This is a genomic window from Methylophaga sp. UBA3613 (assembly GCF_002375415.1).
In the GTDB taxonomy this organism is placed as follows: Bacteria; Pseudomonadota; Gammaproteobacteria; order Nitrosococcales; family Methylophagaceae; genus Methylophaga.
Genome location: NZ_DFLS01000005.1, coordinates 1 through 115,343 on the forward strand (window position 1 = coordinate 1; position 115,343 = coordinate 115,343).

Here is a 115,343-nt window from a genome sequence, read left to right on the forward strand (position 1 = left end):
ACGCTGTATGAACGTACATAGTGTCGTCCATGACCAAAGCATTACCTTCGTGGCCACGTAAAACACCAGTTGAGAAAGACCAAGCCATGTTCAAATCTTTGACGTTGTCTTTCGTGATTTGAGTCAGTTCGCTGTAACGCGTATTGGCATAGTCACCAGCGGGCATAACCCAGTTATTGTCATTTTTTTGCATTTCAAGGAGCTCATCTGCAGCCACCAGACCTGGTGCTGCTAATCCCATCATTGCAATTGATAATGTTTTCAGCTTCATAAAGTTGTCCTCTATTGCTTTTTAGTTTTGTACGTCACGATTTGTTCGGATGAACCTCATGCGTATGACGAACCATAATCCGACTTCCCGGGTTCGTCAAGAACTTTACACAACTTTTTTATGAGTATTTCCATCTTATTTTCGGGAAGATTTTCCCGACAACTTAAGCTTTTGAAATTTAACAACTTTATTTTTTTGCTAAAAATCAGGCATGATCTTTGATCCAGCTAATTGCACACTGAATAGCGGTGAGTGCGCGCTCTCGACCATAGAGCTCTAAAGTCGCATCCAAGGAAGGAGAAATCGTATTTCCTGTTATCGCAACCCGTATTGGCTGTGCCACTTTGCCCATACCAACTTCATGTTTGTCAGCACAGTTCTTGATGACTGAATGAATCGGTTCAGCCAGCCAATCTTTGAGCTCAGTCAATTCTGCCAATACGGCTTCTAATAATGGCAAGCTGGCTTCAGTCAGATTTTTCTGTGCAGCTTTTTCATCATAGGCATCCACATCGCGATAAAAATACACGCTAGACTCTGCCATCTCTTTAAGCGTCTTGGCACGTTCCTGCAGCAATACCACAACATCAACCAAAGCTGGACCATCAGCAGGATCAATACCTAACTCTCCCATATGCCAGCTGAGGTGCTGTGCAACATGTTCTGGCTCGCTGGTTTTGATGTAATGTTGATTTAACCAGAGTAATTTATCGGTATTAAAGCTTGAGGCAGCTTTATTGACGTCTTGAATATCAAATAGCTGGGTCATTTCCGCTAAGGAAAAGATTTCCTGATCACCGTGCGACCAGCCTAATCTGACTAAATAATTCAATAACGCTTCGGGAAGATATCCTGCATCCCGATAACTCATCACACTGACGGCACCATGCCGCTTGGAAAGTCTAGCTCCATCGTCACCCAAGATCATTGGGACATGTGCAAATACGGGTGGTTTAGCACCCAAAGCTTTAAAAATATTGATTTGTCGAGGTGAGTTGTTTAAATGATCATCACCACGTATTACGTGGGTCATCTGCATATCCAGATCATCTACGACCACTGTTAGATTATAAGTAGGTGTGCCGTCTGGACGAGCAATAATTAAATCATCCAGTTCACTGTTTTCAAAAACAACATTGCCACGGATCGCATCTTCAACAACCACTTGACCAACGGTAGGGTTTTTAAAACGAATCACCGGCTCAACACCTTCGCGAGGAGTTGTTATATGGCGGCACCGACCGTCATAGCGAGGTTTCTGCTTATTGGCGCGCTGCTCTTCACGCATTGCTTCCAGTTCGTCTTTACTGCAATAACAGTAATAAGCATCGCCCTGATCCATTAGTTGCTGGATAATTTCCTTGTAACGATCAAAACGTTGCGTTTGATAAAACGGGCCTTCGTCATAATCCAACCCCATCCATGTCATGCCTTCGAGAATCGCGTTCACTGATTCAGCTGATGAGCGTTCGATATCGGTATCTTCAATCCTTAATACAAAACGACCGCCATGTTTTCTGGCATATAGCCATGAAAAGAGTGCGGTACGGGCCCCGCCTACATGTAGATATCCTGTTGGGCTGGGTGCAAAACGCGTACGAATTGTCATAATCAAAAGTTCTCTGCTAGCTATGTGGATGTATTGCGATAAAGTGCGTTATTGTAACAGTTCAGACGCTGACAATTAGTGAGTCATCAACATGCGTATATTAATTTCCTTTCTATCTATTACTGTTTCATCCTTTGCCTTTGCCAGCAGTCTTCAGGCAGACAGCTATAAGGTGCAGCAGGTTGCTGAAGGTATTTTTTACCACCAGGGCAGCCACCAAGAAGCGGATGCTGAGAATCTGGGCGCCATTGCCAATGTTGGTTTTATCATTGGTGAGCAATGCATTGCCGTCATCGATAGCGGCGGCAGTTTTCAGGAAGGTAAGTTATTGCGTAAAACCATCCGCCAGCATAGTGACTTGCCGATCTGTTATGTCATCAATACCCATGTGCACCCGGATCATATTTTAGGAAATGCAGCTTTTAAGACCGATAAGCCGGAATTTGTTGGTCACGAAAAATTACCGGCTGCAATGGCCAGTCGACAGCAACACTTTGCCAGACAGTTTTCGGAGATTTTGGGTGATGCCTACAAAGGCACCGAGTTTATCGAAGCGAAGACCCTGGTTAAGGTTGGGTCACCATTAACATTGGATCTTGGTAACCGACCACTGATTTTAACCGCATTTACCACGGCGCATACTGATCATGATTTAACCGTTTATGATGAAAAAACCAGTACATTATGGACCGGCGATTTATTATTCGTTGAACGTATTCCGGCCTTGGATGGCAGTATTAACGGCTGGATTGATGCCCTTGATACCTTAATTGAACATGATGCGACAATGATCATTCCTGGTCACGGCACAGCTTTTAACGGTGAAAACTCAAAAGGCTGGCAGGATTTACTGCGCTATCTGACCACCGTACGTGAAGAGATTAGGGTCATCATTAATGATCTGGGAACCATTGAACAAGCCATTGACTCGGTAGGCACGCAAGAAGCTGAAAAGTGGAAACTTTTTGAAGAATATCATCGTCGAAATGTTACCGCTGCTTTTGTAGAACTAGAGTGGGAATAATAATTATTAGGAGAGCGAAAATGATGGGGCGAAATACATTTTTTTGGGCTGTATTTGCAGTTTTTATGAGTCATAGCTTCATTGCAAATGCTGCAACAGCTGAAGAGGATTTATGGTCAGCGCTTAAACAAACCTATTTTGGTGATCGTGAAATTCATGAAAATGCCGATGATGTTTTGATCCTTGAAGCGCCTACCCGGGCTGAAGATGCTGCCATTGTTCCAATCAGTGTCAAATCGGTTCAGCCACAGACCGCTGAGAGATACATTAAAAACATACATATCATCATTGATAAAAACCCGATGCCGTATTCTGCGAATTTCCATTTATCACCGACACTGGGTGATATTGATATCGCTACACGGGTCAGGGTCGATCAGTACACTGATATGCGGGCTATTGCAGAAATGAATGATGGTTCTTTGCATATGGTGTCAAAATTTGTCAAAGCCTCAGGAGGATGTAGTGCTCCTGCAGGTAAAGACATGGAAGCCGCTATGGCTCGACTGGGCAAAATGCAGATTCGTATGCGAGAAGCCAACATTGGCGAAACAACAAAGGCACAGGTAGTTGTAAGTCACCCGAATAATAGTGGCTTACAGTTTGATCAAAAAACCCGTGGCTATATTCCACCGCATTATGTGAAAGAAATCATCATAGATTTTGATGATGAAAACCTGATTACACTTGAGGCTGGCATTTCTATAAGTGAAGACCCAAGTATCCGGTTTAGCTTCACGCCGCAAAAACATGGTGTGTTAAAAGCGATGGTGAATGACACTAAAGAAATGACTTACAGCATGGATAAACAAATATAGCGGACATTTTCACTACGCACATCCATAAAAAAGGCCGTTTTAAACGGCCTTTTTCTTGTCGCTGATATCAGTCAGAAATTATTGGATTCGACATTCTTTATAAGCTGAAGCCGAGACTTCTTCGTATTTATCTATACCGCCACTTAAACCTTTATCATCGCGGAACTGTGCCCCTTTGTCTGCTGGCATATTTTGGTACATATAAGCGGTGTTGACATCTTCGAACTCAGTCTGAGTAAAAGCTTCATCAAGTTTGTCCACTACGCATGAACATTTATGCACACCTTCATAGACGTTTAAATTTGTATTTGCCTGCATACAATCATTGACGTATTGCACCTTAGTCACCGTTGAAAAATCCATATGTTCATCGGCAATAGCGGAGGCACTTAACATGGTCATACTGGCAAACAGGACTGTCAGACTGGTTTTCTTCATTCTCTACTCCTAAAATTTTATTATATGGTGCTGCTGTGACTGGTAATTTGGAAGACAAGTTCCTACACAGGAACAGGATATTGCCACTTTAACGTATTGCCAATCAAACTTTTTGATAGAGCATAATGGCAGTTTAATTTCCTCACAGAAACAACATAGGGTAAAATCCAGCGTTTATTTATCTCACATCAAGCCATGCTAAACGCAGGAGAACATGATGAAAAAATTACTGCTTCATCTCGATACTGATACCGTCGCGAGCACATTTGATCAAGCTGTTGCCTATGACTCCGGCGTGGATAATATTATCGCGCATGGTGGAGCAACGCGTGACAATGTCACCTCTCATGTTCATGGCATGATTTTTACCCGCGGTGGAAAAAACCTGAAAAACAGCGCAATTTTTATCGGTGGTTCAAATGTAGCTTCCAGTGAGCTTGTCGGTGAAGCTGTAAAAAAAGCATTCTTTGGCCCCGTTCGAGTTTCGGTCATGCTGGATCCAAATGGGTCTAATACCACCGCAGCAGCAATTGCCCGAAAAGTAATGACTGACTACGATATTACCGGCAAAAATGTAGCGATTCTTGGGGCAGGACCTGTGGGACAACGAACTGCCTTGTACCTGTTAAAAGAGGGTGCAAGCAAAGTCACCCTAACCTGCCGTAGTATGGCGCGAAGCAAAGCCACTGTTGAACATATGAAAAAAGCCTATGGGGTTGATGTGATTCCCGGTGAAACACGGAGTGATGAAGCCGTTGCTGCATTACTTAAAGACGCCCATGTGGCTATTGCTGCCGGTCCGGCTGGTGTTTGTATTGTCCCCGAGGCTACCTGGACTGCTAGCAAAACGCTCGAAGTGATTGCTGATGTTAATGCGGTTCCACCGTTGGGTGTCGAAGGTATGGAAGTGATGGATAATGGGACGGAAAAACAGGGAGTGCGTTTTTACGGTGCTATTGCGATTGGTAACTTTAAAATGAAGGTACATCGAGGAGCAGTGGCATCACTGTTTGACACCAATGACTTGTTTTTGGACGAAACCACTATCTACGATATCGCCTGTAAAATTGATAACGCCTAGTGATAGCAATGCAACAACCGGTTTCACCTGTTAAGCTTCAGACGATTTGTATACAGGCTCCGGCAAGACTCCACCTAGGTTTTCTGGATCTAAATGGCGGCTTAGGCCGTCATTTTGGCAGTATCGGTTTGGCAGTAGATAGTCACTATACTAAACTCAGCCTTACTGATTCTGATGATCAGCCCCCCTCAGCCCCCCCTGTTACAGACTCTATTCGTCACAAAATCACTAAACTGATTAATCAGTTTTATCTCACGTTAGGATCGAATATCCCGACTGATTTACGCCAACTCAACCTCACCATTCACTCATTGATTCCAGAACATGCGGGGCTCGGCTCAGGCACTCAGCTCGCTCTGGTCATTGGTCAGATACTGGCGAACCATCATCAGCTGGATATTCCCACCGCAAAAATTGCTCTGGCACTGGATCGTGGAAAGCGATCAGGAATTGGGATCAGTACCTTTGATACCGGTGGTTTTGTAGTAGATGCGGGCTTAGGGCCTAACTCACAGACACCGGTCAGATTATTTCAGCAGGACTTCCCCTCTCAGTGGCGACTGGTGATGTTGATGGATAAAAGCCATCAGGGCATTCATGGTCAAACTGAAATCCAGGCATTTCAGCAATTGCCAACGTTCCCTTTACAGCACTGCCAGCGTATTTGTCACCTGACGTTGATGCAGCTACTCCCCGCATTAATTGAGCAGGATATTCAATTATTCGGTTCCGCCGTGAGCGAAATTCAAGCCCTGATTGGTCAACATTTTGCCCCAGCACAAGGTGGCCAGTACACCAGCAATGCCATAGCCGTCTTAATGGAACACTGCAAGTCTCTTGGATTTACTGGCATGGCACAAAGCTCATGGGGTCCAACATCCTGCGTATTTACCGAGAGTCAGTCTCAGGCGGATCAGCTTATCGACGAGCTACGTGGCGTGATTGACGCAGATCCTCAATTGCAGAATATTGAATTAATCAGTGCTGCTGGCGTTAATAAGGGTGCTGGCATTACAATCGACGGCAAAACTTTACATTTTAATAAACAGTGAGGGATTAACATGTCCAAGCGCTCCATCATTCATATGCTCAACCCTATGAAACAAAACAGTCCGTTTGATATCAACATGGCATTGGATGCCGGTTATGACATCATCATGCCTTACAACAATGTTGAGTTGAAAGAGGTGGCAGGCTTAACACAAGATGCTATTTTTTCCCGTGGCCCTGCTGGTGTAAAAAAGACGGGTATGTTTATCGGTGGAAGAGATATTGGGCTGGCGATGGATATGCTTGATGCAGCCAAGTCTGCAATGGTCCCCCCATTCGAAATTCCAGTATTTGCTGATCCAAGTGGCGCTTTTACCACTGCAGCGGCGTTGGTGGCCTGTGTCGAACGTGAATTAAAGAAACATTTCAAGCAGGATTACAAAGGTTGTAAAGCAGTTGTTTTCGGCGGTACCGGTCCAGTGGGACTTGCCACCGCAGTAATTGCGGCACTACAAGGTGCTGAAACCACTATTGTTGATCACTTTTCACTGGATACAGCCCTGCAGTTTTCTGATGAGGCCCGTAAACGTTACGGTGTGAGCTTACGAGCCACCACTGCAGCATCTGACGCAGATAAAGCCCGTCTGTTAAGTGATGCTGATGTGGTTTTCTGTGCAGCTAAAGCAGGTATTCAGGTATTGAATGCTTCAGTACTGAGCGATGCTAAAAAGCTTAAAGTGGCCGGCGATGTGAACGCCGTTGCACCTTTGGGGATTGAAGGTGTCGAGTTAATGGATAACGGCGAACCGCTGAAATTTGCCCCACAATGCCCAAATGCTGTCGGTATCGGTGCACTTGCAGTTGGTAATGTGAAATATAAACTGCAGCAAGCATTACTCAGAGAAACACTGGAAAGTGATAAACCTGTTTATCTGGATTTCCGTAATGCCTTTGAAGGTGCTCGTAAACTGGTTTAAGCATAGAAAGTACAGGAGCCAGTAATGGCTGAACATCCGAGGCTCCTGTTGATCGTTGCACAAAGCGCAAGAATGCTGGCGCAATCGGCTAGACGGGAGGGTTATACCCTCCGTGTAGCTGATTGCTTTGCTGACATTGATACTCTCGACGCTGCGGATAGATTTCTGAAACTATCTGCGTTGGATAACCTTGAAGCACATCAATGGCTACAGACTATTATTACCTTAAGTGATGATGAGCCATGCTGGTTAATCTGTGGCACCGGTGTCGAGCGTTTTTATCCTGCTCTTTCACAGTTACCCGCTCATATAAAATTTGCAGGCCCCTCATATGAGTGCTTTGAGCAGATTTGCCTCCCTGAAAAATGGATTGCAATACTGGAAAAATTATCTTTACCGCATCCGCCAACAACATTCCAAAAACCCCAGACGGCAAATAGTAAATGGCTAGCCAAATCGGCTGCCAGTTGGGGAGGAACACACATTGTTGAAGCAAATTTGGTAGCAGAAAGTCCCGACCGATATTATCAACAATATATTGAGGGCATCAGTGGATCCGTGCTGTTTCTGGCTGCAGCAGATGACCTTCAGTTATTACTTTTCAATGAGCAATTTCCTGTTAATCTCAGCCTGTATAACTTCAGTCTAAACGCTATCTCAAGTGGCCTTCAACTTGACTTAAAACAACAAAACTTTCTCCATCAGACACTACAAAAACTGACCGAACATCTGTCGTTAATCGGTTTGATGTCATTGGATTTTATACTCACGCCATCAGGTGAAATTTTTCTGCTGGAGCTGAATCCACGTCCTACCGCTTCCTGTCAGTTATTGCCGGATCATGCTCCCATTATCAGTTGGCAGTTGATGAGTTTGACGGGTGTTATGCCTGAAACAGCGGTTGAACTTCCTGCAAAAAAACGAATCTTATGGTTTTGTTTTGCCCCGGAACAAATCAATATCCCGGCGGATTTTGACTGGCCAGAGTATTGCCATGACTTGCCTGCCGGAGGAAGTGTTATCGATAAAGGTGACATCATTTGCAGTTTAATGCTGGACGAAACCGAGCAGAATAATGCTCATCGCCTGGCCACTATATTGGTTCAAAATTTAGCGGTTGCCGCTTGAAAACAGTCCGTTGCTGACCCATATTACTGACAACTTAATTTCAAGGAATCTCGAATGAAACGAATCATGTTGTACCTTGCCACCAATATTGCGGTGTTAGCGGTATTAAGCGTGACAATGCGACTGCTCGGTATAGATAGTCTTTTGGATGAGCAAGGTTCTGGTTTAGATATGACTTCCTTGCTTATTTTTGCGGGAATTATTGGCTTCAGCGGTTCATTCATTTCTCTGGCTATTTCCAAATGGACAGCAAAACGCCTGACCGGCGCAGAAGTAATTACTTCACCCAAAAATCAAACTGAAAAGTGGTTGGTGGATACTGTGTCACGTCAGGCAAAACAGGCAGGAATAGGCATGCCTGAAGTAGCCATTTATCAATCACCGCAACCCAATGCTTTTGCCACCGGCATGAATCGTAACAATGCCCTGGTCGCGGTCAGTAGTGGGTTGATGCAATCGATGACACAGGATGAAGTAGAAGCTGTTTTGGCACATGAAGTCAGTCATGTAGCGAATGGCGATATGGTGACCATGGCGTTGATTCAAGGTGTGGTGAATACATTTGTTATCGTATTATCCAGAGTGATTGGCCATCTGGTGGACCGGACGGTTTTCAAAACCGAACGAGGACATGGTCCAGCTTTCTGGATTACCTCAATCATTGCTGAATTAGTGCTGGGTATTCTCGCCAGTATTATCGTGATGTGGTTCAGTCGTCAGCGGGAGTTTCGTGCCGATGCCGGCGCAGCAAGGCTGGTTGGCTCGGGAAAAATGATTGCTGCCTTACAACGCCTGGCAGGCACTGCCGAAGAGGCTTTACCTGATCAATTACATGCATTTGGTATTTCAGGTGGACGTGCAGGGATTTCGGCATTATTTATGACGCATCCTCCGCTTGAAAAACGGATTGAAGCATTACGTTCCGGTCGTATTTAACGCTTAACAGGCTGATTTTGCACTTCAAATCAGCCTGTTATATTTATCAGAACCTTCTCTAAACTGATTAGAGATCTTCGTCTTCAAAGTTGTAATCAAGCTTATCTGAAGGCTTATGAATATAATAACCTTGGGCGTAATCAACACCCAACCGCCATAAAAGAGCAAGACTGACTGCGTCTGAGACAAACTCGGCAATACAGGGTTTTTCAGCCTGCTTTGCCATATCGATTATCGCTTTTATGGCTGCCTGATTTTCACTATCGTTCGCCATATTTTCGACAAAATTACCGTTGATTTTCAGATAGTCAACATCGAGCACATTCAGACTATGCGAAAATCCTATACCGGAACCAAAATGCTCTAATCCAAATTCACAGCCAATGGCCTTAAGTTTGGCAATAGTATTTTTGGTGTCTTCAATATTATCCACGGCGGCTGTTTCACTGATCTCAAAGATCAGCGCATGTCCGGTCAAATTATGTGCTGAAAGAGTGGCTGATAACCAGTCTACATAATCTTTTTCATGCAGAGTCTGTTCAGAAAGTTTAATAAAAAACCGTGTTTTAGGATGCGTTTTTTGATGTTCTGACAGCATTTTAAGTGCTGTACGAATGACCCATTTATCCACCTCTGCCATCATCTGCAACTTGACAGCATGCTGAATAAACTCCTCAGCTCGCAAGATTTTGTTTCCGTCCTGCAATCTTAACAGAACGTCATAGAACTCTTGTTGAGGACCGTGCAAAGCAACAATGGGTTGAAAATGAATATTGAATAAATCGTTGTTCAGGGCATTTTGCAACACTGTTTTCCAAGCAGAAAGTTCGCCTGAATCACTCTGGGGCATTTTCTCCTGGAATCGAGCTGTCTGATTGCCGCCAGCATGCTGGGCAATAGTACAGGCTTTATCAGCATTCTCCAGAGCTGTTTGGGCTGAGGCGACATTTTCACTGATACGCGCTATCCCAATACTACAGTGCAAATCGATCATTTTACCGTTGGTATGTGAAACAAAATCAGCAACGCTCTTCAAAAAAACATCAGCTCGTTTATCCACAAAACTTTCGTCGGTGCTGGGGATGATAATGGTAAAGATCTGATCACCGTAACGGCCGACCGTTTCACCCTCTTCGGCTGTTTGTAGCAATAGATCGGCAACACTTTTAATCAGAACATCGCTGGTCGCCAGACCTAGAAGCTCTTTAATTTGCTGAAAGTCATCCAGCACCATATAAAGCAAAGCAGAATCCTGCTGGTTTTCAGCTGCCTGGTTAACTGCAAACTGTAACGCATCTACAAAACGCGTTCGGTTGTATAGTCCGGTCAGAAAATCAAAGTCACGTAAACGTTGTAGTTGATCATTGTCTTCAACAAGGGTGACATTACGATCACGAACAACAACCTGAGTACATTCTTCTCCTTCTACCTGTGCATGGCTGAACTCGATATCCGCATCAAATGCATAACCACCACTCTTCAAACACTGAGCTGTGACCGTAGCCGGTTTTGAATCGACTTGCTCAGTAAACTGACGAAATACCATTTTAAATTTGGCATGGTCGTCAGGATCAATCAAATCAAGAATTGGCAAACCATCAATGTCTTCCTGTTCTTTATAACCAAACAGATTCAGGTAGGCACTGTTAACATATAAATGCATGCCTTCGTGCATATAGGCCACGGCATCTCTGGAGCTTTCCAGTAAAGCTCGGGAGCGTTTTTCACTCTCGCGCAATGCACGTTCATTGCGTCGTCCAAGACGTCGCATAAACAGATTATCCAGTTCACGCTCAACAACGAACTTCAGCCGTTCAATGTCATCTTTCAAGACAACATCCTGAACGCCGGTCCGGAACAATTCTTTTTCAGCGGCTTTATTTTCAGTAATCACAATGCATGGTAAATCCTTACCCAGGCGTTTGATTACGTTAACAATTTCAACAGGAGCCAGCGCTGGCAAATTATCACGGCAAATAAGCAAATCCCAGCTTTGCTTGCTTAATGACTGCTCCAATGCATCAAAATCATCTTCACGCCCTGCTCTGACCGCATGGCCTGCACTGCGTAATATATTAATAATAGCGTCAGCTTCGGTAAGCGAATCGTCAATAATTAATAACCGTAAAATACCTTCAGCTCTCGCCACGCTGCTCACCTTTAGTAAATTGCACCGGTGTTTTCCCTTCCAGTTGGGTCATGGTTAATGTCATCCAATCGTAAGCCTTTTGATTAACGGCAGTAGCTGACAAATCCTGAATATCTATCTTAGCGCCAATCACCATTTTGATCACGCCTGGACGTTTAAGAAAGCCTTTTTTTGCCCAAAAGCTGCCGGCATTATGCGCCACCGGAACGACTGGAACAGCTGCTTCCACCGCCAAACGGGCTCCACCCACCCCAAACCGCCCCATCGTGCCAGGCGGTAAACGGGTCCCTTCAGGAAACACCACAACCATTGCGCCTGATTGTAACCGTTCCTTGCCCTGCTCAATTACCTGATGCAAAGCCTGACGGCCGGCATTTCGATCAATGGCGATTGGCCGCAATGAAGCAAGTCCCCAACCAAAAAAAGGAATCCATAATAATTCACGTTTCAACACCCAGACCTGAGGAGGAAAGACAGCCTGTAACGCCAATGTTTCCCATGCGGATTGGTGTTTGCATAAAATCACACAAGGTTCTGTCGGAATATTTTCTCGTCCTTCAACTTCCAGCCTCAATCCACAAATAATTTTTAACAGCCAGATATTCATTACCGCCCAACGACTTACTACCCAATAGCGCTGTTTAAACGGTAATGGCCAGATTAGCACGCCAATCACCGAGAATAGAATGGCTGTTATTGCGTACACGGTCAGAAAGATGAATGAACGGAAAATTTGCATCAAATTACGATTTCCAACAATGCATCGGCCACTGCAGCCAGGTTGTCATATACAGGTACATCCTTGGGGATACCTTTCTTCAGAGTCTTTTCACCCTTTCCGGTGCGCACCAGAATGGGCTTGGCTCCAGCAGATTGTGCTGCCTGAATATCTCTCAGCGAATCGCCGACCGCAGGCACATGATCCAGATTCACCCGCAGTCGATGGGCAAGCTCTTTAAACGCTGCGTCTTTAGGTTTACGGCAGTCACAATTATCATCAGGCCCATGTGGGCAGAAAAAAATGGCTTCAATGCGTCCCCCAACCTGCGCCAGCATCCGCCGCATTTTACTGTGAATACGATTGAGGGTTTCGACATCCAGAAAGCCTCTGGCAATGCCGGATTGATTGGTAATGATTACCACCCGGTAGCCAGCATAATTCAGTCTCGCAATAGCTTCCAGACTACCTTCAATAGGCTCCCATTCAGACGGAGATTTAATAAAATCATCCGAATCATGGTTTATCACACCATCACGATCGAGAATTATCAGCGACATATACGCATCCTAATTTTGTAATCGGGAAATATCCGCCACACCCAGAAACAATGCCCGAGTCTGATTCAGTAACGCCAGACGATTATGACGAATTGCTTCATCTTCTGCCATAACCATAACTTCGTCAAAAAACGCATCAATACTGTCGCGCATATCGGCCAGACGTCTTAATACACCGGCGTAGTCGGCCATTTGCATCATCGGAGCAACATCTGCAGAGACTTGTTCTAAGGTCTCAGCCAGTTTTTGTTCGGCGGTTTCTTCCAGTAAATCAGGATTTAATTGATGATCCGCTTCGTAGGCACCGTTTTTCCGCAGAATATTATCAATCCGTTTATTGCCTGCAGCCAGCGCTTCGGCCTGCTCCATCTCACGGAAAGCGGACACAGCCTGCATACGCTGCATAAAGTCCAATGGACGCGTGGGTTTCAAAGCAAGCACGGCTTCAAATACATCACCATGATGGCCGGCATCGGCCGCATAGCCGCGTAACCGATCAAACAGATATTGCGTCACCGGAGCCACGATTTCTGTTTCAGTAAGCTGTTTATCGTAACTTTGCACTGACTGTTGTAAAAGTTCAGCCAGATCCAAATCCAGATTATTCTCGATGATAATTCTCAGTATGCCTAACGCCGCACGACGTAAGGCAAACGGATCTTTGGCACCTGATGGTGGTTGACCAATACCAAAAAGTCCGCACAAGGTATCGATTTTTTCGGCAAGACTTAATGCCTGTCCGGTTTTGCCCTGTGGCAAAGCATCACCGGCAAAACGTGGCAGATATTGCTCATCCATCGCTGCAGACAACTCTTCCTGCTCGCCATCAAAACGAGCATAGAAGCTGCCCATAATGCCTTGCAGTTCGGGAAATTCACCAACCATTTCAGTGACCAGATCACATTTGGCCAACATGGCAGCGCGTTCGGCCAGTGCTACATCACCACCAATTTTGCCCGCAATAAAACCAGCCAGTTTCGCAACACGTTGGGATTTATCAAAGACCGTGCCCAGTTGATTCTGGAACACGATGGTTTTCAGTTTTTCCTGACGATCCGCCAAGGGACGTTTTCTATCGGTATCCCAGAAAAACGCAGCATCGCTTAACCGAGGCAGAATCACTCGTTCATTACCGGCAATAACCTGCGCCGGATCGCGACTTTCAATATTGCAAACGGTAATAAAATACGGCAGCAACTTGCCTGCAGCATCTTCTACCGGAAAATATTTTTGATGGCCTTGCATTGAAGAAATCAACGCTTGCGATGGCAGTTCAAGAAACCGTGTTTCAAATTCACCCGACAACGCCACCGGCCATTCCACTAGGCCAGTAACTTCATCGAGCAATTCATCATCAATAATGGCCTGACCACCCAGTTGGCTTGCTAGCTCACTGACCTGTCCACGAATGGCTTCGCGACGCTCAGCAAAATCAACCATCACATGACCTTCACTAAGCAATTGCGGTGCATAGGTTTGTGGACTGCTGATTCGAATCGCCTGTGGATGATGGAACCGATGTCCATAACTGAGCTGATTGGATTGCACACCCAGCAGGCTGGCCGGAATAATCTCATCACCCAGCATCAAAATCAGCCAATGAACGGGTCTAACAAATTCTTCAGATAAACTGCCCCAACGCATGCGCTTGGGAATTGGCAATGCAGCTAAGGATTGCTTCACAATTTCTGGCAATAACTCTGTAGCGGCCTGACCCGCTTGTTTTTCGCGATAAACTAACCAAGCACCTTTATCCGTTTCCAGCGTTTCCAATGCATCGACATCCACACCACAGGAACGGGCAAAGCCTTGCAATGCCTTGGTCGGGTTACCATCTTCATCGAATCCAGCAGTAACAGCAGGGCCACGTTTTTCGATATTACGATCCGCTTGGTGCGTCTGGAGTCCACTGATAACTACCGCTAAACGACGTGGACTAGCGTACGCTTTCGAAACCGAAAAATTGAGCTCAGCCTCAGCTAAACCTTTCTCAATACCTTTGAGTAATGCGTCACTTAAGGTCGACAAAGCTTTCGGTGGTAACTCTTCCGTGCCCAGTTCTAACAGGAAATCACCTACATCACTCATGACTGCACCTCCTCCTGTTTGCTTAACATCGGAAAGCCCAGGGATTCACGTCGGTCATAATAAGCCTGAGCTACTGCTCTGGCCAATGTTCTGACTCTTAAAATAAATCGCTGTCTTTCAGTGACCGAAATCGCTTTACGTGCATCCAACAGATTAAAGGTATGTGATGCTTTTAAAACCATTTCATAAGCAGGTAACGGCAAGCCCGCTGCAATCATTCTTTCACTCTCTTTTTCACAGGTATCGAACTGCTGAAACAGATGTTCGGTGTTGGCATGTTCAAAGTTGTAGGTCGACATTTCGACTTCGTTTTGATGAAACACATCGCCGTAAGTCACTTTGCCGAGTGGACCATCAGCCCAAACCAAATCATAAACACTGGCTACGCCTTGTAGATACATGGCGATACGTTCCAAACCGTAGGTAATTTCGCCGCTAACCGGTTTACATTCGAGGCCGCCAACCTGCTGGAAGTAGGTGAACTGTGTCACCTCCATGCCGTTTAACCAGACTTCCCAACCCAGTCCCCAGGCACCTAATGTAGGTGATTCCCAGTTATCTTCTACAAAACGAATATCGTGGATGGTGGTATCAATTCCCAGCATTCTTAATGAGCCAAGATACAGCTCCTGAATATTCAATGGGGACGGTTTGATCAACACCTGAAACTGGTAATAGTGCTGCAGTCGGTTGGGGTTATCGCCATAGCGACCATCCGTAGGACGGCGTGAAGGCTGCACATAAGCCGCACTCCAAGGCTCTGGACCTATGGCTCGTAAGAAGGTTGCCGGATGGAAGGTACCCGCCCCGACTTCCATATCATAAGGTTGCAATAATACGCAGCCTTGCTCTGCCCAGTATTGTTGCAGACGCAGAATCAGCTCTTGAAAAGTTTTTGGCGTGGCCGCCACAGTTGCCGCAGAATCACTCATTGAGAAAATTGTCTTCGCATAACTAAAAATGTACTGATTATAGCGAATAAAGCAGTGGCTTGTAGAGACAACTCAGTAATGAATTTACAGGCTCGACGGTTTGACTAATGCGACTGTCACCGCAAAGAAACAGATACGGTACAATGCAGCGACCCATTAATCGTTAAAGAGCAGAATTATGTCGCGACATATCGGCATCGTGATGGATCCCATTTCAGCCATCAATATCAAAAAAGACAGCAGTTTTGCGATGCTGTTGGCCGCCCAGGCCAAAGGCTGGACGATTCAGTACATGGAACAACAGGATCTGTATCTGAGCCAAGGCAAAGTGATGGCCAGCATGCGGGATTTACAGGTCATAGAAGATGCCAACAACTGGTACCAACTTGGCGAACCAACAACCCGCAGACTTAGCGAACTTGATGCCATCCTGATGCGCAAAGATCCACCATTTGATATGGAATATATCTACAGCACATACCTCTTGGAACAAGCTCAGTCTGAGGGTGTATTGGTGGTGAACCATCCACAAAGCCTGCGTGATGCCAACGAAAAACTGTTTACTGCATGGTTTCCGCAATGTTGTCCGCCCACCTTAGTCACCCGAAAAAAACAATTGATGCGTGAATTTCAGCAACAACATGGCGATATTATTATCAAACCATTAGATGGCATGGGCGGCGCATCCATTTTCAAAGTCAGTCAAGGCGATCCGAATTTTTCGGTGATTGTCGAAACGCTGACCGAGCAAGGCAAAAAATCGGTGATGGTGCAACAGTATTTACCGGCTATTAAAGACGGTGATAAACGTATTTTGTTGATTAACGGTGAGCCGGTGCCCTATGCGTTAGCCCGCATTCCTGCCGATGGCGAAACGCGCGGTAATCTGGCAGCGGGAGGGAGAGGTGAAGGCCGACCTTTAACAGAAAGAGACCGCTGGATTTGTCAGCAGGTTGGGCCAAAATTACGCGAAAAAGGTCTGTTATTTGTTGGTTTAGATGTGATTGGCGATTATCTGACCGAGATTAACGTCACCAGTCCAACCTGTATTCGTGAACTGGATCGGCAATTCAACCTGAATATTGCCGGTGATTTGATGAATTGTATTGAGGCACATTTATGAAGACTGTTTTAAACAGCCTTATATTGGTGATTGGTTTAAGTTTATTAAGTGCATGCGGTGATCAGGATCGCGCCTTACAAGCCAAGTTTTATGCGTTTGGCACCGAAATCGACATCAGTCTGTACGGTGTTGATGAAGAAACCGCAGCCAAAACCATTGATGCTCTGGAGCAATCCTTTTCAGAAGTAAATGACCTGTGGCATGCCTGGCAGCCCAGTGTATTAACCAAAATTAATGATGCAATCGCAGCAGAACAGCCTATTGCAGTGGATGACAATGTTGCCAGCGTGATTTTACTTGCCCAGAAACTGGCGAGAGACAGTGGGCATTTGTTTAATCCGGCAGCCGGTAACTTATTTGCATTATGGGGTTATGAACAGGATGACTGGTTTGAATCCCATCCACCTCCTGCACAGGCTGATATCGATGCATGGCTGGCCGTCAGCCCGACGATGGATGATATCGTTATCGAAAATGGTCAATTAACCAGTAACAACACTGCTGTCAGACTCGGTTTTGGTGGTTTTGCCAAAGGTTATGCGGTCGATAACGCCATCGCGATTCTGCAACAACAAGGCATTCAAAATGCTGTCGTCAATATTGGTGGCGATTTACGCGCCATAGGCACACATGGTGAACGTCCCTGGATTATTGGTATTCGCCACCCCAGACATGACAGAGTGTTAGCCTCAGTGGCAGTCAGTGATGATGAAAGTGTTTTCAGTTCCGGTGATTACGAACGATTTTTTACCTACGAAGGTAAACGCTACCCACATATACTGGATCCACGTACCGGTTATCCAGCTGATCAGGCAATGTCCTCAACGGTAATTCATGAAAATGCTTCAATGGCGGATGCCGCTGCAACAGCAATATTTGTCGCCGGAAGTGACTGGCCAACCATTGCAGCAGAAATGGGAATTGATATGGTAATGCTGGTGACAGAAGATGGTCAGGTTGAAATGAGTCCTGCTATGCATAAACGCGTCAGATTAACCGGACATGATGCCGAACCGGTGATTCGCGAAATTCCCCACGAGTGAGCGAATGATTTCGACCAGCAGTGCCACTGATCGGATGATACTGACCCTTATCGGGTCGGTTATTTTGCATGTCATCGTGGTGTTTACCATCAGTTTTAATGTTTTTTCTCCACCGACCAACGCCCCGGTCAATCAGCTTGATATCACTTTGGTCAAACAACAAACCGAGCAGGCACCGGAAGAAGCCAGTTATCTTGCCCAGGTCAATAATGAAGGTGGCGGCGAAACCGATGAAAAATCACCTGAACCTACGCCGGAGCTAGCGGTACCGATTGCCGAAGAGACTCCCGCATCAACAGATCCCGTATCTCCCGCGGTTACGGAACTGGATCCGGTTCCTGTAGAACCGGTTAAACCCGAACCTGTTGTGGAACCGGCTCCGCCTGTTGAACCATCCACTCCAACAGAAGCGCCAGCTGAAAAGGTGGTTCCAGAGCCACCAGCTGAAAAACCAGTTGTTGAAGCAAAACCCGAACCCAAAACCACCAGCAAAAAAGTCACGGCTGAAAAAGCTGAACGTAAGGTAGAGACTTCTGAAATTGTCGCTGAAGAGACCGTTGAAGAAACGGCAGAGATTACACCAAACCTTTCCGGGGCAGAGCTGATTGCCCGTGCAAGAAGCGAAATCGGATCACTGCAAAGCACACTGGAATATAATAGCCGTGCGTTAAGTGAAACCCCAAAAAAACGTCGCATATCAGCAGCTACCAAGGAATATTCTGCCGCCGCCTATATGCGGGCCTGGGCAATGAAAGTCGAACGAATTGGCAATATGAATTATCCGCAGGAAGCCAAGGATAAGGGCGTTAATGGCAGCTTGATGTTATCAGTGGATATCAAACCGGATGGCAGTGTTCCCCCCGATGGCATTGTAGTATCACGCTCGTCCGGGCATAAGGTACTGGATGATGCCGCCGTGCGAATTGTGCGTTTAGGTGCTCCGTATGCCGCAATCCCCGAGGATGTTCTGAAAAATAATGACATGCTTACCATTATCCGCACCTGGAAATTTGAAAGTGCCCGAGGCCTGTCGGCCCGTTAGTTCTTCAGTCCGTATTTTGTTGTTGATATAACTGATACCCCGTCTCGGCCTTACTGCGGTTGTTATAACTCAGCGGCAATTCCGACTTCAGCTTTTCTGCAATTTGCTGTAAGACTTCCAGTGAGCCGTGACGTAACTCCAGTTCGACTTCATGTATGACCGCCCTATTGTTACCCGAAACAGCTTCGCCAAAATCATACGCCAGCTCAATCAGGGTATTCTGATCGGCCTCCAGCATAAGGATATCCCGGTCAAATTCGGTATAGAACAGACGCTGCAACTGCTTCCAGCTGCCACTGTCATCGACAATCGGCGCTAAGGGTGTCTGGCGAAGCAATGGCAGATCAAACTCACCATTGATGATCGGATGTTCCCACTCTTCACGCTGATGCAGACCATCTTGAACCTTGCCACTGGTTTTCACGGTTTGCAGCCATTGATCGTCGATCTGTCGCATACGCAAAGCGATGCCCTGCTGTTTCAGTTTCAGTTGCGGGGTATCAAAATATTCCGTCCGCAAATGCAACTGCTTTTGCTCACTGACCAAAGCTTGCAGCCATTCCAGATCAGCAAGATTCAGTTTGGTCTCGCCATTCACGGCGAGTTTCATTTCCTGTTCAAGACTCATTTCAGTAACGGCTTCAGATAATGTCCGGTATGCGAACGTGGGTATTCAGTGATTTGCTCCGGCGTGCCGACAGCAATCACTTCACCACCGCCAGCACCACCTTCAGGGCCCATATCAATTACCCAATCGGCGGTTTTTACCACATCCAGATTATGCTCAATCACCACGATAGTGTTACCCCGGTCGCGTAAGTGATGCAAGACTTTCAGCAGTTGCTCAATATCGTAAAAATGTAGCCCGGTGGTCGGCTCATCTAGGATATACAGCGTTTTACCGGTATCACGTTTGGATAATTCTTTGGCCAGTTTGACCCGCTGCGCTTCACCGCCGGAAAGCGTTGTAGCGTTCTGCCCCAGCTTGATATAGGTCAGGCCGACATCGATCAGGGTTTGCAGTTTTTTTGCCACCACCGGAATATTTTCAAAAAACACATTGGCATCTTCGATAGTCATATCCAACACTTCAGTGATGGTTTTACCTTTATAGCGAATATCCAGGGTTTCCCGATTGTAGCGCTTACCTTTGCAGACATCACAAGGCACATAAATATCGGGTAAAAAGTGCATTTCGACCTTAATCAGACCATCACCCTGACAGGCTTCACAACGGCCACCTTTAACATTAAAGCTAAATCTTCCAGGTCCATAACCTCTGGCCCGTGCTTCCTGAGTACCCGCAAATAACTCTCGTATCGGGGTAAAAAGACCGGTGTAAGTAGCAGGATTAGAGCGTGGCGTCCGACCAATCGGACTTTGATTAATCGCCACCACTTTATCCAACTGTTCCAGGCCGAGAATATCGGTATGCGGTGCGGGTTCTTCAGAAGCACCATTCAATGTCTTGGAAGTCAGCTTCAGCAGCGTTTCATTAATTAATGTGGACTTTCCTGAACCAGACACGCCGGTTACACATGTCATAAGTCCTATTGGAATATCGACATCGACATGTTTCAGGTTATTACCGCAGGCCCCTCGCAAGCCAATGGATTTACCGGCATGGGCGGTTTCGCGTTTCGCTGGTATTTCAATTTTTCGCCGACCAGAAAGGTACTGTCCGGTAAGCGAATGCTCACTTTTCATAATATCTTCTGGTGTGCCCTGCGCCACAATTTCACCGCCATGAACACCGGCACCCGGCCCGATATCCAAAACATAATCGGCACTGCGAATCGCGTCCTCATCATGTTCAACCACAATCACCGTATTTCCCAAATCACGCAGCCGGGTCAGTGTTCCCAACAGACGATCATTGTCACGTTGATGCAAGCCAATGGAGGGTTCATCGAGGATATACATCACACCGACCAGACCGGCACCGATCTGGCTGGCCAGCCGGATACGCTGCGCTTCACCACCAGATAAGGTATCGGCACTGCGCGCCAGCGAAAGGTAATCCAGCCCGACATTAACCAGAAAACTTAATCGGGCACTAATCTCGCTGACTATCTTGCTGGCTATCTCGCCTCGTTTACCCGGCAACTGTAATTGCTGGAAAAACTCGGTGGCTTCACCAATCGGCATCGCCGTTATTTCTGGTAAATTGGTTTCATTGATAAATACATTTCGAGAGGCTTCGCGTAAGCGGGTGCCATGACAATCCGGACAGGCTCTGATTGAATGGAATTTCGCCAGTTCATCGCGCACACTACCTGATTCAGTCTCATGATAGCGGCGTTGCAAATTGGGGATAATGCCTTCGAATGAATGTTTACGGCTTACCCGCTTGCCACGATCACTGATATAACTGAAATCAATTTCAGTACGACCACTGCCATACAAAATCACTTGCCGGACATTTTCAGGTAATGAATCAAATGCCGCATCAATATCAAATTGAAAGTGATCTGCTAGCGATAGAATCATTTGGTAGTAATAGGCATTACGACGATCCCATCCGCGAATGGCACCGGCCGCCAAACTGAGTTCAGGGTGTGCAACGACTCGGGAAGGATCTACAAACTGCTTGATACCCAGACCATCACATGTCGGGCAGGCACCGGCCGGATTATTAAAGGAAAACATGCGCGGTTCGAGTTCAGCAATCGAATAACCACATTCAGAACAGGCAAAACGGGCCGAAAACAACGTTTGATCGGCATCATCATCCATTGAGACGACTTTGGCCACACCATCGGCTAATTTCAAAGCCGTTTCAAACGATTCCGCCAAACGCTGTTGCAGGTCTTCGCGTACTTTAAAACGATCTACTACGGCTTCAATAGTATGTTTTTTGCGTAATTCAAGCTCTGGTGGATCGTCCAACTCAACGACCTCACCATTGACTCTGGCACGAACAAACCCTTGCGCCCGCAGCCCTTCAAACACAGACAGATGTTCGCCCTTGCGATCCTGAATCACCGGTGCCAATAGCATTAAACGTTTGCCTTCCGGCATCGCTAATACAGTGTCCACCATCTGGCTGACAGTCTGGGCTTCCAGTGGCAGATGATGTGTTGGACAGCGCGGCTCACCGGCTCGCGCCAGTAATAATCTCAAATAATCATAGATTTCAGTGATGGTACCGACGGTGGAACGCGGATTATGCGATGTCGACTTCTGTTCAATCGAAATCGCCGGTGAAAGCCCTTCGATATGATCTACATCGGGTTTTTCCATCATCGATAAAAACTGTCGGGCATAGGCTGACAGCGATTCCACATAACGCCGCTGACCTTCTGCATATAAGGTATCAAAAGCCAGTGACGATTTGCCTGATCCAGACAAGCCGGTAATCACAATCAGCGCATCTCTGGGCAGGTCCAGATCGATGTTTTTCAAGTTATGCGTACGGGCGCCGCGAATACTGATTTTTTTCATGCCTGTTCCGTAGTAAAATCCAACGGATCAATATACTCTGTCACCCTATCATGACGCAAAAGCAAGCCACACCTGACGCACTTAGTGCGCTGGAGAAACGTACTATTTCCGGTTTATCTCTCATCTTCGCCCTGCGTATGCTGGGTTTGTTTATGATTTTGCCGGTATTTTCGCTCTCCGCTCAACAATATTCTCACAGCACGCCTTTATTAATAGGTCTGGCGATTGGTGCCTATGGTTTAACGCAGGCGCTGTTGCAAATTCCATTTGGTATGCTCTCCGACCGGATTGGTCGTAAGAAGGTCATATATCTAGGGTTGATCCTGTTTGCCATGGGTAGCCTGTTAGCCGCTATGGCAGACTCAATCTACACTGTCATTATTGGTAGATTATTACAAGGCAGTGGCGCGATTGCCGCCGTAGTGATGGCCCTCACCGCAGACCTTACCCGCGATCAGCATCGCACCAAAGCGATGGCTGCCATTGGTATCAGCATTGGCTTGTCTTTTTCAGTGGCGTTAGCCAGTGGCGCGGCCTTAGAAAGCTGGATTGGACTGGATGGTCTCTTCTGGGCCACTGCATTAATGGCTATTTTTGGCATGCTGGTATTGCATTGGTGGGTCCCCACGCCGTATAAACATAAACAACATCAGGATATGAAACCTGCCCGTGCGCAAATTGGTGAGGTATTGGCCAATACTTCGATTATGCGGCTGGTGGCCAGTATTCTGATTCTCCATTTATTACTCACCTTAAGCTTTTTCGCGCTGCCGATCGCCTTGCAGGATTTTGCTGGAGTGGCCAAAGCGGATTTAGCGTTAACCTATTTACCGGTGTTATTACTGGCGTTTATCTGCATGGTGCCGTTTATTCTGATCGCCGAAAAACAGCGCAAAATGAAAATGGTGTTTATCGGTGCAATCGCTGTCCTGGCTGTTGCTCAAGTAGGTTGGGCGTTATTGCCAAGCTCATTAGCGATGCTGATGATTTGCTTATGGTTATTTTTCACCGCATTTAATATTCTTGAAGCCAGCTTGCCTTCGATGATGTCCAAACTCAGTCCGATTAAAAATAAAGGCACCGCGATGGGCATCTATTCCAGCGCGCAATTTATTGGCGCTTTTCTGGGCGGTATATTGGGTGGCGTTATATATAGTTTCGGTGATATCAGCTGGATCTTCTGGTCAGCGGGGCTCATTAGTGCATGTTGGTTAATTATGATGTTGCCGATGCAAGCCCCAAAACATTACAGTAGCCGCATTGTTCCATTAAACGAAGTCACCGCCGAGACCGCTGATGAATTTGTAGAACGGCTGAATGCTATCAAGGGCGTGGTTGAAATCGTCATTGTGCTGGAAGAGAGGATTGCATACGTCAAATACCTCGCCGATGATGTAGATCTACATGAACTCGAAGCATGTCTGATTTATGCGTAAAATGAACCAAAATTTGAATTAGTAAAGGAATTCACCATGTCAGTAAACAAAGTTATTCTGGTTGGCAGACTCGGGGTCGATCCTGAAAGCCGGGCATTTCCTAATGGTGGTTCGATCTGTAATTTGCGGATTGCGACCTCAGAAAGCTGGCGTGACAAACAAACCGGTGAGCGCCAGGAACGTACCGAATGGCATCGTGTCGTGTTACGCAATAAACTGGGTGAAATCGCTCAGCAATATCTGCGTAAAGGCTCACAAGTCTATATTGAAGGTCGTATTCAGACCCGTAAATGGCAAAACCAGCAAGGTCAGGATCAATACACCACCGAAATCGTTGGTAATGAAATGACCATGCTGGACAGCAAAGGTGCGGGTGGTGGAGGAAGCAACGATAATCAGGATTACAACCAAAATCGCTCTTCTCAACCAGCAGCGAAAAGTAACTACAACAATCCACAACCTGCTTCAGCATCTGCGGGTCCGGATTATGGTTCAGGCGGCGAAGCGGATTATTACGATGATGATATTCCGTTCTAATCATTAGCAGAAACCTACAAAAAGGCCCCTGAAATAGGGGCTTTTTTTTTGGAAAAATGATCAGATAAAACTGCTCCAACCGCTCCATAATTGAGCATTATAATTTAAATTCGCACAATTCTGGTGCAACAAACATTTACTGTCGTAACCTAAAAACAAGTCAAGCTATTGTTTTTAATTAATATCTAAACACTTTATGAAGTTGGCCTGGATCCTGCGTTTACAACTGCAGCGTGTTAGAGGTGTTTTTATCACACCAAAAGAACAGCAATAGGGTCTCTAGGGTTCCGGTTATGTAAATAACGTCTGGACCGAGAGTGACCGACCTTCACAGCGAAGGTTACACGGAGGGATAAAAGCCCGGGAGATTGTTTGAATAAAACATCTCTTTCATCGTGTTCTTAAACTAAGCTGTGAGGTACTACCAAAATGAAGCGCACTTTTTACCGCATCGGCAGCGTTTTGCTGCTTTCACTCTCTTTTATTATTTCCCCATTAGCAGCACACGCTGAAACCAAAGATAAATTCAGTATTGCCTGGACAATTTATGCTGGCTGGATGCCATGGGATTACGCTGACAATGCAGGCATCGTTAAAAAGTGGGCCGATAAATACGATATCGAAATAGATGTCGTGCAGATCAACGATTACATCGAGTCTATTAATCAATATACCGCTGGCCAGTTTGATGGTTGCACCATGACCAATATGGATGCCCTGACCATTCCTGCTGCGGGTGGTGTGGATAGTACAGCCTTAATCATCGGTGACTTTTCCAACGGTAATGATGGCATCGTGCTGAAAGGCGCAGATAAAAAGCTTGCTGATATTAAAGGTCAACGGGTCAATCTGGTCGAATTATCCGTTTCGCATTACCTGTTAGCGCGTGCTTTGGATAGCGTCGATATGAGTGAACGCGATGTGACCGTAGTCAACACCTCAGATGCCGATCTGGTAGGCGTATTTAATGCATCGGATGTCACCTCTACAGTCACCTGGAATCCATTACTGTCAGAAATCACTGCTATTCCTGATACAACCAAGGTATTTGATTCCTCTGATATCCCGGGCGAAATCATCGACCTGTTAGTAGTGAATACAGAAACGCTAGAAGCTAATCCGGCTTTTGGTAAAGCGTTAACCGGCGCCTGGTATGAAATCATGGCCAAAATGCAAGCAGGTGATGAAGAAGCCTTAACGATGATGGCTGAAGCATCAGGAACCGATCTGGCAGGCTATCAAGCACAGCTGGATGCAACTAACATGTTCTACACAGCCGCTGAAGCGGTCAGTTTTGCCAACAGCGATCAGCTGCAAGCAACGATGAAACACATTACTGACTTCTCATTTGATCATGGTCTGTTAGGCGATGGCGCGATGGATGCCGATTTTATCGGTATTGCCTATCCTGATGGTGACGTGGCAGGTGATAAAAACAACGTCAAACTCAGATTTGATTCCAGTTTCATGAAAATGGCTGCGGATAACGCCCTTTAGGTTAAGAAACACAGGGAGTTTCTCGTGAAGAGACTGATCAATCAGCGTCCAGGTACTCTAGGAAAATGTTTGCTGGGTCTATTGCCATTCGTTGTTATTGGGATTGTTTATTTTTACTTTTCCAGTGAACGTCTGGCAATTAATCCGAATGATAAGTTGATGCCATCAATGCAGTCTTTTATCGATGCGGTGTCTTATCTGGCATTTGAGCCCAACAAGCGTACCGGTGATTATGTACTGTGGGCGGATACTGCTGCCAGCCTGCAAAGACTAGGACTCGGTGTCGGCATAAGTGCTTTGACCGGTCTGATTATCGGCATTCTGGTCGGCATTATTCCATTGGTCAGAGCTGGGATAGCACCGGTGATAACCATCATTTCACTGGTGCCACCTTTAGCCATTTTGCCAATATTGTTCATTATATTCGGGTTGGGTGAACTCTCCAAAGTGATGCTGATTGTGCTCGGCATCACGCCCTTTCTGATCCGCGACGTACAACTCAGGGTGATGGCATTACCGCATGAAATCATCATTAAAGCCCAGACATTGGGCGCCAACAGCTGGCAACTGATTCTTCGTGTGGTATTACCTCAAGTGTTACCCAAGCTGATTGATGCCGTTCGCTTGAGTCTGGGATCAGCCTGGTTATTTCTGATTGCGGCAGAAGCCATTTCTGCCACCGAAGGACTGGGCTACCGCATTTTTCTGGTTCGACGCTATATGTCGATGGACATCATTTTGCCTTATGTGGTGTGGATCACTCTGTTGGCCTTTTTGATGGATTACCTGCTAAGACGCCTGTCAAAAAGCGTCTTCCCCTGGCATTCGACCGACCAGGGGGAAAACAAATGAACGATATCAAGATCAAAAATCTGTGGAAGGAATACGGCGACAATATTGTGCTGGAAAATATCAATATTGATGTCAAAGCTGGCGAATTTGTCACGCTGGTGGGTGCATCAGGTTGTGGCAAAACCACTTTTCTGAAAATGCTGTTGGGCACTGAGCAACCCACGCGAGGTGAATTGCTGTTAAACGGTAAACCAATAGCCAATGAACCGGGTGCTGATCGTGGCATCGTGTTTCAGAAATACTCGGTATTTTCCCACCTTAACGTAGTTGAAAACGTGATGCTGGGTGAGGAACTGAAGGAATCCCCTTTACTGGGACGCTGCTTTGGCAAAAAACGTCAGGCTATTCGTGAACGGGCGATCGCGTTGTTGGAAAAGGTCGGTCTCGACCACGCTTTAACCAAATATCCCAGCGAATTGTCAGGTGGTATGCAACAACGGCTGGCAATCGCTCAGGCCTTAATTAAACAGCCACAAATTCTGTTACTGGATGAACCCTTCGGTGCACTGGATCCGGGTATTCGATCCGATATGCATGAGTTGATTCTGGAGATATGGCGCGAGACCAATATCACGATATTTATGATCACCCATGATCTCTCCGAAGGTTTCTCCCTGGGCACCCAACTGCTGGTCTTTGATAAACAGCGACATGATCCGGATCAGCCTAATCGCTATGGGGCATCTATCACTTATGACATACCGGTAGGACGTTCCAAAAAAACAAATCAATAATGATTTTCAAGATACGTTGATGACACAACAGGCTATAAACAATGACTGAAATTACCCAAGACAAAGACGTTTTATATCAAGACACGCTTCCAGGTGGATCTCACTGGTCAATGCTGATGCGAAAAGGCACCATCCTGCGGCTGATTGACCAGGAAGGCGGCGCCAATGTCGGCATGTTGTTTTACAACCCGGAGAATACGCTGGAACGCTACAACGCTCCCGACACCTTGAAATGTCAGCATACCTTCAAACTTACCAAAGGCCATTGCCTTTATTCTGATATGGGCCGCATCTTTTGCTCAATTACAGAAGATACGCTTGGCTGGCACGATACCGTGGGTGGCAATCTGACCAATGCTGCGTTGGAGGAAAAATGGGGCATCAAAAATTACCAGCAGTTTCGAAATGATTGGACCATCAGTGGTGAACAGGCCTTTTTAGTCGAATTGGCCAAATATGGTCTGAATAAACGCGATATGGCAGCCAATCTTAATTTGTTTAGCAGTATCAAAACAGATGATCTGGGCAATATGAGCTATGTCGAAAACCACAGTAAAGCCGGTGATTATGTGGATCTGCGCTTTGAAATGGATACCCTGGTGCTGTTCCACACCTGCCCACATCCGATGAACACGGCAGCGACCTATCCGAAAAAACCGGTTATCTATCAAATTCGAAATGCTGCCGCCCTCACTGAAGACGATCTGTGCCTGAATGCCTGTGCCGAAAACCAGCGTGGTTTTGAAAACAATCGTCTCTATCACCTGTGTGGTCATCATTAACGAAAAAGGACAAACAGATCGTGATTAAAGAAAGTCATTTGAATATTAATCAGGCAGCCCGTTACGAAGAAGTACTGGCCGGTGATTATTGGATGCAACCGCTGCTGAAAAACCAGACGTTGCGCATTGTCGATTTACATGGAAATCAGGCAGCAGATACATTGTTCTATAGTGTTGCTGATCCTGCTGAACGCTACAGCGCGATAGATACCATTCGCGAACAAAAAAATGTTTACCTGACTGCCGGCACCACCTTACTGACCAATATGGGAAATCCCATGTTAACCATTACCGCCGACACCTGCGGTCGTCACGATACCCTGGGCGGAGCCTGTGCTACGGAATCCAACACCGTGCGATACGCACTGGAAAAGAAAACCATGCATGCCTGTCGGGACAGCTGGATGTTGGCTGTTGCCGAAAACGAACAGTTCGGCATCAGCAAACGCGATATCACTCATAACATCAATTTTTTTATGAATGTACCGGTCACTAAACAAGGTGGGTTGACCTTTGCAGACGGTATTTCTGAAGCCGGTAAATACGTTGAAATGCAGGCTGAAATGGATGTCATTGTGTTGATTTCTAATTGTCCTCAGCTTAATAACCCTTGTAACGCCTACAACCCGACACCGATAGGTCTTTACATCTGGGATTGATGATTCACACAGTAATAACGTGTTTTAAGACGACTTGAAACGCGCCGGTTATCAGTGGGACGACCCACACCTTGAGATGATAAAACCATGTTCAAGAAGATTTTAATTGCCAACCGCGGGGCTATTGCCACCAGAATTATTCGCACACTGCAGCAAATGGGTATTCAGGCTGTCGCCATCTATGCCGAAGCCGATCGTGACTCATTACATGTCAGTTCTGCCGATGAAGCCTTTTCGCTTGGAGAAGGCCGCGCTGCAGACACTTATCTGAATCAACAACGCATTCTCGAAATTGCCAGAGAAACCGGTGCCGAAGCGATTCATCCCGGTTATGGTTTTTTGAGTGAAAACTCCAACTTTGCACGACTTTGTGAAGCCAGTAATCTGGTATTTCTGGGGCCCACACCGGAACAGATGGAAGCCTTTGGTCTGAAACACAGTGCCAGAGCGCTGGCTCAGCAAAACGATGTGCCGTTATTGCCAGGTTCAGAATTACTTGAGAATATTGAACAGGCGCTAGCTATTGCTCAGACCATTGGTTATCCGGTGATGCTGAAATCCACCGCCGGCGGTGGTGGTATCGGCATGAGTCGTTGTGATACCGAAGATGAACTGAAAAATGCTTTCAATTCCGTCAAACGGCTGGGCGCCAATAATTTTTCCAATGATGGCGTGTTTATCGAAAAATTTATCACCCAGGCCCGGCATATTGAAGTACAGATAATCGGCGATGGTCAGGGTCATGTGCTGGCACTGGGGGATCGGGATTGCTCCAGTCAGCGACGTAATCAGAAAGTTATCGAAGAAGCGCCTGCGCCGAATATTCCAGACAACGTTCGTCAGTCTATGCATGAGGTTTCCGTCCGGCTGATGGCTGCTGTCCATTACCGCAGTGCCGGTACCGTGGAATTTGTCTACGATGCCCAGTCACATGATTTTTATTTTCTGGAGGTTAACACCCGGTTGCAGGTTGAGCATGGTGTAACCGAAGCCATTTATCAGGTGGATCTGGTTCGCTGGATGATTGAAGTCGGTGCTCAGGAAAGTACACTGCCTGCTGAAGCGCCTAAACCTCATGGCCATGCCATACAGGTACGCTTGTATGCCGAAGATCCATTCAAAAAATTCCAGCCATCAGCCGGTCTGTTAACCGAAGTAGAATTTCCTGAACTGTCAGATTTACGTATTGATCACTGGATTAAACCCGGCATTGAAATCTCGCCGTTTTTTGATCCGATGCTGGCCAAAGTCATCAGCTATGCCGAATCACGCGAAACAGCGCATGCAAAACTGCTTTCAGCACTGAAAAAAATCAGCATCTACGGTATTGAAACCAATACCGACTATCTCAGCCATATTTTGAATGATGCGGCCTTTTTATCCGCCAGCATTACCACCCGTTATCTGGACAGCTTTGTCTATTACCCCAATACTTTCAGCGTGTTATCGCCGGGCACCATGACCACAGTACAGGATTATCCCGGCCGGCAAGGTTATTGGGATATTGGCATTCCGCCTTCCGGCCCTTATGACAACTGGTCTTTCCGGTTGGGTAATCGTCTGCTTGGCAATACCGAAGACTGTGCCGGATTAGAAATCACGCTGAGCGGCCCCGAACTGGTGTTTAACTGCAGCAGCCAAATTATCATTACCGGCGCCACCATTGAGGCCAAACTCAATGGCGAGCCGATTGATTGCTGGCAAATTTATTCAGTGTCTAGCGGCGACAAGCTAACATTGGGTCAAATCAAAGCCGCCGGTACAAGAACTTATCTGCTGGTCGCCGGTGGTATTCAATGCCCGAATTATCTTGGTTCACGATCCACCTTTACCCTGGGTCAATTTGGCGGACATGTTGGTCGCACGTTAAAAACCGGCGATGTTCTTCATTTATCAGACGAAACAGCGGCAGTTGATTTAACAACAACACCTGCCGAATTAATTCCGCAAATCACCACTCACTGGGAGATTAAGGTCATTTACGGCCCACATGGCGCGCCGGATTTCTTTACCGAACAGGATATAGAAACGTTTTTTGCCGCTGACTGGAAAATTCACTATAACTCCAGCCGAACAGGCATAAGACTGATTGGGCCACGTCCGGAATGGGCCAGAAATACCGGCGGTGAAGCGGGCTTACATCCTTCCAATATTCACGATAATGCTTATGCAGTCGGCACCATTGATTTCACTGGCGATATGCCAATTATTCTTGGACCCGATGGACCGTCATTAGGGGGCTTTGTCTGTCCCGCCACCGTTATCACGGCAGAACTGTGGAAAATAGGCCAATTAAAAGCCGGTGATACGGTGCGTTTTATTCCAGTGTCGATAGCAACCGCCAGAGCCATGGAGCGAGCTCAGCAGGAATCGCTTGCTCAACTGTCACAGCAACCTGTTGAAGTCATCCCCACAGAAATTGGCTCACCCATCTATGACACGCTGGTGTCACCGGAAACGGGTATCGATGTCTGCTACCGGTTGGCGGGCGATCATTATCTGCTGGTCGAATATGGTGAACTGAAACTGGATATCAATCTGCGTTTTAAAGTGCATGCGTTGATGTTGTGGTTACAGCAACAAAATATCAAAGGATTACATGAACTGACACCCGGCATCCGTTCACTGCAGATTCACTACGATGGTATGCAAATTTCTCTGGAAACCCTGGTCGGTATTCTCAAACATGCCGAACAGGAGATCAGCAATATCGAAGAGATGGATGTGCCTGCACGTATCGTGCACTTACCCATTTCCTGGAATGACGAAGCCTGCCAGCAAGCCATCCAGAAATACATGCAATCGGTGCGGCATAACGCGCCCTGGTGCCCGGATAATATTGAATTTATCCGCCGTATTAATGGGCTGAGCTCGGTCGATGAAGTGAAGCGTATTGTGTTTGAGGCTAGTTATCTGGTGATGGGCCTAGGTGACGTCTATCTGGGCGCGCCGGTGGCAACACCAATGGATCCAAGACACCGTCTGGTCACCACTAAATATAACCCTGCCCGTACCTGGACTGCCGAAAACTCCGTTGGTATCGGTGGTTCCTATCTGTGCGTTTATGGCATGGAAGGACCAGGTGGTTACCAGTTTATCGGTCGGACCCTGCAGATGTGGAATCGCTATCTGAAAACCACTGAATTCACCAAACCCTGGTTGTTACGGTTTTTTGATCAAATCAAGTTTTATGAAGTCACTCACGATGAACTGGTGCAGATCCGTCGTGATTTTCCGCAAGGCAATTATCCACTGAAGATAGAAGAAACCACCTTCAATCTCAAACGCTACAACCAGTTTATAACCGAACATAAAGTGTCGATTGACAGCTTTACCCGCCAGCGTGAACACGCCTTTGAAGAAGAGCTGGAACATTGGAAACGTGAGGGTCTTTTACATTTTGATAGTGGTAATGAACCGCAGATCATTGAGGAGGAAAGTGCGCCGCTACCGGAAAATGCTATTTCCGTTGATAGTCCACTCAACTGCAGTGTGTGGAAAGTGGAAGTGGAAATCGGTTCATCCGTACAAGAAGGCGATGTATTGATGATTCTGGAAGCGATGAAAATGGAGATCCAGATAACCGCGACTCAAGCCGGTACCGTCACAGAAATTAAACGACAGGCCGGCGCGCAAGTTGGCATGGGTGATCGTCTGGTCGTTATTTCCGGGGAGGTGGAATAATGGATATGACCATTGATGCCATCCATCAGGCTTATCGTGATGGCACGCTGTCTCCGCATAAACTGATTGATGAAGTGCTGAAACGCGCCGCCACGTATACGGATCGAAATATCTGGATAACCCTGTTATCCCGCGAAGCCATCCAACCTTATCTGGACAATTTAATCGGCCAATCACCTGATAAATTGCCGTTGTACGGAATTCCATTTGCGATAAAGGACAATATTGAATTAGCCGGTGTCGATGTCACTGCTGGCTGCGAGGCCTATCGCTATACAGCAGAGCAATCCGCTCATGTAGTGGAGTTACTGATTAATGCCGGGGCGATTCCGATTGGCAAAACCAATATGGATCAGTTTGCTACCGGGCTGGTCGGTGTACGTTCCCCGGATAAATGGGGCGCCTGCCAGAACAGTTTTGATCCAGAGTATATTTCCGGCGGTTCAAGTTCAGGTTCTGCGGTAGCGGTCGCATTGGGGCTGGTGAGTTTTTCGCTGGGCACCGATACTGCTGGCTCTGGTCGGGTACCGGCTGCATTTAACAATCTTATTGGCTTAAAACCTTCGCGTGGTTTGCTCAGTAATCACGGCGTAGTGCCTGCCTGTAAAAGCCTGGATTGTGTGTCTATCTTCAGCCTGACCACCGACGATGCAAACCGGGTATTTGAAGTGGCTGCAGCATTTGATGCGAAAGATGATTACTCCCGACACAATAAAGATACCAATCGGCGAAATTATGGCCAAATTAAAGATGAATCCTTTAACTTCGCCATTCCGCAAGCTGGACAATTAGCGTTTTTTGGCGACCAGGAAAATGAACAAGGCTTTTATAACTCGGTTGAAACGCTGAAAAAACTTGGCGGCATCTGTCATGAAATTGATTTTGAGCCGTTTCTGACGGCAGCCAGATTGTTATACGAAGGCCCGTGGGTGGCTGAACGACGTCTTGCCACTGCCAATGTTAAACGTGAAGACATGCTGCTGGTTTTACAACACATTCTCGATAGCAATAACACCGCTTCAGCCGAGGATTTGTTTAGTGCCGAGTACCAACTACAGCACTGCAAACAGCAGGTCACCCCGGTACTGGAAAACGTTGATTTTATTCTGACACCAACCACTGGCACGATTTACAAAATCAAAGAGGTTCAGGCCGAACCAATTAAACTTAATAGCCAGCTGGGTTATTACACCAACTTTATGAATCTGCTCGATTGCAGCGCAGTTGCCGTTCCAGCAGGTTTCAACTCAAACGGGTTACCGTTTGGCGTGACACTGTTTTCCAGAGCTTTCAGTGATACCCGCTTATTGTCTTATGCCAATCGATTGCAACAAACATTGAACTTACCGCTCGGAGCAACCTCGTTGCCGCTGGCTGAATCTCAAGCGTTAAACGCCGGGGTTATGCATCGAATAAAGGTCGTTGTCTGTGGAGCACATCTGGAGGGACAACCACTCAATTGGCAATTGCGGGAGCGTGGCGGCAAGTTAATACGCGCCACACAAACCACTACAGATTACCGACTTTATGCACTCCCCGGCGGACCACCAGCCCGACCAGGACTGGTCAGAGATGAACAACAAGGGGAAGCGATTGAAGTCGAGTTATGGGAATTACCCACTGCCAGCTTTGGCTCTTTTGTCGCTGGGATCCCTGCCCCATTAGGTATTGGCAAGGTGCAACTGGCGGATCAGCAATGGTATGCAGGCTTTATCTGTGAGCCTTATGCCATCCCCAATGCCACCGATATCAGTCATCTTAAAGGCTGGCGGGCTTACGTTCAGCAGCTATAAGTCGCTTCATGTTTAAAACAAACCGGGTCGGAAAACATCCGGCTCGGTTTTTCTGCAGCAAAAATACTGGCCGCTATTTCAACGGGCATCGACTATTCCATTGATTCCCAATCACAACAGTGGGAGTATGTTAGCTCGCCTTTTTTATCTATAGAAGTCTATGAACAAAATCCAATACACCACGATTCGCCCATTAAGAACCTTAAATCTGCTCTCTCAGGAAGAAATCCAACGCATCAGCAATACCAGCGAAGATTTGCATCGATTATTTCGCGATTGCGCTCTAGCGATTTTAAATACCGACAGTCATCAAGATGATGCCGAGCAAATCTTTCATACCTATGCAGATTTCGATATCAAACTGGTGCCGCAATCACGTGGTGTGGTGTTAGAAATCAAAAATGCCCCGGCACAGTCTTTTGTCGACGATAAAATCATTCGCGGTATTCAGGAGCATTTGTCATCGGCGTTGCGCGATATTATCTATACCGATTTCAAAATTCTTGCCCGGCAAACTTCACCGACATCAGGACAGATTACCGATAGCGTGTTTATGATTCTGCGTAACGCAGATGCCATCAAGCCAAATATGACACCAAATCTGGTGGTGTGCTGGGGGGGGCATTCGATTCCCCGTGAAGAATATGATTACGCTAAACATGTGGGTTACGAACTGGGACTAAGAAGTCTCGATATCATTACCGGTTGCGGTATTGGCGCGATGAAAGGCCCGATGAAAGGTGCGGCGGTGGGCCATGCCAAGCAACAATTCAAAAACGGTCGTTATATCGGTATTAGTGAACCCGGTATTATTGCCTCAGAATCACCCAATGCCATCGTTAATGAACTGGTGATCATGCCGGATATTGAAAAGCGGCTGGAAGCATTTGTACGTCTCGGTCACAGTTTTATTGTGTTCCCAGGTGGCGTTGGTACGGTCGAGGAAATTTTCTACCTGCTAAGCATTTTGCTGCACCCGGAAAACAAACAAGGTATTCCGCTGGTGTTTGCCGGCCCCGAATCCTGCCGTGACTATTTCGAGACACTGGATAAATTCCTGCGCCGTTGTCTGGGTGATAAGGTGGCTGAACTATATCAAATCGTCATTGGCGAGCCCGCCACTGTGGGCCAAATCATTCGTGATTCCGTGGATCAGGTACATCTTGCCCGTCGTGAATCGCAGGATGCCTATTATTTCAATTGGCAACTGCACATCGATCCGATGCTGCAACAGCCGTTTATTCCTACCCATGAAAATATGGCATCTCTGCGGTTATATCCCGATATGCCAGGTCATGAACTGGCCAGCAATTTACGTTCGGCGTTTTCCGGGATTGTTGCCGGTAATGTAAAAGCGTTTGGTATTCGCGAAGTAGCCAAACATGGCCCTTACATCATTAACGGCGATCCGGATTTAATGCGAGCCATCGATGACTTGTTACGTATCTTTGTTCGTGAAAAACGTATGAAACTGGGACAGGACGAAAATGCTTACAAACCGTGTTACAAGCTGCTGGATTAATCCAGCAGCTCAGATTTCATCATGCAGATGAAAAACTTTATTCATCACCTGCCACTTGCCATCAATTTTCAATAAATTAAAAAAATCAGTAAAGCGGTGACCGGTCCAATTATCTGATTCGAGTCTGACACTGGCTGCCGTTCCAACCACATCGATATGGGTAATTTTTGATTTCATGTCTTTGGCTGGACCATTTTCATCATTCCAGTCATACAAGCCCTGAATGGGACCGGCAAATAAATCCGGACCAACATAACCGTAAATAGTGGCATCCTGATGAAATGCCGGTTTCATAAGTTCACCACGGCCTGCCACAGCACCATCAATATAATGCTGAATCAGTTTGCTAATGGCCTCGTAATCATCGATTGAAATAGCGCTATTCGACATAATTAACTCCTTGTTGTTGATTCAAGCAGTCAACATAGCATAAACATTTCGGGGAAATTTCCCGCTAAAACCAGCTGTTAGGAAATGATTTTCAGTTGTTTCACGTAAATTAATTCACATGCATTGGCACCGGTATCATCCCGAGTTAACGAACTCCGCCAGCGCCAGCCATCATCGGCATTCACATTTACCAGATAGCCCTGCAGAGTAATTAATTGTCCCGGACGGATCTGCTTAAGCGTTCTGGCGACTTCATCATTCGCCGCAATCAAATGCATATTGGCGCTTTGGGTTTCAATGTTCCGACGAGGAATCGGAAATGAATCGACCTGCCAGAAATACCAGCGACCGGACTGGCGAATGTTGATCTGTTTAACAACTTCAGGATCCGCCATTTCTCCCCAACCCAATACCAAATCGGTGGGTGATAAATCAGTTTCACGTCCTAACCAATAATCTTCCCGTGCCAGAACTCTGGCTTCCAAGGTAAATTCAGCCATCGGCTGTATTGCATAGTCATCAAAAGGAATAGGCGGAAGATCTGCTACTTCGGCTTGTAAAGGTGCTTTATCTATGACTTTATCAGGCGCAGCGTAATGGATGGCGTCGGGTGAACAGTAACGCCAGCCAACAAAGATCACCATGATAATGAATAGCCAGCGCCACATAAGCTAATCAGCTAACCATCAATTCGAAAACGGCGGGCAGCCAGGAAGACCAGCAGCAATACTGGTACCCCCATTAAAGCAGTCATCAAAAAGAACTGCTCATAACCAATGCTTTCAACCATCGTCCCGGAATACCCTCCAAGGATTTTCGGCAATAAAGTCATTAATGAACTGAAAATGGCATATTGCACCGCGGTAAACGAGATATTGGTCAGGCTGGATAAAAATGCAATAAAGGCGGCACTCGCCATACCGCCGGACAGATTATCAGCAGAAATCACGATATACAGCATCCAGATATCATTGCCCATTTGGGCAAGCAGCATAAACAACAGATTGGTCAATGCCGATAAAACCGCCCCTAAAAACAGGATGCGCATCACCCCAAAACGTAACGCCAGAATACCGCCAAGAAAACCACCAACAATGGTCATAAACAAACCAAATGTTTTCACCACCGTGGCAATCTCTGGCTTGGTGAAGCCCATATCCTGATAAAAAATATTGGCCACAACACCCAGCACAATATCGGATATTCGATATAACCCAATCAACGAAAGCAGCAACAACGCCATCGATAGGCCGTAGCGTTTGAAGAAATCCTGCACTGGTTCAACATAGCTTCGATGCACAATGCTTTTCTGCGCCCAGCCCATCAAGATCAACACTCTGGCAATAATCACGGCCACCATGGTGGCCAGCACTAAACGCACTAACTCAACACCAATCGCCGACATAGGGCCATTATTAAAAACGTTAAGTAACTGCAAACGTGCCTGACCAGCCCAGTCGCTGGTGAGATAGAAACAGGCAATAAATCCGCTTATCGACAACGCAAACGTCAGCATCAACCCCAGATAATCCCGCTTGCGATCCTCATGAACCTTTTTATTTACTTCAGGTTCAGGGCTTAACAAGGTGCTGACCACACCAATTAGCATCAGTGCCGCCATAATTAAATAGCTTTGCCGCCACGCCAGATAATCGTACTCACCCATTTCAGAGCCAAAATAACTGGCCAGCATTAACGCACCAGCCCCAGCCATCAGCATACCGATGCGATATCCGGCGATATAACTGGCAGACATTAATGCCTGCAAACGAGTATCGGCAGACTCGATACGATAGGCATCAATCACCACATCCTGCGTCGCGGCTGAAAAGCCCAGTAACACAGCCGCAACAGCCATTAAGGTTAAGGAATGTGTTGCCGGATCGACCATCGCCATCATTATGATCGAAGCGATAATCATCAGCTGTGACAAAAATAACCAGCTACGCCGTCGACCTAACAGGCGATGCAAAATCGGTAATGGCAGAATATCCAGCAGCGGCGCCCAGACAAATTTAAATGAATAACCCAGCGCCGCCCAACTGAAATAAGTGACTGCACTGCGATCGACGCCCGCTTCACGTAACCATAGGCTGAGAGATGAAAAAATCAGTAATAACGGCAACCCCGCCGCAATGCCGAGAAACAGCATGGTGACAACTTGGGGGGTAAAAAAAGCCCGCAGACTTTCTTGCCAGGAACGGATACTTGCAATCAAACGTAAGCTCACTGATGAGGTTTAATTCGCTAAAGTAACATTGACGCTTCCGGCAATCCACTCTGAAATGACTGTCGGATCAAGATAGCAATATCTATTGGCACATCCGCAGATGGATTATGAGAAAATATCGAGAACTTACCAACACTAATTCTTAATGGCTAAACAACGAAAAATCATTCACGTGGATATGGACGCGTTTTATGCCTCGGTTGAACAACGTGACTTTCCCGAGCTGAAAGGCAAACCGCTAATCGTGGGCGGTCAACCCGACAGCCGTGGCGTAGTCGCAGCGTGTAGTTATGAAGCGCGCAAATTTGGTATTCATTCAGCGATGGCTTCATCAAGAGCTTATCGTTTATGCCCCGAAGCCATTTTTGTCCGCCCCCGTTTTGATGCCTATAAAGAAGTATCCAACCAAATCCGTGAAATATTCTGGCGTTATGCTTCAGAAGTTGAACCACTTTCGTTAGATGAAGCCTATCTGGATGTCACATACACAGAATCGTTTAACGGATCTGCTACCTTGATTGCCAAAGCCATCAAAGCTGAAATCCTCGCCGAGACTGGGCTCACCGCTTCGGCTGGCGTCTCCTACAATAAATTTCTCACCAAAATTGCCTCCGATATGGATAAACCCGATGGCCTTTATCTGATCCGCCCCGAGCAAGGTCAGGAATTTGTAAACAAACTCCCCGTCGGCAAATTTCACGGAATCGGCCCCGCCACCGAAGCCAAGATGAAAAACCTCGGTATCCATACTGGTAATGACTTACGGCAGAAATCGTTAACTGAACTCACCGAGCGCTTCGGTAAATCAGGTCAGTATTATTACAACATCGCCCGGGCGATTGATGAACGTCCGGTACGCAGTCAACGTATCCGTAAATCATTGGGCAAGGAAACCACTTTTTCCAAAGATATCCTGTCAATTCCTGAGCTAACCAACATCCTGCTAGATCTCGCTCAGCAAGTGGTGGAAAGCTTATCCAAACACAATATGCAAGGCAGAACGGTTACCGTGAAAGTGAAATATGCTGACTTTCAGCAAGTCACGCGGGCTCAGACGCTGGATCACAGTATTGGCTTTGCTGATTTGTGGGAATGGATTCCGAAGCTGTTGGCTCGGACTGAGGCTGGACATAAACCGGTTAGGTTGGTGGGGTTGAGTTTGAGTGGGTTTGATTTGCCGGTGGTTGATGAGAAGAGGCAGGCGCAGTTGGATTTAATGTTGAATGATGAGTTCTGAGCTAATAAAGCTGATATTTTGAGTTATATGTAACCGGAAAGTTGTTAATTCATTAACTTGGAAAGCCGAGTGTACTTCCATATGAGTCTTGAAATAACTTTAGAAAATGCTAGCAAATTAATGTATGAAATCGATTCCAAAATGAACGAAATCTCGATTCCAGGTGACATTCGACATAGAGTTTTTTTTGGGCTACTGCACTTATCACTTGAGCATTTTGGTTCTATTGTTTTGCTATCTAAGAATAGACAGTTTGCCTCAGCAGCGGCTCTTTTAAGACCTCAATACGAAGCAACAATGAGAGGCCTATATTTTCATGAGTGTGCAAGCAAACATGAAATTTCTGCTTTCACGAACGGTAAAGATCCACTTTCATTAAAAAAGATGATTGACGCATTAGAGAACAGTGAAATTTCAAAGAAAGGAACATTTTCAAACTTTTACCAAAATAATAAGCAATTTATGCATGGATTTACCCATGGTGGTTTGGAACAAATTGGACGTAGATATACTAATTCAGATTTGACGAATAGCTTTAAAGAGAATGAAGTTAAATCATTTGTTGCTAATGCACAGCTAATAGCCTGCTTATCGGTATGCTGTGCATCTATAGTTTCTGGTAAAGAGGATTTGGCTTTAGAATTTCTTGGTAAATACGGAAACATTAAAATCCTTAGTTCTTAAATTGGGTTGAATGCAATGAAACCCAACTATCGGCATGGCTACATTTAAACCAGTTTGATATTTAATAAGACTGTTTCGACTTAATGTCGAGTCAGGGGAATGCGTGCCCATTCCCCTAACAACCCCAGGGCACCCCTAGTGTTGGCCTGCGGCTCCACTGCGTTGCGTTTTTTGTCAGGGAGACTCACCAAACTCGCTTCGCTCAAACAGGTAAGTCTCTAATCCTGACAAAAAGCCGCTACTCGTCAACACAAAAGGGGGATCCACGAGCAACACGCTTGAGGCATTTTCCTTGATGCCCTTATGCGAAGCCGAGCATCGCAGAGCTGGTCGGATCAGCATGACGGCTGTCTGAGCGCAGCGAGTTTCCGTCATGCCCGACCAGATCGAGAAGCACAGGGAACCCGCAGGGCGAGCATGGGCTGCCCTTTTGTTTGGTTCGTTTATTTTGGGCAAGCAAAATAAATGAACGCCCAGCGGCAGCGATAAAGTCGAAAATATAATTCAGATTGTTGGGTTTCGTACCTCAACCCAACCTGCATATATCACTAGATTCCCGCCTGCGCGCGAATGACAGCTACCTGTTGAGCTGCATTGAAGTTAGCCCATTCTTAGAGAGATCAAAAAACGTTTTAGGAATTTGATTTAAATTTATTTTTCAAAATCTTAAAACGACTGAGAGCACATTTCACAAAATTTCCATCCTGGTGCTTAAATTGCTTCTTCAAAGCTTTTTTAACTTCCCAAGTACCTTTAAACCCATTAGGGAAAACCACTAAATCACCGGCTTTAAAAGTTGTTGGTGAGCCACCATCGTTAGGCGTCATGACACATTCACCTTCAACGATATAAGCAATTTCTGTAGTGACAAACGACCATGGAAAAACTGATACGCCTTTTTCCCATGTTGGCCAGTGAGCCACGCCCAGTTGTTTTAAACGAGCTTCACTGGGGTTGCTGTCCACTGTTATTTCTTTCATTTTATTTCCTAAAGATTGAGATGTATCCCCAAAACCTGACTGTTTTGAGATAAGCGATTTGTGATTTGCCTGCGCTATTTTGCCTGCCTTTGAACGATAAACCGAATTTATCGTCCGTATCACATGTTAAACCAAGCACAATTTGCCATAATGCCCCTTTCCTTTTATCACTGAATTTCTTATGCAGCATGTCGGGCAACCCGCGCTGGAAGTGTTACAAAACGTTTTTGGTTACAGCGCTTTTCGTCACAATCAGCAAACTATCGTTGACCATGTGATTGCCGGTGGTGACGCCTTAGTATTAATGCCAACTGGTGGTGGTAAATCTTTGTGTTATCAGCTCCCCGCACTGATTCGCCCGGGTACTGGTGTTGTGGTGTCACCATTGATTGCCTTGATGCAGGATCAGGTGATGGCGTTGCAACAACTTGGCGTGAATGCGGCATTTCTCAATTCCAGTTTATCCGCTGCTGAAGCAAATGCCGTTGAGACTGAGCTTGAAGCTGGCCATATAGATTTGCTGTATGTGGCTCCAGAGCGTTTATTAAACGAACGCACCCTGTCGATGCTGTCGCGGATTCAGGTTTCACTGTTTGCCATTGATGAAGCGCATTGTGTGTCGCAATGGGGCCATGATTTTCGCCCGGAATATCAGCAACTGCGGATGTTGCATGAACGCTTTCCCGATATTCCACGTATTGCGCTGACTGCTACCGCCGATAAACGCACTCGTATTGAGATCATCGAACAGCTCAATCTGCATGACGCCAATGTCTACCTGAACAGTTTTGATCGAAGCAACATTTTTTATGCCATTGCCGAAGCCAATCAGGCCAAACAACAGCTTTGGCAGTTTATTGAAACTCAACATGCCAACGATGCCGGGATTGTTTATTGCCTGTCGCGTAAAAAGGTCGAGGCAATTGCCGAGTGGTTGAGCGACCAGGGTCGCGTCGCTTTGCCCTATCACGCAGGCTTAACCTCACAAATGCGGGCACATCATCAGCAGCGTTTTTTACGCGAAGAAGGCGTAATTATTGTCGCCACCATCGCCTTTGGTATGGGTATTGATAAACCTGATGTACGCTTTGTCGCGCATTTGAATCTGCCAAAAAATATCGAAGCCTATTATCAGGAAACCGGCCGCGCTGGTCGTGACGGCTTGCCGGCGAATGCCTGGATGGCGTATGGACTGCAGGATGTGATTACCTTGCGGCAGTTTATGCAGAACTCTGATGCGCCGGACCTTATCAAAAGAGTCGAACATCACAAACTCGATGCCATGTTGGGCTTATGCGAATCCATCAGCTGCCGGCGGCATGCCCTGCTCGCCTATTTTGATGAAACGTCACCGGAAACCTGCGGTCAGTGTGATAACTGTCAGAATCCGCCAGAGCATTTTGATGCTACTGAAGTTGCCCAAAAAGCCTTGTCATGTGTCTATCGGACCAATCAACGCTTTGGGGTGAATTATCTAATTGATGTGTTGGTGGGCAGTGAAGATGAACGCATCAAGACCAACCAGCATGATCAGCTCAGTACGTTTGGTATTGGCTCAGATCTGAACGCTACGCAATGGCGCGGTATCTTCCGCCAACTTATCGCCACCGGCTATCTTGATATTGATATCAATCGTTATGGTGCATTACGTCTGACTGAAAAATGTCGGTCGATTTTGCGAGGCGAACAAAAACTGCTGCTGCGTAAACAGCAAGCCAAACAAACGCTCAGCAAAAAAGAGAAAAAACAATCTACCGTGCGTCCTCAGGATCAGGAGCTATGGGAAGCGTTACGCCAGTTACGAACCGAGATCGCCCAACAAAATGGCGTGCCGCCTTTTGTGATTTTTCATGATTCAACGCTGCAGGAAATGTGTCAGACCAGACCTAATGATATGCAAGCCATGGCACGTATTTCCGGTGTCGGCGCTCAGAAACTGGAACATTACGGTCAACGGTTTTTAACCGTTATTCAGCAGTTTCCCTTATCGGAATTATTAAATAACGGCTTACGTGACACGGTGAATCAGACGTTGATGCTGCATGAACAAGGATTGAACCCTGATCAAATAGCGAAACAGCGTGAATTGAAAGTGAGCACGGTTTACAGTCACCTGTCAGACGGCATTGAAGCGGGTTTGCTGGATGTTAAAAAAGTGCTGGATCTGGCTGATAATGAATTTAATGAAATCATCTCGACCATTGAGTCACTTGGTGATGAAGCAGATAGTTTAAAAACCGTTTTTGAAGCGTTGGATGAAGCCTATGATTATGGGGTGATTCGTTGTGTCAGGGCTTCGATTTATTAACGTTTTTAGCTAATTTGGCCTTCATTGCATTCAGCAGTGATTTCTAACCATCTTCTTTTGTGCTGCCGCTAAAGGAGCTATCTCAAGATTAGAAAATCAATAAGGGCTTCTAATCGATTCACCATTCAGATTTCACATGAATGCGAGTCAGGGAATTGCGTGCCCAATTCCCTAACAACCCAAGGGCACCCCTTGTGCTGGCCTGCGGCTCCACTGCGTTGCGTTTTTTGTCAGGGAGACTCACCAAACTCGCTTCGCTCAAACAGGTAAGTCTCTAATCCTGACAAAAAGCCGCTACTCGTCAACACAAAAGGGGGATCCACGAGCAACACGCTTGAGGCATTTTCCTTGATGCCCTTATGCGAAGCCGAGCATCGCAGAGCTGGTCGGATCAGCATGACGGCTGTCTGAGCGCAGCGAGTTTCCGTCATGCCCGACCAGATCGAGAAGCACAGGGAACCCGCAGGGCGAGCATGGGCTGCCCTTTTCTTTGGTTCGTTTCTTTTGGGCAAACAAAAGAAATGAACTCGGGCTTTAGTCCGAAATTGCTAAGTTGAAAGTCACAATACAAGTTATTGAGCGATCGGGGGTAACCCATGTAGTTGAATTAACCTGTTACCGATGTATGTGAATCCCAAAACTGTCTTTTTGTTTGGTTCGTTTATTTTGATTCGCGATGAATTTGTGGGTACGCAAAATAAATGAACCCCCAGCGGTAACGACAAGGTTGAAAATCTCAATCCGATTGTTGAGTTTCGTACCTCAGCTCAACCTACTCTGGATTAAGATTCAAGCTGCTTGATTTCATCAGCCAGCACTTGAGACTCCTCGGTAAGCGTAGCAAATTTCCGTATATCACCACTGCGCTGTGCGAGCATGGCTTGCTCCTGTTTTTGAGCAAGTTGCTTTTTTAGTTTTTTGACAGGATCCGACTTGAATAATGAAAACATGGTTTGTTTCTCTGAGATAGATGCTAATCAGAGAGAAACAAACACTGAAAGTTCATTAATCATTTAGCTTGTAATCGTAATCAATGGTCAACGGCGCATGATCCGAGAAACGTTCATCCCGATAAATATTAGTGGCTTTGACTTTACCTTTGAGACTCGGGCTCAGAATATGGTAATCAATGCGCCATCCGGTGTTATTGGCCCAGGCCTGTCCACGATTCGACCACCAGGTGTACTCGTGCTCTGCTTGTGGTAACTCGCGGAAAGCATCGACAAAATTCATCTCATAAAACAACTTGTCCAGCCAGGCGCGCTCTTCCGGTAAAAAGCCGGAGTTTTTCTGATTGCCTTTCCAGTTACGGATATCTTCGTTTTTATGGGCGATATTCCAGTCACCGCAAATAATGTAATCACGACCGGATTCTTTCATTTCCTGCATTTTATTTTCGAAAAACTCCATGCAGCGATACTTAACCTGTTGGCGTTCATCACCAGATGTTCCTGATGGCAGATAGAGGGAAATCACACTGAGCTTGCCAAATCTGGCTTCGATATATCGACCTTCTATATCGAACTCGGCATTGCCCATACCGGTAATAACTTCATCCGGCTGAAGACGGCTGTAGATTGCTACGCCGCTGTAACCTTTTTTGACCGCGTCGTGGTAATAGCAGTGGTAGCCTTCAGGAGTGAAAATCTTGTCTTCCAGCTGATGTACTTGCGCTTTTGTTTCCTGAATACACACAACATCGGCATCTTGTTTTTTTAACCAGTCAAAAAATCCTTTTCGCGCAGCGGCTCGGATCCCGTTCAAATTCGCTGATATAATTCGCATCATTCACTCGTGCTTGAAAAAAGACAGCATCATACCATTTACAAATGGAAGCAAAATCAGGATAATGCCCGGTTCATATACAAATAGCTGATTCTTAGGAGAAACACTTTGGCAAACTCAGCACAAGCAAAAAAACGCGCCCGTCAGGCGGAAACTCACCGTCAATTGAACGCTAGTCAGCGTTCAGCGATGCGTACTAAAGTAAAAGCACTCAGAAAAGCGATTGCTGTTGGTGATAAAGAACAAGCCGTTGCTGCATTTCAAGCTGCAGTTCCAGTTCTGGATCGCATGGCTCGTAAAGGCCTGATTCATAAAAATACTGCTGCACGTGGCAAAAGCCGTTTAAACAACGCTGTCCGCGCAATGTAATTGACTGTTCTATAGAATCAGCTAAAAAAAACCGGCTCGCGCCGGTTTTTTTATGTCTGTCATTTATCCCGTGACGACCAGATTATCCCGATGAATTAATTCCGGTTCATCAACGTATCCTAATAAGCTTTGAATCGCCTGACTAGGCTGCCCCATAATCCTTACGGCCTCATCAGCGCTGTAATTCACCAGGCCGCGAGCCACTTCCCGCCCCTGCAGATCTGTGCATAAAACCAGTTCACCACGGGTAAACTGTCCATCTACCTGACGCACACCTACCGGTAAAATACTTCGACCTTGCTGTTTTATTACCGCGACAGCACCATCATCAAGCATCAGACGACCTTTAGGAACCAAATGTCCGGCAAGCCACTGCTGACGAGCTTTAATCGGTTTAATGTCGGGCCATAGTAATGTGCCCACGCCCTGACCTGCCGCCAGATGACGTAAATTCAGTGGATGTTTGCCAGATAGAATCACCGTAGTCGCGCCGGATCTTGCCGCGCGTCTGGCCGCAGCTAATTTGGTTGCCATACCACCACGGCCTAATTCGCCTTTACTGTCACCCGCCATACCATCCAGATTTGGATTATTGGCCGCAGAGGCTGCCAGCATTCTGGCATTGGGGTTTAATCGTGGATCACTATCAAACAAGCCATCCTGATCGGTCAGGATAACCAAAACATCGGCTTCAACCAGATTAGCGGTCATGGCTGCCAGAGTGTCATTATCTCCAAATCGGATTTCGTCAGTGGCAATGGTATCGTTTTCGTTAACGACCGGCAGAATGCCCATCTCAAGCAAAGTATGCAATGCACTGCGCGCATTCAAATGGCGGCCACGATCCGCTAGATCAGAGTGAGTCAGTAGAATTTGTGCGGTGTGAATGCCGTGTTGTTCACACGCCGTGGCATAAGCATGGATAAGTCCCATCTGTCCCACACTGGCTGCAGCTTGTAACTGATGCAAAGCATGTGGACGTTTTCGCCAGCCCAGTCTTTGCATACCCGCGGCAACTGAGCCGGAGGTGACCAGAACGATCTCTTTACCCTGACTTCTCAATTCGGCAATTTCGCCACTCAGCCAGCGAATACGATCCACATCCAGGCCTTCTCCGGGCTTGGTTAATAAAGCACTACCAATTTTAATCACCCAACGTTTGGTTGATAAAAGTTGCTGATGCGGATTTTCCACAGTTATTCCTCGATGGGTTTAGCGGGAGGCTGCTCACTCTGACGTAAATCATCCAAGTATTGCATGATATCTTCACACAACTGCGCGCAACCTTCACCAGTCTGTCCACTGATTTTGTAGACAGGTCCTTGCCAATCAAGACGGGTCAACACTTCCTGTGTAAGTTCGTCACGGATATCATCCGGGACCAAATCCATTTTATTCAGAATCAGCCATTGCGGCTGCTTGCCGAGGGCATCGCTGTAATGGAGTAATTCACGGTTAATAATTTTAACGCTTTCCACTGGATCCTGTTTCACATCAACTGGGGCCATATCAACCAGATGTAATAGCAATCGAGTGCGGGTTAAATGCTTAAGGAACTGAATACCCAAACCGGCACCTTCAGCTGCACCTTCAACCAGGCCGGGAATATCGGCAATAACAAAGCTGCGTACATCTCTGAGTGTCACCACACCTAGATTTGGATGCAACGTCGTAAAAGGATAATCGGCTACTTTTGGTTGGGCGGCAGAAACCTGACTGATAAAGGTGGATTTTCCGGCATTTGGTAAACCCAATAACCCGACATCGGCTAATAATTTCATTTCAAGGCGTAAGGTACGCTCTTCGCCTGGGGTTCCATCTGAGGTTTGGCGCGGTGCACGATTGATACTGGATTTGTAGCGGGCATTTCCCAGACCGTGCCAGCCACCTTTTGCCACCATAAGCTTATCGCCGTGTTTGGCTAAGTCACCAATCAGTTCATTGGTGTCTTCATCCCAGGCTTCGGTACCTACGGGCACTTTAATAACCAAATCTTCGCCACGGGCACCGCTGCAAAGTTTGCCGCGGCCATGTTCGCCACGCTGGGCTTTAAAGTTACGTTTATAGCGGAAATCGATAAGAGTGTTTACTTGTGTATCTGCCAGCAGATACACATCGCCCCCGTCACCACCATCACCGCCATCCGGACCACCGAAGGGGATATATTTTTCACGACGAAAGCTCAGGCAACCATTACCGCCGGCACCCGCGCTGATTTTTATTTTCGCTTCATCAACAAATTTCATACTGCCGACCAGATAATTTTTTAATAATTGCCACAAACAAAAAACCCCGCATCAGCGGGGCTTTCAGCTGTTTGCCCCAACGGGCTAACAAATTCTTTATTCAGCGATGACGCTGACAAACATGCGATTGTTCGCACCTTTGGTTTCGAATACAACTTTACCATTGGCTGTCGCAAACAATGTGTGGTCTCTACCGATACCAACGTTACGACCTGCATGGTAACGAGTGCCGCGTTGACGAACCAGAATGTTGCCGCCTAATACTGCTTCACCGCCAAAACGTTTAACACCAAGGCGTTTCGACTCGGAGTCGCGACCGTTGCGGGTACTACCACCAGCTTTCTTATGAGCCATGTTAAATCCTCTTTAAATTTGTCAAATCTTAGGCAGTGATGCCAGTGATTTCGATTTCTGTATAAGATTGGCGATGTCCCATCTGTTTCCGATGGTGCTTACGACGACGGAATTTGATGATTTTAACTTTGTCCGCACGACCAACTGAGGCCACAGTTGCTGTTACTTTTGCGCCATCTAAGAAGGGTGCGCCGACTTTAATGTCTTCGCCTTCACCGATCAATAAAACTTCACCCAGTTCAATGGTATCACCCACTTCACCTGGCAATTTTTCAACGCGGAGCTTTTCGCCCTCTTTAACTCGGTACTGCTTACCACCAGTCGCGACAATAGCGTACATCGCTTTCTCCAAAAAAATAAATGTTATTGTGGGTAACCCAACAAAAGACCGGGAATTTTAACCGCTTTCTACATTCAGATCAAATGCAAATTGAATTATTTGCGAATCGCTGTTACCCGTGAGAAAGTACGCGTTTAATTCATCTAGAACAGGCAGACAAACGCCCCGTGGATATACAATCCATTTACGCACTCATCCAGCAGGATATGGATTCAGTTGACGCCATGATACAACATCGGCTGCAATCTGAGGTTGTATTAATTAATCAGCTTGGCCATTACATCATCAATAGTGGCGGCAAACGCTTGCGCCCGGCTATTGCTTTGTTAAGTGCCCGTGCCTGCAATCATCAGGCAACTGCGCATATTAATCTTGCCACCATCATTGAATTTATTCACACCGCGACCCTGCTGCATGATGATGTGGTCGACAATTCAACGATGCGCCGGGGCCAGGAAACGGCCAACAGCGTATGGGGAAATGAAGCCAGTGTATTGGTGGGTGATTTTCTTTATACCCGCGCATTTGAAATGATGGTGGAACTGGATTCGATGCGCCTGATGCAAATCCTGTCACATACCACTAACGTGATTGCCGAGGGTGAAGTCTTACAGCTACTTAATGTGCATGATGCAGACACCACTGAAGAACGCTATCTGCAGGTCATTCATCATAAAACCGCCAAATTATTTGAAGCGGCTGGGCAGCTAGGTGCGTTAATCAGTAATGCCTCTGCGGAAATTGAAACGGCATTAGCGCAGTATGCGATGCATCTTGGCAGTGCCTTCCAACTGGTGGATGACTTACTCGATTACAGCGCTTCCAGTGAAACTATTGGCAAAAATATTGGTGATGATCTTGCTGAAGGCAAACCGACGTTACCGCTGATTTATGCCATGCAAAATGGCTCCAGGGAACAGTCCGCGGTCATTCGTGAAGCAATTGAACATGGCCAACGTGATAAAATCAATGACATTATTGACATTATCCACAGCACTGGCGCCATTGACTACACCGCCGCGGCAGCCCGCAAGGAAGTCGAGCAGGCCAAGGCCTATCTCAGTATCGTTCCAGATTCACAATACAAAGCGGCCTTAATCGGATTGGCTGATTTTGCTGTTTCCCGCCACTTTTAAATACGGCTATGAGTAGATATTCATTTTGTATATTTAACTTAGCTTGGTTAGGCTGAACGGCTATGGCTGAAATATATAAATATCATATGTTCATTTGCACCCATCAACGCGATGATGGCAGTGATTATTGTGAAGAACACGGCGCACAGTCACTGCGTGATTATGCCAAGCAACGGGTTAAAGAACTCAAACTGAAAAAAGTCCGGGTGAATAATTCAGGTTGCCTGAATCGCTGCAAATTAGGTCCGATCATGGTGATTTATCCGGAAGGTGTCTGGTATCAATATCATGATAAAGCAGATATCGATGAAATCATCGACACTCACCTGGTCAACGGCAAAATTGTTGAGCGACTATTAAAATGACACCGCAACAATATTGCCGGGATAAAGCGGCGAAAAGTGGTTCAAGCTTCTATTATAGTTTCCTTTTTTTACCCACAAAAAAGCGCAATGCCATTATGGCTCTATATGCTTTTTGTCGTGAAGTTGACGATGCGGTTGATGAGATAAGTGATCCGTTAGTTGCAGCACAAACTCTCGCCTGGTGGCGTCAGGAAGTAGCAAATACCTTTCTCGGACAAGCCACTCATCCCGTTGGAAAAGCCCTCGCTGAGACCCTGCAGGATTTTGATCTGCATGAAGAATATTTTCACGAGATCATTGATGGCATGGAAATGGACTTAACTCAACATCGTTATCCAGCCTATAAAAATCTGGCCTTATATTGTCATCGAGTTGCCAGTGTTGTGGGTTTACTGTCAGCACAGATATTTGGTTTTTCCGATCGAAGTACGCTGAAATTTGCCGAGAAACTGGGACTGGCTTTTCAACTCACCAATATTATTCGTGATGTTCGTGAAGATGCTGAGCGCGGCCGTATTTATCTGCCTTTGGACGAAATGCAACAATTTGGTGTCAGCGAACAAAGTATTCTGGATTTACAACAAACCGAAGCGCTGACAAAGTTACTCGAGTTTCAGGCGCAGCGTGCCGAGCAGTTTTATCAGGAAGCGATGCAGCTGCTGCCCACGCAGGATCGATATCATCAATGCACCGCACTGATTATGGCCGAAATTTATCGCACTACTTTGCAGGAAATTGCCATTGATAATTTCCAAGTAATGAAACAGCGAGTCTCACTTACTCCGATTCGTAAATTATGGCTGGCCTGGTGCACTTACCGACGTGAAAAAAAGCTCGCCAAAAGCCAGAATTAATATGCCCCCCCTCATTATTGGTGGTGGATGGAGCGGACTTGCAGCGACTGTCCGTTTAGCCGAAGCTGGGCAAAAGCCTATTCTGTTCGAAGCAGCAAAACAACTTGGCGGGCGGGCCCGCACCATCAAATGGCAAGATCTCGAAATAGATAATGGTCAGCATCTGATGATTGGTGCATACCAAAACATGCTCGATCTGCTTCAGCGAATCGGTATTGAAGAAAACAGCGTTTTTCATCGTAAAGCTTTGGATCTACACATCCTTGATTCGAAGTTCCCCCCATTACATTTATCTGCAAACCGCCTTTTACCCTGGCAACTTGCTCTTTTACCCAGACTTTATTCCAGTCTCGGCTGGCAAGAATTACGGCTTTTTTTACGATTAGCACGTCAACTTAACGCTCCCTCATATACACATAATATTACTGTAGAGCAGTGGTGTCGCCAGACAGGCCAATCGGCAAGACTTATCACGCAGTTGTGGGGCCCGTTATGTCTGGCGATTTTAAATACACGGATAGAACAAGCTTCAGCCAGTGTTTTTGCTGCAACTCTCAGGGATAGTCTTACCGCAAAAAGAAAATCGGCTGATTTGCTGATCCCGAAAAAACCGCTGGGTGATGTACTGCCTGAACCTTCGAGACGTTTTATAACAGAGCATGGTGGGGAAGTTAGGTTACAGAGTCGTATTGAAAAAATTATTATTGAGGCTGGCAAAGTGGCTGGGATTATTACCGGTAACAAAGAATATATTGCTGCAGATAATATTATTGTCGCCGTCTCCCCCGGTATTCTCTATAAGCTTTTAGGTGAGCAGCTTAATCTTCCACCAGTTTCTGAATATCCAATAAGTACAGTCTATTTGCAGTATTCACCGCAATTCCGGCTAAAGGAACCAATTATCGGTTTGAGCAATACCTTACCCCATTGGGTCTTTGACAGATCAGATCAGTCTCCGGGATTAATTGCTGTCGTTATCAGCGGCCCTGGAGAACATGAATCACTGACTAAACAGCAACTGACTGAACAGGTCGTTTTAGCATTAACAGAGCTTTTACCGGAATTACCGGCTAACTATCACACCGCACATGTTATTCGTGAAAAAAGAGCTACATTTTGTTGCGGAGTGGTTGAAAACAACCAAAGACCAAGCTGTAAAACAACTATTGATGGCCTTTGGATCGCTGGTGATTACGCTGAAAATCCCTATCCAGCAACACTAGAGAGTGCTGTTATGAATGGCTATCGGGCCGCTGAAAAAATTTTAGCGGGAAAATTCTCCTAACAACATGTCGATATCCTTGCGATTGCTTGTTATACTCGAAGATTAGTTCATTAAACCTAAAGAGGGGATGTCATGTTAAATCGTATGCGTTTAATTTTTACCGGTCTTTTTCTGAGTCTGGCACTGATCGCCTGCAGTGATGAAAGCGATACTGCTGTTACCGATAGTAGCGAAACAGAGACATCATCTCCTGCAACTGTTGAATCTGCTCCTGAAGCAACAGAAGCAACCTCCGAAGGTAGCGAAGACGGTATCCAAGCTGGAATGACCAGAGACGAACTTATCTCAGCTTATGGTGAACCAGATATTGCTCAGGAAAGAACATTAGACCAAATGAATATGGAAACACTTGAGTGGCATAATGATGACGCTACCATCATTGCACAATTACTTGATGGTAAAGTTACCTACGGACGTATTATTCCCAAATCTGAATAAAGACCTGTATGTTGTCACAAGCTGAGCAGTCCATACTCAGCGGTAAAGTTGTGCTTGTTACCGGTGCCCTTGGTGGCATCGGTAGCGAAGTCGCTTTGGCCTATGCAAGACATGGTGCGACGATTATTCTGCTAGACAAAAATATTGCTCAGTTAGAAAAATTGTACGATGTCATTCTGCAGGAAAGCGGCATTGAGCCCGCAATATTTCCAGTGGATTTTAAAGGTGCGACAGCGGATGACTATCAGCAACTTGCACAGACCATAAAAGTAACTTTTGGTCGACTAGATGGATTAGTGCATTGCGCAGCAGATGTAGGACAATTGGCTCCAATCGCCAATCAGGACATCAAACAATGGGCAGAAACACTTCAAGTTAATTTGACGGCCGCCTTTTTACTGACGCATGCCTGTCTTCCCCTGTTACAAACCACCGAACAGCAAAGTTTTATTATTTTCACTACCGACAGTCAGCATGATAAGGCCTATCGTGGTGCTTATGGATTGAGCAAAGCGGCTATTGAATGTTTTTGCCACCAGTTAGCCCTGGAAATGGAAGCTGCCGCGAAAGTCAGGGTGAATTGCATTGAACCTGGCCAAGTAAAAACTAAATTGCATGCACGGGTTTATCCAGCAGCAGATCCTCAACACCTCCCCGAACCAAGCGCGGTCATACCGGCATATCTCTATCTTGCCAGTGACCAAAGCGGCCATTTACATGGCCAATGTGTGAATGCGCAGATGGAATTGCCCGTCAAAGTTTTGGCATAACTCTATAACACGTTGTATTTATTGATTAATTTAACCATGGCATATATTTAGCATGGTTATTATAAATTATCTTATTTACGAGCGTGCTCATGATTCATTCATTGCCTTCAGACACTACAAATTTGCGTCGCCTGGAACAGAATACCGTTTCAGTTGTACAAGCGACTCCTGTTTCAGTGGAACGCGAAGATGCGTTGGCAAAACTCCCCTTAATTCTGCAAACTTCACTGGATACCAGACAGCTCCTCAGATTGTTTGACGAGCAAATCAAACCATTACTCGCCCACAGTGGTCTTCAGTTTACGCATCCAGATAATAAATTTGAGTTCAGATTGGGCGCCAAGCGTCATCATAAATGTAATTATCAGCTTGAAATTGATCATGAGTATCTTGGTCAGTTGACTGTCAGTCGCGGATATCGCTTTTCCGATAGCGAAATCAATCTGGTAGAGGATTTATTGTGCAAACTTGTATACCCACTGAGAAACAGTCTGCAATACGCTCGGGCATTAGATGCTGCATTAACGGATATGTTAACGCAGCTTCCTAACCGGCAGGCTTATAAAAACACCATTGAACGTGAAATAGATCTGGCTCATCGACTAAAACTGCCGCTTTCGCTGATGGTGCTTGATATTGATTACTTCAAGAAAATTAATGACAGTTTTGGGCATCAGGTCGGTGATGATACGTTATGCCGGGTAGCGGATACATTATTGTCCAGTTTACGTCGCAGTGATGCACTGTTTCGAATTGGTGGTGAAGAATTTGCGATAGTACTCAGCCATAGCAATCATGAGGCAGCTTTGCAGGCGGCAGAAAGATTACGCTTGGCGATTAATGAGTTGAACCAGACCAATACCGAACAGAAGTTTCCCATTTCAGTCAGTATTGGTTTGGCAGATTTGTGTGTCGGTGAATCAGCCGATAACTTGTTTCTTAAAGCAGATGAGGCCTTATATCAGGCAAAATTTGCTGGTCGCAATCAGGTCATATCTTCCCGCGAGATATTTTAACGGTCATTACGTCCACGAATCCGTGGGCCTCGTTTAGCCGGTTGATCATCAGCTTTTCTTGATCTGGGTGAAGCCTTTTTTGCCGGTTTATCTGGCCACTTGGATTTTGGCGCTTTTTCTACCTCCACATCCTTGACTGCCGCCACTTTTTCCACACTACCGCGTTTAGTGGTTTTTGTTTTTAAACCCGCTTCTTCGTATAGATATTCCAACTCTTTGCCTTCCAGCATCATCCAGCGGCCAGGCTTGAGTTTATTTGGCATGATGACCGGACCGTAACGCAGACGAACCAAACGGCTTACCTGCACGCCCTGGCTTTCCCACAGCCGTCGGACTTCACGGTTACGGCCTTCCTGAATCACTACATGAAACCAGCTGTTTGCACCTTCACCACCACCTGGCTGAATATCAGAAAAATGGGCTTTACCATCTTCCAGTTCAACACCATCGCGTAAGGTTTGCATCATCTCCGAAGTGACTTCCCCAAGGACACGCACTGCATACTCACGATCCATTTCATTGGATGGATGCATTAACTGATTAGCCAATTCACCATCTGTGGTCAGGATGATCAAACCACTGGTATTCAAATCCAGACGTCCCACACTGACCCAGCGACCTTCTTCCGGCACAGGTAAAGATTGATATATGGTTCTGCGGCCTTCCGGATCACTGCGAGTACACACTTCACCTACCGGTTTGTGATACAGCAAAACCTGCGGCATGCTTTGTTGCCAGATGCGCTTGGATGATAAAGGTCGCCCTTCAAGTGTGACTCTATCCTTTTCAGTAATCTGATCACCCAGCGTTGCTGGAACACCGTTGACCTGTAATTTTCCATCTTTTATCCAGCTCTCAATCAAGCGTCGTGAGCCATAGCCGGCACGTGCCAGTACTTTTTGTATTCTTTCAGCCATAATAGTTTTTCCTTGGGCCAGTTTATTTTTCATCGCCAACACTGCTGGAAACGAGATTTGTTTATAACAAGGCGGAAATGATGAAATGTACTCATTCTACATAGGTCATTTCTAACGCAGATGTAGACAAATCTCGTCCCAGCCCTATGGGTTGTGACTGAAAATGTGCCACTTCCGTCCACGAATGGACGATATACCGCGCGTCTAGGGAGGTGCGCACCGGTCTAATATGTTAATCGTTTATTGTGGGCCACTACCAAAACGCCGGGAGCGTTTTTGAGCGCAAGTCCCACTAGGGGTGAGATACATGGAATTATCTCACAACCTCTCTTCTCTCACCTTGTTTGGCTGGTTTCAGTCATAACAGAGGTGGCTATTAAAGATAACTTGGCCCTGTAGACTATTTATAAGCCAGCCCCATTGCTGCACGAACTTCGCTCAATGTTTCCTGAGCCACTTCTCTTGCTGCAGCACTGCCATCATCAATAATACGTCGTACATCTTCTGGATGTCTGCTGAAATCATCTGCCCGTTCACGGATAGGTTTGAGTTCGGCAATCACCGAATCGATCAATGGACCTTTACAATCAAGGCAACCAATTCCAGCCGAGCGGCAACCTTCCTGAACCCATTTTTTCTGACCTTCATCTGAATAGACTTCATGTAATTGCCAAACCGGACATTTATCGGGTTCACCCGGATCGGTGCGGCGTACACGGTTTGGATCGGTTGGCATGCGCTTAATTTTTTCGGCGACAGATTGATCAGATTCACGCAAAGAAATGGTATTGCCATAAGATTTGGACATTTTCTGTCCATCCAGTCCTGGCATTTTAGGAGCCGGTGTCAGCAGCGCTTTTGGTTCGGGCAGGATGACTTTACCGCCACCTTCCAGAAAACCAAATAAACGCTCCATATCACCAAGCGCCAGACTTTGCTGATTTTTTAAGAGTTCACGAGCAGTCTGCAACGCTTCTGCATCACCCTGCTCCTGATAGGCTTTACGCAAATGGTTATATAACTTGGCGTTTTTCTTACCCATTTTCTTTACGGCAGCTTCAGCTTTTTCTTCAAAATCCGCTTCACGTCCATAAATATGATTAAAGCGACGGGCAATTTCACGTGTTAACTCAACATGCACCACTTGATCTTCACCAACCGGTACCTGACCTGCCCGATAAATCAAAATATCAGCACTTTGCAGCAGCGGATAACCTAAAAAACCATAGGTCGATAAATCTTTTTCTTTAAGTTTTTCCTGCTGATCTTTGTAGGTTGGTACGCGTTCCAGCCAGGATAAAGGCGTGATCATCGATAATAATAAATGCAGCTCAGCATGCTCCGGCACACGTGATTGCAGGAATAATGAAGCGGATGATGGCTCAATTCCGGCAGCCAGCCAATCAACGACCATTTCCCAGACACTGTCTTCAATCACTCGACTATCTTCATAGTGAGTCGTCAACGCATGCCAATCAGCAACGAAAAAGAAGCAATCAAATTCGTGTTGTAATTTAATCCAATTTTTCAGCACACCATGATAATGCCCCAAGTGCAATTGCCCTGTCGGGCGCATGCCTGAAACAATACGACGTGACTGATACGCTACCGTGTCCAAAATAATCTCCTGATGAGCTTGCTCAATTCAGTGTTTTATAAAATAAAGAATACTTGCATTGGCATATCAAAAATAAATGCCAGCAATCCCATATAAGCCTGCATCAAAGGCCATAAAATCATCATAACGATGCCAAAATAGAGTAACGCCAGCAAGATAAAAAAGCCGTAAGGTTCAACTTTTTCCACTCGCCATGCCAGGTGAGGCGGCAAAATGCTGACTAATACTCTGCCGCCATCTAGTGGAGGCAAAGGTAACAGATTTAGCAACATCAACATGCCATTCACTAATACACCCGCCACACCCATGTAAATCATCGGTCCGGAAATCAATACGTCATTCACTGCCAACACCAGACCCAGCTTGGCGACCATGGCCCATAAAAAACCCATTACCAGATTTGCTCCGGGTCCGGCCAAAGCCACCCAGGCCATATCTTTTTTTGGATTGCGCAGATTCTGGAAAGTCACCGGGACGGGTTTAGCCCAGCCAAACATAAATCCGGTAAACATAAGCAATAACCCCGGAACCAGAATAGTACCCAGCGGATCAATATGCTTAATTGGATTGAGTGTCAGACGCCCCATCATCTGGGCCGTTTTATCACCCAGTTTTAACGCAGCCCAACCATGAGCGACTTCATGTACGGTAATCGCAAATAAAACCGGTAATGTCCAGATAATGATCTTCTGGATCAGACTAAACTCGTCACCCATGAATTTTATCTACACCGCCCATATAGGCACGAAGTGGCTCGGGAATATTGACGCTACCATCGGCCTGTTGATGATTTTCCAAAATAGCCAGCAAGGTGCGGCCGACAGCCAGCCCTGATCCATTAAGCGTATGAACCAGTTCGGGTTTTCCCGTTTCAGGGTTCCGCCAGCGCGCCTGCATGCGACGTGCCTGAAAATCACCAAAGTTACTGCAGGATGATATTTCACGATAAGTATTCTGGCTGGGTAACCAGACTTCCAAATCATAGGTTTTAGTAGATGCAAAGCCCATATCACCTGTGCAAAGCAGCATTTTACGGTAGGGTAAACCCAGCATTTGCAGGATTTTTTCAGCTTGTCCGGTCAATTGCTCATGTGCTTCAGCCGATGCTTCCGGCGCAACAATCTGTACCAGCTCGACTTTTTCGAATTGATGCTGACGAATCAAACCACGCACATCCCGTCCATGTGAACCGGCTTCACTGCGAAAACACGGTGTATGAGCGACAAACTTCAATGGCAACTGTGCAGCATCGACAATACTGTCACGCACAATGTTGGTTACTGGAACTTCAGCGGTTGGAATCAGATAGAGCTGGCCATCATCAACGGCAAACAAATCTTCGGCAAACTTGGGCAATTGTCCGGTACCACGCAATGAATCAGCGTTGACCAGATAAGGCACATAGGTTTCAGTATAGTCATGCTCGGTAATATGGGTATCCAGCATCAACTGGATTAATGCCCGTTGCAGACGGGCCAGTTGTCCGGTTAACGTTACAAAACGCGCACCCGTAATTTTGGCCGCCGTTTCAAAATCCATCTGCTGCAGACCGGCGCCCAGATCCACATGATCTTTCGGTTCAAAATCAAATTGACGCGGCGTACCCCAACGAGAGATTTCTACATTGTCGTTTTCATCTTTACCGGCAGGTACATCGGCCTGCGGGATATTCGGCACTCCCATTGCCAGCTCATTAAGCTGTTCCAGTACTTTAGCTAATCTCGCCTCGGCAGCTTTATGCTGATCGCCTAAATCATCAATTTCGGCCAGTAATGGCGCAATATCTTCACCGGAAGCTTTTGCCTTACCTATCATTTTGGAACGAGCATTGCGCTCGGTTTGCAATGTCTGCGCATCAAGCTGTGCCTGACGGCGTTCTGCTTCCAGGGTTTCCAGCAATCCAACGTCAAGCTGAAAGCCACGACGAGCCAAACCTTTTGCAACTTCCTGCGGTTCGGTACGTAATAATTTGAGGTCTAACATGTTAAATTCCGCTTTGAACTGGCCAGCTGACAATATGATCAGCCTCAACCAGTGTTTTTATTGTGGTGATGATATCGTTTATTTGTTCCGGTTTATCAAAAAGTTCTATAACCATTGGCAGATCCGACGAAAGATCCAATAACGAAGCTTTGTGAACTAACCCATCTGACCCCAGACCCGCGATGCCGCGAAATACGGTAAAACGAATTTTATTCTGCTCAAGCCATTTAATGACCTGCCGTACTTCATGCCGGCCATCAGATAAATAAATTCTTACCAATGTCAGATTCATAGCTGTCTTCCAAGACTAATACCCAACCAGGTTGCTGCCAGACATAATACAACGCTTAAAAACACATTTAATCCCGCTTTAAGAAAAGCACCATTTTCCATCAAGGTAAACGTTTCCAGAGAAAAGGTTGAAAACGTGGTAAATGCACCGAGTAATCCAACCAGCAAACCAGCACGCCATTCCGCCGCTACGGCAAGTTTTTCAATCAGCAGAATGAACAGCACCCCGATAAGCAAAGAACCCAGGACATTCACTGCTAATGTTCCATAGGGAAAGTCACGACCGAATAATTTATAAACGCCGTTAGACATAGCAAAACGCATTATAGCGCCAACTGCGCCACCTACAGCGATAGCAAAAAGTTGTAACACGGGTTATGCCCTGTAATTAGCAAGTGAGTTATTTTACCTGAATCAAGGCAAAGACTGGCAGCGAATGTCAGGGGACACGCTTTTCCAGCATCAGCAAATTCCAAAAAATGCTGCAAAAGCCGCTAGCAAATCAACGTTAATTTAACTTAGGAGTAAGTTCTCCACTGCAATAACGTTCTACCATGTCATGTAATGAAATAGGTTTGATTTTACTGGCATGGCCAGCACTGCCAAACGCTTCATAGCGTGCCTGACAAATCGCCTGCATCGCTTTGGTTGCTTCCTTGTAAAATTTACGCGGGTCAAACACCGCTGCATTTTTTTCATCGGTCAAAAACTGGCGGATAGAACCGGTTGAAGCCATCCGTAAATCAGTATCAATATTTACCTTACGCACACCGTATTTTATGCCTTCAACAATTTCTTCCACTGGCACGCCATATGTCTGACCAATATTTCCACCATGGGTATTAATGATTTCCAGCCAGTCCTGCGGCACAGAACTGGATCCATGCATCACAAAATGGGTATTGGGCAAACGTTGTTGCAAGGTCTTCAAATGACTGATGGCCAGCACTTCACCAGTGGGTGGCTGAGTAAATTTATAAGCGCCATGACTGGTACCAATGGCAACCGCCAATGCATCTACCTGGGTTTGCCTGACAAACTCAACGGCTTCATCGGGATCGGTTAACAACTGACTGTGATCTAATTTACCTTCAGCACCATGACCATCTTCCTCACCCATCATGCCGGTCTCCAGTGACCCGAGACAGCCAAGCTCACCTTCGACTGAAACACCACAGGCATGAGCCATTTCACTGACTTTACTGGTCACGTTTACGTTGTAGTCAAAATCTGAAGGAGTTTTCATGTCTTCCAGCAGGGAGCCGTCCATCATCACCGAACTGAAACCGGATTGAATGGAACGCGCACAAATTGACGGATTGGCACCATGATCCTGATGCATCACCAAGGGGATATGCGGATAGGTTTCAATCGCAGCCAGAATCAAATGCCGAAGAAAGGGCTCACCAGCGTAATCACGTGCTCCGGCACTGGCTTGCATTATTACTGGACTATCGACGGCATTAGCGGCCTGCATAATGGCATGTACCTGTTCCATATTACTGACATTAAATGCGGGGATGGCAAATTGATGCTCTGCCGCATAATCAAGTAACTGTCGCATAGAAACGAGTGCCATTAGTTAATCTCCAACCATTCATATTTATTCACAACTACTGCCTGAGGGACGTGGTTCAACCAACGTTCCAACTTTGACAATTTTCATTGCACTGGTACTACCTTGAACTTCGAGGTCTCCCTTGGTGATAATCACTATATCACCCTCTTTGACAACACCTCGACGCTGTAATTCTTCTATGGCCTCTTTGTTCAAGGCCGCGTGGTCCGTATGTTCAACCACAAAACTTACCGGGTAGACACCACGGTAAAGCGTGACCCGCCGTCGGGTAGCCACATGAGGAGTTAATGCAAAAATTGGTATTCCCGAGCTAATACGTGACATCCATAATGGCGTGGCTCCGGATTCTGTCATCGTGGCAATAGCTTTAACATCCAGATGATTCGCCGTATACATCGCAGCCATCGCAATAGCTTCATCAATTCGTGCGAATTTTGAATCCATGCGATGACGTGAAACACGTATTTCACGCTGCTGTTCCGCCTGCAGACAGATACGATCCATCGCTTCAATGACTTTAACCGGATAATGTCCGACTGCGGTTTCCCCCGAAAGCATCACCGCATCGGTACCATCCAGCACGGCGTTGGCCACATCAAACACCTCGGCACGGGTTGGAATGGGGCTTTCAATCATCGATTCCATCATTTGCGTCGCAGTGATAGTCAATCGATTCATGCGTCTGGCTTTAGCGATTAGCTGTTTTTGAATCGGCGGTAATGCAGCATCCCCCATTTCCACGCCTAAATCACCTCGTGCGACCATAATGCCTTCTGAGGCTTCAATAATGGCATCAATATCATCCAGCGCTTCAGCTCGTTCAATTTTGGCAATAATCCCGCCATAGCCCCCGGCTTCACGCAAGAGACGACGTGCCAAATGAATATCTTCAGCACTTCGTGGAAATGAAACGGCGAGGTAATCAGCCTGCATTTCAGCAGCTGTTTTTATATCGGCCATATCTTTAGCTGTCAGCGCTGATGCCGATAATCCACCTCCCTGCCGGTTAATACCTTTATTATCTGTGAGCATGCCTCCCACGGTAACGCGACAGTGAATCTGTTGATCAATAACTGATTCAACCCATAACACAATGCGGCCATCATCCAATAGCAACGTGTCACCACGCTTAACATCATGGGGCAGGGATTTGTAGTCGACCCCGACTTGAGTGCTATCACCGTCATTGTCTGCCAGGGCTGCATCCAGAGTAAAAGCTTCTCCTTCAACAAGTTTCACACCACCATTCTTAAATCGAGAGATGCGTATTTTCGGTCCCTGCAAATCGACTAATACGCCAACCTCACGTCCAAAGTCGCTGGCACGGTTACGCACCCTGTCAGCCATATCAATATGCGATTGCGATGAACCATGCGAGAAATTAAGCCGTACAACATCCATGCCTGCCGATATCATCGCGTCAAGAACGGCATGATCTTTTGTCGCAGGCCCAAGGGTTGCAACAATTTTCGTTCTTCGACGGGCAGCCATAATTAGTTACTCATTAATTTACTCGCGGGCACGTTGCTCAAGAATTTCCACTGCAGGTAACTTCTTGCCTTCAAGGAATTCCAGAAAAGCACCACCACCGGTAGAAATATAAGATACATCGTCACAAATTTTGTATTTAGACACTGCTGCCAACGTATCACCGCCGCCAGCAATCGAGAAAGCGTCTGATTCCGCTATTGCCATCGCTATTTCTTTGGTGCCTTCACCAAACTGGCTGAATTCAAAAACACCTAACGGACCATTCCATACAACCGTACCAGCTTGTTTAATAATTTCAACCAGCTCCGCAGCAGATTTTGGTCCGATATCAAAAATCATGTCGTCATCTGTTACCTTGTCGACTGATTTTAATTCCGCTTCTGCATTTTCGGCAAAATGTTTACCGCAGACCACGTCTTTGGGTACGGGTATATTGCCGCCACGGCTGACAGCTTCTGCTGAAAGCTTTTTACAAGTGTCGATCAGATCCGGCTCATAGAGCGATTTACCAACGTTATAACCAGCTGCCGCAATAAACGTATTGGCAATACCACCGCCTACGATCAATTGATCCACTTTCTTCGACAGGGTTTCCAACACGGTAAGTTTGGTAGACACTTTTGATCCGCCTACAATAGCAACCATTGGCCTGGCAGGATTATCCAGTGCTTTGGATAAAGCTTCCAGTTCTGCAGATAATAAAGGCCCGGCACAGGCAATCGTGGCATATTTGGCAATACCATGCGTTGAAGCCTGAGCTCGATGGGCGGTACCAAATGCATCCATAACAAACACATCACACATTTTGGCCATACGTTTTGCCAGATCATCATTATTGGCTTTTTCACCAATGTTGAATCGTACGTTTTCACACAAAACAACTTCACCCACTTCGACTGGAATAAATTCTGGCTCCAGCCAGTTCTGTTCCAGACGTACCGGTTTTTCCAAGAGAGCCGAGAGATAATTGGCAACCGGTGCTAGTGAATATTTATGTTCATATTCTCCCTCAGTCGGACGTCCGAGATGAGACATAATCATAACTTTGGCACCTTTCTCCAATGCCAGATTTATGGTCGCTAAAGAAGCATGGATGCGTGTGCCATCTGCGACAACACCCGATTTGAGTGGAACATTCAAATCTTGTCGGATCAACACACGTTTTCCAGCCAAGTCCAAATCGGCCATTTTTATTACTGACATAAGGTATTGCCCTCTTGTGTAAATTTTGTGAACCCGTTCTGATTATAGCCTTCAAAATACATAAAAAAAGGCCTCCTTCACAGGAAGCCTTGAATTAATGGTTGAATGGCTACAATGAATTAAGGCGCAACATGCTCAACCAGACGCATCATATTGCAGGTATAACCATATTCATTGTCATACCAGGCGACTACTTTTACAAAGGTGCCATCAAGCGCAATACCTGCACCTGCATCAAAATTTGAAGGGGCGGTATGACCACGGAAATCTGTGGAGACCACATTTTCTTCGGTGTACCCCAAAACACCTTTCAATTCACCTTCAGCGGCAGTTTTCATTGCTGCGCAAATTGATTCATAGCTGGCATCGTTGTTTAATTCAACGGTTAAATCAACCACTGAAACATCGGAAGTAGGCACCCGAAAAGCCATCCCGGTCAATTTGCCATTTAATTCCGGCAGCACTTTACCTACTGCTTTTGCGGCGCCGGTAGATGACGGAATAATATTTTCCAGAATACCGCGACCTCCACGCCAGTCTTTCATTGACGGGCCATCAACAGTCTTCTGTGTTGCTGTGGCCGCATGCACCGTGGTCATCAAACCACGCTTAATACCAAAACTGTCATGCAGAACCTTGGCAACCGGTGCCAAAGCGTTAGTTGTGCAGGAGGCTGCTGAAACAATTGCCTGACCGGCATAACTTTCATGGTTCACACCATAAACAAACATTGGCGTGTGATCTTTGGAAGGTGCAGATTGCACCACTTTTTTGGCGCCGGCGGCAATATGGGCCTGACAGGAATCTTCCGTCAGGAAAAAGCCGGTGCATTCAATAATTAAATCGGCGCCAACTTCATCCCATTTCAAATCAGCGGGATTGCGCTCAGCGGTAACACGAATGGTTTTACCATTAACAACCAGATGTCCGTCTTTAACCTCAACATCACCTTCAAATCGGCCATGTACAGAATCATATTTGAGCATATACGCCAGATAATCGGGATCAAGTAAATCGTTGATTGCCACGACTTCGATCTCAGGGAAATCTTTTGCTGCAGCACGAAATGCCATACGGCCGATACGGCCAAAACCATTAATACCCACCTTGATAGTCATTCTGTTTCCTCTGAATAGGTTTGATATTGTGCCTCAGAACTGAAATCTTACCGAAAATTGCAGTTATGAGACTTGGAACTGCTTATCTTTCATCACCGCCCGCAATGGTGCGATGAAAGATAAACAGACCCTTTTAAAAAAATGACCAGTAGATTTGCATCTACTGGTCATCTCCATTTAGCTCGCTAAAAACAGTTCTTTAATTACAGAACTGATTTAACAGTTTTAACAACGTTTTCGACAGTAAAGCCGAAGTGTTTCATCAAAACACCGCCTGGAGCAGATTCACCGAAGGTATCGATACCAACAGTGCCGCCTTCCAGACCAACGTATTTACGCCAGAAGTCAGTTACACCGGCTTCAACAGAAACACGTTTCACTCCTGGAGTCAGGATGCTGTCTTTATAAGCCTGATCCTGACGATCAAAGACGTTCGTTGAAGGCATAGAAACAACACGTGCATTTACACCGTCGCCTTTCAGCGCTTCTTGTGCTTTAACGGCCAGATCCACTTCTGAACCAGTTGCGATCAGAATCACGTCGGCTTTACCGCCTTCAGCTTCTGACAACACATAAGCACCTTTACGAATCGCATCAAAAGCAGCTGTGTCGTGTTTACGACCAGGAATACCCTGACGGCTCAATACCAGACTGGTTGGGCCATCCATACGCTCAACAGCTGCAGTCCAGGCAATCGCAACTTCAGTTTCATCAGCAGGACGCCATACATCCATGTTGGGGATGTAACGCAGACCAGCTGTATTTTCGATTGGCTGATGCGTAGGACCATCCTCACCCTGACCGATAGAGTCATGGGTCAATACCGCAATGGTACGAATTTTCATCAAGGCAGCCATGCGCAGCGCTGATTTGGCATAGTCAGAGAACATATGGAAAGTACCACCATATGGCAGCAGACCACCGTGCAATGCCATACCATTCATGATGGCAAACATACCAAACTCACGAACACCGTATGAAATGTAGTTACCCATCTCTTTACCAGACACATGTTTAAAGCTTGAACAGCTGGTCAGGTTTGAACCGGTTAAGTCAGCAGAACCACCAATGAATTCTGGCAAAATAGGCGCCAATGCAGCGATAACGTTTTGTGATGCTTTACGTGAAGCAACACTTTCTGCTTTTTCGTTCAGATCAGCAATGACTTTGGCTGATGCTTGTTTCCAGTCAGCAGGCAATTCACCGGCCATACGGCGTTTAAATTCTGCTGCCAGTTCTGGATATTCTTTAGCATAAGCATCGAATTTCTTGTTCCACTCAGCTTCAGCGGCATCGCCTTTCGCTTTAGCATCCCAACCTGCATAAACATCTTCTGGAATAACAAATGGCTCGTATTCCCAACCCAGTTGCTTACGGGTCAATTCAACTTCTTCTTCACCTAATGCTGCACCATGGCAATCATGGCTTGAACATTTGTTTGGTGAACCATAACCAATGATGGTTTTGCAGCAGATCAATGATGGTTTATCAGTGACTTTCTTCGCTTCTGCGATGGCTTTGTTGATTGCATCAGCATCATGACCATCAACAGATTGAACATGCCAGCCATAAGCTTCAAAACGCTTAACAGTATCATCGGTGTACCAGCCATCAATGTGACCGTCGATAGAGATATTGTTGTCATCCCAGAATGCGATCAGATTGCCCAGGCCCCATGTACCGGCCAAAGAACATGCTTCATGAGAAACACCTTCCATCAGACAGCCATCACCCATGAATACATAGGTATGGTGGTTAACGATGTCATGACCAGGTTTGTTGAACTGATGTGCCATTAACTTTTCAGCCATCGCAAAACCAACGCCGTTGGTAATACCTTGGCCTAATGGACCCGTCGTTGTTTCTATACCTGGAGCATAACCGTATTCAGGGTGACCCGCGCATTGTGAATGCAATTGACGGAATGTTCTCAGGGAATCCATTGGCAAATCATAGCCACTCAAATGCAGCAATGAGTAAATCAGCATAGAGCCGTGGCCATTAGACAAAATGAAACGGTCACGATCAGCCCATTTCGGGTTGTTCGGGTTATGTTTCATGTGGTCATTCCACAATACTTCAGCGATATCCGCCATACCCATTGGGGCACCCGGATGGCCGGAATTCGCTTTTTGCACTGCATCCATACTTAACGCACGGATTGCATTTGCTAAATGTCTACGTGTAGCCATTATCTACGTTCTCCTATTAAAAAAAATTAAGCTGCCCGCCATTTGATGGAACAGCCCATACTGGGTATCTGTTGTTCTGGACCATGACCGGTTTGAGCAACTTGTTTCATCGCTTCATATAAGTCACGGCGTACGTCCGCTGGAGCGGCTTCTTTGCGGCTAGCATCAAGGCGACCACGGTATTGCAACTTCAAATCTTTGTTGTAACCAAAAAAATCAGGAGTACACACCGCGCCATAAGCTTGAGCAACCTCTTGGCTTTCGTCATACAGATAAGGGAAAGAAAACCCGTTTTGTTCAGCAACAGTTTTCATGTTGTCAAAAGAGTCTTCTGGATAATCAGCGACATCATTGGCAGAAATTGCCACAGAATTGATGCCCAGCTGTTTAAGTTCGTTGGTATCACGGATCAGTCTATCCATAATGGCTTTGACATAAGGACAATGATTACAGATGAACATGATTAACAAACCATTCTCACCACGACAGTCTTCCAGTGTCCAGATTTTGTTGTCTGTGCCCGGCAGGGCAAAATCTATGGCCGCTTGGCCAAAGTCACAGACGGGTGTCTCTAAAGCCATTAAGATCTCACTTTAGTTCCTGTTTTTAGGCAATTTCGGTGATCTTTAACCACACGAAACCAATTTGGAGTTCAGCATATTACCAGACAATTTAGATAATGCGAAATAAGCCAATTCGCCAGAATAAGTTCGCTAGGTTTTTGTATATTGAGACAAAACCGATATATTCGCAGCACTTGTTTTAGTCAGTACACTTTATTCAGCGACTTCATTCACCAACATTGCTCTGCGCTCAGCATTATCAGGGTGAGAATCAAGATAACTTTGCCAACCCGCTGCCTCAGCTGTTTGTGTGACAAGCCAGCCTTTCTGTTGAGCCTGTTGTAAACCTCCGGGAGTTTCACACAGGTATGATTGCGAGTTATCTTCAGCTTGTAAGGAAAAATAGGCACGACATCTGATATTGAGTTCAATACGATCCAATAGATCTGCCAAATGAAAGCCTGCTATCTGATTGGAGTGCATATATCGCAAAGCAAACCGATCCGCTTCGCGCTCAAAATCTCTTGAATAGGCACTCTGCATCATCACGATAGGCATGCCCATAAAGACTTCGGCAATCCCTGATGTGTCACCGACAAAAGCCATTGCCATCACCACTAGCAATGAACTCTGCATCACCGACTGGGTTCCATGCCTGTGGGCCACATGGCCAATCTCGTGCAACAGTACCGCAATCAACTCTTCAGGTTGCTCTGCCAGTTTCACCAGCTCATCGGTGAACACTATTGTGCCATCCGGCAAGGCAAAGGCATTTGCACCTAAATTACCGCCTTGTCGAAACTGGATATTTATCGGTGTATCGGCTTGCTCACTAAACGACTGAAACTTTGCTAAAAGTATGTCTCGTTGCTGTTGAGGCAGTTCTGAGGGAGACAAAACCGTCTCATCCAGCAACCGAAGTGTATGACTTGCCGCCTTATCAGAAATAGTTGAGGGTAACCAAAAAGCCATTTTTTTTGCTGCAGCTGGCACACCATATTGCATCATGACGTAGCCAAACCCGACAAACAGTATCAGCGCAAGGAAAACCAGTTGCCAGCGACTTTCAAGCAGATGAATGAATCGGGAAAAGCCATGACCTTTGGCAATAAGCAGTTTATCAATGGTTTCATTATCCAGACTTTCAAATTTTTGGCCTTGCTGAAAATACAACTGTCGGCTGGTGTTACCCAAACGTGAGGAAATTTTCAGCTCATTCAGTGAACAGCAAGCCAACTGAGTGCCATCCGACCGATCTACAACTTCAATATCCTGCTCGGAAATATGCCGTAAAAATGCAGCGCGCTGTCTGGAAACACCTTCTTCATACCAGAAGCCATCGATCCGTACACGCTGCCAAAGCGGTTGCATTATTAAAAACCGACATCCATATCAAACACATCACTGACACCTTCACCCAACGGCCCCACACGCTGACTGACAGCATTGGAAAACTGATTCAAATCGCCTGCCACCAGCATTTTAGTGTGTTCCGCTTTATACGCAGCTACCCGAACTTTTGCCCATGGAATAAACAGGCCTAAAGTGAGCACAATCGCCACAGTATTACTCAAAACCAACCACATATAAGACGCTGTGGTGTAGTTGGCAGAAAAAGCATGAGAAGAGAGTGTGGCATGGTTAAAACGTAAATTTGTCGTCTTAACGGTAAAAAATACAAACAACGTGAGATACATCATCACGCTTAACAGCATCGTCAGAATCCCCACGGCTTCCCGGTTTAAAAGCGTTACCAGCAGAAATACCCCAAAGGACGTCATAAGAACGATGCCAAACATCGCCAAAGCAATTTTATAGTAGGCACTGGCTTGAGGTTCGAACTCAAATGCCGTATCACCATAGCGCATATTTCTCACCAGAAAACACTGCTGTTTATAAATGGCATAAGGCATCAGCAGAGAAAAAGTCACTAAACCGAGAATCGGCCAGAGAATATAAACCTTGAAGGCTTCACTATATTGGCCATCAAATCCAAACCGCACATTGCGATATTCACTATAAAAAGCATTGAATGTCAGTGATTTTACGACCAGCCAGGGAAATAACACGATGAACAGTAGACCAAATATCACGCCTGTAGCCGGGAAAAGTGAAGTGGTAACAATATAGAACACAAAAAAAGCAAAGGCTATCAGTCGCCCTTTGAGAATCTGCAACGGAACGGCTTGATAGCTAAAGCTTGCTCCATCAAGCTGAGTATTTGCATAGAAGTACTGTTTATTACGGACTTTGGCCCAGGCTGAATATATGCCCAAAGTCATAATCGTGAGCACGATATTAACTATCCAAATCCGGAAATATTCAGCACCTTGACCACTGAAAAAAAATGCCCTTTGTCGAGGCTCTATTTCAGCAGCTATCTCAACACCCTGCGTTGGAGCCAAACCATCATTTTTTGCAGCCTGCTCCATAGCCGGCAGTCGTGGTTCTTTTTTATCATGCCTTATCAAGTAGGATTCGGCACCGGCACTCTGCAACTCTTCCTGTTGTCGCTGAGCCTGCTCATAACCCACCCCCTTCAACACAATCGCATTTTTCTGCTGGAACAGTTCGCTAACAGCATTTTCTGTTAAGGCAAGCAATCTCGCTAGATTATGTATCACTTCCTCAATATTGAATCCATCCAATAATTGTCCACTAAGCATCACGTCATAACGTAACTCTGACACGTTAGACCTCCTTGTCTGTTTTAATGAGTTTTGCCGAAGTATAGAAGCAAGCAGAATTGTCAGCAACTTTTCGCTTTCATAGTCATAAATAATGATTACAGAAGTAACTATTGAAAGACTTTGCTAATATAAGCGGCACATTGACGATATTGCAGCCAAACTAAAGTCTTTATGGTTTGCCTGACACGTTTCGACTGCCATTCTTTCTAATCTCACTCTCAGGTTATGGTAAGTAAAAAAAATCCCCCTCCATCCCAGCAGCGGCGTAATCCTCGCTCTAAAAAAAAACGTAGAGCCTTAATTTCTAAAGGCACACTGTTCAAGCTGCTGTTTATTATTCTGCTTTTGCTAGGGGGGGCAACACTGTATCTGGATCAGCAAATCCGCAGTCAGTTTGAGGGGAAACGTTGGGCTTTACCCGCTAAAGTCTTTGCCAGACCACTGGAGTTATATGTTGGCGCACCAGTGTCACTCAACGATTTGAAAATAGAACTTAAAGCGTTGGGCTATCAGTTTGTTGATAAGGTCAGCGCACCAGGGGAAGTCGCTTTTTCTGCTTCACGGGCAACGTTGTCGACTCGTGGTTTTCACTTCCCTGACGAACTTGAACCAGCCAGGCAACTTATTTTAGAGTTCAGTGGTGACAGCTTAAGTCAGATCCGTTCAGCAGATCAGCAGTCACTAACATTAATCCGGCTTGAACCCGCCTTAATCGGCGGTATTTATCCACTCAATAATGAAGATAGAGATTTAATTCAGCTTGAAGAAGCGCCGCAGGCGTTTATTGATGCATTAATCGCGATTGAAGATCGGGATTTTTATGATCATTTTGGTATTTCACCTAAAGGTATTGCGCGTGCAACATTAGCCAATATTCGTGCAGGGGCATTTGTGCAGGGTGGCAGCACCTTAACCCAGCAATTAATTAAGAACTTTTATCTGACAGCCGATCGTACTTTGCTACGCAAAATGCTGGAATTGCCAATGGCGATGCTCCTCGAATTTCATTACAGCAAAGACGAAATTCTCGAAGCCTATTTGAATGAGGTCTACCTGGGCCAATCCGGCAATCGTGCCATCCATGGCTTTGGACTTGGTGCGGCACATTATTTTGCCCAGCCAATACAGGAACTCAAATTACATCAATTGGCGTTATTGGCCGGTCTGGTAAAAGGACCATCCTATTATGATCCACGACGTAATCCTGAGCGTGCCAAAGCCAGGCGGAATCTGGTGCTGAGTGTTTTGCATCAGCAAGGTTCAATCACTGACGAAGAATACATGCTGGCCTCAACGGCTGAGCTGGACGTGGTTCCGGCTGGTAGTTCGATGAAAGAGGCTTATCCGGCCTATATTGATTTAGTAAAACGGCAATTACGCCGAGAATATAAAGATGAAGATCTTGGCTCAGAGGGGCTAAAGATTTTCACCAGTCTGGATCCCATCAGTCAGCATAAAGCAGAAACTTCTCTGGTCAGCACCATTGAAGATTTAGGCAGAACCTATGGTGAAAGTCTGGCGAAACTTCAGGGCAGTATGGTGGTGACTGATCCACAAACAGGGGAAGTACTGGCGTTGATAGGCGATCGTAATACCCGCTACCAGGGATTCAACCGTGCCTTAGATGCCAGTCGGCCAATTGGTTCGCTTGTAAAACCTGCTGTTTATCTTACCGCTTTGGAGCAAGGATATACCCTGATAAGTGAACTGGACGACTCACCTTTCAGCCTGACCTTGCCCAACCAGCAAACCTGGTCCCCCAAGAACTATGATGGACAACCCCATGGCGTAGTCCCAATGCATGAGGCTTTGACCCATTCCTATAATCTGTCGACCGCGCAACTGGGCATGGAGCTGGGGGTAGAAAAAGTGATCGACACCCTGAAACGTCTCGGGGTTGATCGACCTATGGATGCATATCCATCATTATTATTAGGTGCGCAGAGTTTATCGACACTGGAAGTTGCCAGCATGTATCAGACGATTGCTGCAACCGGGTTTCAAATTCCACCTCGTACTATTCGGACTGTCACCGACAGCGCAGGTGAACCGCTTTCCAGCTATCCATTTCAATTACAAAAAAGTATTGATGAGAAACCCATGTTTTTGCTGCAGTACAATTTACAGCAAGTTACCCGAAGTGGTACCGGCCGTAGCATTTACCAACAGTTGCCGATTAATATCAATACTGCCGGCAAAACCGGAACATCAGATCAACAGCGTGACAGCTGGTTTGCCGGGTTTACCGGTAACCGTCTCGCTGTAGTCTGGCTGGGTCTGGATGATAATAGTCCGATGCCGATCACTGGTTCCAGTGGGGCCTTACGTGCTTGGACACGGTATATGGCACAGGAACCGTTACAATCCTACGAACCGGTGATGCCTGAAGGTATTGAAATGCTCTGGATTGATCCGTTAAGCGGAAAACTTGCCGATGGTTTATGCGAGAATGCCACCCAAATCCCGTTTATCAGTGGCACACAACCGACAGAAACTGCTGCCTGTACCACACCGGAAGAAACTTTTATCGACAATCCAATCAAACGGTCAATCGATTGGGTCAAAGATATTTTCAGATAGGTCCGTTATGCCAATAACCATGCACAAAATGCTTTTTATTATGGCCAGCCTGGTCATGTTTTTATCTGCCTGTAGTACCACACCCGTCAGCCAAAGACCTGCGGTGGAGAGCAGAGATGTACCCGTATCTTCACCAACAACTGAATCAGCAAAAACCAGTCCAGTGCCAAGCCAGCAGGCTAATCCACAAGCCATGCCACTTCCACCGGACAAATCTACAGGCACTGATATACCTGCCACTACACCTGTTCCAGCACCAACCAATCCTGCCGTGCTGGCGTTATTAAGTGATGCAGAAAAATATCAACAGCAGGGAAACATGTCGGCAGCGCAATCACGTTTGCAGCGAGCCCAACGTATCGCCCCCAGCGATCCAAAAGTCTACTATCAGTTAGCCAAAGCACACTATGAACTGGAAGATTTTCGCCTTGCGGAACAAGTTGCTTTAAAAGGCCTGTCCTATGCCAAAGGCGATAATACCGAGCTGAAACGCTTCTGGTTATTATTGGCGGAGATTCGCACTAAAAAGGGCGATAAAGCTGGTGCCAAAACAGCGCGCGAACAGGCTGCCCGCTATTAATTAATTCCGCAGATCTAACACATCCTGCATATCAAACAGACCGGTTTGCTGTTGCATCAGCCATTTGGATGCACGCATGGCGCCGTAGGCAAAGGTCATTCGGCTTGATGCTTTATGAGTAATTTCCACCCGTTCGCCTTCGGCAGCAAATAACACTGTGTGATCGCCAACGATGTCTCCGCCGCGGACTGTCGCAAAACCAATAGTATTGCGATCGCGTTCGCCGGTACGGCCTTCACGGCCATAAATAGCACAGTCTTTTAAATCGCGGCCCAACGCATCTGCAACCACTTCCCCCATTCTTAAGGCAGTACCGGAAGGCGCATCCACTTTATGGCGGTGATGGGCTTCAATAATCTCAATATCAACGCTATCCCCCAATACACGGGCAGCCATATCAAGTAATTTCAGTGATAAATTCACCCCAACACTCATATTGGGGGCTAGTAAGGTAGCAATGCGACCGGCTGTTTGCTGAATAATCTGTTTTTGCGCTTCATCAAAACCCGTTGTACCAATCACCGGGCGGCACTGATTCTCTGCACATAACGGCAGGAGAGCCATGGTGGCCTCAGGAATGGTGAAGTCTATGATCACATCCGATTGCTGAGTTGCTTGATCAAGATCTGCTGACAACACTACCCCTAATTTACCGACTCCAGCCAATTCACCGGCATCCACACCAATTAATGATGACTCCGCTCGATCAATGGCAGCAGATAGCTGCAAACCATCTGTTTCAGCGACGGCTTGAATCAGGCAACGGCCCATGCGGCCAGCGGCACCGTTAATAGCAATATTAATAGCCATGGTTTATATCCTTATGGCGGTAAATCAGAAAATAAAAAAGCTGGCTGGCAAAAATAGCCCAGTCAGCTTCCTATTGGCAAATATCTTATTCAAAAAAACGTTTCACAGCATCAAGCCACGATTCATGTTTTGGACTGTGGGTTGCCCCGGAACCTTCCATCGTTTCGGCAAATTCCTGCAATAACTCTTTTTGTTTTTTTGATAATTTAACCGGCGTTTCAATAATCACGCGACACATTAAATCGCCAACTTCACCGGTACGCACTGATTTGACACCTTTACCGCGCATCTTGAATTGCTGGCCGGTTTGCGTACCTTCAGGCACTTTCAGCACAGCTTTACCCTGCAAAGTGGGCACTTGCAGTTCCCCGCCCAGACAGGCGGTGGTGAAACTGATGGGTACATCGGCAAACAGATTATTACCATCACGGGTAAATACATCGTGACGTTTAACCGCTACTTCGACATATAAATCACCGGCTGGAGCACCACGGCTTCCCGCTTCTCCTTCACCGGCAAGACGAATGCGATCACCCGTATTAACACCGGCGGGCACTTTAACGGAGAGTGTTTTATGCTCTTGTACGACGCCTTGACCATGACAATCATGACAAGGGTCCTGAATCATCTGACCCGTTCCGCGACAATGTGGACAGGCTTGCTGAACAGTGAAGAATCCTTGCTGAATGCGAACCTGACCATGTCCACCACAGGTCGTACAAGTAACAGGTTGTGTGCCAGGTTTGGCCCCGGAACCATCACAGGTTTTACATTCAACATTGACCGGTATGCGAATTTTCGCAGTCGTTCCAGCAACAGCTTCTTCCAGCGTCAAATCCAGGCGATAGCGCAAATCGGCTCCACGGAAGCTTTGTCCACCCGGACCGCCACCGCCGAAAATATCATTAAATACATCGCCAAAAATATCGCTGAAACCGCCCGAACTTCTGAACCCGCCACCGCCTGAGCTGTTATCTACTCCAGCATGACCAAACTGGTCATAAGCAGCACGTTTTTGGGAATCAGACAGAATTTCGTAAGCTTCTTTGGCCTCTTTGAACCTGGCTTCAGCGGTTGCATCATCCGGATTACGATCAGGATGATATTTCATCGCCATACGACGATATGCTTTTTTGATTTCAGCTTCTGTCGCAGTGCGCGATACACCAAGAAGGTCGTAATAGTCTTTTTTGGCCATGTTTAGTTTTTCTTGTATCTCTTAAACAAGACAGGCGTAGGCTCAATGCCTACGCCTGTTTTCAGTTAATTGTGTGAAAGATTATGAATTTTTCTTGTCGTCATCGACTTCTTCAAATTCGGCATCTACCACATCATCGTTTTGTGCTGTGGAATCATCTGTTGCGGCACCTTCACCAGCTTCTGCGTTTTCAGCATAAGCACGTTCAGCCAGCTTGCCTGCAGCTTCTGACAACGCAGCGGTTTTGGCTTCGATATCGGCTTTATCTTCACCTTTCAGAGCCTGTTGTAACTCTTCAATGGCCGCTTCAATCTTGGCTTTTTCATCGGCTTCCACTTTATCACCCAGATCAGTCAGTGATTTGTTGGTCGCATGAATCAAACCATCCGCTTGGTTGCGTACTGTGACCAGTTCATGGAACTTACGGTCTTCATCAGCATGCGCTTCAGCATCTTTAACCATTTTTTCAACTTCATCGTCAGACAGACCGCTGGAAGCTTTAATCACGATGGATTGCTCTTTACCTGTCGCTTTATCTTTAGCAGACACGTTCAGAATACCGTTAGCGTCAATATCAAAGGTGACTTCGATTTGTGGTGTACCACGTGGAGCGGGTGGAATATCCGCCAAATCAAAACGTCCCAGTGATTTATTGGCTGAGGCAATTTCACGTTCACCCTGCAATACATGGATGGTAACGGCCGGCTGATTATCATCTGCTGTCGAAAACACCTGATTCGCTTTAGTTGGGATGGTGGTGTTTTTCTCAACCAGTTTGGTCATTACGCCGCCCATGGTTTCGATACCCAGGCTTAATGGGGTAACGTCCAGCAACAATACGTCTTTCACATCACCAGCCAATACCGCAGCCTGAATCGCAGCACCAACGGCAACCGCTTCATCCGGATTCACGTCACGGCGTGGTTCTTTACCAAACATTTCTTTAACCGCTTCCTGCACTTTCGGCATGCGGGTTTGGCCACCAACCAGAATGACATCATTAATGTCAGACAATTTCAGGCCGGCATCTTTCAATGCCATTTTGCAAGGTTCCATACTGCGTGAAATCAAGTCCTCTACCAAAGATTCCAGCTTGGCGCGGGTCAAACGGATTTCCATGTGTTTAGGACCACTGGCATCTGCAGTGATGTAAGGCAGATTAATATCCGTTTGTGAGCTGGAAGACAGCTCAATTTTGGCTTTCTCGGCAGCATCTTTCAAACGTTGCAGAGCCAATGGATCTTTACTCAAATCAACGCCCTGATCTTTCTTGAATTCAGCAACCAGATAATCAATGATACGTTGGTCAAAGTCTTCACCACCCAGGAATGTATCACCGTTGGTGGCCAGTACTTCAAACTGATGCTCGCCTTCGATATCAGCAATTTCAATGATCGATACGTCAAACGTACCACCACCCAAATCGTATACAACAACTGTGGAATCACCACGTTTTTTGTCCATGCCGTAAGCCAGCGCTGCAGCGGTTGGTTCGTTGATAATACGTTTGACTTCAAGACCGGCAATCTTGCCAGCATCTTTAGTGGCTTGACGTTGTGAGTCATTGAAATAGGCCGGAACGGTAACAACCGCTTGAGTGACTTCTTCACCCAAAAATTCTTCAGCGGTTTTTTTCATTTTCATCAAAACGCGAGCTGAAATTTCAGGCGGAGCCATTTTTTTACCATTGGCTTCTACCCAGGCATCACCGTTATCCGCTTCAACGATTTTATACGGCACCATATCAATATCGCGCTGTACTACATCGTCTTTAAATTTACGGCCAATCAAACGCTTGATTGCGTACAAAGTGTTTTTGGCGTTAGTGACAGCCTGACGTTTGGCAGACTGACCTACCATCACTTCGTTATCTTTGTTGAATGCAACAATTGACGGGGTTGTGCGATCACCTTCACTGTTTTCGATGACACGGGCTTTGCCGTCTTCCATCACCGCTACACATGAGTTGGTCGTACCCAAGTCAATACCAATAATTCTACCCATAATCTTTTCTCCATCGTACTAAGTTCGTCTGGCTATTCCAGCCGTTGTGATAATAGATGGGGCAGGAAATTTTGATTTCAAGCCCTTAAATTTCGTCCGGTTATTGAGAAACCACTACCATGGCAGGACGTAACAGACGCCCATTGAAACGGTAGCCTTTCTGCATGACATTCAATACCTGGTTAGCTTCTACGCCTTCTGCAGGCTGCATTGCCATGGCCTGATGCAGATCAGGATCGAAAGCCTCGCCCTCAGGATTAAGTTGTTCAAGACCGAATTTACCGATCGAGCTCATGAACATTTTGAGTGTCATTTCCATGCCATCTCGCACTGTTTCAAGCTTGGCATCTTCATTTTTTGCTGCGTTGAGACCAAACTCCAGGCTGTCGCAGATAGGCAATAGCTCTGTTACGAATTTGTCCAGCGCATGTTTGTGAGCGTTTTCCAGATCACGGCTGTGTCTGCGACGCATATTTTCCAGATCGGCTCTGGCACGCAATAATTCATTCCAATGTTCATCGGCTTTGTTGCGGGCATCTTCCAGCTGTTTTACAACATCTGCTTCAGATTCCGCTGGCTGAGCTGACTCAGCTGTTTCGGGTGAGGTTTCGACCGGCTCAGATTCCGCCGTCGACTTTTCGATTTCTTCGTTGCTCATGATTAATCAGATTCCGCTTTGCTCAACACAAAGCTGCTATTTGGGGGTCAAAAATCTGATTTCAAGCGGCGAACAGAACTTTTTGTGAAAACAAATTCAACTTTATTTAAGCCACACACAATTTCCATCACTGCTTGCCTGTAATTTTTCCAGCATCGCCTGATGTGCTGCCAACTCGGTTGCGTCAGCCTCAATGACCTTTAATGCTGAACGAGGACGTTCAATTGTCGTGATCTCATTTTTCTCAGCATCGTGTTGCGGTTCGAATTGCTCTGCCGCCAGTGACAAGCTGACCTGTCCACCCGTCATCATCAGATAGACGTCTGCCAGAATTTCGGCGTCTAATAAGGCGCCATGTAACTCCCGGTTGGAATTATCCACCCCATAGCGTTTACATAACGCATCCAGATTGTTTTTCTGACCCGGATGTTTATCCCGCGCCAGTTTTAACGTGTCCATCACTGAACAAATATCGTCAATTTTGGCGGTGTGACCTAACTTGGTTAACTCGTGATTTAAGAATCCAACGTCAAATGCGGCGTTATGAATAATCAATTCAGCACCTTCGATAAACCGCAGAAAATCCGCAGCAATATCTGCAAATAACGGTTTATCGGCTAATGATTCATTGGTAATGCCATGAACCTCTATCGCCCCGGCATCGATTTCACGTTGTGGATTTATATATTGATGAAACGTCTCACCGGTCAGCCGTCGATTCACTAATTCAACGCAGCCGATTTCAATAATGCGGTGATCATCTGCTGTACTGAGGCCGGTGGTTTCGGTATCTAAAACAATTTGTCGTTGACTGGTTTGCTCTGCCATCGGTTAGTCCTGTAATGCGATTTGAGTACGTGCTGCTACCGCCAGCTGATCGGCACGTTCATTTTCCGGATGACCATCATGACCCCGAACCCATTGCCAGGATAATTTATGTGGCTGGGAGGCCGCATCCATGCGTTGCCATAAATCGGCATTTTTCACTGGTTGCCGGGCGGCGGTTCGCCAGTTTTTGGCTTTCCAGCCTTTCAACCATTCGGTCATCCCTTTCATCACATATTGTGAGTCAGTGGTAATGGTGACATGACAAGGCCTTTTCAATGCTTCCAGACCGGCTATGACTGCCATCATCTCCATCCGATTATTGGTGGTCAGTTTTTCACCGCCAGATAACTCCTTTTCGTTATCTTTGGCACGGAGTATGGTTCCCCAACCTCCCGGCCCCGGATTACCACTGCAGGCACCATCGGTAAAAATTTCAACGTGTTCCATTAATGCTCTTTTCGTGTTGCTGAGGGATTCACCAGTTGTGGTCTGGGAAATAATTTTCTATTTTGCCACCGGCTTTGTAATGGGGTCACCAGAAAAGTGCGTTTTTTTGCGACAATTGCAGTGACGCCACCAAGATATGGCCAGAGACGTCGCCCCCATCTTTCCAGAAAACCACCACGTTTTATCCAGCGTTCATTTTGCCATGGGGGACAATAAATGATCGATCGGGCTTCCACTACATCAAAATCCAACAATGACAGCCAGTCTTTTAAGCGCTGACGTGAAAAAAACTGTCCCCGCCACGGCAGACTATCCTGCCAGGAAAACAATCGACGTAAACCCCATACACTAAACGGATTAAAACATAGCACTACCAGTGTGCCATCTTCGTTTAACACTCTGTCGGCTTCACGTAATAATTGATGCGGTTGGCGTGAAAATTCCACCACATGCTGCAACAGCATCACATCAACACTGTCAGACTTAAATGGAAGTTGCTCACTTTGCGCATGAAATTGTCCGCTGCTTCCCATTAATGCCTGATAACAAGGTCGTAAAGAAGTCGGTAGAATAAGGCTTTGTCCACCAAGCTGCAGCTGAAAAAAACCATGCAGCTTTGCCTGTTGATACTTTAGCCATTGCTGTTCCTGGCTTTGTATATAACGGGCAAGCGAAGATTGCCACCATTGTGTCATCTCGCGGTCTTGCTCTTTATAATTACACATAGGCCATTCCGGCGGAGTTAGATAATGTTACAAATTCATGCCGTAAAGGCATTTAATGATAATTATATATGGTTGATTCAGTCAGCCGAGAATCAGGATGTATTAATTGTTGATCCGGGCGATGCGGGTCCAGTGATTAACTTTGTAGAAAAAAACGATCTGCATCCTGCGGCCATCTTAGTCACCCATCATCATAACGATCATGTTGGCGGTATCCGTCGCCTCGACGACCTGTATGATCTGCCCGTTTTTGGACCGCAACGTGAACACATTAAAACAGTCGATACACCTTTGTACGCCCAGGCTGACCAACAATTGCATTCATCTTTTCCGCACTTCAGAGTAATCGATACTCCTGGACACACTCCTGGTCATATCAGCTATCTGGTAGATGATAACCTGTTCTGTGGCGACACATTATTTGCTGGTGGTTGTGGTCGCCTGCTTGGAGGTACAGCAGAACAACTATTTGATTCACTGCAAAAAATAAAACAATTACCTGACGATACGCGCATTTATTGTGCGCATGAATATACGCTGGCCAATCTGCAGTTTGCCACAGCTGTTGATCCCACAAATAACGACCTGCTTGAACGCTTAACCAAAACGGAAGCGTTAAGAGAACAGCAGATCGCCACCGTACCATCACAGCTAAAAGTGGAAAAACGCACCAATCCATTTTTGCGGTGTGATGATGCCGCAATAAAAAAAGCGGCTGAAGCTTACGCTGATCAGCCGCTTGATTCGCCTTTGGCGGTATTTAAGGTATTACGCGCCTGGAAGGATGATTTCTAGGCTGATTCATCTTTTTTAGTCTGGCTTGATTCATTGGCAGCATCCACATTATTAAAATGCACATCCATTTGTGGATAGGGAATACTGATGCCGTTTGCATCAAACGCCAGTTTGATGGTTTCGATCAGATCTGCTCTTACTGTGGCCAGATCCGATGCGTTAACCCATGGCCAGACATTGAAAGTAATGCTGCTATCGCCCAGTTCGGCCACACGGATAATCGGCTCGGGATCGTTAAGCACCAATTCATGCCCCGTGACGATATCGGTGATGATTTGTTTGGCTTTGAGCAAATCATCGTCATATCCGATACCAAACACCATATCAATGCGGCGGGTATCTCGGGCTGAGTAGTTGGTAATAACACCTGCATAGATATTGCCATTGGGCACAATCACTTCACGGTTATCCGGTGTTCGCATCACAGTGTTGAAGATAGTGATTTGCTCAACAATACCGAGTACGCCAGCAACCTCTACAAAGTGACCAATTCTGAATGGTCGATACATGATCAACATTACGCCGGCTGCAAAATTCTGTAATGAATCCTTTAGCGCCAATCCCACAGCTAAACCGGCAGCACCCAGCACGGCTATCATAGAGGTGGTGTTTACACCCAATTGATCCAAGGCCGCAATCAACACAAACAGCAACAATAGGATATTAATGATCGAGCTGGAAAAATTAATCAGGATCGGATCCATATTGGCCCGGACCATAATTTTTCGAGACAGCTTCACTAACCAGCTAACCACTGTGCGACCCACAATGACAATGACAGCGGCAAAGAAAATATTCAGCAGAATGTCACCAATGACGCTGCCTGTTCCGGTTTCCATGTTATCTCCTCTTTTGAATGGTTTTGACGATATCTTGAATTAATTTTGGTCCCTGATAAATCAGACCACTATAAATTTGTATCAGTTGAGCACCCGCTTCCAGCTTTTGCATCGCATCTTCTGCGCTCATAATGCCACCAGCAGCAATGATCGGCATATCAGCCGGTAAAGCCTGTCGGAATTGTCGAACAATTTCTGTCGATTTGGCAAATACCGGTTTACCACTCAAGCCACCAGCTTCATCAGCGTGAGCCAAGCCTGCGACAGCTTCGCGGGAAAGCGTTGTATTGGTGGCAATCACGGCATCAATCCCGACCCGGCTGAAATATTCAGACAGTTGCTGAACTTCTTCCAGGGTTAAATCCGGTGCAACTTTGACCGCCATCGGCACATAACGCTGAAATTCTTCCGCAAGTTCCGCCTGACGATTTTTCAAAGCGCTCAGAAGATTATCCAGTGCTTCGCCAAATTGCAGATTACGTAAACCGGGAGTATTAGGAGATGAGATATTGATAGTGATGTAATCGGCATGAGGATAAGATTTTTCCAATCCTATCAAATAGTCATTCAGCGCTTTATCAACCGGCGTATCAACGTTTTTGCCAATATTGATACCAATAATTGCATCAGTTTGAGCGGCCTGAACTTGTTCCAGTAAATGATCTACACCAAGGTTATTAAAGCCCATTCGGTTAATAATCGCCTGTGCTTCTGGAAGTCGAAAAAGTCTGGGTTTGGCATTACCCGGTTGAGGTCGAGGTGTCACAGTACCCACTTCAATAAAACCAAAACCTAATACGGATAAAGCTTCCAGGTAGTCAGCGTTTTTATCAAGACCTGCCGCTAAACCCACTGGATTAGGAAAACGTAATCCCATTACATGCACCGGTACCGTCGGCATTTTGGGCATTAGCAGCCTCAACAATCCAGACATTTCCATCCACTTCAGGCTGTTCATGCCCAGATGATGTGATGTTTCAGCATCCAGTTTAAACATCAAATTTCGTAGCAGCGGATACATACAAATCAAGCCTTCATTGTTATTTGGTAGCCCGTAAATTTACGGATATTTAAAACGCCTTTATCCATAATCAGATATTGCCCTTTTATGCCCAATAATTTACCCGCAATTTCCGGTGTTTTATCAAAATTCATAGAACTGACTTTTTCTGGATATTGCTGCACAGGGTAGCTTATTTCCAGGGTTTTTCCATCTGTCAGTGTGGTAATGGCATCCTCACCCAACTCCTGCTGTAAAAGCCGGATTTGATCGGCACATTCAGCCTGTAATTGATCACGCTGCTCTGCCAGATCAATTGTGTCAGCAGGGCCGCGCAACATTTTTCGCCAGTCAGTGCGATCCGAAACATGATTTTTAAACAGGACTTCAACCAAACCGGAATGATAACGGCTACTCACTCGAAAAATGGGCAACGCCTGGGTTGCTCCCTGATCCAGCCAGCGTGTCGGCATTTGCGAAATTCGGGTAATACCCACTTTGATCCCTGAACTATTCGCCAGATAAACAATATGGTCCTGCATACACACCTGAACACCCCACTCAGGTTCACGACAGGTCCCTTGAGCAAAGTGACATAACTCAGGTTTCATAAAGCATAAATCACATTGCGCCAGTTTTTGTGAGCAGGGAAAACAGAACCCACCACTATAGCTTTTCTTGGTCATTCGCTGGCAGTTCTGGCAACGAATCTCACCCGCATAAATCAGCTGTATATTCGATCCAATAAGTGGATTCATCGGGAGCTGATGTTCTCCCAAAATCATTTGATAATTTACTGGCCCATCAGTTTCCGGCAGGGTCGCCTGCATCTTGTTTAGTTGTCCTGCAAATTCTGTCACGTAGCGAAACCTTTAATTTCAAATTAGAGGATAGTTTAACGTAGCAGGACAGCCAGACCTATCCACTGTCAGGTATTTATTCAAAAGGCTCAATTCATCACTGTTCTATAACTGTTCTATAAATGTTATTGCGCTTTAGCAGAAGTAGCTTTGAAAAATAAACAAGCACTAAGGAATTGACGTTGAAATAAGGAGAATTCAGGTGCGGGCAGAAACAACCGGGCAGTTAAAGACTGGTCTTTAACCATTTATTCCGGTATATATTGAGCACAATTATGTGCTTACGACATTATGATAAACCTTTATGTTAAAAACTAAAAATCGTCTATGGCCCCTGTTTGCAGTGCTTTCGGTACTCTTCACTGGCTGTAGTACAACCCCCAAACATACTGAAACTGTCAGCGCAGAACCGTCTCAGAAAACCTCCCATGGTCCATTAACAAAACACACCAACTGGAAAAAAAATCAGCTGACACAGCTGAGTCCGTTGGATTTGGATTTATCGGTACTTGAAGATTCGGAAATTGATCCTAAAGTCACTGATGTCTGGCAACGTATTCGTAATGGTTATCAACTGGCTGAATATCAGGATCTGGATCCGGAAACTCAAAGTCGCCTTACCTGGTTTGCCAATCATCCGGATTATTTCAACAAAGTTGTCGAACGTGCTCGACCTTATCTTTTTTACATTGTTGAAGAACTTGAAAGTCGCGATATGCCGTTGGAAATTGCTTTATTGCCAATTATTGAAAGCGGTTACCAGCCTTTTGCACTCTCATCTGGACAAGCGGCCGGTATCTGGCAATTTATTCCGGCTACTGGCCGTGTATTTGGACTGGAACAGAACTGGTGGTATGACGGTCGCCGTGATGTTATTCAATCCACCAATGCGGCCCTGGACTATCTGCAAAAGTTACATAACGACTTTAACGATTGGGAACTTGCCATAGCCGCTTACAATGCCGGTGAAGGTACAGTAGGTCGTGCCATCAAACGTAACAGAGAAGCCGGTTTACCGACTGACTTCTGGTCACTGGAGTTGCCTGCAGAAACCACAGCCTATGTACCTAAATTATTGGCCGTAGCAGAATTGGTAAAACAACCTGCTCAATATGACTTACAACTGTCGCCAGTGGCCAACAAACCCTATTTGAGCGTAGTAAATGTCGGTAGCCAGATTGATTTATCTCTCGCTGCCAATCTGGCAGATATCACACTTGATGAGCTTTATCTTTTAAACCCGGGCTTTAATCGCTGGGCAACGGCACCACAAGGCCCGCATGAACTGGTACTGCCTTCGACCAAAGCAAGTGCATTTGAAACAGCATTAATGGATATTCCGGAAAAAGAACTGCTGCGCTGGAAACGCCATGAAGTAAAACCCGGAGAGTCACTGAGCAAAATCGCCGCAATGCATCACACGACGGTTGCTGAGCTGAAAAAAGCGAATAAAATTAACAGCAATTTTATCCGTGCTGGAGCCCACCTGTTAATACCTGTTTCCACTGCTCTGGCTGATGAAGCTGAGGCAAATGCTCTGGCGAAACAGAAATTGCAGCAGGGGAAAAAATTTAATTATTCGGTTAAAGCGGGTGATACCTGGTGGAACATTGCTAAAGCGCATACTGTTGATGTGTTTGAATTAACCCAATGGAATAAAAAAACGCCTTCGGATGTTTTACATTCAGGCCAGCAATTGATTATCTGGCAACCCAATCAAACTGTTTCAAAGCTAAAAGCCATCAATTACACTATTCGTAATGGTGACTCACTTTGGACAATATCCCGTAAGTTTAATGTTACGGTGGATAAAGTTAAGGAATGGAATGGTTTAAGTGATCGCACTTTATTGCAGCCAGGACAAAAACTGACCTTGTACGTCGATCCAACTATCCAGATCAGCCATAGTTAATCGTGTTACACATCGCGCTCTATGAGCCTGAAATCCCACCCAATACCGGTAATATTATCCGTCTATGCGCCAACACAGGTGCACAACTGCATCTGATTGAGCCACTGGCTTTTGTTTTGGATGATAAACGTCTGAGAAGAGCAGGACTGGACTATCATGAATTTGCACCGGTTAAAGTGCATGCTGATTTTGCAGCATTTCAACAATGGCAGCAAAATCGACCTTTGTTTGCCTGCACCACTAAAGCGAAACAGTTTCACCATCAGGCAACTTTTATCGATGAAAGTATTCTGCTGTTTGGTCCCGAGTCACGTGGATTGCCAGCAACGCTATTGGACAATTTGCCTGATAGGCAGAAAATTCGGATCCCTATGTATCCAGAAAGCCGCAGCCTGAATCTTTCCAATGCTACGGCTATTATTCTGTATGAAGCCTGGCGACAGCTTGACTATAACGGAGCGGTATAAAATACCGCCCCTGATTTTAGATTTCTATTGAGCCAGACTAATCTTGCGTGGTCCTTCCTTAAGTGGGATTGAGCTGGTTTGTTTTCCTTGCTGTAAATCAATAATCGATAATGAGTTACTAAACCAATTAATGATGTAAGCATGCTGTTGATCCTTTGATAGCTCAACACTTTCCGGCATTTTTTCGGTTTTGATAGTCTGCGTTATTTGCAGACTTCCCGCATCAAACTCCACCAGCGTGTTGTCATTCTGATTCACAACATAAAACTGCTTGCCGTCGTCGCTCACCGTAACACCATACGGCGCTTTACCCGGTTTGAGATCAGCAATTTTTTCATAGGTTTTCGTGTCAATTACTGTCAGCGAATTATCTTTAACGCAAGTAACGTACAGATGACCATTAATTGGATTAAAGGCAACAGCATAAGGACGCTCACCCGTTTCTATAGTTGCATGCAGGTCCGGCGTATCAGCATCAAGCACCATTACAGAATTGCTTTCACGGTTTGCCACAAACACCTTGCGTCCCTCGGGATCTATTGCAATCCCGGCAGGGCTCTCCCCAACCGCAAGTAGGTCCACCAATTGCCTGCTGGTAGTGTTAATCACTAATAATGCATTTCTGGACCAGTCCGTCACAAAAAGTTGAGACTTTTGGCTATCAAGCACCATAGCAAAAGGCTGACCACCTGTTTTTATCTCATGGATCAATTCAAAACTATTCAAATCAATTACTGACAATTTGCCTTGCTCAGGATGCGAGAGATAAATAGCGTCATTGGATTTATCGACAGCAACCATTACCGGACCACTAGAAACCTCAACCGCTTTTGTTATTTGAACTGTTTTTGAATCAAATAGAGAAAGATGATTCCCGGACTGGCTGCTGATATAAAAATCGTCAGCCAGTGCTACAGCAGGGAATATTCCCAGGCAAAAAATAATTGGTTTAATGAACATCACTGATTATTTTTCCAAGCTGGCTTTTAAACCTTCCAGCCCTGTCTTTGCGTATTCTGTCATGGCTTTAACAGCGGCTTCATCATTCAGATTTTCCGGCGGAAAATTGCCGGTATCAGCACGATAGAAACGACCACTCCAACTTACTTTACTTCCGGTGTCAGATGGTTCTACTTCGATACCAATCGTATAAAAGCTGACAGGCATCGCTTCAATATTTTCCTTTAATAAACGGTATCCAATGTAATGACGATCCGCATCTGATTCATCAAGACTTTCGGTAATTTCACCGCCTGACTTTAAGGTCACGATTCTTGTGGTTTCATCCTGCATGGTGATTGATTCCACTGCCGGATGCCATTTATCCAATTGGTCAAAGGCATTAACTTTTTGCCAGACAGTGGCAACCTCTGCATCAATAGTAATGTGTTCATCAACCCTTTGTGGCGTTGGTCCATGAGCAAAGACACTGCTGCTTAAAAGCACTAAACCCAAACTTGCCAGCGATAGTTTATTAATCATTTTATTCACGTTCTAACCTTTTTCATCAAAAAATAAATTTACTTAGGACTTCTGTTTGTATTACCTAGAGTCTCAATATAATTATTTATAATTCCAATCTGTGTGTATTTATATGTTTTATCAGTATTGCCAACTTTAACTATATTTTTATAAATCCAGAACTCTACCGTTCCACTTTCATTTTCTCGCTTCACTATCTCTGCAGGCTCTCCCAGTTTTTCTCTTACAAAACCAGAATCTTTACCTGAAAACATTTTCACAAACTCAAATTCACCTACAGGTAACGCTAACGCCTCTTCAGAATAGGCAATATTCAGAGAAAATAGGGCAATGAATGCAGAAATAACAACGGTGTTTAAAAAAATTTTCATTAAATTTTGCTCCAATAAAATCTCGACTTATCGTACAGATTGTCTGCATTGGCAAAATAGAGCAGATGACTCACATCAATTAGGGAATATGTCACGGTTATTGTTATGACTTTTTCCTGTTTTTTATTTTTTTATAATTTTCATCATTGTTGGCATATACATATCAAAAATAATCGTCATAAAATAGTCGTTTATCTCAAAATTAAATATAGGCGAAATTACATGATGTCACCTAAATTATCCCCTGGCGATAAAAGCAACAGGGGCAAAATTGATTTGGTTGTCATTGTGGGCGCGTCGCTACTGACCTATTTTGTTGCTGGATATTTCGATTTGGCTGAACGCTGGATTAACTGGGCAGCATTAGGAGAGTTTTATCAACTGGATGAAATTATTTTTGTGTTGCTGGTATTCAGTATTGGATTGATGTGGTTTGGCCGAAGACGTTATATCGAACTGCAAGACACCCTGAAGCGTAATCTTGAAATTAAAACCAAACTTGAAATGCAAAATGCTGATAATGCAAAGTTACTGTTACAAAACCGTGCTCTTATCAAACACATTACCCAGGTCAGGGAAGCAGAACGTAATCACCTTGCCTCAGAATTACATGATGTATTCGGACAATATCTTGCCGCAATTGATGTAAATGCTTCCGTTGCCATCAAGTACAAAACGGAAGATCCTAAACTTCAAGCAATCCTCAAGACCATCCAGGACAGCGCAAGCTTTCTGCGTAACGTTACCCGTTCACAGTTACGCAGCTTAAAACCTCCTGGTCTTGAAACCGTGGGACTTTCAGCAGCCATTGAAGATCTGATTGGGCAATGGCAAATGTCGTTTCCAGATTACGAGATCAATATCGCTATTGAAGTAGACGATCAGCTTGTTGACTATGACACCGCATTAACTATTTATCGCAGCCTGCAGGAAGCCTTAACCAATATTACCCGTCATGCAGAAGCCAGCTCAATTCATATCGATTTAATTACCCAAAATAAATCAGCCCAACGTAACGATATCAGTCTGACCATCCGTGACAACGGAATAGGGTTTGATCCCAATGAAGGTATGGGTAATGGACTTGGACTGATTGGTATACGTGAGCGGGTACATGCTTTAAATGGCCAGTTCAATCTGCATCCAGCAGATCCTAAAGGCACAGTTTTAGCGCTGCATATTCCGTTATGAAAATTTACCGTAAAAAATACATGCTAATAATGAGGTATCAGAAGAAATGAACAAACAACGTACCACCATACTATTAATAGACGATCATGCCATTCTCAGAGAAGGCTATCAGCAATTACTCGAGTCGGCCGGTTTCGAGGTGATTGGACAATCCGGAAATGCTGAAGAGGGGTATCAGGCGTTTATTGCTTTGCAACCTAAAGTCTGCATTATAGATTTAACCATGCCAGGCACCGGTGGTTTAGAGTGTGTCAGAAGGATCTGTAACCGAGATAAGGATGCTCGTATTCTGGTCTGCAGCATGCATGAAGAAACCACTTTGGCCATGCGTGCCCTGGAGCTTGGTGCGATTGGCTACATCACCAAATCATGCTCATCTGATGTGCTGATTGAAGCGGTAAAATCCGTTGCAGAAAAACGTCATTATCTCGGTGCCGAAGTTGCACGTTCTATTGCAATGGAAAAATTGATTAAAACGGATCAGAAAATTGATTCCCTGTCACATCAGGAATTTGCTGTTTTCAGGATGGTTGCTGAAGGTATGAGTATTGAGGAAATTTCAAAAAGTCTTACTTTGGCTCCTAAAACGGTATCAAATTATAAAACCAATATGATGCGTAAACTTGGCACAACCAAGCTCGCAGATATTATTTTCCTGGCCCAGAAAATTGGTTTGATCCATCCACCCAATAATCAATAACTTCGTAAAATGGCCTTACATCAAGGCAAAAGTTTATCACCCTGACAATTATGTGATGACTTCCCTATAACAGAGGTGGCAAGGCTCTCTATCCCATACCCCTACTAAAAACTGATGATATCAACGGTGCACAGCCGCATTTTCGAATGTGTGCTGAGACACAGGGTCAGCGAAAGCTGACATCCAGTTAAAATAGGAGGATATATGAGAGAGAAAAAACTAAGCCGGTTAACAAAAACCGGTTCAGCTGCATTGGTCAGCTCTGTCATCGGTATGATGACAGTAGGCGCTGCATTCGCCAATGACAAGCTGGTTGAACTTCAAAAGGATGAAGCTAACTGGGTTATGCAGGGTAAGAACTATTCTGCAGATCATTACAGTACTTCAAAACAAATCAACAAAAAGAACGTCAGCAAATTATCACCATCGTGGACATTCTCCACTGGTGTGCTGAATGGTCATGAAGGTGCGCCTTTGGTTATTGGTGACATGATGTATATCCATTCACCTTTTCCAAACAACACTTTTGCGATTAACCTGAATGATCCTGGCACCATCGTCTGGGAGCATAAGCCAAAACAAGATCCTGCTGCTCGCGCAGTTGCATGTTGTGACGTCGTAAACCGTGGTCTGGCTTACTGGCCTGGCGATGATAAAACTCCGGCAATGATCGTAAAAAGTCAGCTGGATGGTCATGTTGTGGCATTAAATGCTGAAACTGGTGAGCTACATTGGCAAGTCGAGAATGGTGATATCAGTGTTGGTCAAACCCAAACACAAGCACCATTCGTTGTAAAAGACCTTGTCATCCAGGGTTCTTCTGGTGCTGAGCTGGGTGTTCGTGGTTATGTTACCGCCTTTGATATTCACACTGGTGAAATGGCTTGGCGTTGGTATGCAACGGGCCCTGATTCAGAAATTGGCCTGGCAAAAGACTTTAACAGTGCAAACCCACATTACGGCCAAAAAGATCTGGGTCTGAAAACCTGGGAAGACGAAGCCTGGAAAATTGGTGGTGGTACTAACTGGGGTTGGTATGCCTATGACCCTGATTTAGAAATGTTCTACTACGGTTCAGGTAATCCTGCGCCTTGGAACGAAACCATGCGTCCTGGTGATAACAAATGGACTATGACTATCTGGGGTCGTGATGCGGATACCGGTTTAGCTAAATTCGGTTACCAAAAAACACCACATGATGAATGGGACTACGCCGGCGTTAACGTCATGATGCTTTCTGAGCAAAAAGACAAAACTGGCAAAATGCGTAAATTGCTGACTCACCCTGATCGTAACGGCATTATCTACACGCTGGATCGTGAAACAGGTGATTTGGTTTCTGCAGACAAAATGGATGAAACGGCAAACTGGGTGAAAAAAGTAGATTTGGAAACAGGTCTGCCAATTCGTGACCCGGAATTCAGTACCAGAATGGGTCACCGTTCACGTGATATTTGTCCTTCAGCCATGGGTTTCCACAACCAGGGTATGGATTCATACGATCCTGAAAGACAAAACTTCTACTTAGGTATCAACCATCTTTGTATGGATTGGGAACCGTTCATGCTGCCTTACCGTGCAGGTCAATTCTTCGTAGGTGCAAACGTATGGAGTTATCCAGGACCTAAAGGTGATCGTCAACGTGGTATTGGTTCAGGCCAGGTTAAAGCATACAACGCCATTACTGGTGAATTTGCTTGGGAGAAAATGGAAAAATTCTCAATCTGGGGTGGAACCATGGCCACAGCTGGTGGCTTGGTATTCTACGGCACACTCGATGGCTTCATCAAAGCTCGTGATGCAGACAACGGTGATCTGTTGTGGAAATTCAAACTTCCTTCTGGCGCAATCGGTCATCCAATGACTTACACCCATGATGGTATTCAATATGTTGCCATTAATTATGGTGTAGGTGGTTGGCCTGCAGTTGGTCTGGTGTTTGACTTGAATGACCCATCAGCTGGTCTGGGTGCTGTAGGTGCCTTTAAAGAACTGGCACGTAACACTCAAATGGGTGGTGGTCTGATGGTCTTTGCTCTGGATGGTAAAGGACCTTACGACGATCTGAGTATTGGTGAATACGAAATGTAATCACTGACTCGCAATATAGCTTAGTTCATCAAGTTATATCGTCGTATTCAATCCGGCTGGCAACACAAAGACTGTGTTGCCAGCCCCTTTTGAGAGTGTAAGACATGTTAAACAACCATACTAAAACCAATAACAAAGCAGTCAGTTCAAAACGTTTAACGCAATGCAGCCTGATAATGGCTTCACTGTTGACTGTACTGACGCCAGCACATGCAAACAACGGATTACCGGAAACCTTAAAAGTCTGTGCAGCGGCGAATGAAATGCCCTACTCAAACAAACAGCAGCAAGGTTTCGAAAATGAAATCGCCGAAACGCTCGCACAGAGCATGGATATGCCATTGGAATTTGTCTGGTCAGACAAAGCAGCGATTTTTTTAGTGACCGAACATTTATTAAAAAATGAATGTGATGTGGTTATGGGGGTTGATAGCGATGATCCTCGTGTTGCCACCAGCGACCCTTACTACAAGTCCGGCTATGTATTTGTCTATCGCGCCGATAAAAATCTGGACATCAGTAACTGGGATAGTCCTGACATTCAAAAACTGAATCGTTTTGTAGTAGTGCCAGGTAGCCCATCAGAAGTGATGTTACGGGAAGTGGGTAAATATGAAGGCAACTTCAATTACACCAAATCTCTGTCAGGTTTCAAATCCCCACGCAATAAATATATTCGTCTGGAACCAAAAAAACTGATCGGCGAAGTGACCTCAGGTAAAGGTGATATCGCTCATCTATGGGCTCCAGAAGTAGCCCGTTATGTGCGTGATTCAGATACGCCATTAGAAATGGTGTTATCTCCTGAATTCGGAGAAATTGAAGGTGGTGAAGGTATTGTGCAGCACTACGATCAATCTGTAGCGGTGCGTGAAGGTGATAAAGCCTTGCTTGATGCCATTAATAAGGGCCTGGCAGATGCGGCACCTAAGATAACGGCCATCCTCAAAAAAGAAGGGATTCCGCTGCTTTGATAGCTTGTCATGCAGTCTCTTTTAATTAAACAGGATTATACAAAAACTATGATTAGCAATGTAAAACTTTTTAGTCGTAAAACAGCATGTTTACTAGGATTATCTATGTTGACAGCTGTCAGCATGACACCAATGACAGCGGAAGCTCAAGTGCAATTTCGCAATGCAACGACCGGGGCATTAATCGACTTCTCTTTTGGCAAAAAAGGTGAAGAAACTGAAGCCGTAAAACATTTTATGGAAACAGCAGAAAATAAATATAACCAAGATGAAGAAGCCATCAAAGTGGGTGAAAATTTATTTATGACTGCCTGTTCTGGCTGCCATGGTCACCATGCTGAAGGCAAACTCGGACCAGCTCTGGGGGATTCATATTGGACTTACCCTGCAGGACGATACGATAAAGGTTTTTTTGAAATTATTTATGACGGCGCCCGCTCAATGATGGGTCCCCAACGCAATAATTTAAGCATTGATGAAATACTGCATGTTATGGCGTATGTACGCAGTATTTACTGGGGAGAACCAGAAAAAGCCTTATGGTTATCAGAAGAGGAACGCGCCAATCTGGTTCCTGCAGAAATACCTGAAGATTTCAAAGAAGCATTAGAAAATTTCAATAAGACCCATTAATTACGCAAGTTTAGAAATGCTAATGGCAGATTATAAAGATTAGTGATTGGTAGCGTGGCCATAGCCAGCATAGGGAACCACGCTACCAAGCATTATGTTGTCAAAACCAAAAGGAGAGAAATATGAAGAAAATTAAAACACTTGCCGTAACCGGCGCTACAGCACTATTGTTATCTGTTGGTATGTCAGCAATGGCTTACGACGGAACAAAATGCCAAGAGGCAGGAAAATGCTGGGAAGCAAAACCAGGATTTCCTGAAAAAATCAAAGGATCTAAATATGATCCTAAACATAGCCAAGCTGAACTGGATAAGCAAGACAGTGCAATGGAAGCAATGGAAGCTCGTAACGCTAAACGCGTAGAAAACTTCAAAAAAACGGGTAAGTGGTCTTACTAAACCCAAGCTGAGGCCAGTTTTTAACGACTGGCCTCTTTTTTTGTTTTGTTTCTGACCTGCGAGTCAGTTTGGGCATACATCACATGAGCAATGTCGCTGAAAATTCCGAAAATCTTTTAACCGACTGGCATCAACAAGCCATCACCCTGCAAAAAAATATCAATCAGACAATATTAGGTCAGGAACACATCATTGATTTAATGGTTGTGGCTATTTTCTGTCGTGGCCATATCCTGCTTGAAGGTGATGTTGGCGTCGGTAAAACGACCTTGCTTAGAGCAACGGCAGAAAGTCTGGGTGGCAATTTTGAGCGGATTGAAGGCACCATTGATTTAATGCCACATGACCTGGTCTATTACACCCATATTGCCAATGATGGTAAACCGGCTGTGAGTGAAGGACCTTTACTCAAACATGGCGAAAATTTATCGATCTTCTTCTTTAATGAAATCAATCGTGCCAGACCTCAAGTACATTCATTGCTACTTCGGGTAATGGCTGAACGTAGCGTCAGCGCTTTTAATAAAACGTTCTTTTTTCCTCATCTGCAGGTTTTTGCTGATCGTAACCGCATTGAAAAAGACGAAACCTTTGAACTACCGGCAGCTGCCCGGGATCGTTTTATGATGGAACTGCACATAAAACAACCTACAGCAGAAGCACAGCTTAAAGAGTTGATGTTCAATACCCGATATTATGATGCCGACAAGCTCATCGACAGTGCTGACAAAGCGGTACTGCCGTTTCATCAGCTCAATGATATCGCTGTGGCTATTCAGTCTCAGATCCATTCCAGTGACACTATTCAGGATTATGGTTTTCACCTGTGTCAGGCACTTCGAAGACCACAGGATTATGGTATCCAGATCAGCGATATCGACACAGAAAAGTTAGTACTTGGAGGTATGGGACCACGTGGCATAAGTTATCTTGCCAGAAGTGCTCGTGCTCATGCATGGCTCAATCAACGTAATAGCGTCATCCCAGAGGATTTCCATGCGGTTATTCGGGCCATCAGTAAACATCGTATTTTTATCAATCCTGTTTACAACTATAACGGTGAAGCGATTATCGAAGAACTGATTAGTGGTGTACTGAATACTATTCCATCCCCATGAATCAGCACGAAATTCAACACCTGATCTTTGATTACAGATCACCCTTTCTGCTGAATGCACTGCGTGAAAGTGAGCATAAAAGCAAACGTCAGGGGCCCGGCAGTGATTTTTATAAAAAGTCTCCCTTTTTAGCTGACCCGAATCCTGCGCGTATTGATCTTGCAATGAGCGTGACCGATCCGTTTGAATCGATTTACGTCAAAACCTTTCGTCAACGCAGCAAACTGGACGTAATGACTTTGGTAGATGGATCTGATTCCATGACTGTTCAGGATAAAGCACCACTGCTCAGCTTAACTGAACAGAGTATTGCTTATTCAGTGGCGGCCAGAAATGATAATTATCAAAGTTATTTGTTGAGTCATTCCATACAGTCCATTACCAATGCCGAAATACTGCCACAGCATTTTGAGTCTGCTACCAGACAGGCTGCAAACCATAATGAAGCTGAGGCTTTTAACGATATAGAGCGGTTGTTACCCGCTCGTCGTTGTTTAATATTTTTGCTTTCTGATTTTCACTGGAGTAATGAAAAACTCTACCGGATTCTCAATAGCTTATCAGGCCACTATCTGGTGCCGATTGTTATCTGGCGTTCTGCCGAATACAACGACTACCCACTATGGCGCTTTGTTCAGATCAACGATGCTGAGACGGGTGAAAACAGTTTGATTTTTGTGACGCCCAAGCAGAAAAAACTGATCGAATCGACTTTCGCTGATCGGAAGATTTTTCTTAATAATCAATTTCAAAAGCACAATTGCAGAGCGTTTTGGATGATTGATCAATTTTCAGCACAACAATTAAGCGAATTCTTTCATGGCCATTCATAAGCGATTAAAACAAAAAGTGTGCATGCCGATGTTTATGGCTGTTCTGTTAGCTGTTTTTTGCAACACAGCTTTGTATGCTGACCAAGTCCGTACCGGCATTGTGCAGCAATCATTGGGAAGAGATTTTGGTATTCTGGTCGGTGATGTTATTGAACATTATTATATTGTTCAGGTACCAGCAGAATTTAGCTTAACGCCAGCCTCACTTCCTCCCGACGGGGAGTTGGATTATTGGTTGTTATTACTCGACAGTGACTATGAACTCATCAGCGAAAGTGCTGAGTTACGTCAATACCGACTGCATTTCACGTTTCAGACATTTTATGCACCACTGGATGTCCGAGCATTAGCAACGCCTCCATTAACGGTAAGTTTTAACACCGGCGATAAAACCGAGCAGCTCACCATACCGGCCTGGAACTTCACCATGTCTCCGCTGAAAGAAATTGCGCCTCGTGGTGTAGCCAAAGACTCCAACCAAAATGCCTTTATGAAGGCAGATTTACCTCCCTCAACTATCCCTACCAAAGATTTGCAGCAACAAATCTGGGTACTGGCGATTACGCTACTGATTCTGGCGATCTTATGGTTAAGCCTTAAGGGATATCTGTTTATACTGACACGATCACCGTTTCAACAGGCTTATCATCAGGTCAAAAAGCTACGCAAACACCATAACGACGAGTCGGCATTTAATCATGCCTTACAAGCAGTACATAGGGCTTTTAACAGATTGGCTGGCCATGCATTGTTTGCTCACCAAACAGATCAGTTTATTGATAAACATAACGAGTTTTCTGGCTATCAGGATCAAATTGATAGTTTTTACCAGTTATCCACTGAAGCGCTCTACTCCGAGCAAAAGGTAGCGTCAGAGAAAGACTTTGACCAATTACTGAAGCTCTGCAAACAATTGGCTGGTGCGGAAAAACTGGCGCTGAAAAAATCATGAACATCGCATTTGCCCATCCATGGGTGCTCGTTTTATTAGTATTAGCCTTGTTGCCATTTATCGCAGGTATATTCAATAAACGACTCACCAGTTGGAATCGGCTAATTCCACCATCCAATACCACTCGATGGATTAATCGACTCATTAAACTTTTAGGGGTACTGGCATTTATCAGCATCGTGCTGGGGTTAGCCGGACTTTACCAAACGGAAAAAACTTTTACCCGAACAGGTACTGGCGCGCACATCGTGTTTGTTCTCGATCGAAGTGCCAGCATGAATGAAACATTTGGCGGTAAGGTACCCGATAATGCTACGCCTGCCAAAAGTCAGGTTGCACGTCGTTTATTGTCCGAATTTGTTAATAATAGGCCGCACGACTTATTTGGCGTCGTCGGGTTTAGTACGCAACCTTTTTTTATCAGCCCGCTCACAGAGCACAAGTCCGCCACTCAAGCAGCGATAAACAGTCTCACCAGTCCCGGCTTGGCATTTACCAATGTAGCCAAAGGGCTCGGCATGGGCCTGAGTTACTTTCAGGATCAACCGCATACCGGTTCCCGCGTCATTGTATTGGTCTCTGATGGCGCAGCGACACTTGATCATCGTGCGCAGCGGGTGTTGCGTGAGTGGTTTGAGCGTTATCAGGTAAGTTTATATTGGTTTTTTCTGCGTACCGAAAATGGATTAGGTATCACCTCTGAGCCTGAATCAGCTCGAGATGATAATCCCCGGGTGATGCCAGAGCGTTATCTTGATCAGTTTTTCCGTACCCTGCCGATCCCATATCACGCTTATGAGGTGGATACACCGGAATCTATGGAAGCAGCCATTCACCAGCTGGATAATCTGGAAAGCTTGCCACTGGTTTATAACGAATTGATACCCCGCAACGATATGACGCGCTTATGTTTTTTGACTGCCCTGCTTGCCGTTCTTATTTTACTGGGCATCAAAGCGCTGGAGGCAAAATGATGTTTTTGAAGCGAAATAATTTTATTTATCTGATTAGCCTGTTGGCATTGGCGGTTATCACAGCACTGATATTCAGTATCTATACCTTGCAACAACAGCAGCAAATCAACCAACAAATCCTCCTGCTGAATAAAGGTGAGCTGGTTGATCATGAAAAATTGAATATGCAATCGCCTGAAGTCAGAATCGCTTATGCCTATCTGCAAGGTAAATTGAACTTATTTGATGAAGCAGTAGAAACCTATAGCGGCACTGAGCGGCTGGCTAATCAGCAGCAACTTGTCCATATCCACTATAACCTTGGCAATCTTTATTTGGTTCAGGCTATCGATTTGGCAGAAAACCTCTCTGTTGATCGGGCGGTGGCGATGGCCGATGTGGCAAAGGACTTTTATCGCTCTGCACTGAAAAACCAGCCCTCCTTCTGGGAGGCTAAATACAATCTGGAAGCTGCGCAACGTCTGTCGCGGGATTTGCCACTGGGTGATGTCACCATCAGTGAAGAGTCTCAGGATGCCAGTACCGAGTTATGGTCGGCAATGCCCGGCTTTCCCATTGGTTTACCCTAAGGGATTGTCTGATGAAATCTATCTGGTTGCTGGGCATTTCTGCAGTTCTACTGATTATTGCGGTTTTAATACCTAACCTGCCATTTCCCAGTAAAAAATATGATTATTTTTTTATGGTAGATATCACCCGCAGCATGAATGTAGAAGATTATCGTGATAATAACGGTGATCCGATTAGCCGGCTGGAAAAAGTCAAAGCGGATGCTTTAGCTGCCATACAACAACTTCCCTGTGGTTCACGAGTTGGGCTAGGCGTGTTTACTGAACGTATGCCGACGCTGCTCTATACCCCCATGGAAGTGTGTTCAGACTATCCTGAAATCCGGGAGAGCATCAGACGTATTGACTGGAGAATGGCCTGGGTCGCCGACAGTAATATTATTCAGGCATTTGCCAACACGTTGGAGTTGATGCGCACTGTTGAATTAACCGATGCCACGTTGGTTTTTTTTACCGATGGGCAGGAAGCACCACCAATGAACTCGCGTTATGCACCGGATCTTGGAGAATTACAATCTGCTGAGAATAATGATCAACAGCCAATTAGTGGTCTCATAGTGGGTACCGGTGATCATGCATTAAGCCGGATCCCAAAATATGATGAAGATGGAATCCAGATTGGCTTCTATACGGCGGAGGATGTACCACAGGGAACGACTTTTGGTTTACCGGAAGATCCCAGCAAAATTGAAGGCTATGTCCCTCGGAATGCCCCGTGGGGAAATCAAAGTCGTGCTGGGAATGAACACCTTTCCAGTGTAAAAGAAGACTATCTGAAATCACTGGCGGAACCGGCCAAATTTCACTACCATCATTTACAAACATCAACGGCATTATTGACTGCGCTAATGCACGACGATTTCTCCCAACGGCATATTCGGAAAACCGATTTAAGTTTTATTCCGGCAAGTGTGTCGCTGTTTTTATTATTTCTGGCCTATCTGCCTGAAAATATTTTTTCCCGTAAAAAAAACTTACTCAAACCAAACATCAACGAGCGCATACCTCTTAACTCAGGTTAAATCTAATCCATCTGTTGAATCACTCATCAGCTCGCCAATAATCCGCCAACAAATTGAAATTCTTGCTATTATCGGCAAGCAATTCGAAAACGGATCCCATGCACGTTATACCTCACAGGTTTACTTTTTTTCTGCTGTTTATTCTGCTTGTATGTCTATTTGGCCAGGCCAAGGCTGCATCGACGGAATCTGTTACGCTGCAACTTAAATGGCGACATCAATTTCAGTTTGCCGGTTATTACGCCGCTATTCAGCAAGGTTATTTCCAACAGGAAGATTTGCAGGTTACGCTGCGAGAACGCCAACCCGGTATTAATGTTATCAATGAAGTCACCAGTGGCCGTGCAGATTATGGCATTGGTGGTATCGGACTACTGGCAGAATATGCTGCTGGCTCACCCATTAGAGCCTTGGCTGCCATTTTTCAGCATGATGCATTAGTGCTGGTCAGCAAAACCCAGTCTGGCATTGTCAGCCCGTATGAAATGCTTGATAAACGCATCATGTTTGACGATTCGGCCGGCAACGATGCTGTTTTCCTCGCTATGTTTGCTGATGCCGGTATTTCCCCACAGGATTACAAACTCATCCCGCAGGATCTGCAACTTGATAGTTTTATCAATGACCGGGTTGATGCAATCTCAATTTATCGAACTGATCAGCTTTTCACATTGGAACAGCTGGGCGTTAAGGTCAATATCATTAATCCCCAAAGCTATGGTTTTGATTTTTATGGTGACATTTTGTTTACCGGGGATAGAGAGCTTCGCAATAATCCAGGTCGCGCTGAGCGGTTTCGACGGGCTTCGTTAAAAGGCTGGCGCTACGCACTGGAAAATCCTGAAGAAATTATTGATGTGATAATCAATCAGTATGACAGCCAGGCCAGTCGCGAACAGCTACAACATGAAGCCAGAGAAATTCAGAAACTGATATTGCCTGACCTGATTCCTTTGGGCCAATTGGATCCGGCTCGTCTTCGCCGCAGTGCTCAGATATATGAACGGCTGAATATTGCACCACCACTCTCCGAGGCCCAATTAGAGGGCTTTATATATCAATCCAATGCTGCATTGCGACTGACCCCAGAAGAACAATCATGGCTGGAGGATAACCCTGTCATCAAACTCGGCATTGATCGGGATTTTGCACCTTACGAATGGATTAACAGCAAAGGGAATTATCAAGGCTTGGCAGCTGAATATATTCAGCTATTACAGGCCAAGCTTGGCGTGGAATTTGACATCATAGACGATAAACCCTGGCATGAAATTCTCGCAATGGCACAACGGGGTGAGCTGGATATGCTTTCCTGTTTGCACATGAGTCCCGAACGTTCAGAGTATTTATTATTCAGTCAGCCGTATATCACTAATCCAGTGGTCATCGTCAATGCGAATCGCTTCGGCTATATCGGTCACCTGGACAATCTGAGAGGCAAAACTGTCGCAGTGGAAAAAAGTTACCATGTTCAGGAAAATCTGGCCCGGAATCATCCTGATATAAAACTTATATTCACTGAAACCACACTCGAAGCTTTAAAAAAGGTCAGTACCGGCGAAGCCGATGCTTATGTGGGAGATGCTGCATATGCCAACTATGCCATCAAACAAGCCAACCTGATTAACTTGCAATTTTCCGGACAAACTCAGCAATATAATGCATACAGGATGGGGATAAACCCTTCTCATCCTCAGCTGCAATCCATCATTAACAAGGTATTAAGCAATATATCAGCTGATGAACGTCAGCGAATTGAGCAGACCTGGATGGGGCTAACCATCAATAATGGCGTTTCGCAGTCAACCCTGCTCAAAATACTGCTGACGATAGCCGTGATTATTCTGCTGTTTGTATTCTGGGTGTTCAGACTGAAACAGTCGGGTCAGGTATTAGCGCGAAACGAATCCAAATTACGCAGTATTGTTAATGCCTCTCCTATTCCGCACATGTTAAGTGACGGCAAAGGCAGGATTCAATATCTCAACAAAGCCTTTGTTGATAGCTTTGGCTATAACCTGGAAGACTTACCCAGCCATAAGGTCTGGCTGGAAAAAGCCTATCCCGATCCAAACTATCGTCAACGCAGCAAACTGGCTTGGGAGACTTTTGTAGCTCAGGCAGAGCAGCATCCACTGCCCTATCGTGGTGAGGCGGTTGAAGTGAAAGTGATGACCCAGCAACAACAAGCCAAACAAGTGATAATTTCCAGCACCGCAATTAATGATGGTCAGGCCGATGTCTTTATCACCATTTTTTACGATATTAGCGAACGTAAGCTCGCTGAGGAAAAGCTCAAATTATCAGGCCGGGTATTTAACCAGGCACATGAAGGCATTCTGATCACCAAACCGGATGGTCGTATTGTCGATGTGAATCCGGCATTTTGTGATATCACCGGTTACAGTCGTGATGAAGTCATTAATCAACAGCCATCAATCCTCAAATCAGGTAAACATCCCGAGTCATTTTATCGGGAGATTTGGCAAAGCCTTATTGAGAAAGGCTACTGGCAGGGAGAGATCTGGAATCGTCGCAAAAATGGCGAATTATTAGCTGAGTTGTTAACCATTTCCACCTTGATGGATGATCAAGGCGATACCTTGCATTATCTGGGCTTATTTTCCGATATAACTGAAATTAAGGAACAACAGCAGGCGCTGGAAATGATGGCGCATTATGACATGCTCACCCAGCTGCCCAACCGCACATTATTTGCAGATCGATTCCAGCAGGCTATTGCACACAGTATTCGTCAACATAGTCTGCTGGGAGTCATTTTTCTGGATCTGGATGGATTCAAACCGGTCAATGATAACTATGGTCATGAAATCGGCGATCAAGTACTGATTGAGGTGGCCCAGCGAATAAAAGCCTGTATTCGTCTGGATGACACAGCATCACGACTGGGTGGAGATGAATTTGCTATTTTGCTCAATGACATCAGTTCGGTAGAACACTGCGAACGATTGGTCAGCAGACTGTTACGCACCATTCAACTGCCTTATCGAATTGATGGCGATATCATCCAGTTAGGGGCCAGTATGGGGGTAACACTCTATCCACTGGATCAGTCCGATGCAGATACGTTGCTGCGTCATGCTGATCAGGCCATGTATCAATCAAAACAGACAGGCCGAAATCGCTACTCAATTTTTGATGCTGTGCATGACAAGCAAATTCTGCTTAAGCAAAGCCAGTTGGACAATTTACATCAAGCCTTTAACAAAAATCAGTTTTGCCTGTATTACCAGCCGAAAATTAATATGCGTAATGGGCGCATTCATGGCGCGGAAGCGCTGCTTCGCTGGAACCATCCTCAGCAAGGTATCCTGGAGCCAGCAGCTTTTTTAAGTTCAATGGCGGGCACTGAGCTGGAAATCCGTATTGGCAACTGGGTCATTGATCAGACGTTAAAACAGTTACAAAATTTTCATCAGCAAAACAGAGTCATTGAAATCAGCGTGAATATTTCCGCGCATCATCTGCAATGGCCAGGATTTTTTGACCATCTTGATCGGTTATTGGCCAAATATCCGGACTTGCCAGCCGAATATTTGCAGCTGGAAGTGCTTGAAAGCAGCGTGTTAACAGATATCCAGAATATTTCAGCGATTATAAGTACCTGCCGTGAAGGCCTAGGGGTAAGAATCGCACTAGATGATTTTGGCACCGGATACTCATCATTAAGCCATTTGCGGCATTTGCCGGTTGATGTGATTAAAATTGACCAGAGTTTTGTCCGCGACATCATGGATGATCCCAATGATTTCACCATAGTGGAAGGCGTTATTGGGTTAAGTCATGCATTTCAACACCAGGTTATCGCCGAAGGGGTAGAAAGCGTTGAACATGGTTTGATGCTGATGACTATCGGTTGCGATATGGCACAGGGATATGTCATTGCCCAACCAATGCCAGCAGATGAATTAGGCCTGTGGATGGAGGATTACCAGCCGGAATCACGCTGGCTGAATCATGCACATAATACCTTATCCCCCCAACAGCGCCTGCTGGCATTAATGCAAATGCAGGGCGAGCAGTGGTTACAGCGAGTAATTGATAATCTGCACAGCAGTCCTGCTCAAATTAGCAGCTGGCCATTAATGAACCCCAAACGCAGCCATTTTACGCACTGGCTGGAGCAGGGTAAGCAGGAAGAGCTATTTAATCAATTATGGCTGGATCGACTCAAATTAGCCTATTACGAATTATTTCATGCCGCTGCCGGGTTACGAAATCAATTCGAAGAAAATGAAATCGCGTTAGCCCGTAAGGGTGTAGAAGATTTACAAACGTTATATGCTGAAATTAAGCAGATGCTTGCGACCCCATCATAGTGGTGATACTGCGTAATTGTCACATTTAGCTATTGGTGGATTTTAAGATTTAAGTCAGATTTTCCAGATCTCATTTCCAAAACTGGAATCTTATGATATCGGGTATAAATACAAGACCATCAGACTTCGTCGATAAGATCCCGTTCGGCATCCCAGCCAGATTGTTTGGCTTGATTAATTGCCGCATCGTGAATACGCATAAATTTCTGTTGCATCTCCGGTGGCAGGTTTGCCACCCTGAAACCATATTTTTCCCATTCCAGATTAACCTTGCGCCACAGATCTTCAAGTCCTTGGACTACCCAGCCTTCACAGGTTTCGGTCTCCGGTATTAAACCAAATACCCAAGCATCACGGATGATTTTACCGGTGTCGGTCATGCCACCATTTATTTCTTTATCAATACCAACGTAACGTTTTTGATCTTTCATGATTATTCCTAGGGCTTGTTGATCTTTCATATCCACCACTGCTGGTGGCTATTTTTTCGTCCTACAAGACGGAAATGATGCGATGTAGTTGTTCTACATAAGTCATTTCCGTCTTGTAGGGCGGAAAAATAGCCCCAGCCCTTTGGGTTGTGACTGAAAAAACGCCACTCTTCGTTGCTCGTCACTTATTTATAACAACTAAAAAGCGCTCCTCGTGCCTTGATTGACGCTTTTTCAGCTCACAACAGAGGCGGAGATGAAAGATCAACAAGCCCTAACGGGTCAGGCTGGCAAATAAAGTGGGCAGTTTTTCAGGCAACCGATCCACATGGTCAACAATGGTGTAGTTATTTTCACCAAAAATTCGTTTAACGTAACTATCAGCATTAGCATCCAGCGTCAGACAATAAGTCATCACACCACGGCTCCATAATTCATCCACCGCTTTGCGGGTGTCATGTCGTAAATGCTGAGGATCGCGCTCATCTATATCCGAAGGTTCACCATCGGTGACTAGCAATAATAGCTTGCGACGTTCCGGCTGTTTTAATAACTGTTGAGCGGCATGGCGCATTGCCGCACCCATCCTGGTTGATAAACCACCTTTCATTCCAGCCAATCGAGCTTTTGATTCATCATCAAAGGGCTGATTGAAATCTTTAAAGCGGAAGTATTGCACATCATGTCGGCCATCCGAAGCAAAGCCATGTAAAGCAAATGGATCACCGATGCCATTGATGGCCGTAGCAACTAAGGTGGCTGCTTCGCGGGTTAAATCCAGAACCGTCTTATGACTGCCTTCGATAACATCATTGGTTGATTCCGATAAATCCAGTAACACTGTCACGGCTAAATCCCGATTTTTTATCACATTGCGCATGGTGATACGTGTGTTGGGTTGCTCGCCCATACGGATGGCAATCATCGCATCAACTGCAGCATTGATATCAATCTCATCACCATCTTCCATATTGCGAAGCCGTTGTACTCCGGCCGGAGACAATAAGTCGATGATCTGCCGGATACGATGTACCACCGGTTTGTATTCTTTCAGAATATTATCGATGTCATCTGGATCGCCTTTTTTGGGACGATACTCATATACCGTGCTCCAGTCGGGACGATACAGCTGCACCTGATAATCCCATTCCTGATAATGATAGGGTTCTGAGACGGGATCTTTACCCCACATCTCATTAAAGCTGACCGTTGCCTCACCGGCATCTTCATACGGCATGAACTTGGTGGAACACACCCAGATTTCCTGAGCATCATCGCCAGCCAACTCACAATCCACTTCATTGGCCATTTCAACGGCACTGACATATTTACGTATCTGTCGCTGGCTCGCTGGAATATATTCCGCTCCGTGCCTCAGGAAATCGAATTCTTCAAACTCCCAGACAAAACGATTATCGTCGCGATAAGGTAAACGAATAGATTCTAATATTCGTAAACTGGGTACCTCGCGCTGTTCGGCAAACAGATGAAATAATTCCATCCCCATATCCCAGCTGAACTGGTTATTTTCTGCTTGCTCAGCAATATTTTGATGGAATCTTTCCGCCAAGGCATTTAATGGGTCATCGTTGTTTTTAATCGATGCATCATGCAGGCTGCGGGCAAATTGTTCGAGTTTTAGCAGCCCCTTATGCTCAACATCCTGACTTTGTTCGATATTTAACAAGCTGCCCCAGAGTTTCTGCAAACCGGGGAAATCCTGTATCGCCAAATACTCAACCCGTGCGTCTTCCAGCAGTCCGATAAAAAACATTTGCGCCGGACTGAGTTGTTCGGCCGAAATCGGTGCTCGGGTATATTGAATGTGTGCTGCCAGATGGGCGGCCTGGGCTCGATAGAGCTCCAGACCAGTGATACCTGCAATATCATCCACGGCATCTGGCAAATGCATAACAAAAAGTTCGATATAAGGTTTGAAACCTTCATAATCCGCCGCTGTAGGACGCAGAAAGAAATCCCTGCCCCATAATGCCCGCAGATAGAAATTCAGTTTGCGTTGGGTATCAATAAACAGCGTGCCGCGGCGTTCCTTCTGCAGCATCTTCTTGCTGTCAGCGGTTTCCAGAGCAAAATATTTGACCAGGTTATTCAAGTCGCGCCGGTAGGCTTCGGCTCCAAAATTAGCCCAGCGGCGTAAACCGGACAAGGTGAGTTTGGATAATAATTCATCAATAATGCCGAGCATTGGCCTTAAGCCACGGGAAGCTTTGGCAGACAGTTGATGAATCAGGCTCAAATACCCGCGTAATAACTCCGGGTCGCCCAACCGTCTGGCAGCAGTTGGTAGACTATGAATCATCAGCGCAATAACCTCACCCGAGGTCATTGACGATAATTTCATTGCCGCATTGATGCAATCGCGTATTACGTCCTCGCCACATTCCTTGACCACTTGCGGAATATCTTCCAGAAAGGCAACCACCAGTCCTTTACCCCGTCCCAGCTCTGCCAGGCCTTTGGCACCTTCCATATATTCCTGCAAACCAGCTGGCGACATGATTCTGGCTGCATCCTGGAAAGTACTGTCCAGCGTATGCACCAGTTCCGGCGCTATCTTTTCAAGCTGTTCGCGGTAATCGTCTAGATTGACGCTCATGATGTGATATCCAGACCGGAGAGACCGGGTCGGCCTTTATCAACTAACAAAGAAGGTATGAACAGCGGCTTCCAGCGTTTCACGCATATCCGGATCATCGGTCAATGGCGTGACTAATGTCATCTGGCAGGCAGCCAAAGGTTCAACCCCTTCTGCAATCATTTGCCCTGCATAGACCAACAATCGTGTGGATATACCTTCATCCAGGCCATGGCCTTTCAGGTTGCGTGCCCGATGGGCAATCTGTACCAGTTTTTTGGCTATCTCGGCATCGACACCGGTTTCCCTGGTGACAATTTCGGCTTCCAACTCGGCATCAGGATAATCAAAATTCATTGCCCCGAAACGTTGTTTGGTGGATTGCTTGAGATCTTTCATCAAACTTTGATAACCGGGGTTATAGGAAATCACCAGTTGAAAATCTTTATGGGCTTCGACCAGTTCACCTTTTTTATCCAGCGGCAGGCTACGACGGTGATCGGTTAACGGATGGATAACAACGGTTGTATCCTGACGTGCTTCCACCACTTCATCCAGATAACAGATTGCACCAATACGTGCTGCAGTGGTCAAGGGTCCATCCTGCCATTTGGTGCCATCTTTATCGAGCAGAAAACGCCCCACCAGGTCTGAGGCGGTCATATCTTCATTACAGGCAACTGTGATCAGCGGGCGACCTAGCTTCCAGGCCATATATTCGACAAAACGCGACTTACCGCAGCCTGTCGGACCTTTCAGCATTACCGGCATGCGTCGCGCGTAAGCGGCTTGATACAGTTCCACTTCGTTACTGACCGGACGGTAAAAAGGTTCTGTTTTGACTTTATACTGTTCAGCAATTTTCTCGCTCATCGCAGTAACCTCAGGGTATTCAAGGGGAAGACTTTTTGTACAAGTTTGCTTGAATAAGTCCCTGACGCTGCGGTCAGGGACTTATTCGATTTGATGTTATACCGACTGACCGCGGAACACGACCATTTCTGCGCCTTTGGATTGAGCATAGTTATCATAACCCACCAAGCGGACATGGTTTTTCGGATGTGCTTTGTGGCAGGCTTCGGCTTCAGCCAGAATGCGATCCACATCGGTTTCACCGAATAAAGGCAGCTTCCACATATACCAGTAGTGACCAAACGCATTTTCTGGTTCAGTGTGCTCTACTGCAGGGTTCCAGCCCTTGCTGACGATGTATTCAACCTGTTTACGGATACGTGCAGCATCCATTTCAGGTAAATACGAGAAGGTTTCAAACTTGCGGCTTGAAGTATCGGCCAGGCTTGAAGCGTAATCTTGCATTTCACTCATTGTCATTTCCTCAAATAATGGCGAATTCGATATCAGTTAACGATGGTCAACAGCACCGACCAACATCACTTACTTGTGTGCAACGTCTAATTTGTCGACAGTGTCGAATTCGAATTTGATTTCTTTCCAGGTTTCCATCGCCACTTTCAACTCTGGACTGTGTTCAGCAGCGGCAGTAAGGATTTCTTTACCTTCTTTTTCCAACTCTCTGCCGTGGTTACGTGCTTCTACGCATGCTTCCAAAGCCACGCGGTTGGCAGCTGCACCCGCCGCATTACCCCATGGATGACCCAAAGTACCACCACCAAACTGCAATACCGAATCATCACCAAAGATGCTGACCAGTGCAGGCATATGCCATACGTGAATACCGCCGGAAGCGACCGGCATGACCCCAGGCATGGATGCCCAATCCTGATCAAACATGATGCCGCGACTGCGATCTTCTTTGATATAAGAATCACGCATGATATCGATCCAGCCCAGTGTTGCAGCACGGTCGCCTTCCAATTTACCGACCACAGTGCCTGAATGCAGATGATCACCACCTGACAAACGCAGCATTTTGGTTAAAACGCGGAAGTGAATACCATGGTTCGGATTACGATCCAGTACCGCATGCATTGCCCGGTGAATGTGCAGCAACATGCCGTTATCACGACACCAGTTGGCCAGACCGGTATTAGCGGTGAAACCGCCCGTCAGATAGTCATGCATGATGATTGGTGCACCCAGTTCTTTGGCATACTCGGCACGTTTGTACATTTCTTCAGGGGTTGGCGCTGTGACGTTCAGATAGTGACCTTTACGTTCGCCCGTTTCGATTTCAGCTTTGTCGATGGCTTCCATAACGAAATCAAAACGTTGTCTCCAGCGCATAAATGGCTGTGAGTTAACATTTTCATCATCTTTGGTGAAATCCAGACCGCCACGCAAACATTCATATACAGCACGACCGTAGTTTTTTGCAGACAGACCCAGTTTTGGCTTGATGGTGCAGCCCAGTAATGGGCGACCATATTTGTTCATGATGTCACGTTCAACCTGGATACCATGAGGAGGTCCACCACAAGTCATTACGTACGCAACAGGAATCCGCACGTCTTCCAGACGCAAAGAACGTACGGCTTTAAAACCGAAAACGTTACCCACCAGAGAAGTCAGCACGTTAACGACTGAACCTTCTTCAAATAAATCGATCGGATAAGCGATAAAGGCATAGAACGCTTCATCGTTGCCGGGAACATCTTCAATAGCGTAAGCACGGCCTTTGTAATAATCCAGGTCCGTCAGCAAATCGGTCCAGACTGTGGTCCAGGTACCAGTTGATGATTCCGCCGCTACCGCAGCAGCCGCTTCTTCACGTGGCACACCCTCTTGAGGAATAACCTTGAAACAGGCCAGAAAATCGGTGTCTTTTGGAGTGTAATCGGGCATCCAGTATGTTTCGCGATACTCTTTTACACCCGCTTGATAAGTTTTTGCCATGGTGCTCTCTCCAGGTATATGCGCAAGCAGATTAATCAAACTGTTACTTTGGGTTAGTCAGAGCCTGTATATCTCATAGTTATCTTGAGATGGACAAATTTTGTCTCCAGCCATGGTGGCTGTGAAAGCGAATTTTATCCAAATGTAACCCAGCGACTATTTCATGTCTGGGGTAAAAATAGTTGACTTGACCTATTAAAACAAGTTAATAGTTTTTATCCTTGTCATAAATTAAAGTTATATATGTTACATGCCTCATTACAACAGTTACGCCTATTCGAAGCGGTTGCACGCCTGAAGAGCATTACCCGTGCGGCAGAAGAAAAACATTTAACCCAACCTGCCGTGTCGATCCAAATGAAAAAACTGGAAGAATCTGTCGGTATGCCTTTATTTGAAAGCGTTGGGCGGCAGTTACATCTTACTGTCGCAGGTAATGAACTCTATGATGCCTGCCGAGATGTTTTACAACGTCTTGCCGATCTGGACGCCGCATTAGCTGATTTACATGGTGAGGTTGCTGGTCCGATAAACCTTGTTGTGGTCAGTTCTGCCAAATATTTTCTACCCTATCTTTTGGGCAATTTTATTGCGCGCTATCCCAAAGTTGAACCGAGGCTACAGGTAACTAATCGAGCCAGACTACTCGAACGTCTCGATGCCAATGAAGATCATCTTTATGTCATGGGTCAGGTACCAGAAGACCTGCCAGTGGTTGAGTACCCGTTTTTAGAAAATGTTCTGGTGATCGTCGCCCGGCCTGACCATCCATTGGCCAAACAAAAAAATATTTCATTAAAAACTATCTCTGAACAACGACTGGTTGGCCGCGAACCAGGTTCGGGCACACGCAAAGCGGTGGAAGAATTATTTGCCAAAAGCGGTTTAAAAGTCTCACCGTATATGGAATTAGGTGGAGCGGATGAAATCAAGCACGGCGTGATGGCGGGTTTGGGACTGGCAGTATTATCACTACATAGCCTGCGGTTAGAGCTGGCAGCAAAAAAACTGGTGGTCTTGGATGTAGAGAACTTTCCATTAAGACGGCGCTGGTATGCTGTGCATCGGCAAGGCAAAAGACTATCACTTGCCGCACAAACATTTCTCGAGTATCTGCAACAGGAAGGTGAACAGGAAATCGAGCATTTACTAACAGATAACCTGTCTCTTCTTACTGACAACCCAGACGTTTAGCCTGGGCAATCAAGTCCGCCACCGAAGCTTGCTGTTGATTCCGGCATCGGCTGAGAAAGCTCCTCTGAGTGCCAAGAGAATAAGTGTTCTCGATAAATCGACAGTTATTCATTGATGCAGATTTATCCCACCCCGCGAGGTATTGAACGGGTTGCGAAAAATTGCCTTTCTGAAAGAGCACCACCTCAGCCGGACGCTGTTGGATTCTACTCAGGTGTACCTGGAATTTATCATCGCAGTCCAGCCGCTGCAGAGAATGTTGTTGATATAAATGCTGCATCGTTTTGATTTGAGCTTGCTGCTCCAGCTGTTGCAGCTTTGGCTCAATCAAAAGCAGATATCCTGCAAATATCACCACCAACACGATTGAAGCAGCAAATGCTCTGCGAGTCCAATCCAGCTTCTCGACTAGCGTGAAGATAACGCCGGCAAGGCATAATAAAATGCCCGCATAGAAAAAAAGCGGAACCAACCAATTTGCATAATGCGAAGGACTACCGATTAGACCAGCCAAATAGCCATAAAAAAATATCCCTCCAAGTAATAAACCAGCAAGAAGACTTACAGCAAACCTGGCAAGCAATAACATCATGCAAAATGACTAAAAAACCGAAAATCAAAAGATTTCCGGTGTTTTTTGGAAAGCTTATTTTTCTTTGAGCAGATCACGAATTTCCGTTAACAGAATTTCTTCTTTAGTTGGCGCTGGTGGAGCTTCAGGAGCAGCCTCTTCTTTTGCTTTCAGTGAGTTCATTGCTTTAATCACCAAAAAAATCACAAAGGCAATAATCACAAAATCAACAATGGTTTGAATAAACTGTCCATAAGCGATAACCACTGCCGGCGTTTCACCAACCGCTTCTTTAAGCACTATTGCCAGATCCTTGAAATCCACTCCCCCCAGTAACAAGCCCAGTGGGGGCATAATCACATCAGCTACAAATGAGGAAACAATTTTGCCAAAAGCGACACCAATGATAATACCGACGGCCATATCTATCACATTGCCACGCATCGCAAATTTCTTAAATTCTTGTACCATGCTCATATCTGCTCTCCTTTTTGACTTTAATAAATTTCCCGATAAAACAGTTTTTTACGGCTTTTATATCAGCAGTTTAGAATATATGACATAAATAATTATTTGTCGGTAAAAATTAGCGGACAATAGAAGGAATGCGATTTTTCCACTGACACTTACTTCGTCACTCGATAAAGTTATAAGGCTTAATATATGGCTATTGGTTTTTTTCAAAAACGTATTGAAGAGATTATCGACAATGTTGCGAACTCTGACGATACAACCTCATTAACGGCCGAACAACTGGCGCAATTGTCCTCAGAATTGGCATTATATTTTTCGACCATTTTGCTCACGCTTGCTGGAGCTTTGCTGATCGCAATCTTTGTTTTATGGATTTTGAAACGACGTGCAAATCCCGCTACAACCGCCAATAAAGAACTTGAACGTCAACGCTTATTGCAGGACCTTGAAACCCAATTTCTGACTATCAGCAATCAACCCTCGGTATGGTTAAACAACAGATCAAATTTTGACGCCAAACTGGTCTATGAATTCTCACTGGCATTGACGCCGGAAGTACGCTGGCATGTCCCACAAACAGTTGAAACATCATGGCATATGGGAGATCGGCTGATCACGATTACAGATCAGCAAGATTTGCTGACCGCCAGTTTGCTTGATGAAATATTGCTCTGGTTCCGTCGCCTGGACCGGGCCGTTGCCGGAGAAATCATCAAAGTTGAAGATATTTATAGCTTATGGCGCCAGATATTGCCATTTGCCATTGATAACCGCTTCAGCTTTATGGCCGCTTACTTTGCAGAAGATAACCGCGGTAGCATTGATGATATTGAAGCAGTACGACAAGTCCTGATTGGGGTGATTCGTTATTGTCAGCAACAAAAACATTCACAACCACTGAGTTACATTAATGGCAGACTGGATCCGCTATTCTTCGATCAGCTGCCTAAAGGAATGAAAACGGGTATTGAAGCGGCAAGACACAACACAGTTCGCAAGGATCCGGTAGTGATGGATGAGGTTTCTGTCCCGGTGCAACAAAATAGAACTGAGCGAAAAGAACCTGTCGTTACTTCGCCGGAAAATGTTGCTGAAACATCCAAAAAAACCACTCGTAAAGAGCCTATCGTCAGCTTTGATGATGTGGATGTCGAAACCAAAAAACCGGGGTAATATTCAAGATCTGAAATCAGTCAGAAATAAACAGTTGATGTGTCAAGCCATAACACATTAGTTTTGTTGGGAGATGCTGAGTAATGAAACATTATTCATTAGTCTTTTTGCTCTGCCTTAGCACGACACATGTCTGTTTTGCTCAACAAACTGACAATATGCATATTATTATTGATGGTCGCCAGCCATTGAAAAGCGAAGATCAGAGCACTTGGTTAACCCATCCGGCAATTTTGCAGGCGGCCAATCTGGCGAGGTCATACTGGCTAAAACAGAACACCGTTTATCAGGAAGATTTTCGGATTATGGCAAGCAGCCAAGGAAACTTTACCCGGTCCGAGAGTCGACAGTCAGCAGTATTGTATTTGCTCAGTCGATGGCCACGTTGTTGCAGCAATATGGGACTCGCCATTATCGAAGATAATCAGCTTGTTCGTAATATTGTGTTTGCCGGTGGCACGCATCATTTATTTTCTGTCGCTGATATTAATCATGACCAACTGGATGAACTGGCATTGGTTAGTAGCTTTGGAATGGGTGGTAGCAATGAAACAACTCTACGTATTATTTCGTTGCCTGCGAGGGAAACTGTTTTATTAGGCACTATGCCACTTGCTTATGACAATTGTGCAACATTGCGTGAAGACAGCCTGCTCAGCACATTTCGGATCAGTATTAATAACGATGCTGTAGATAAAATTGAACTTGAAGAATTTCAGGCAGACTGTGAGCACCCAGAAGATGTGATGGTCACTTCGGTTAAAAGCATCATGATCGAAACAAAGCAACTTAACGACGAATATATTGATTTGCCGATTAACTAAGGACTGACATTCGCATTTTTACAGACATTGGCTAACACTGCCATAGCCAGATCAATCTGATAAGTCGGTTGTCGATGCTCGCGCAGAAAGAATTGCTGTACTCGATAGGCTTGTTGCTCTTTTTCAATGCGCTGTTCACAACGCATTTCATCGATTACCAGTTCGCCATTAATATCCTGAAGATAATGTACCATTTCATGCACTATAAAACCCCGGGCACTTTGGTCCTGCTGCAACTCCATTCGCTCATCATAGAAAATTGTCCGAGTCTCGGTATCGTAATAGGCAACGGCGGTACAGAATTGATCATCACATAATGTCTGCAGCAGCTGCTGATGACTAACGGCCTCAACTGTTGGCAACTTAATCGGCTGCTCAAAGCTGGTTAAAGTTACTGCCCATATCATCAAATCATTGATTAGCTCTTGCATATCTCTGCTCCGGTGCTTTTGTACTAGAGTCTGTTTATCTCTCAGCTCATAACAGAGGCGAAGATGAGAGCTGAACAAGCCCTAAAGCAATTCAAACAATTTCTGCATTGCCTGTTGATGCGTTAAATTCTGCTGTCTTAAATTACTGTAATTGGCACATAACTCGCCATACACATACCGGCCGTTCACGGTTTGAAATTGATCAGCAAAATCCTCCAGAATCTGATCTTCATTTGCCTCAATCCCCATTTCCTGTAATTGCCGTGTGGTCTGTACAGTACGATTGGCGATCACCCGGGGTTGCTCATGTACATATGGCTTAATAGAAAAGAGAAGTTTCTGGTAATAGTTGTTATCACGTGTGTTATCAGCATCTGGTTTAGCTTGATAAAGTGAGAGCAACCATTGTTCCGGCGGGGTGGGATCGGCAACTGATAGCATTTCTACTGGTTTGGCCTCTGGCATTCCTTGCTGTAGATTTTGCGGGACCGGTTTGACAATGGCATAGGATGGTTGCTGTTCTTCAACCTGAGACGTTTGCTGAGCATCATCATTACACCCGGTGACGCCAATAATGGCGACTGAAATAATTAAAAAGAACCCCACACGTTGCACCGCCAGGACCATTAATGTTAGTTTCATTTGGTTGCTCCCTGAATAGTTTGCTCGAACCTGCCGGGTTTATCAGTCTGACACTTTATGAAGGCATGGCCGTTTACTGAAAGTCACCGTAGCGTTCTTCAGCAGCAGCTTCACTGATAAAACTGGCAGCTACTAACTCCCAGCGTTGTTCAGCATCAAACACTCGACTGCATCCTAAGGCCTGTGAAACGTTGGGTTTAAGCGGAAACATTGATCGTCCCGCCTGTCTTACATCATAAAAATAACGATCCAGTTGTAAATCAATGATATGTGTCTGGTGGGTATTTTTTACAAATACTCTGGCCCCACCTTTCTCATCACAATCCTCATCCCACTCTTCATAAAACTCAATATAGTGAGTTGCTTCATTTGCTTCTGCCATTAAAACTGAGCTGTGTGCAATGCAAAATAGCCCCCCGATAAAAACAAGCAAACTGGCAGTAGAAAGTTTAGTGAGCATAAAAATTTAACTCCTGAAACAAATATGGGTTCATAGCTAAGTCCAGACCCAGTGTTAAGAATCAAAGTTTCTCCACAACCCAA

The 115,343-nt window shown here is 45.6% G+C and carries 108 protein-coding genes, 1 pseudogene and 1 riboswitch; of the genes and pseudogenes, 52 read left to right on the forward strand and 57 right to left on the reverse strand.

Going from position 1 to position 115,343, the window contains the following annotated elements; genetic code table 11:
- Positions 1-271, reverse strand: a pseudogene (locus tag B3S93_RS05005) (PQQ-dependent dehydrogenase, methanol/ethanol family); the annotation flags it as partial.
- Positions 272-476: 205 nt separating this feature from the next.
- A complete protein-coding gene (gltX, locus tag B3S93_RS05010; RefSeq protein WP_292400497.1) occupies positions 477-1,880 on the reverse strand; it encodes a glutamate--tRNA ligase in 1,404 nt (467 codons plus the stop codon).
- A gap of 91 nt (positions 1,881-1,971) precedes the next feature.
- Between gltX and B3S93_RS05015 the strand changes: the two genes are divergently transcribed.
- Positions 1,972-2,904 carry a quinoprotein relay system zinc metallohydrolase 2 gene (locus tag B3S93_RS05015; RefSeq protein WP_292400500.1) on the forward strand — a complete coding sequence of 311 codons (933 nt, stop codon included), beginning with the start codon at positions 1,972-1,974 and terminating at the stop codon, positions 2,902-2,904.
- Positions 2,905-2,969: 65 nt separating this feature from the next.
- On the forward strand, positions 2,970-3,722 hold the full coding sequence (locus B3S93_RS05020) for a quinoprotein dehydrogenase-associated SoxYZ-like carrier (protein WP_292400503.1): 753 nt from the start codon (positions 2,970-2,972) through the stop codon (positions 3,720-3,722).
- 78 nt (positions 3,723-3,800) lie between these two features.
- Here the strand turns inward: B3S93_RS05020 and B3S93_RS05025 are convergent, their stop codons facing one another.
- Entirely contained in the window at positions 3,801-4,160 is a 360-nt protein-coding gene (locus B3S93_RS05025; protein WP_292400506.1) for a hypothetical protein, read from the reverse strand.
- Positions 4,161-4,374: 214 nt separating this feature from the next.
- Between B3S93_RS05025 and B3S93_RS05030 the strand changes: the two genes are divergently transcribed.
- Genes B3S93_RS05030 through htpX form a run of 5 tightly spaced genes read left to right on the forward strand, consistent with a single transcriptional unit; the run spans position 4,375 to position 9,272 of the window.
- Positions 4,375-5,241, forward strand: coding sequence for an NAD(P)-dependent methylenetetrahydromethanopterin dehydrogenase (locus B3S93_RS05030; protein WP_292411173.1), 867 nt, complete (start codon positions 4,375-4,377; stop codon positions 5,239-5,241).
- 8 nt (positions 5,242-5,249) lie between these two features.
- Complete coding sequence (locus B3S93_RS05035; protein ID WP_292400509.1) at positions 5,250-6,293, forward strand: beta-ribofuranosylaminobenzene 5'-phosphate synthase family protein; 1,044 nt, start codon at positions 5,250-5,252, stop codon at positions 6,291-6,293.
- 9 nt (positions 6,294-6,302) lie between these two features.
- Positions 6,303-7,208: an NAD(P)-dependent methylenetetrahydromethanopterin dehydrogenase gene (locus B3S93_RS05040; RefSeq protein WP_292400512.1), complete on the forward strand. Its 906-nt coding sequence runs from the start codon at positions 6,303-6,305 to the stop codon at positions 7,206-7,208.
- Between the two features lie 24 nt (positions 7,209-7,232).
- A complete protein-coding gene (locus tag B3S93_RS05045; protein WP_292400515.1) occupies positions 7,233-8,336 on the forward strand; it encodes an ATP-grasp domain-containing protein in 1,104 nt (367 codons plus the stop codon).
- 54 nt (positions 8,337-8,390) lie between these two features.
- On the forward strand, positions 8,391-9,272 hold the full coding sequence (gene htpX / locus B3S93_RS05050) for a protease HtpX (protein WP_292400518.1): 882 nt from the start codon (positions 8,391-8,393) through the stop codon (positions 9,270-9,272).
- Between the two features lie 67 nt (positions 9,273-9,339).
- Here htpX and B3S93_RS05055 read toward each other — a convergent pair whose 3' ends face one another.
- The 5 genes from B3S93_RS05055 to glyQ are packed head-to-tail and all read right to left on the reverse strand — an operon-like array spanning position 9,340 to position 15,719.
- The gene (locus B3S93_RS05055; RefSeq protein WP_292400521.1) at positions 9,340-11,421 is read right to left on the reverse strand and encodes an EAL domain-containing protein; all 2,082 of its coding nucleotides are present in this window, start codon (positions 11,419-11,421) and stop codon (positions 9,340-9,342) included.
- On the reverse strand, positions 11,408-12,160 hold the full coding sequence (locus B3S93_RS05060; protein WP_292400524.1) for a lysophospholipid acyltransferase family protein: 753 nt from the start codon (positions 12,158-12,160) through the stop codon (positions 11,408-11,410). Before B3S93_RS05060 ends, B3S93_RS05055 begins: the two co-directional genes overlap by 14 nt.
- Positions 12,160-12,699, reverse strand: a complete 540-nt coding sequence (gene gmhB / locus B3S93_RS05065) for a D-glycero-beta-D-manno-heptose 1,7-bisphosphate 7-phosphatase (protein ID WP_292400527.1) — start codon at positions 12,697-12,699, stop codon at positions 12,160-12,162. Before gmhB ends, B3S93_RS05060 begins: the two co-directional genes overlap by 1 nt.
- A 9-nt stretch (positions 12,700-12,708) precedes the next feature.
- Positions 12,709-14,787: a glycine--tRNA ligase subunit beta gene (gene glyS, locus B3S93_RS05070; protein ID WP_292400530.1), complete on the reverse strand. Its 2,079-nt coding sequence runs from the start codon at positions 14,785-14,787 to the stop codon at positions 12,709-12,711.
- Complete coding sequence (gene glyQ, locus B3S93_RS05075; protein WP_292748472.1) at positions 14,784-15,719, reverse strand: glycine--tRNA ligase subunit alpha; 936 nt, start codon at positions 15,717-15,719, stop codon at positions 14,784-14,786. The genes glyS and glyQ overlap by 4 nt, the downstream gene beginning before the upstream one ends.
- Positions 15,720-15,897: 178 nt before the next feature.
- Here glyQ and gshB point away from each other — a divergent pair, with 178 nt between their 5' ends.
- Genes gshB through B3S93_RS05090 form a run of 3 tightly spaced genes read left to right on the forward strand, consistent with a single transcriptional unit; the run spans position 15,898 to position 18,927 of the window.
- Positions 15,898-16,842, forward strand: coding sequence for a glutathione synthase (gshB, locus tag B3S93_RS05080; RefSeq protein ID WP_292400535.1), 945 nt, complete (start codon positions 15,898-15,900; stop codon positions 16,840-16,842).
- Positions 16,839-17,885, forward strand: a complete 1,047-nt coding sequence (locus tag B3S93_RS05085; RefSeq protein ID WP_292400537.1) for an FAD:protein FMN transferase — start codon at positions 16,839-16,841, stop codon at positions 17,883-17,885. Before gshB ends, B3S93_RS05085 begins: the two co-directional genes overlap by 4 nt.
- 4 nt (positions 17,886-17,889) lie before the next feature.
- Positions 17,890-18,927 carry an energy transducer TonB gene (locus tag B3S93_RS05090; RefSeq protein WP_292400540.1) on the forward strand — a complete coding sequence of 346 codons (1,038 nt, stop codon included), beginning with the start codon at positions 17,890-17,892 and terminating at the stop codon, positions 18,925-18,927.
- A gap of 4 nt (positions 18,928-18,931) precedes the next feature.
- Here B3S93_RS05090 and B3S93_RS05095 read toward each other — a convergent pair whose 3' ends face one another.
- Together B3S93_RS05095 and uvrA are read right to left on the reverse strand one after the other, a co-directional pair.
- On the reverse strand, positions 18,932-19,555 hold the full coding sequence (locus tag B3S93_RS05095) for an inorganic triphosphatase (protein ID WP_292400543.1): 624 nt from the start codon (positions 19,553-19,555) through the stop codon (positions 18,932-18,934).
- Positions 19,552-22,371 (reverse strand): excinuclease ABC subunit UvrA, encoded by a 2,820-nt coding sequence (gene uvrA / locus B3S93_RS05100; protein ID WP_292400547.1) that lies wholly within the window; start codon positions 22,369-22,371, stop codon positions 19,552-19,554. Before uvrA ends, B3S93_RS05095 begins: the two co-directional genes overlap by 4 nt.
- 50 nt (positions 22,372-22,421) lie before the next feature.
- Here uvrA and B3S93_RS05105 point away from each other — a divergent pair, with 50 nt between their 5' ends.
- The 10 genes from B3S93_RS05105 (at position 22,422) to ppnN (ending at position 35,867) form a co-directional block, all read left to right on the forward strand.
- On the forward strand, positions 22,422-23,807 hold the full coding sequence (locus tag B3S93_RS05105; protein WP_292400551.1) for an MFS transporter: 1,386 nt from the start codon (positions 22,422-22,424) through the stop codon (positions 23,805-23,807).
- Between the two features lie 36 nt (positions 23,808-23,843).
- Complete coding sequence (gene ssb, locus B3S93_RS05110) at positions 23,844-24,344, forward strand: single-stranded DNA-binding protein (RefSeq protein WP_292400553.1); 501 nt, start codon at positions 23,844-23,846, stop codon at positions 24,342-24,344.
- 268 nt (positions 24,345-24,612) lie between these two features.
- Positions 24,613-24,713: riboswitch (guanidine-I (ykkC/yxkD leader) on the forward strand.
- A 60-nt stretch (positions 24,714-24,773) separates the two neighbouring features.
- On the forward strand, positions 24,774-25,841 hold the full coding sequence (locus B3S93_RS05115) for a putative urea ABC transporter substrate-binding protein (protein ID WP_292748475.1): 1,068 nt from the start codon (positions 24,774-24,776) through the stop codon (positions 25,839-25,841).
- A 24-nt stretch (positions 25,842-25,865) separates the two neighbouring features.
- Entirely contained in the window at positions 25,866-26,693 is an 828-nt protein-coding gene (locus B3S93_RS05120) for an ABC transporter permease (RefSeq protein ID WP_292748477.1), read from the forward strand.
- Positions 26,690-27,427, forward strand: a complete 738-nt coding sequence (locus tag B3S93_RS05125; protein WP_292748479.1) for an ABC transporter ATP-binding protein — start codon at positions 26,690-26,692, stop codon at positions 27,425-27,427. The genes B3S93_RS05120 and B3S93_RS05125 overlap by 4 nt, the downstream gene beginning before the upstream one ends.
- 41 nt (positions 27,428-27,468) lie before the next feature.
- Positions 27,469-28,209 carry an urea amidolyase associated protein UAAP1 gene (locus B3S93_RS05130; protein WP_292400562.1) on the forward strand — a complete coding sequence of 247 codons (741 nt, stop codon included), beginning with the start codon at positions 27,469-27,471 and terminating at the stop codon, positions 28,207-28,209.
- A 20-nt stretch (positions 28,210-28,229) separates the two neighbouring features.
- Entirely contained in the window at positions 28,230-28,868 is a 639-nt protein-coding gene (locus B3S93_RS05135) for an urea amidolyase associated protein UAAP2 (protein WP_292354632.1), read from the forward strand.
- 87 nt (positions 28,869-28,955) lie between these two features.
- Positions 28,956-32,552, forward strand: coding sequence for an urea carboxylase (gene uca, locus B3S93_RS05140; RefSeq protein ID WP_292400564.1), 3,597 nt, complete (start codon positions 28,956-28,958; stop codon positions 32,550-32,552).
- Positions 32,552-34,345 carry an allophanate hydrolase gene (atzF, locus tag B3S93_RS05145; protein ID WP_292400567.1) on the forward strand — a complete coding sequence of 598 codons (1,794 nt, stop codon included), beginning with the start codon at positions 32,552-32,554 and terminating at the stop codon, positions 34,343-34,345. Before uca ends, atzF begins: the two co-directional genes overlap by 1 nt.
- A gap of 160 nt (positions 34,346-34,505) precedes the next feature.
- Positions 34,506-35,867, forward strand: coding sequence for a nucleotide 5'-monophosphate nucleosidase PpnN (ppnN, locus tag B3S93_RS05150; RefSeq protein ID WP_292400570.1), 1,362 nt, complete (start codon positions 34,506-34,508; stop codon positions 35,865-35,867).
- Between the two features lie 9 nt (positions 35,868-35,876).
- On the opposite strand, the gene B3S93_RS05155 is transcribed toward ppnN, so the two are convergent.
- The 3 genes from B3S93_RS05155 to B3S93_RS05165 form a co-directional block, all read right to left on the reverse strand.
- Positions 35,877-36,257, reverse strand: coding sequence for a nuclear transport factor 2 family protein (locus B3S93_RS05155; protein WP_292400573.1), 381 nt, complete (start codon positions 36,255-36,257; stop codon positions 35,877-35,879).
- Positions 36,258-36,334: 77 nt separating this feature from the next.
- A complete protein-coding gene (locus B3S93_RS05160) occupies positions 36,335-36,901 on the reverse strand; it encodes a hypothetical protein (protein ID WP_292400576.1) in 567 nt (188 codons plus the stop codon).
- 35 nt (positions 36,902-36,936) lie between these two features.
- Complete coding sequence (locus tag B3S93_RS05165; RefSeq protein ID WP_292400580.1) at positions 36,937-38,475, reverse strand: AmpG family muropeptide MFS transporter; 1,539 nt, start codon at positions 38,473-38,475, stop codon at positions 36,937-36,939.
- 157 nt (positions 38,476-38,632) lie between these two features.
- Here B3S93_RS05165 and dinB point away from each other — a divergent pair, with 157 nt between their 5' ends.
- Both dinB and B3S93_RS05175 read left to right on the forward strand, forming a co-directional pair.
- Entirely contained in the window at positions 38,633-39,724 is a 1,092-nt protein-coding gene (gene dinB / locus B3S93_RS05170) for a DNA polymerase IV (RefSeq protein ID WP_292748483.1), read from the forward strand.
- A gap of 81 nt (positions 39,725-39,805) precedes the next feature.
- On the forward strand, positions 39,806-40,408 hold the full coding sequence (locus tag B3S93_RS05175; protein ID WP_292400585.1) for a DUF6988 family protein: 603 nt from the start codon (positions 39,806-39,808) through the stop codon (positions 40,406-40,408).
- 632 nt (positions 40,409-41,040) lie between these two features.
- Here the strand turns inward: B3S93_RS05175 and B3S93_RS05180 are convergent.
- Positions 41,041-41,388, reverse strand: coding sequence for a cupin domain-containing protein (locus B3S93_RS05180; protein WP_292748486.1), 348 nt, complete (start codon positions 41,386-41,388; stop codon positions 41,041-41,043).
- Positions 41,389-41,569: 181 nt separating this feature from the next.
- On the opposite strand from B3S93_RS05180, the gene recQ reads away from it, so the two are divergent.
- Positions 41,570-43,696, forward strand: a complete 2,127-nt coding sequence (gene recQ / locus B3S93_RS05185) for a DNA helicase RecQ (protein ID WP_292748488.1) — start codon at positions 41,570-41,572, stop codon at positions 43,694-43,696.
- Positions 43,697-44,478: 782 nt separating this feature from the next.
- Here the strand turns inward: recQ and B3S93_RS05190 are convergent.
- Both B3S93_RS05190 and B3S93_RS05195 read right to left on the reverse strand, forming a co-directional pair.
- A complete protein-coding gene (locus B3S93_RS05190; RefSeq protein ID WP_292403901.1) occupies positions 44,479-44,646 on the reverse strand; it encodes a DUF6435 family protein in 168 nt (55 codons plus the stop codon).
- 55 nt (positions 44,647-44,701) lie between these two features.
- Complete coding sequence (locus tag B3S93_RS05195) at positions 44,702-45,481, reverse strand: exodeoxyribonuclease III (RefSeq protein WP_292403912.1); 780 nt, start codon at positions 45,479-45,481, stop codon at positions 44,702-44,704.
- A 108-nt stretch (positions 45,482-45,589) separates the two neighbouring features.
- Between B3S93_RS05195 and rpsT the strand changes: the two genes are divergently transcribed.
- A complete protein-coding gene (gene rpsT / locus B3S93_RS05200) occupies positions 45,590-45,850 on the forward strand; it encodes a 30S ribosomal protein S20 (protein WP_292354608.1) in 261 nt (86 codons plus the stop codon).
- Positions 45,851-45,913: 63 nt separating this feature from the next.
- Here the strand turns inward: rpsT and proB are convergent, their stop codons facing one another.
- The 4 genes from proB to rplU all read right to left on the reverse strand — a co-directional run bounded on the left by proB (position 45,914) and on the right by rplU (position 48,790).
- Complete coding sequence (gene proB, locus B3S93_RS05205) at positions 45,914-47,044, reverse strand: glutamate 5-kinase (protein ID WP_292354606.1); 1,131 nt, start codon at positions 47,042-47,044, stop codon at positions 45,914-45,916.
- 2 nt (positions 47,045-47,046) lie between these two features.
- Positions 47,047-48,096, reverse strand: coding sequence for an Obg family GTPase CgtA (gene cgtA / locus B3S93_RS05210; RefSeq protein WP_292354604.1), 1,050 nt, complete (start codon positions 48,094-48,096; stop codon positions 47,047-47,049).
- A gap of 96 nt (positions 48,097-48,192) precedes the next feature.
- The gene (rpmA, locus tag B3S93_RS05215) at positions 48,193-48,450 is read right to left on the reverse strand and encodes a 50S ribosomal protein L27 (RefSeq protein WP_014705802.1); all 258 of its coding nucleotides are present in this window, start codon (positions 48,448-48,450) and stop codon (positions 48,193-48,195) included.
- A gap of 28 nt (positions 48,451-48,478) precedes the next feature.
- Positions 48,479-48,790, reverse strand: coding sequence for a 50S ribosomal protein L21 (gene rplU, locus B3S93_RS05220; RefSeq protein ID WP_069295453.1), 312 nt, complete (start codon positions 48,788-48,790; stop codon positions 48,479-48,481).
- Between the two features lie 167 nt (positions 48,791-48,957).
- Between rplU and ispB the strand changes: the two genes are divergently transcribed.
- The 7 genes from ispB (at position 48,958) to B3S93_RS05255 (ending at position 54,654) form a co-directional block, all read left to right on the forward strand.
- Entirely contained in the window at positions 48,958-49,926 is a 969-nt protein-coding gene (gene ispB, locus B3S93_RS05225; protein ID WP_292403898.1) for an octaprenyl diphosphate synthase, read from the forward strand.
- Between the two features lie 62 nt (positions 49,927-49,988).
- Positions 49,989-50,291 carry a (2Fe-2S) ferredoxin domain-containing protein gene (locus B3S93_RS05230; protein ID WP_292354597.1) on the forward strand — a complete coding sequence of 101 codons (303 nt, stop codon included), beginning with the start codon at positions 49,989-49,991 and terminating at the stop codon, positions 50,289-50,291.
- The gene (gene hpnD, locus B3S93_RS05235) at positions 50,288-51,145 is read left to right on the forward strand and encodes a presqualene diphosphate synthase HpnD (RefSeq protein WP_292403896.1); all 858 of its coding nucleotides are present in this window, start codon (positions 50,288-50,290) and stop codon (positions 51,143-51,145) included. Before B3S93_RS05230 ends, hpnD begins: the two co-directional genes overlap by 4 nt.
- Position 51,146: 1 nt before the next feature.
- Positions 51,147-52,430 carry a hydroxysqualene dehydroxylase HpnE gene (hpnE, locus tag B3S93_RS05240; RefSeq protein ID WP_292748491.1) on the forward strand — a complete coding sequence of 428 codons (1,284 nt, stop codon included), beginning with the start codon at positions 51,147-51,149 and terminating at the stop codon, positions 52,428-52,430.
- A gap of 72 nt (positions 52,431-52,502) precedes the next feature.
- Positions 52,503-52,868 carry a hypothetical protein gene (locus tag B3S93_RS05245; protein WP_292403890.1) on the forward strand — a complete coding sequence of 122 codons (366 nt, stop codon included), beginning with the start codon at positions 52,503-52,505 and terminating at the stop codon, positions 52,866-52,868.
- Positions 52,869-52,876: 8 nt separating this feature from the next.
- On the forward strand, positions 52,877-53,638 hold the full coding sequence (locus tag B3S93_RS05250; RefSeq protein WP_292403886.1) for an SDR family NAD(P)-dependent oxidoreductase: 762 nt from the start codon (positions 52,877-52,879) through the stop codon (positions 53,636-53,638).
- Positions 53,639-53,727: 89 nt separating this feature from the next.
- Positions 53,728-54,654, forward strand: coding sequence for a GGDEF domain-containing protein (locus tag B3S93_RS05255; RefSeq protein ID WP_292403883.1), 927 nt, complete (start codon positions 53,728-53,730; stop codon positions 54,652-54,654).
- Here the strand turns inward: B3S93_RS05255 and rluB are convergent.
- The 14 genes from rluB to B3S93_RS05325 form a co-directional block, all read right to left on the reverse strand.
- Positions 54,651-55,571, reverse strand: coding sequence for a 23S rRNA pseudouridine(2605) synthase RluB (rluB, locus tag B3S93_RS05260; RefSeq protein ID WP_292403880.1), 921 nt, complete (start codon positions 55,569-55,571; stop codon positions 54,651-54,653). The genes B3S93_RS05255 and rluB overlap by 4 nt on opposite strands.
- A gap of 400 nt (positions 55,572-55,971) precedes the next feature.
- Positions 55,972-57,189, reverse strand: a complete 1,218-nt coding sequence (locus B3S93_RS05265) for a tryptophan--tRNA ligase (RefSeq protein WP_292403878.1) — start codon at positions 57,187-57,189, stop codon at positions 55,972-55,974.
- A 35-nt stretch (positions 57,190-57,224) separates the two neighbouring features.
- On the reverse strand, positions 57,225-57,905 hold the full coding sequence (locus B3S93_RS05270) for a site-2 protease family protein (RefSeq protein ID WP_014705791.1): 681 nt from the start codon (positions 57,903-57,905) through the stop codon (positions 57,225-57,227).
- The gene (serS, locus tag B3S93_RS05275) at positions 57,898-59,172 is read right to left on the reverse strand and encodes a serine--tRNA ligase (RefSeq protein WP_292403874.1); all 1,275 of its coding nucleotides are present in this window, start codon (positions 59,170-59,172) and stop codon (positions 57,898-57,900) included. The genes B3S93_RS05270 and serS overlap by 8 nt, the downstream gene beginning before the upstream one ends.
- A gap of 1 nt (position 59,173) precedes the next feature.
- Complete coding sequence (locus B3S93_RS05280) at positions 59,174-59,464, reverse strand: DUF190 domain-containing protein (protein WP_292354578.1); 291 nt, start codon at positions 59,462-59,464, stop codon at positions 59,174-59,176.
- Positions 59,461-59,835 carry a fluoride efflux transporter CrcB gene (gene crcB, locus B3S93_RS05285; protein ID WP_292403871.1) on the reverse strand — a complete coding sequence of 125 codons (375 nt, stop codon included), beginning with the start codon at positions 59,833-59,835 and terminating at the stop codon, positions 59,461-59,463. Before crcB ends, B3S93_RS05280 begins: the two co-directional genes overlap by 4 nt.
- Positions 59,836-59,971: 136 nt before the next feature.
- Positions 59,972-61,042, reverse strand: coding sequence for a class II fructose-bisphosphate aldolase (gene fba / locus B3S93_RS05290; RefSeq protein ID WP_292403867.1), 1,071 nt, complete (start codon positions 61,040-61,042; stop codon positions 59,972-59,974).
- A 24-nt stretch (positions 61,043-61,066) separates the two neighbouring features.
- Entirely contained in the window at positions 61,067-62,533 is a 1,467-nt protein-coding gene (gene pyk, locus B3S93_RS05295) for a pyruvate kinase (RefSeq protein ID WP_292403863.1), read from the reverse strand.
- A gap of 18 nt (positions 62,534-62,551) precedes the next feature.
- Positions 62,552-63,736: a phosphoglycerate kinase gene (locus B3S93_RS05300; protein WP_292403861.1), complete on the reverse strand. Its 1,185-nt coding sequence runs from the start codon at positions 63,734-63,736 to the stop codon at positions 62,552-62,554.
- A 119-nt stretch (positions 63,737-63,855) separates the two neighbouring features.
- Entirely contained in the window at positions 63,856-64,854 is a 999-nt protein-coding gene (gap, locus tag B3S93_RS05305) for a type I glyceraldehyde-3-phosphate dehydrogenase (RefSeq protein WP_292403859.1), read from the reverse strand.
- A gap of 203 nt (positions 64,855-65,057) precedes the next feature.
- A complete protein-coding gene (tkt, locus tag B3S93_RS05310) occupies positions 65,058-67,046 on the reverse strand; it encodes a transketolase (protein ID WP_292354566.1) in 1,989 nt (662 codons plus the stop codon).
- A 26-nt stretch (positions 67,047-67,072) separates the two neighbouring features.
- Positions 67,073-67,627: a thioredoxin family protein gene (locus B3S93_RS05315; protein WP_292354565.1), complete on the reverse strand. Its 555-nt coding sequence runs from the start codon at positions 67,625-67,627 to the stop codon at positions 67,073-67,075.
- Positions 67,628-67,822: 195 nt separating this feature from the next.
- A complete protein-coding gene (locus tag B3S93_RS05320) occupies positions 67,823-68,980 on the reverse strand; it encodes a M48 family metallopeptidase (protein WP_292403856.1) in 1,158 nt (385 codons plus the stop codon).
- Positions 68,981-68,982: 2 nt separating this feature from the next.
- Positions 68,983-70,299 (reverse strand): YjgN family protein, encoded by a 1,317-nt coding sequence (locus B3S93_RS05325; RefSeq protein ID WP_292403853.1) that lies wholly within the window; start codon positions 70,297-70,299, stop codon positions 68,983-68,985.
- 225 nt (positions 70,300-70,524) lie between these two features.
- Between B3S93_RS05325 and mrcB the strand changes: the two genes are divergently transcribed.
- Entirely contained in the window at positions 70,525-72,879 is a 2,355-nt protein-coding gene (gene mrcB / locus B3S93_RS05330) for a penicillin-binding protein 1B (RefSeq protein WP_292403850.1), read from the forward strand.
- Between the two features lie 19 nt (positions 72,880-72,898).
- Positions 72,899-73,459, forward strand: a complete 561-nt coding sequence (locus B3S93_RS05335; protein WP_292403847.1) for a tetratricopeptide repeat protein — start codon at positions 72,899-72,901, stop codon at positions 73,457-73,459.
- On the opposite strand, the gene dapB is transcribed toward B3S93_RS05335, so the two are convergent.
- The 7 genes from dapB to B3S93_RS05370 all read right to left on the reverse strand — a co-directional run bounded on the left by dapB (position 73,460) and on the right by B3S93_RS05370 (position 80,129).
- A complete protein-coding gene (gene dapB / locus B3S93_RS05340; protein WP_292354556.1) occupies positions 73,460-74,269 on the reverse strand; it encodes a 4-hydroxy-tetrahydrodipicolinate reductase in 810 nt (269 codons plus the stop codon).
- 85 nt (positions 74,270-74,354) lie between these two features.
- Positions 74,355-75,467, reverse strand: coding sequence for a molecular chaperone DnaJ (gene dnaJ / locus B3S93_RS05345; protein ID WP_292354554.1), 1,113 nt, complete (start codon positions 75,465-75,467; stop codon positions 74,355-74,357).
- Positions 75,468-75,548: 81 nt separating this feature from the next.
- Entirely contained in the window at positions 75,549-77,471 is a 1,923-nt protein-coding gene (gene dnaK, locus B3S93_RS05350; protein ID WP_292354552.1) for a molecular chaperone DnaK, read from the reverse strand.
- Between the two features lie 100 nt (positions 77,472-77,571).
- A complete protein-coding gene (grpE, locus tag B3S93_RS05355) occupies positions 77,572-78,129 on the reverse strand; it encodes a nucleotide exchange factor GrpE (protein ID WP_292354550.1) in 558 nt (185 codons plus the stop codon).
- A gap of 102 nt (positions 78,130-78,231) precedes the next feature.
- Entirely contained in the window at positions 78,232-78,957 is a 726-nt protein-coding gene (gene dnaQ, locus B3S93_RS05360) for a DNA polymerase III subunit epsilon (RefSeq protein WP_292403844.1), read from the reverse strand.
- A gap of 3 nt (positions 78,958-78,960) precedes the next feature.
- Positions 78,961-79,404, reverse strand: coding sequence for a ribonuclease HI (gene rnhA, locus B3S93_RS05365; RefSeq protein WP_292354546.1), 444 nt, complete (start codon positions 79,402-79,404; stop codon positions 78,961-78,963).
- A complete protein-coding gene (locus B3S93_RS05370; protein WP_292354544.1) occupies positions 79,404-80,129 on the reverse strand; it encodes a class I SAM-dependent methyltransferase in 726 nt (241 codons plus the stop codon). The genes rnhA and B3S93_RS05370 overlap by 1 nt, the downstream gene beginning before the upstream one ends.
- Positions 80,130-80,153: 24 nt before the next feature.
- On the opposite strand from B3S93_RS05370, the gene gloB reads away from it, so the two are divergent.
- Positions 80,154-80,924: a hydroxyacylglutathione hydrolase gene (gene gloB, locus B3S93_RS05375; protein ID WP_292403840.1), complete on the forward strand. Its 771-nt coding sequence runs from the start codon at positions 80,154-80,156 to the stop codon at positions 80,922-80,924.
- On the opposite strand, the gene B3S93_RS05380 is transcribed toward gloB, so the two are convergent.
- From B3S93_RS05380 to B3S93_RS05390, 3 genes are read right to left on the reverse strand one after another with little or no spacing between them, the layout of a single operon-like run.
- Complete coding sequence (locus B3S93_RS05380; protein WP_292403837.1) at positions 80,921-81,763, reverse strand: mechanosensitive ion channel family protein; 843 nt, start codon at positions 81,761-81,763, stop codon at positions 80,921-80,923. The two genes, gloB and B3S93_RS05380, sit on opposite strands and share 4 nt — an antisense overlap.
- A 1-nt stretch (position 81,764) precedes the next feature.
- Entirely contained in the window at positions 81,765-82,784 is a 1,020-nt protein-coding gene (locus B3S93_RS05385) for a quinone-dependent dihydroorotate dehydrogenase (protein WP_292403834.1), read from the reverse strand.
- Between the two features lie 5 nt (positions 82,785-82,789).
- Positions 82,790-83,593: a DUF2797 domain-containing protein gene (locus B3S93_RS05390; RefSeq protein ID WP_292403909.1), complete on the reverse strand. Its 804-nt coding sequence runs from the start codon at positions 83,591-83,593 to the stop codon at positions 82,790-82,792.
- 334 nt (positions 83,594-83,927) lie between these two features.
- Here B3S93_RS05390 and B3S93_RS05395 point away from each other — a divergent pair, with 334 nt between their 5' ends.
- Together B3S93_RS05395 and trmL are read left to right on the forward strand one after the other, a co-directional pair.
- Positions 83,928-85,535, forward strand: a complete 1,608-nt coding sequence (locus B3S93_RS05395) for a LysM peptidoglycan-binding domain-containing protein (protein WP_292403832.1) — start codon at positions 83,928-83,930, stop codon at positions 85,533-85,535.
- Between the two features lie 2 nt (positions 85,536-85,537).
- A complete protein-coding gene (trmL, locus tag B3S93_RS05400) occupies positions 85,538-86,002 on the forward strand; it encodes a tRNA (uridine(34)/cytosine(34)/5-carboxymethylaminomethyluridine(34)-2'-O)-methyltransferase TrmL (protein WP_292354534.1) in 465 nt (154 codons plus the stop codon).
- Positions 86,003-86,026: 24 nt separating this feature from the next.
- Here trmL and B3S93_RS05405 read toward each other — a convergent pair whose 3' ends face one another.
- From B3S93_RS05405 to B3S93_RS05415, 3 genes are read right to left on the reverse strand one after another with little or no spacing between them, the layout of a single operon-like run.
- Positions 86,027-86,962, reverse strand: coding sequence for a YncE family protein (locus tag B3S93_RS05405; protein WP_292403829.1), 936 nt, complete (start codon positions 86,960-86,962; stop codon positions 86,027-86,029).
- A gap of 6 nt (positions 86,963-86,968) precedes the next feature.
- Positions 86,969-87,484: an SRPBCC family protein gene (locus tag B3S93_RS05410; protein WP_292403906.1), complete on the reverse strand. Its 516-nt coding sequence runs from the start codon at positions 87,482-87,484 to the stop codon at positions 86,969-86,971.
- 38 nt (positions 87,485-87,522) lie between these two features.
- Positions 87,523-87,855, reverse strand: coding sequence for a hypothetical protein (locus tag B3S93_RS05415; RefSeq protein ID WP_292403826.1), 333 nt, complete (start codon positions 87,853-87,855; stop codon positions 87,523-87,525).
- Between the two features lie 222 nt (positions 87,856-88,077).
- Between B3S93_RS05415 and B3S93_RS05420 the strand changes: the two genes are divergently transcribed.
- The 13 genes from B3S93_RS05420 to B3S93_RS05480 all read left to right on the forward strand — a co-directional run bounded on the left by B3S93_RS05420 (position 88,078) and on the right by B3S93_RS05480 (position 103,650).
- Positions 88,078-89,046 (forward strand): sensor histidine kinase, encoded by a 969-nt coding sequence (locus tag B3S93_RS05420; RefSeq protein WP_292403824.1) that lies wholly within the window; start codon positions 88,078-88,080, stop codon positions 89,044-89,046.
- Between the two features lie 46 nt (positions 89,047-89,092).
- Positions 89,093-89,746, forward strand: coding sequence for a response regulator transcription factor (locus tag B3S93_RS05425; RefSeq protein WP_292354526.1), 654 nt, complete (start codon positions 89,093-89,095; stop codon positions 89,744-89,746).
- A gap of 204 nt (positions 89,747-89,950) precedes the next feature.
- The gene (locus B3S93_RS05430; protein WP_292748522.1) at positions 89,951-91,837 is read left to right on the forward strand and encodes a methanol/ethanol family PQQ-dependent dehydrogenase; all 1,887 of its coding nucleotides are present in this window, start codon (positions 89,951-89,953) and stop codon (positions 91,835-91,837) included.
- 176 nt (positions 91,838-92,013) lie between these two features.
- Positions 92,014-92,811 (forward strand): methanol oxidation system protein MoxJ, encoded by a 798-nt coding sequence (gene moxJ / locus B3S93_RS05435; RefSeq protein ID WP_292354521.1) that lies wholly within the window; start codon positions 92,014-92,016, stop codon positions 92,809-92,811.
- Positions 92,812-92,820: 9 nt separating this feature from the next.
- The gene (gene moxG / locus B3S93_RS05440; RefSeq protein ID WP_292354519.1) at positions 92,821-93,444 is read left to right on the forward strand and encodes a cytochrome c(L), periplasmic; all 624 of its coding nucleotides are present in this window, start codon (positions 92,821-92,823) and stop codon (positions 93,442-93,444) included.
- A gap of 122 nt (positions 93,445-93,566) precedes the next feature.
- Positions 93,567-93,842, forward strand: a complete 276-nt coding sequence (locus tag B3S93_RS05445; protein ID WP_292403818.1) for a methanol dehydrogenase — start codon at positions 93,567-93,569, stop codon at positions 93,840-93,842.
- An 83-nt stretch (positions 93,843-93,925) separates the two neighbouring features.
- Positions 93,926-94,960 carry an AAA family ATPase gene (locus B3S93_RS05450; protein ID WP_292403814.1) on the forward strand — a complete coding sequence of 345 codons (1,035 nt, stop codon included), beginning with the start codon at positions 93,926-93,928 and terminating at the stop codon, positions 94,958-94,960.
- A complete protein-coding gene (locus B3S93_RS05455) occupies positions 94,957-95,793 on the forward strand; it encodes a hypothetical protein (protein WP_292354513.1) in 837 nt (278 codons plus the stop codon). Before B3S93_RS05450 ends, B3S93_RS05455 begins: the two co-directional genes overlap by 4 nt.
- Positions 95,794-95,827: 34 nt before the next feature.
- On the forward strand, positions 95,828-96,745 hold the full coding sequence (locus B3S93_RS05460; protein WP_292403812.1) for a hypothetical protein: 918 nt from the start codon (positions 95,828-95,830) through the stop codon (positions 96,743-96,745).
- On the forward strand, positions 96,742-97,719 hold the full coding sequence (locus tag B3S93_RS05465; protein WP_292354508.1) for a vWA domain-containing protein: 978 nt from the start codon (positions 96,742-96,744) through the stop codon (positions 97,717-97,719). The genes B3S93_RS05460 and B3S93_RS05465 overlap by 4 nt, the downstream gene beginning before the upstream one ends.
- Positions 97,716-98,288, forward strand: coding sequence for an MxaK protein (locus tag B3S93_RS05470; protein WP_292354506.1), 573 nt, complete (start codon positions 97,716-97,718; stop codon positions 98,286-98,288). The genes B3S93_RS05465 and B3S93_RS05470 overlap by 4 nt, the downstream gene beginning before the upstream one ends.
- An 11-nt stretch (positions 98,289-98,299) precedes the next feature.
- Positions 98,300-99,310 carry a vWA domain-containing protein gene (locus tag B3S93_RS05475; RefSeq protein WP_292403809.1) on the forward strand — a complete coding sequence of 337 codons (1,011 nt, stop codon included), beginning with the start codon at positions 98,300-98,302 and terminating at the stop codon, positions 99,308-99,310.
- Positions 99,311-99,408: 98 nt separating this feature from the next.
- The gene (locus B3S93_RS05480) at positions 99,409-103,650 is read left to right on the forward strand and encodes an EAL domain-containing protein (RefSeq protein ID WP_292403807.1); all 4,242 of its coding nucleotides are present in this window, start codon (positions 99,409-99,411) and stop codon (positions 103,648-103,650) included.
- A gap of 119 nt (positions 103,651-103,769) precedes the next feature.
- Here B3S93_RS05480 and B3S93_RS05485 read toward each other — a convergent pair whose 3' ends face one another.
- From B3S93_RS05485 to B3S93_RS05505, 5 genes are all read right to left on the reverse strand, one after another.
- Positions 103,770-104,081 carry a hypothetical protein gene (locus B3S93_RS05485; protein WP_292403803.1) on the reverse strand — a complete coding sequence of 104 codons (312 nt, stop codon included), beginning with the start codon at positions 104,079-104,081 and terminating at the stop codon, positions 103,770-103,772.
- Between the two features lie 274 nt (positions 104,082-104,355).
- Positions 104,356-106,698 (reverse strand): nitric oxide reductase activation protein NorD, encoded by a 2,343-nt coding sequence (locus B3S93_RS05490; protein WP_292403800.1) that lies wholly within the window; start codon positions 106,696-106,698, stop codon positions 104,356-104,358.
- 39 nt (positions 106,699-106,737) lie between these two features.
- Complete coding sequence (locus tag B3S93_RS05495; RefSeq protein WP_292354496.1) at positions 106,738-107,550, reverse strand: CbbQ/NirQ/NorQ/GpvN family protein; 813 nt, start codon at positions 107,548-107,550, stop codon at positions 106,738-106,740.
- 96 nt (positions 107,551-107,646) lie between these two features.
- Positions 107,647-108,003: a ribulose bisphosphate carboxylase small subunit gene (locus tag B3S93_RS05500; protein WP_014705744.1), complete on the reverse strand. Its 357-nt coding sequence runs from the start codon at positions 108,001-108,003 to the stop codon at positions 107,647-107,649.
- 69 nt (positions 108,004-108,072) lie between these two features.
- Entirely contained in the window at positions 108,073-109,491 is a 1,419-nt protein-coding gene (locus tag B3S93_RS05505) for a form I ribulose bisphosphate carboxylase large subunit (protein ID WP_292354492.1), read from the reverse strand.
- A 243-nt stretch (positions 109,492-109,734) separates the two neighbouring features.
- On the opposite strand from B3S93_RS05505, the gene B3S93_RS05510 reads away from it, so the two are divergent.
- Complete coding sequence (locus tag B3S93_RS05510) at positions 109,735-110,685, forward strand: LysR family transcriptional regulator (RefSeq protein ID WP_292403797.1); 951 nt, start codon at positions 109,735-109,737, stop codon at positions 110,683-110,685.
- Here B3S93_RS05510 and B3S93_RS05515 read toward each other — a convergent pair.
- Positions 110,663-111,277, reverse strand: coding sequence for a hypothetical protein (locus tag B3S93_RS05515; RefSeq protein ID WP_292403794.1), 615 nt, complete (start codon positions 111,275-111,277; stop codon positions 110,663-110,665). The two genes, B3S93_RS05510 and B3S93_RS05515, sit on opposite strands and share 23 nt — an antisense overlap.
- Before the next feature lie 54 nt (positions 111,278-111,331).
- Positions 111,332-111,733 (reverse strand): large-conductance mechanosensitive channel protein MscL, encoded by a 402-nt coding sequence (gene mscL, locus B3S93_RS05520; RefSeq protein ID WP_292403791.1) that lies wholly within the window; start codon positions 111,731-111,733, stop codon positions 111,332-111,334.
- A gap of 186 nt (positions 111,734-111,919) precedes the next feature.
- Between mscL and B3S93_RS05525 the strand changes: the two genes are divergently transcribed.
- Positions 111,920-112,903, forward strand: coding sequence for a hypothetical protein (locus tag B3S93_RS05525; protein ID WP_292354484.1), 984 nt, complete (start codon positions 111,920-111,922; stop codon positions 112,901-112,903).
- Between the two features lie 83 nt (positions 112,904-112,986).
- The gene (locus B3S93_RS05530) at positions 112,987-113,727 is read left to right on the forward strand and encodes a hypothetical protein (RefSeq protein ID WP_292354482.1); all 741 of its coding nucleotides are present in this window, start codon (positions 112,987-112,989) and stop codon (positions 113,725-113,727) included.
- Here the strand turns inward: B3S93_RS05530 and B3S93_RS05535 are convergent.
- From B3S93_RS05535 to B3S93_RS05545, 3 genes are all read right to left on the reverse strand, one after another.
- Complete coding sequence (locus tag B3S93_RS05535) at positions 113,724-114,158, reverse strand: hypothetical protein (protein ID WP_292354480.1); 435 nt, start codon at positions 114,156-114,158, stop codon at positions 113,724-113,726. The genes B3S93_RS05530 and B3S93_RS05535 overlap by 4 nt on opposite strands.
- Positions 114,159-114,239: 81 nt before the next feature.
- Positions 114,240-114,800, reverse strand: coding sequence for a hypothetical protein (locus B3S93_RS05540; RefSeq protein WP_292403787.1), 561 nt, complete (start codon positions 114,798-114,800; stop codon positions 114,240-114,242).
- 73 nt (positions 114,801-114,873) lie between these two features.
- A complete protein-coding gene (locus B3S93_RS05545; protein WP_292403785.1) occupies positions 114,874-115,260 on the reverse strand; it encodes a hypothetical protein in 387 nt (128 codons plus the stop codon).
- Between the last annotated feature and the right edge of the window lie 83 nt (positions 115,261-115,343).

Bases quoted from the DNA above. Each gene is read 5' to 3' on its own strand.
- gltX (WP_292400497.1), bottom strand. From the start codon at position 1,880: ATGACAATTCGTACGCGTTTTGCACCCAGCCCAACAGGATATCTACAT.
- B3S93_RS05015 (WP_292400500.1), top strand. From the start codon at position 1,972: ATGCGTATATTAATTTCCTTTCTATCTATTACTGTTTCATCCTTTGCC.
- B3S93_RS05020 (WP_292400503.1), top strand. From the start codon at position 2,970: ATGAGTCATAGCTTCATTGCAAATGCTGCAACAGCTGAAGAGGATTTA.
- B3S93_RS05025 (WP_292400506.1), bottom strand. From the start codon at position 4,160: ATGAAGAAAACCAGTCTGACAGTCCTGTTTGCCAGTATGACCATGTTA.
- B3S93_RS05030 (WP_292411173.1), top strand. From the start codon at position 4,375: ATGATGAAAAAATTACTGCTTCATCTCGATACTGATACCGTCGCGAGC.
- B3S93_RS05035 (WP_292400509.1), top strand. From the start codon at position 5,250: ATGCAACAACCGGTTTCACCTGTTAAGCTTCAGACGATTTGTATACAG.
- B3S93_RS05040 (WP_292400512.1), top strand. From the start codon at position 6,303: ATGTCCAAGCGCTCCATCATTCATATGCTCAACCCTATGAAACAAAAC.
- B3S93_RS05045 (WP_292400515.1), top strand. From the start codon at position 7,233: ATGGCTGAACATCCGAGGCTCCTGTTGATCGTTGCACAAAGCGCAAGA.
- htpX (WP_292400518.1), top strand. From the start codon at position 8,391: ATGAAACGAATCATGTTGTACCTTGCCACCAATATTGCGGTGTTAGCG.
- B3S93_RS05060 (WP_292400524.1), bottom strand. From the start codon at position 12,160: ATGCAAATTTTCCGTTCATTCATCTTTCTGACCGTGTACGCAATAACA.
- gmhB (WP_292400527.1), bottom strand. From the start codon at position 12,699: ATGTCGCTGATAATTCTCGATCGTGATGGTGTGATAAACCATGATTCG.
- glyS (WP_292400530.1), bottom strand. From the start codon at position 14,787: ATGAGTGATGTAGGTGATTTCCTGTTAGAACTGGGCACGGAAGAGTTA.
- glyQ (WP_292748472.1), bottom strand. From the start codon at position 15,719: ATGAGTGATTCTGCGGCAACTGTGGCGGCCACGCCAAAAACTTTTCAA.
- gshB (WP_292400535.1), top strand. From the start codon at position 15,898: ATGTCGCGACATATCGGCATCGTGATGGATCCCATTTCAGCCATCAAT.
- B3S93_RS05085 (WP_292400537.1), top strand. From the start codon at position 16,839: ATGAAGACTGTTTTAAACAGCCTTATATTGGTGATTGGTTTAAGTTTA.
- B3S93_RS05090 (WP_292400540.1), top strand. From the start codon at position 17,890: ATGATTTCGACCAGCAGTGCCACTGATCGGATGATACTGACCCTTATC.
- B3S93_RS05095 (WP_292400543.1), bottom strand. From the start codon at position 19,555: ATGAGTCTTGAACAGGAAATGAAACTCGCCGTGAATGGCGAGACCAAA.
- uvrA (WP_292400547.1), bottom strand. From the start codon at position 22,371: ATGAAAAAAATCAGTATTCGCGGCGCCCGTACGCATAACTTGAAAAAC.
- B3S93_RS05105 (WP_292400551.1), top strand. From the start codon at position 22,422: ATGACGCAAAAGCAAGCCACACCTGACGCACTTAGTGCGCTGGAGAAA.
- ssb (WP_292400553.1), top strand. From the start codon at position 23,844: ATGTCAGTAAACAAAGTTATTCTGGTTGGCAGACTCGGGGTCGATCCT.
- B3S93_RS05115 (WP_292748475.1), top strand. From the start codon at position 24,774: ATGAAGCGCACTTTTTACCGCATCGGCAGCGTTTTGCTGCTTTCACTC.
- B3S93_RS05125 (WP_292748479.1), top strand. From the start codon at position 26,690: ATGAACGATATCAAGATCAAAAATCTGTGGAAGGAATACGGCGACAAT.
- B3S93_RS05130 (WP_292400562.1), top strand. From the start codon at position 27,469: ATGACTGAAATTACCCAAGACAAAGACGTTTTATATCAAGACACGCTT.
- uca (WP_292400564.1), top strand. From the start codon at position 28,956: ATGTTCAAGAAGATTTTAATTGCCAACCGCGGGGCTATTGCCACCAGA.
- atzF (WP_292400567.1), top strand. From the start codon at position 32,552: ATGGATATGACCATTGATGCCATCCATCAGGCTTATCGTGATGGCACG.
- ppnN (WP_292400570.1), top strand. From the start codon at position 34,506: ATGAACAAAATCCAATACACCACGATTCGCCCATTAAGAACCTTAAAT.
- B3S93_RS05155 (WP_292400573.1), bottom strand. From the start codon at position 36,257: ATGTCGAATAGCGCTATTTCAATCGATGATTACGAGGCCATTAGCAAA.
- B3S93_RS05160 (WP_292400576.1), bottom strand. From the start codon at position 36,901: ATGGTGATCTTTGTTGGCTGGCGTTACTGTTCACCCGACGCCATCCAT.
- dinB (WP_292748483.1), top strand. From the start codon at position 38,633: ATGGCTAAACAACGAAAAATCATTCACGTGGATATGGACGCGTTTTAT.
- B3S93_RS05175 (WP_292400585.1), top strand. From the start codon at position 39,806: ATGAGTCTTGAAATAACTTTAGAAAATGCTAGCAAATTAATGTATGAA.
- B3S93_RS05180 (WP_292748486.1), bottom strand. From the start codon at position 41,388: ATGAAAGAAATAACAGTGGACAGCAACCCCAGTGAAGCTCGTTTAAAA.
- recQ (WP_292748488.1), top strand. From the start codon at position 41,570: ATGCAGCATGTCGGGCAACCCGCGCTGGAAGTGTTACAAAACGTTTTT.
- B3S93_RS05190 (WP_292403901.1), bottom strand. From the start codon at position 44,646: ATGTTTTCATTATTCAAGTCGGATCCTGTCAAAAAACTAAAAAAGCAA.
- B3S93_RS05195 (WP_292403912.1), bottom strand. From the start codon at position 45,481: ATGCGAATTATATCAGCGAATTTGAACGGGATCCGAGCCGCTGCGCGA.
- cgtA (WP_292354604.1), bottom strand. From the start codon at position 48,096: ATGAAATTTGTTGATGAAGCGAAAATAAAAATCAGCGCGGGTGCCGGC.
- rpmA (WP_014705802.1), bottom strand. From the start codon at position 48,450: ATGGCTCATAAGAAAGCTGGTGGTAGTACCCGCAACGGTCGCGACTCC.
- rplU (WP_069295453.1), bottom strand. From the start codon at position 48,790: ATGTACGCTATTGTCGCGACTGGTGGTAAGCAGTACCGAGTTAAAGAG.
- B3S93_RS05230 (WP_292354597.1), top strand. From the start codon at position 49,989: ATGGCTGAAATATATAAATATCATATGTTCATTTGCACCCATCAACGC.
- hpnD (WP_292403896.1), top strand. From the start codon at position 50,288: ATGACACCGCAACAATATTGCCGGGATAAAGCGGCGAAAAGTGGTTCA.
- hpnE (WP_292748491.1), top strand. From the start codon at position 51,147: ATGCCCCCCCTCATTATTGGTGGTGGATGGAGCGGACTTGCAGCGACT.
- B3S93_RS05245 (WP_292403890.1), top strand. From the start codon at position 52,503: ATGTTAAATCGTATGCGTTTAATTTTTACCGGTCTTTTTCTGAGTCTG.
- B3S93_RS05250 (WP_292403886.1), top strand. From the start codon at position 52,877: ATGTTGTCACAAGCTGAGCAGTCCATACTCAGCGGTAAAGTTGTGCTT.
- B3S93_RS05255 (WP_292403883.1), top strand. From the start codon at position 53,728: ATGATTCATTCATTGCCTTCAGACACTACAAATTTGCGTCGCCTGGAA.
- rluB (WP_292403880.1), bottom strand. From the start codon at position 55,571: ATGGCTGAAAGAATACAAAAAGTACTGGCACGTGCCGGCTATGGCTCA.
- B3S93_RS05270 (WP_014705791.1), bottom strand. From the start codon at position 57,905: ATGGGTGACGAGTTTAGTCTGATCCAGAAGATCATTATCTGGACATTA.
- serS (WP_292403874.1), bottom strand. From the start codon at position 59,172: ATGTTAGACCTCAAATTATTACGTACCGAACCGCAGGAAGTTGCAAAA.
- B3S93_RS05280 (WP_292354578.1), bottom strand. From the start codon at position 59,464: ATGAATCTGACATTGGTAAGAATTTATTTATCTGATGGCCGGCATGAA.
- fba (WP_292403867.1), bottom strand. From the start codon at position 61,042: ATGGCACTCGTTTCTATGCGACAGTTACTTGATTATGCGGCAGAGCAT.
- pyk (WP_292403863.1), bottom strand. From the start codon at position 62,533: ATGGCTGCCCGTCGAAGAACGAAAATTGTTGCAACCCTTGGGCCTGCG.
- B3S93_RS05300 (WP_292403861.1), bottom strand. From the start codon at position 63,736: ATGTCAGTAATAAAAATGGCCGATTTGGACTTGGCTGGAAAACGTGTG.
- gap (WP_292403859.1), bottom strand. From the start codon at position 64,854: ATGACTATCAAGGTGGGTATTAATGGTTTTGGCCGTATCGGCCGTATG.
- tkt (WP_292354566.1), bottom strand. From the start codon at position 67,046: ATGGCTACACGTAGACATTTAGCAAATGCAATCCGTGCGTTAAGTATG.
- B3S93_RS05315 (WP_292354565.1), bottom strand. From the start codon at position 67,627: ATGGCTTTAGAGACACCCGTCTGTGACTTTGGCCAAGCGGCCATAGAT.
- B3S93_RS05320 (WP_292403856.1), bottom strand. From the start codon at position 68,980: ATGCAACCGCTTTGGCAGCGTGTACGGATCGATGGCTTCTGGTATGAA.
- mrcB (WP_292403850.1), top strand. From the start codon at position 70,525: ATGGTAAGTAAAAAAAATCCCCCTCCATCCCAGCAGCGGCGTAATCCT.
- B3S93_RS05335 (WP_292403847.1), top strand. From the start codon at position 72,899: ATGCACAAAATGCTTTTTATTATGGCCAGCCTGGTCATGTTTTTATCT.
- dapB (WP_292354556.1), bottom strand. From the start codon at position 74,269: ATGGCTATTAATATTGCTATTAACGGTGCCGCTGGCCGCATGGGCCGT.
- dnaJ (WP_292354554.1), bottom strand. From the start codon at position 75,467: ATGGCCAAAAAAGACTATTACGACCTTCTTGGTGTATCGCGCACTGCG.
- dnaK (WP_292354552.1), bottom strand. From the start codon at position 77,471: ATGGGTAGAATTATTGGTATTGACTTGGGTACGACCAACTCATGTGTA.
- grpE (WP_292354550.1), bottom strand. From the start codon at position 78,129: ATGAGCAACGAAGAAATCGAAAAGTCGACGGCGGAATCTGAGCCGGTC.
- dnaQ (WP_292403844.1), bottom strand. From the start codon at position 78,957: ATGGCAGAGCAAACCAGTCAACGACAAATTGTTTTAGATACCGAAACC.
- rnhA (WP_292354546.1), bottom strand. From the start codon at position 79,404: ATGGAACACGTTGAAATTTTTACCGATGGTGCCTGCAGTGGTAATCCG.
- B3S93_RS05370 (WP_292354544.1), bottom strand. From the start codon at position 80,129: ATGTGTAATTATAAAGAGCAAGACCGCGAGATGACACAATGGTGGCAA.
- gloB (WP_292403840.1), top strand. From the start codon at position 80,154: ATGTTACAAATTCATGCCGTAAAGGCATTTAATGATAATTATATATGG.
- B3S93_RS05380 (WP_292403837.1), bottom strand. From the start codon at position 81,763: ATGGAAACCGGAACAGGCAGCGTCATTGGTGACATTCTGCTGAATATT.
- B3S93_RS05385 (WP_292403834.1), bottom strand. From the start codon at position 82,784: ATGTATCCGCTGCTACGAAATTTGATGTTTAAACTGGATGCTGAAACA.
- B3S93_RS05390 (WP_292403909.1), bottom strand. From the start codon at position 83,593: ATGCAGGCGACCCTGCCGGAAACTGATGGGCCAGTAAATTATCAAATG.
- B3S93_RS05395 (WP_292403832.1), top strand. From the start codon at position 83,928: ATGTTAAAAACTAAAAATCGTCTATGGCCCCTGTTTGCAGTGCTTTCG.
- B3S93_RS05405 (WP_292403829.1), bottom strand. From the start codon at position 86,962: ATGTTCATTAAACCAATTATTTTTTGCCTGGGAATATTCCCTGCTGTA.
- B3S93_RS05410 (WP_292403906.1), bottom strand. From the start codon at position 87,484: ATGATTAATAAACTATCGCTGGCAAGTTTGGGTTTAGTGCTTTTAAGC.
- B3S93_RS05415 (WP_292403826.1), bottom strand. From the start codon at position 87,855: ATGAAAATTTTTTTAAACACCGTTGTTATTTCTGCATTCATTGCCCTA.
- B3S93_RS05420 (WP_292403824.1), top strand. From the start codon at position 88,078: ATGATGTCACCTAAATTATCCCCTGGCGATAAAAGCAACAGGGGCAAA.
- B3S93_RS05425 (WP_292354526.1), top strand. From the start codon at position 89,093: ATGAACAAACAACGTACCACCATACTATTAATAGACGATCATGCCATT.
- B3S93_RS05430 (WP_292748522.1), top strand. From the start codon at position 89,951: ATGAGAGAGAAAAAACTAAGCCGGTTAACAAAAACCGGTTCAGCTGCA.
- moxJ (WP_292354521.1), top strand. From the start codon at position 92,014: ATGGCTTCACTGTTGACTGTACTGACGCCAGCACATGCAAACAACGGA.
- moxG (WP_292354519.1), top strand. From the start codon at position 92,821: ATGCAGTCTCTTTTAATTAAACAGGATTATACAAAAACTATGATTAGC.
- B3S93_RS05445 (WP_292403818.1), top strand. From the start codon at position 93,567: ATGAAGAAAATTAAAACACTTGCCGTAACCGGCGCTACAGCACTATTG.
- B3S93_RS05450 (WP_292403814.1), top strand. From the start codon at position 93,926: ATGAGCAATGTCGCTGAAAATTCCGAAAATCTTTTAACCGACTGGCAT.
- B3S93_RS05455 (WP_292354513.1), top strand. From the start codon at position 94,957: ATGAATCAGCACGAAATTCAACACCTGATCTTTGATTACAGATCACCC.
- B3S93_RS05460 (WP_292403812.1), top strand. From the start codon at position 95,828: ATGGCTGTTCTGTTAGCTGTTTTTTGCAACACAGCTTTGTATGCTGAC.
- B3S93_RS05465 (WP_292354508.1), top strand. From the start codon at position 96,742: ATGAACATCGCATTTGCCCATCCATGGGTGCTCGTTTTATTAGTATTA.
- B3S93_RS05470 (WP_292354506.1), top strand. From the start codon at position 97,716: ATGATGTTTTTGAAGCGAAATAATTTTATTTATCTGATTAGCCTGTTG.
- B3S93_RS05475 (WP_292403809.1), top strand. From the start codon at position 98,300: ATGAAATCTATCTGGTTGCTGGGCATTTCTGCAGTTCTACTGATTATT.
- B3S93_RS05480 (WP_292403807.1), top strand. From the start codon at position 99,409: ATGCACGTTATACCTCACAGGTTTACTTTTTTTCTGCTGTTTATTCTG.
- B3S93_RS05485 (WP_292403803.1), bottom strand. From the start codon at position 104,081: ATGAAAGATCAAAAACGTTACGTTGGTATTGATAAAGAAATAAATGGT.
- B3S93_RS05490 (WP_292403800.1), bottom strand. From the start codon at position 106,698: ATGAGCGTCAATCTAGACGATTACCGCGAACAGCTTGAAAAGATAGCG.
- B3S93_RS05495 (WP_292354496.1), bottom strand. From the start codon at position 107,550: ATGAGCGAGAAAATTGCTGAACAGTATAAAGTCAAAACAGAACCTTTT.
- B3S93_RS05500 (WP_014705744.1), bottom strand. From the start codon at position 108,003: ATGAGTGAAATGCAAGATTACGCTTCAAGCCTGGCCGATACTTCAAGC.
- B3S93_RS05505 (WP_292354492.1), bottom strand. From the start codon at position 109,491: ATGGCAAAAACTTATCAAGCGGGTGTAAAAGAGTATCGCGAAACATAC.
- B3S93_RS05510 (WP_292403797.1), top strand. From the start codon at position 109,735: ATGTTACATGCCTCATTACAACAGTTACGCCTATTCGAAGCGGTTGCA.
- B3S93_RS05515 (WP_292403794.1), bottom strand. From the start codon at position 111,277: ATGATGTTATTGCTTGCCAGGTTTGCTGTAAGTCTTCTTGCTGGTTTA.
- mscL (WP_292403791.1), bottom strand. From the start codon at position 111,733: ATGAGCATGGTACAAGAATTTAAGAAATTTGCGATGCGTGGCAATGTG.
- B3S93_RS05525 (WP_292354484.1), top strand. From the start codon at position 111,920: ATGGCTATTGGTTTTTTTCAAAAACGTATTGAAGAGATTATCGACAAT.
- B3S93_RS05530 (WP_292354482.1), top strand. From the start codon at position 112,987: ATGAAACATTATTCATTAGTCTTTTTGCTCTGCCTTAGCACGACACAT.
- B3S93_RS05535 (WP_292354480.1), bottom strand. From the start codon at position 114,158: ATGCAAGAGCTAATCAATGATTTGATGATATGGGCAGTAACTTTAACC.
- B3S93_RS05540 (WP_292403787.1), bottom strand. From the start codon at position 114,800: ATGAAACTAACATTAATGGTCCTGGCGGTGCAACGTGTGGGGTTCTTT.
- B3S93_RS05545 (WP_292403785.1), bottom strand. From the start codon at position 115,260: ATGCTCACTAAACTTTCTACTGCCAGTTTGCTTGTTTTTATCGGGGGG.